At 71.7% G+C, this 114,975-nt stretch carries 95 protein-coding genes, 1 tRNA gene and 2 pseudogenes; 34 read left to right on the forward strand and 64 right to left on the reverse strand.

Translation table 11 applies throughout. The features are described 5' to 3' along the window. Positions 1-103: 103 nt before the first annotated feature. Positions 104-1,303, reverse strand: a complete 1,200-nt coding sequence (locus tag ACWGIF_RS02240) for an acetyl-CoA C-acetyltransferase (protein WP_453489724.1) — start codon at positions 1,301-1,303, stop codon at positions 104-106. A gap of 135 nt (positions 1,304-1,438) precedes the next feature. Here ACWGIF_RS02240 and mce point away from each other — a divergent pair, with 135 nt between their 5' ends. The 7 genes from mce to ACWGIF_RS02275 all read left to right on the forward strand — a co-directional run bounded on the left by mce (position 1,439) and on the right by ACWGIF_RS02275 (position 11,762). Next, on the forward strand, positions 1,439-1,867 hold the full coding sequence (mce, locus tag ACWGIF_RS02245; protein ID WP_374775864.1) for a methylmalonyl-CoA epimerase: 429 nt from the start codon (positions 1,439-1,441) through the stop codon (positions 1,865-1,867). Positions 1,868-2,049: 182 nt separating this feature from the next. Beyond that, positions 2,050-6,606 carry a polarized growth protein Scy gene (gene scy, locus ACWGIF_RS02250; protein WP_453489727.1) on the forward strand — a complete coding sequence of 1,519 codons (4,557 nt, stop codon included), beginning with the start codon at positions 2,050-2,052 and terminating at the stop codon, positions 6,604-6,606. A gap of 196 nt (positions 6,607-6,802) precedes the next feature. Next, on the forward strand, positions 6,803-7,741 hold the full coding sequence (locus ACWGIF_RS02255; protein WP_327416486.1) for a coiled-coil domain-containing protein: 939 nt from the start codon (positions 6,803-6,805) through the stop codon (positions 7,739-7,741). A gap of 130 nt (positions 7,742-7,871) precedes the next feature. Beyond that, positions 7,872-8,897, forward strand: a complete 1,026-nt coding sequence (locus ACWGIF_RS02260; protein WP_453489731.1) for an ABC transporter ATP-binding protein — start codon at positions 7,872-7,874, stop codon at positions 8,895-8,897. A 2-nt stretch (positions 8,898-8,899) separates the two neighbouring features. Continuing rightward, entirely contained in the window at positions 8,900-9,670 is a 771-nt protein-coding gene (locus ACWGIF_RS02265) for an ABC transporter permease (RefSeq protein ID WP_453489734.1), read from the forward strand. A 146-nt stretch (positions 9,671-9,816) separates the two neighbouring features. Next, complete coding sequence (locus tag ACWGIF_RS02270) at positions 9,817-10,932, forward strand: ABC transporter ATP-binding protein (RefSeq protein WP_453489737.1); 1,116 nt, start codon at positions 9,817-9,819, stop codon at positions 10,930-10,932. Next, positions 10,929-11,762, forward strand: a complete 834-nt coding sequence (locus ACWGIF_RS02275) for an ABC transporter permease (RefSeq protein WP_453489740.1) — start codon at positions 10,929-10,931, stop codon at positions 11,760-11,762. Before ACWGIF_RS02270 ends, ACWGIF_RS02275 begins: the two co-directional genes overlap by 4 nt. Before the next feature lie 45 nt (positions 11,763-11,807). Here the strand turns inward: ACWGIF_RS02275 and ACWGIF_RS02280 are convergent, their stop codons facing one another. After that, positions 11,808-12,134 carry an ATP/GTP-binding protein gene (locus ACWGIF_RS02280; protein WP_326587972.1) on the reverse strand — a complete coding sequence of 109 codons (327 nt, stop codon included), beginning with the start codon at positions 12,132-12,134 and terminating at the stop codon, positions 11,808-11,810. A gap of 228 nt (positions 12,135-12,362) precedes the next feature. Between ACWGIF_RS02280 and ACWGIF_RS02285 the strand changes: the two genes are divergently transcribed. Further along, a complete protein-coding gene (locus tag ACWGIF_RS02285) occupies positions 12,363-13,394 on the forward strand; it encodes an LLM class flavin-dependent oxidoreductase (protein ID WP_453489744.1) in 1,032 nt (343 codons plus the stop codon). A gap of 16 nt (positions 13,395-13,410) precedes the next feature. On the opposite strand, the gene ACWGIF_RS02290 is transcribed toward ACWGIF_RS02285, so the two are convergent. Beyond that, positions 13,411-13,803, reverse strand: coding sequence for an SCO5389 family protein (locus ACWGIF_RS02290; RefSeq protein ID WP_031150500.1), 393 nt, complete (start codon positions 13,801-13,803; stop codon positions 13,411-13,413). Between the two features lie 221 nt (positions 13,804-14,024). Here ACWGIF_RS02290 and nucS point away from each other — a divergent pair, with 221 nt between their 5' ends. Next, a complete protein-coding gene (gene nucS, locus ACWGIF_RS02295) occupies positions 14,025-14,696 on the forward strand; it encodes an endonuclease NucS (RefSeq protein ID WP_387116572.1) in 672 nt (223 codons plus the stop codon). 127 nt (positions 14,697-14,823) lie between these two features. Here the strand turns inward: nucS and ACWGIF_RS02300 are convergent, their stop codons facing one another. The 3 genes from ACWGIF_RS02300 to ACWGIF_RS02310 form a co-directional block, all read right to left on the reverse strand. Next, positions 14,824-17,361, reverse strand: a complete 2,538-nt coding sequence (locus ACWGIF_RS02300) for an ATP-binding protein (RefSeq protein WP_453489749.1) — start codon at positions 17,359-17,361, stop codon at positions 14,824-14,826. Positions 17,362-17,553: 192 nt separating this feature from the next. After that, complete coding sequence (locus tag ACWGIF_RS02305) at positions 17,554-17,877, reverse strand: STAS domain-containing protein (RefSeq protein WP_030153791.1); 324 nt, start codon at positions 17,875-17,877, stop codon at positions 17,554-17,556. Positions 17,878-18,050: 173 nt separating this feature from the next. After that, positions 18,051-18,899, reverse strand: a complete 849-nt coding sequence (locus ACWGIF_RS02310) for a 3-hydroxyacyl-CoA dehydrogenase family protein (protein WP_030708166.1) — start codon at positions 18,897-18,899, stop codon at positions 18,051-18,053. Between the two features lie 418 nt (positions 18,900-19,317). Between ACWGIF_RS02310 and ACWGIF_RS02315 the strand changes: the two genes are divergently transcribed. Further along, positions 19,318-19,890, forward strand: coding sequence for a cob(I)yrinic acid a,c-diamide adenosyltransferase (locus tag ACWGIF_RS02315; RefSeq protein WP_453489753.1), 573 nt, complete (start codon positions 19,318-19,320; stop codon positions 19,888-19,890). Positions 19,891-19,921: 31 nt separating this feature from the next. Here ACWGIF_RS02315 and ACWGIF_RS02320 read toward each other — a convergent pair whose 3' ends face one another. Beyond that, positions 19,922-20,494: a hypothetical protein gene (locus tag ACWGIF_RS02320; RefSeq protein WP_453489756.1), complete on the reverse strand. Its 573-nt coding sequence runs from the start codon at positions 20,492-20,494 to the stop codon at positions 19,922-19,924. A 106-nt stretch (positions 20,495-20,600) separates the two neighbouring features. On the opposite strand from ACWGIF_RS02320, the gene ACWGIF_RS02325 reads away from it, so the two are divergent. The 3 genes from ACWGIF_RS02325 (at position 20,601) to ACWGIF_RS02335 (ending at position 24,542) form a co-directional block, all read left to right on the forward strand. Continuing rightward, positions 20,601-21,851 carry a sensor histidine kinase gene (locus ACWGIF_RS02325; protein WP_453489759.1) on the forward strand — a complete coding sequence of 417 codons (1,251 nt, stop codon included), beginning with the start codon at positions 20,601-20,603 and terminating at the stop codon, positions 21,849-21,851. Then, a complete protein-coding gene (locus ACWGIF_RS02330; protein WP_453489762.1) occupies positions 21,848-22,501 on the forward strand; it encodes a response regulator in 654 nt (217 codons plus the stop codon). Before ACWGIF_RS02325 ends, ACWGIF_RS02330 begins: the two co-directional genes overlap by 4 nt. Before the next feature lie 139 nt (positions 22,502-22,640). Then, positions 22,641-24,542 (forward strand): glycosyl hydrolase family 18 protein, encoded by a 1,902-nt coding sequence (locus ACWGIF_RS02335; RefSeq protein ID WP_453489765.1) that lies wholly within the window; start codon positions 22,641-22,643, stop codon positions 24,540-24,542. Between the two features lie 62 nt (positions 24,543-24,604). On the opposite strand, the gene ACWGIF_RS02340 is transcribed toward ACWGIF_RS02335, so the two are convergent. From ACWGIF_RS02340 to ACWGIF_RS02460, 25 genes are all read right to left on the reverse strand, one after another. Beyond that, entirely contained in the window at positions 24,605-25,051 is a 447-nt protein-coding gene (locus ACWGIF_RS02340) for a DUF2550 domain-containing protein (protein ID WP_453489768.1), read from the reverse strand. A 164-nt stretch (positions 25,052-25,215) separates the two neighbouring features. Continuing rightward, positions 25,216-25,587: a F0F1 ATP synthase subunit epsilon gene (locus tag ACWGIF_RS02345; protein ID WP_150259378.1), complete on the reverse strand. Its 372-nt coding sequence runs from the start codon at positions 25,585-25,587 to the stop codon at positions 25,216-25,218. Positions 25,588-25,727: 140 nt separating this feature from the next. After that, positions 25,728-27,170 carry a F0F1 ATP synthase subunit beta gene (gene atpD, locus ACWGIF_RS02350; RefSeq protein WP_453489771.1) on the reverse strand — a complete coding sequence of 481 codons (1,443 nt, stop codon included), beginning with the start codon at positions 27,168-27,170 and terminating at the stop codon, positions 25,728-25,730. Further along, the gene (locus ACWGIF_RS02355) at positions 27,170-28,087 is read right to left on the reverse strand and encodes a F0F1 ATP synthase subunit gamma (RefSeq protein ID WP_453489774.1); all 918 of its coding nucleotides are present in this window, start codon (positions 28,085-28,087) and stop codon (positions 27,170-27,172) included. Before ACWGIF_RS02355 ends, atpD begins: the two co-directional genes overlap by 1 nt. A gap of 20 nt (positions 28,088-28,107) precedes the next feature. Beyond that, on the reverse strand, positions 28,108-29,703 hold the full coding sequence (gene atpA / locus ACWGIF_RS02360) for a F0F1 ATP synthase subunit alpha (protein WP_446591654.1): 1,596 nt from the start codon (positions 29,701-29,703) through the stop codon (positions 28,108-28,110). Between the two features lie 129 nt (positions 29,704-29,832). Continuing rightward, the gene (locus ACWGIF_RS02365; RefSeq protein WP_453489778.1) at positions 29,833-30,648 is read right to left on the reverse strand and encodes a F0F1 ATP synthase subunit delta; all 816 of its coding nucleotides are present in this window, start codon (positions 30,646-30,648) and stop codon (positions 29,833-29,835) included. Next, positions 30,645-31,187, reverse strand: a complete 543-nt coding sequence (locus ACWGIF_RS02370) for a F0F1 ATP synthase subunit B (RefSeq protein ID WP_030826858.1) — start codon at positions 31,185-31,187, stop codon at positions 30,645-30,647. The genes ACWGIF_RS02365 and ACWGIF_RS02370 overlap by 4 nt, the downstream gene beginning before the upstream one ends. Before the next feature lie 40 nt (positions 31,188-31,227). Next, on the reverse strand, positions 31,228-31,455 hold the full coding sequence (gene atpE, locus ACWGIF_RS02375) for an ATP synthase F0 subunit C (RefSeq protein WP_030386954.1): 228 nt from the start codon (positions 31,453-31,455) through the stop codon (positions 31,228-31,230). A 79-nt stretch (positions 31,456-31,534) separates the two neighbouring features. After that, the gene (atpB, locus tag ACWGIF_RS02380; protein WP_453490100.1) at positions 31,535-32,344 is read right to left on the reverse strand and encodes a F0F1 ATP synthase subunit A; all 810 of its coding nucleotides are present in this window, start codon (positions 32,342-32,344) and stop codon (positions 31,535-31,537) included. Positions 32,345-32,585: 241 nt separating this feature from the next. Further along, positions 32,586-33,023, reverse strand: a complete 438-nt coding sequence (locus ACWGIF_RS02385; protein ID WP_453489781.1) for a hypothetical protein — start codon at positions 33,021-33,023, stop codon at positions 32,586-32,588. 274 nt (positions 33,024-33,297) lie between these two features. After that, positions 33,298-34,632, reverse strand: a complete 1,335-nt coding sequence (locus tag ACWGIF_RS02390) for an MraY family glycosyltransferase (RefSeq protein ID WP_453489784.1) — start codon at positions 34,630-34,632, stop codon at positions 33,298-33,300. 116 nt (positions 34,633-34,748) lie between these two features. Further along, positions 34,749-35,978 carry a serine hydroxymethyltransferase gene (locus ACWGIF_RS02395; RefSeq protein ID WP_453489787.1) on the reverse strand — a complete coding sequence of 410 codons (1,230 nt, stop codon included), beginning with the start codon at positions 35,976-35,978 and terminating at the stop codon, positions 34,749-34,751. Between the two features lie 399 nt (positions 35,979-36,377). Beyond that, complete coding sequence (locus ACWGIF_RS02400; protein ID WP_453489790.1) at positions 36,378-37,034, reverse strand: arsenate reductase/protein-tyrosine-phosphatase family protein; 657 nt, start codon at positions 37,032-37,034, stop codon at positions 36,378-36,380. After that, on the reverse strand, positions 37,031-37,678 hold the full coding sequence (locus tag ACWGIF_RS02405; RefSeq protein WP_301366446.1) for an L-threonylcarbamoyladenylate synthase: 648 nt from the start codon (positions 37,676-37,678) through the stop codon (positions 37,031-37,033). Before ACWGIF_RS02405 ends, ACWGIF_RS02400 begins: the two co-directional genes overlap by 4 nt. Before the next feature lie 49 nt (positions 37,679-37,727). Continuing rightward, a complete protein-coding gene (gene prmC / locus ACWGIF_RS02410; protein WP_362584347.1) occupies positions 37,728-38,573 on the reverse strand; it encodes a peptide chain release factor N(5)-glutamine methyltransferase in 846 nt (281 codons plus the stop codon). Positions 38,574-38,623: 50 nt separating this feature from the next. Further along, positions 38,624-39,703, reverse strand: a complete 1,080-nt coding sequence (gene prfA / locus ACWGIF_RS02415; RefSeq protein ID WP_453489795.1) for a peptide chain release factor 1 — start codon at positions 39,701-39,703, stop codon at positions 38,624-38,626. A 117-nt stretch (positions 39,704-39,820) separates the two neighbouring features. Next, the gene (gene rpmE / locus ACWGIF_RS02420) at positions 39,821-40,039 is read right to left on the reverse strand and encodes a 50S ribosomal protein L31 (protein WP_030708126.1); all 219 of its coding nucleotides are present in this window, start codon (positions 40,037-40,039) and stop codon (positions 39,821-39,823) included. Between the two features lie 184 nt (positions 40,040-40,223). Beyond that, on the reverse strand, positions 40,224-41,324 hold the full coding sequence (locus ACWGIF_RS02425; protein WP_453489798.1) for an LCP family protein: 1,101 nt from the start codon (positions 41,322-41,324) through the stop codon (positions 40,224-40,226). Between the two features lie 299 nt (positions 41,325-41,623). Beyond that, a complete protein-coding gene (gene rho, locus ACWGIF_RS02430) occupies positions 41,624-43,729 on the reverse strand; it encodes a transcription termination factor Rho (RefSeq protein ID WP_453489801.1) in 2,106 nt (701 codons plus the stop codon). 443 nt (positions 43,730-44,172) lie between these two features. Next, positions 44,173-45,099: a homoserine kinase gene (gene thrB, locus ACWGIF_RS02435; protein WP_326587996.1), complete on the reverse strand. Its 927-nt coding sequence runs from the start codon at positions 45,097-45,099 to the stop codon at positions 44,173-44,175. 343 nt (positions 45,100-45,442) lie between these two features. Continuing rightward, positions 45,443-46,513 carry a threonine synthase gene (gene thrC, locus ACWGIF_RS02440; RefSeq protein WP_453489804.1) on the reverse strand — a complete coding sequence of 357 codons (1,071 nt, stop codon included), beginning with the start codon at positions 46,511-46,513 and terminating at the stop codon, positions 45,443-45,445. Between the two features lie 7 nt (positions 46,514-46,520). Beyond that, positions 46,521-47,813: a homoserine dehydrogenase gene (locus tag ACWGIF_RS02445; RefSeq protein ID WP_453489807.1), complete on the reverse strand. Its 1,293-nt coding sequence runs from the start codon at positions 47,811-47,813 to the stop codon at positions 46,521-46,523. 122 nt (positions 47,814-47,935) lie between these two features. Continuing rightward, entirely contained in the window at positions 47,936-49,327 is a 1,392-nt protein-coding gene (gene lysA / locus ACWGIF_RS02450) for a diaminopimelate decarboxylase (RefSeq protein WP_453489810.1), read from the reverse strand. Between the two features lie 19 nt (positions 49,328-49,346). Then, the gene (nrtL, locus tag ACWGIF_RS02455) at positions 49,347-50,390 is read right to left on the reverse strand and encodes an ArgS-related anticodon-binding protein NrtL (RefSeq protein WP_453489813.1); all 1,044 of its coding nucleotides are present in this window, start codon (positions 50,388-50,390) and stop codon (positions 49,347-49,349) included. Positions 50,391-50,602: 212 nt separating this feature from the next. Next, positions 50,603-51,130 (reverse strand): response regulator, encoded by a 528-nt coding sequence (locus ACWGIF_RS02460; protein WP_453489816.1) that lies wholly within the window; start codon positions 51,128-51,130, stop codon positions 50,603-50,605. Positions 51,131-51,179: 49 nt separating this feature from the next. Here ACWGIF_RS02460 and ACWGIF_RS02465 point away from each other — a divergent pair. After that, a tRNA-Arg gene (locus ACWGIF_RS02465) sits at positions 51,180-51,251 on the forward strand. Between the two features lie 220 nt (positions 51,252-51,471). Here ACWGIF_RS02465 and ACWGIF_RS02470 read toward each other — a convergent pair. Further along, positions 51,472-51,743, reverse strand: a pseudogene (locus tag ACWGIF_RS02470) (tyrosine-type recombinase/integrase); the annotation flags it as partial. Here ACWGIF_RS02470 and ACWGIF_RS02475 point away from each other — a divergent pair. Then, positions 51,735-51,904, forward strand: a pseudogene (locus ACWGIF_RS02475) (NUDIX hydrolase); the annotation flags it as partial. The pseudogenes ACWGIF_RS02470 and ACWGIF_RS02475 sit on opposite strands and share 9 nt — an antisense overlap. Before the next feature lie 9 nt (positions 51,905-51,913). Here ACWGIF_RS02475 and ACWGIF_RS02480 read toward each other — a convergent pair. Continuing rightward, a complete protein-coding gene (locus ACWGIF_RS02480; RefSeq protein WP_453489819.1) occupies positions 51,914-52,756 on the reverse strand; it encodes a nuclease-related domain-containing protein in 843 nt (280 codons plus the stop codon). Positions 52,757-54,034: 1,278 nt separating this feature from the next. Between ACWGIF_RS02480 and ACWGIF_RS02485 the strand changes: the two genes are divergently transcribed. Further along, positions 54,035-55,651, forward strand: a complete 1,617-nt coding sequence (locus tag ACWGIF_RS02485; protein ID WP_453489822.1) for a tetratricopeptide repeat protein — start codon at positions 54,035-54,037, stop codon at positions 55,649-55,651. 766 nt (positions 55,652-56,417) lie between these two features. On the opposite strand, the gene ACWGIF_RS02490 is transcribed toward ACWGIF_RS02485, so the two are convergent. Next, positions 56,418-57,722 carry an MFS transporter gene (locus ACWGIF_RS02490; protein ID WP_453489825.1) on the reverse strand — a complete coding sequence of 435 codons (1,305 nt, stop codon included), beginning with the start codon at positions 57,720-57,722 and terminating at the stop codon, positions 56,418-56,420. A gap of 258 nt (positions 57,723-57,980) precedes the next feature. Here ACWGIF_RS02490 and ACWGIF_RS02495 point away from each other — a divergent pair, with 258 nt between their 5' ends. Both ACWGIF_RS02495 and ACWGIF_RS02500 read left to right on the forward strand, forming a co-directional pair. After that, positions 57,981-59,009, forward strand: a complete 1,029-nt coding sequence (locus ACWGIF_RS02495; protein ID WP_453489828.1) for an XdhC family protein — start codon at positions 57,981-57,983, stop codon at positions 59,007-59,009. 568 nt (positions 59,010-59,577) lie between these two features. After that, positions 59,578-59,973 (forward strand): DUF6479 family protein, encoded by a 396-nt coding sequence (locus ACWGIF_RS02500; RefSeq protein ID WP_453489830.1) that lies wholly within the window; start codon positions 59,578-59,580, stop codon positions 59,971-59,973. Positions 59,974-60,096: 123 nt separating this feature from the next. On the opposite strand, the gene ACWGIF_RS02505 is transcribed toward ACWGIF_RS02500, so the two are convergent. Beyond that, the gene (locus ACWGIF_RS02505) at positions 60,097-60,981 is read right to left on the reverse strand and encodes an ATP-dependent DNA ligase (protein ID WP_453490103.1); all 885 of its coding nucleotides are present in this window, start codon (positions 60,979-60,981) and stop codon (positions 60,097-60,099) included. After that, the gene (ligD, locus tag ACWGIF_RS02510) at positions 60,981-61,877 is read right to left on the reverse strand and encodes a non-homologous end-joining DNA ligase (protein ID WP_453489833.1); all 897 of its coding nucleotides are present in this window, start codon (positions 61,875-61,877) and stop codon (positions 60,981-60,983) included. Before ligD ends, ACWGIF_RS02505 begins: the two co-directional genes overlap by 1 nt. A 36-nt stretch (positions 61,878-61,913) precedes the next feature. On the opposite strand from ligD, the gene ku reads away from it, so the two are divergent. Further along, positions 61,914-63,041, forward strand: a complete 1,128-nt coding sequence (gene ku / locus ACWGIF_RS02515) for a non-homologous end joining protein Ku (RefSeq protein WP_453489836.1) — start codon at positions 61,914-61,916, stop codon at positions 63,039-63,041. Positions 63,042-63,258: 217 nt separating this feature from the next. On the opposite strand, the gene ACWGIF_RS02520 is transcribed toward ku, so the two are convergent. Next, a complete protein-coding gene (locus ACWGIF_RS02520) occupies positions 63,259-64,086 on the reverse strand; it encodes a nuclease-related domain-containing protein (protein WP_453489839.1) in 828 nt (275 codons plus the stop codon). Positions 64,087-64,271: 185 nt separating this feature from the next. Between ACWGIF_RS02520 and ACWGIF_RS02525 the strand changes: the two genes are divergently transcribed. Together ACWGIF_RS02525 and ACWGIF_RS02530 are read left to right on the forward strand one after the other, a co-directional pair. Further along, entirely contained in the window at positions 64,272-64,904 is a 633-nt protein-coding gene (locus tag ACWGIF_RS02525; RefSeq protein ID WP_453489842.1) for a hypothetical protein, read from the forward strand. Between the two features lie 222 nt (positions 64,905-65,126). After that, on the forward strand, positions 65,127-65,879 hold the full coding sequence (locus ACWGIF_RS02530; RefSeq protein ID WP_453489845.1) for a hypothetical protein: 753 nt from the start codon (positions 65,127-65,129) through the stop codon (positions 65,877-65,879). 139 nt (positions 65,880-66,018) lie between these two features. On the opposite strand, the gene ACWGIF_RS02535 is transcribed toward ACWGIF_RS02530, so the two are convergent. The 3 genes from ACWGIF_RS02535 to ACWGIF_RS02545 all read right to left on the reverse strand — a co-directional run bounded on the left by ACWGIF_RS02535 (position 66,019) and on the right by ACWGIF_RS02545 (position 68,007). After that, positions 66,019-66,285 (reverse strand): hypothetical protein, encoded by a 267-nt coding sequence (locus ACWGIF_RS02535; RefSeq protein WP_453489848.1) that lies wholly within the window; start codon positions 66,283-66,285, stop codon positions 66,019-66,021. A gap of 10 nt (positions 66,286-66,295) precedes the next feature. Continuing rightward, complete coding sequence (locus tag ACWGIF_RS02540; protein ID WP_453489851.1) at positions 66,296-67,009, reverse strand: TetR/AcrR family transcriptional regulator; 714 nt, start codon at positions 67,007-67,009, stop codon at positions 66,296-66,298. A gap of 68 nt (positions 67,010-67,077) precedes the next feature. Beyond that, positions 67,078-68,007, reverse strand: a complete 930-nt coding sequence (locus ACWGIF_RS02545) for an AurF N-oxygenase family protein (RefSeq protein WP_453489854.1) — start codon at positions 68,005-68,007, stop codon at positions 67,078-67,080. Positions 68,008-68,175: 168 nt separating this feature from the next. Between ACWGIF_RS02545 and ACWGIF_RS02550 the strand changes: the two genes are divergently transcribed. Continuing rightward, a complete protein-coding gene (locus ACWGIF_RS02550; RefSeq protein ID WP_453489857.1) occupies positions 68,176-69,291 on the forward strand; it encodes a ferritin-like domain-containing protein in 1,116 nt (371 codons plus the stop codon). A 21-nt stretch (positions 69,292-69,312) separates the two neighbouring features. Here ACWGIF_RS02550 and ACWGIF_RS02555 read toward each other — a convergent pair whose 3' ends face one another. After that, the gene (locus ACWGIF_RS02555) at positions 69,313-70,773 is read right to left on the reverse strand and encodes a penicillin-binding transpeptidase domain-containing protein (protein WP_453489860.1); all 1,461 of its coding nucleotides are present in this window, start codon (positions 70,771-70,773) and stop codon (positions 69,313-69,315) included. Then, entirely contained in the window at positions 70,770-72,140 is a 1,371-nt protein-coding gene (locus ACWGIF_RS02560) for an FtsW/RodA/SpoVE family cell cycle protein (protein ID WP_453489863.1), read from the reverse strand. The genes ACWGIF_RS02555 and ACWGIF_RS02560 overlap by 4 nt, the downstream gene beginning before the upstream one ends. Positions 72,141-72,237: 97 nt before the next feature. Between ACWGIF_RS02560 and ACWGIF_RS02565 the strand changes: the two genes are divergently transcribed. Together ACWGIF_RS02565 and ACWGIF_RS02570 are read left to right on the forward strand one after the other, a co-directional pair. Continuing rightward, positions 72,238-72,645, forward strand: a complete 408-nt coding sequence (locus tag ACWGIF_RS02565) for a DUF6325 family protein (protein ID WP_453489866.1) — start codon at positions 72,238-72,240, stop codon at positions 72,643-72,645. Further along, entirely contained in the window at positions 72,645-73,130 is a 486-nt protein-coding gene (locus tag ACWGIF_RS02570; protein ID WP_453489869.1) for an SHOCT domain-containing protein, read from the forward strand. The genes ACWGIF_RS02565 and ACWGIF_RS02570 overlap by 1 nt, the downstream gene beginning before the upstream one ends. A 173-nt stretch (positions 73,131-73,303) precedes the next feature. Here the strand turns inward: ACWGIF_RS02570 and ACWGIF_RS02575 are convergent, their stop codons facing one another. Then, entirely contained in the window at positions 73,304-74,068 is a 765-nt protein-coding gene (locus tag ACWGIF_RS02575) for a hypothetical protein (protein WP_453489872.1), read from the reverse strand. A gap of 263 nt (positions 74,069-74,331) precedes the next feature. On the opposite strand from ACWGIF_RS02575, the gene ACWGIF_RS02580 reads away from it, so the two are divergent. Continuing rightward, a complete protein-coding gene (locus ACWGIF_RS02580) occupies positions 74,332-75,504 on the forward strand; it encodes an NlpC/P60 family protein (protein WP_453489875.1) in 1,173 nt (390 codons plus the stop codon). On the opposite strand, the gene ACWGIF_RS02585 is transcribed toward ACWGIF_RS02580, so the two are convergent. The 5 genes from ACWGIF_RS02585 to ACWGIF_RS02605 are packed head-to-tail and all read right to left on the reverse strand — an operon-like array spanning position 75,432 to position 81,160. Next, positions 75,432-76,715, reverse strand: a complete 1,284-nt coding sequence (locus tag ACWGIF_RS02585; protein WP_453489878.1) for a styrene monooxygenase/indole monooxygenase family protein — start codon at positions 76,713-76,715, stop codon at positions 75,432-75,434. The genes ACWGIF_RS02580 and ACWGIF_RS02585 overlap by 73 nt on opposite strands. Positions 76,716-76,742: 27 nt before the next feature. Further along, on the reverse strand, positions 76,743-77,372 hold the full coding sequence (locus tag ACWGIF_RS02590) for a GTP-binding protein (protein ID WP_453489881.1): 630 nt from the start codon (positions 77,370-77,372) through the stop codon (positions 76,743-76,745). Next, positions 77,353-77,742, reverse strand: coding sequence for a DUF742 domain-containing protein (locus ACWGIF_RS02595; protein ID WP_453489884.1), 390 nt, complete (start codon positions 77,740-77,742; stop codon positions 77,353-77,355). Before ACWGIF_RS02595 ends, ACWGIF_RS02590 begins: the two co-directional genes overlap by 20 nt. Then, positions 77,739-78,230: a roadblock/LC7 domain-containing protein gene (locus ACWGIF_RS02600; RefSeq protein ID WP_453489887.1), complete on the reverse strand. Its 492-nt coding sequence runs from the start codon at positions 78,228-78,230 to the stop codon at positions 77,739-77,741. The genes ACWGIF_RS02595 and ACWGIF_RS02600 overlap by 4 nt, the downstream gene beginning before the upstream one ends. Continuing rightward, positions 78,227-81,160, reverse strand: a complete 2,934-nt coding sequence (locus ACWGIF_RS02605) for a nitrate- and nitrite sensing domain-containing protein (protein WP_453489890.1) — start codon at positions 81,158-81,160, stop codon at positions 78,227-78,229. Before ACWGIF_RS02605 ends, ACWGIF_RS02600 begins: the two co-directional genes overlap by 4 nt. A 408-nt stretch (positions 81,161-81,568) precedes the next feature. On the opposite strand from ACWGIF_RS02605, the gene ACWGIF_RS02610 reads away from it, so the two are divergent. Beyond that, a complete protein-coding gene (locus ACWGIF_RS02610; protein WP_453489893.1) occupies positions 81,569-82,342 on the forward strand; it encodes a protein phosphatase 2C domain-containing protein in 774 nt (257 codons plus the stop codon). A gap of 163 nt (positions 82,343-82,505) precedes the next feature. Here ACWGIF_RS02610 and ACWGIF_RS02615 read toward each other — a convergent pair whose 3' ends face one another. The 5 genes from ACWGIF_RS02615 to ACWGIF_RS02635 form a co-directional block, all read right to left on the reverse strand. After that, positions 82,506-82,946, reverse strand: a complete 441-nt coding sequence (locus ACWGIF_RS02615) for a MarR family winged helix-turn-helix transcriptional regulator (protein ID WP_453489896.1) — start codon at positions 82,944-82,946, stop codon at positions 82,506-82,508. Between the two features lie 129 nt (positions 82,947-83,075). Next, the gene (lon, locus tag ACWGIF_RS02620; protein WP_453489899.1) at positions 83,076-85,478 is read right to left on the reverse strand and encodes an endopeptidase La; all 2,403 of its coding nucleotides are present in this window, start codon (positions 85,476-85,478) and stop codon (positions 83,076-83,078) included. A 166-nt stretch (positions 85,479-85,644) separates the two neighbouring features. After that, positions 85,645-86,412 carry a DUF4097 family beta strand repeat-containing protein gene (locus ACWGIF_RS02625; protein WP_453489902.1) on the reverse strand — a complete coding sequence of 256 codons (768 nt, stop codon included), beginning with the start codon at positions 86,410-86,412 and terminating at the stop codon, positions 85,645-85,647. Positions 86,413-86,476: 64 nt separating this feature from the next. Further along, complete coding sequence (locus tag ACWGIF_RS02630) at positions 86,477-87,397, reverse strand: sulfurtransferase (RefSeq protein WP_453490106.1); 921 nt, start codon at positions 87,395-87,397, stop codon at positions 86,477-86,479. A 413-nt stretch (positions 87,398-87,810) separates the two neighbouring features. After that, entirely contained in the window at positions 87,811-89,196 is a 1,386-nt protein-coding gene (locus ACWGIF_RS02635; RefSeq protein WP_453489905.1) for a glycosyltransferase family 39 protein, read from the reverse strand. 36 nt (positions 89,197-89,232) lie between these two features. Here ACWGIF_RS02635 and ACWGIF_RS02640 point away from each other — a divergent pair, with 36 nt between their 5' ends. Beyond that, entirely contained in the window at positions 89,233-89,811 is a 579-nt protein-coding gene (locus tag ACWGIF_RS02640; protein WP_453489908.1) for a hypothetical protein, read from the forward strand. A 26-nt stretch (positions 89,812-89,837) separates the two neighbouring features. Here ACWGIF_RS02640 and ACWGIF_RS02645 read toward each other — a convergent pair whose 3' ends face one another. Beyond that, positions 89,838-90,503 carry a TetR family transcriptional regulator gene (locus ACWGIF_RS02645; protein ID WP_453489910.1) on the reverse strand — a complete coding sequence of 222 codons (666 nt, stop codon included), beginning with the start codon at positions 90,501-90,503 and terminating at the stop codon, positions 89,838-89,840. A 142-nt stretch (positions 90,504-90,645) separates the two neighbouring features. Between ACWGIF_RS02645 and ACWGIF_RS02650 the strand changes: the two genes are divergently transcribed. From ACWGIF_RS02650 to ACWGIF_RS02670, 5 genes are all read left to right on the forward strand, one after another. Next, a complete protein-coding gene (locus ACWGIF_RS02650) occupies positions 90,646-92,430 on the forward strand; it encodes a glycoside hydrolase family 3 protein (RefSeq protein WP_453489913.1) in 1,785 nt (594 codons plus the stop codon). Between the two features lie 166 nt (positions 92,431-92,596). Beyond that, on the forward strand, positions 92,597-93,337 hold the full coding sequence (locus ACWGIF_RS02655) for a response regulator transcription factor (RefSeq protein ID WP_453489916.1): 741 nt from the start codon (positions 92,597-92,599) through the stop codon (positions 93,335-93,337). Positions 93,338-93,348: 11 nt separating this feature from the next. Continuing rightward, positions 93,349-94,428 (forward strand): HAMP domain-containing sensor histidine kinase, encoded by a 1,080-nt coding sequence (locus ACWGIF_RS02660; protein ID WP_453489918.1) that lies wholly within the window; start codon positions 93,349-93,351, stop codon positions 94,426-94,428. Positions 94,429-94,687: 259 nt separating this feature from the next. After that, complete coding sequence (locus tag ACWGIF_RS02665; protein ID WP_453489921.1) at positions 94,688-98,560, forward strand: multifunctional oxoglutarate decarboxylase/oxoglutarate dehydrogenase thiamine pyrophosphate-binding subunit/dihydrolipoyllysine-residue succinyltransferase subunit; 3,873 nt, start codon at positions 94,688-94,690, stop codon at positions 98,558-98,560. 469 nt (positions 98,561-99,029) lie between these two features. Beyond that, the gene (locus tag ACWGIF_RS02670; RefSeq protein WP_453489924.1) at positions 99,030-99,239 is read left to right on the forward strand and encodes a hypothetical protein; all 210 of its coding nucleotides are present in this window, start codon (positions 99,030-99,032) and stop codon (positions 99,237-99,239) included. Positions 99,240-99,892: 653 nt separating this feature from the next. On the opposite strand, the gene fxsT is transcribed toward ACWGIF_RS02670, so the two are convergent. From fxsT to ACWGIF_RS02705, 7 genes are all read right to left on the reverse strand, one after another. Then, entirely contained in the window at positions 99,893-102,907 is a 3,015-nt protein-coding gene (fxsT, locus tag ACWGIF_RS02675; protein ID WP_453489927.1) for an FxSxx-COOH system tetratricopeptide repeat protein, read from the reverse strand. Positions 102,908-102,971: 64 nt separating this feature from the next. Beyond that, positions 102,972-104,228, reverse strand: coding sequence for an HEXXH motif domain-containing protein (locus tag ACWGIF_RS02680; RefSeq protein ID WP_453489930.1), 1,257 nt, complete (start codon positions 104,226-104,228; stop codon positions 102,972-102,974). Then, positions 104,225-105,577, reverse strand: coding sequence for an FxsB family cyclophane-forming radical SAM/SPASM peptide maturase (locus tag ACWGIF_RS02685; protein ID WP_453489933.1), 1,353 nt, complete (start codon positions 105,575-105,577; stop codon positions 104,225-104,227). Before ACWGIF_RS02685 ends, ACWGIF_RS02680 begins: the two co-directional genes overlap by 4 nt. Positions 105,578-105,858: 281 nt before the next feature. Then, entirely contained in the window at positions 105,859-106,053 is a 195-nt protein-coding gene (gene fxsA, locus ACWGIF_RS02690; RefSeq protein ID WP_453489935.1) for an FxSxx-COOH cyclophane-containing RiPP peptide, read from the reverse strand. A gap of 128 nt (positions 106,054-106,181) precedes the next feature. Next, on the reverse strand, positions 106,182-109,616 hold the full coding sequence (locus tag ACWGIF_RS02695) for an SAV_2336 N-terminal domain-related protein (RefSeq protein ID WP_453489937.1): 3,435 nt from the start codon (positions 109,614-109,616) through the stop codon (positions 106,182-106,184). 6 nt (positions 109,617-109,622) lie between these two features. Next, on the reverse strand, positions 109,623-110,783 hold the full coding sequence (locus ACWGIF_RS02700; RefSeq protein WP_453489940.1) for an AAA family ATPase: 1,161 nt from the start codon (positions 110,781-110,783) through the stop codon (positions 109,623-109,625). A 37-nt stretch (positions 110,784-110,820) separates the two neighbouring features. Continuing rightward, positions 110,821-112,911: a VMAP-C domain-containing protein gene (locus tag ACWGIF_RS02705; RefSeq protein ID WP_453489943.1), complete on the reverse strand. Its 2,091-nt coding sequence runs from the start codon at positions 112,909-112,911 to the stop codon at positions 110,821-110,823. A 142-nt stretch (positions 112,912-113,053) separates the two neighbouring features. Between ACWGIF_RS02705 and ACWGIF_RS02710 the strand changes: the two genes are divergently transcribed. Beyond that, a complete protein-coding gene (locus ACWGIF_RS02710; protein WP_030709801.1) occupies positions 113,054-113,242 on the forward strand; it encodes a DUF6104 family protein in 189 nt (62 codons plus the stop codon). Between the two features lie 139 nt (positions 113,243-113,381). Here the strand turns inward: ACWGIF_RS02710 and sodN are convergent, their stop codons facing one another. Further along, entirely contained in the window at positions 113,382-113,777 is a 396-nt protein-coding gene (gene sodN, locus ACWGIF_RS02715) for a superoxide dismutase, Ni (RefSeq protein WP_030709803.1), read from the reverse strand. A gap of 170 nt (positions 113,778-113,947) precedes the next feature. On the opposite strand from sodN, the gene sodX reads away from it, so the two are divergent. Continuing rightward, positions 113,948-114,370, forward strand: coding sequence for a nickel-type superoxide dismutase maturation protease (gene sodX, locus ACWGIF_RS02720; RefSeq protein ID WP_453489946.1), 423 nt, complete (start codon positions 113,948-113,950; stop codon positions 114,368-114,370). On the opposite strand, the gene ACWGIF_RS02725 is transcribed toward sodX, so the two are convergent. Then, complete coding sequence (locus ACWGIF_RS02725) at positions 114,274-114,903, reverse strand: CGNR zinc finger domain-containing protein (protein WP_453489949.1); 630 nt, start codon at positions 114,901-114,903, stop codon at positions 114,274-114,276. The two genes, sodX and ACWGIF_RS02725, sit on opposite strands and share 97 nt — an antisense overlap. Positions 114,904-114,975: the final 72 nt, after the last annotated feature.

Genomic DNA, 114,975 nt, shown 5'->3' on the forward strand with positions numbered 1-114,975 from the left:
TTGTTTATAAGAGACAGCCGTCATACGTGCTGCGCTCCTGGGTTCTCGTACGGGTACGGTCGGGCCGCCGGTCCCGGTCGGGACCCGGCGGCCCCGGCTGGGCCTACTTGGCGACGCGGACGATCAGTGCGTCGCCCTGGCCGCCGCCGCCGCACAGCGCGGCCGCGCCGACTCCGCCGCCGCGGCGCTTCAGCTCCAGCGCCAGGTGCAGCACCACGCGCGCGCCGGACATGCCGATCGGGTGTCCCAGGGCGATGGCGCCACCGTTGACGTTCACCTTTTCCGGCGTCACCCCGAGGTCCTTCATTGACTGCACGGCGACCGCCGCGAAGGCCTCGTTGATCTCGATGAGGTCCAGGTCGGAGACGTCCAGGCCCTCCTTCTTCAGGGCGTGCAGGATCGCGTTGGACGGCTGCGACTGCAGCGAGTTGTCCGGGCCGGCCACGTTGCCGTGGGCGCCGATCTCCGCGATCCACTCCAGGCCGAGCTCCTCGGCCTTCGCCTTGCTCATCACGACGACGGCGGCCGCGCCGTCGCTGATCTGCGAGGAGGTGCCGGCGGTGATCGTGCCGTCCTTGGCGAAGGCGGGGCGCAGCTTGCCCAGGGACTCGGCCGTGGTCTCGGGGCGGATGCCCTCGTCCTCGGAGAAGACCACCGGCTCGCCCTTGCGCTGCGGGATCTCGACCGGGGTGATCTCGGCCTCGAAGACACCGTTCTTCCGGGCGGCCGCGGCGCGCTGGTGCGACGCGGCGGCGAACTCGTCCTGCGGGGCGCGCTCGATGCCGAGGCGGGTGTTGTGCTTCTCGGTCGACTCGCCCATCGCGATGTTCTCGAAGGCGTCGGTGAGGCCGTCGTAGGCCATCGCGTCGAGCATTTCGATGGCGCCGTACTTGAAGCCCTCACGCGACTTGGGCAGCAGGTGCGGGGCGTTCGTCATGGACTCCTGGCCGCCCGCGACCACGATGTCGAACTCACCGGCGCGGATCAGCTGGTCGGCCAGCGCGATCGCGTCCAGGCCCGAGAGGCACACCTTGTTGATGGTGAGGGCGGGCACGTTCATGGGGATGCCGGCCTTGACCGCAGCCTGGCGGGCGGGGATCTGGCCCGCGCCGGCCTGGAGCACCTGGCCCATGATCACGTACTGGACCTGGTCGCCGGAGATCCCGGCCCGCTCCAGCGCGGACTTGATGGCGAAACCGCCGAGGTCGGCACCCGAGAAGGACTTCAGCGAGCCGAGCAGCCGCCCCATGGGCGTGCGGGCCCCGGCGACGATCACAGAAGTGGTGTTGTTCGATCCGGACATGAGGCACAGCCCCTTGGATGAGGAGTGAACGAGGGTTTACGTGAATGTACTGGGCGGTACCGCAGCGGTCACCGGGCTGCCGGTGTGATCGCGCGCACGTTGCGTGACCACCCCCTTCAGGAGTGCACTGTCCCCATGCTGACAAGAATCGACCACATCGGGATCGCCTGCTTCGACCTGGACAAGACTGTCGAGTTCTACCGTGCCACGTACGGCTTCGAGGTGTTCCACACCGAGGTCAACGAGGAGCAGGGCGTCCGCGAGGCCATGTTGAAGATCAACGAAACGTCCGACGGCGGCGCCTCCTACCTCCAGCTCCTGGAGCCCACCCGGGAGGACTCCGCGGTGGGCAAGTGGCTCGCCAAGAACGGTGAGGGCGTCCACCACATCGCCTTCGGCACCGAGGACGTCCAGGGCGACTCGGAGGCCATCCGCGGCAAGGGCGTCCGCGTCCTCTACGACCAGCCCCGGATCGGCTCCATGGGCTCCTCGATCACCTTCCTGCACCCCAAGGACTGCCACGGCGTCCTCACCGAACTGGTCACCTCCAACCCCGACCACTGATGGCCCGATTCCCCGGCCGGTAGAGTGGCCATGGCTCGGCCGGGGTTCGGTGCGGAGACGGGGTCGGGGCCTGTGACCCCTGCCCCGGTATCTGACACCATTCCCCCGGGGGCGTCGTTCAGCGGGCGAGCGATGCTCATTTGGGAGTGAGCTTGCGACCAGGGGACGGATGGGACCGCGCTGTGCGGGGCTACGAAAGCCAGGAGAGCCATCAGGCCGGGGCCGACCACCTCTCGCGCTTCGAAGCCGAGATGGAGCGGCTGAAGAAGGAGCGCGGGAAGGCCGTCCAGCACGCTGAGGACCTGGGATACCAGGTCGAGGTGCTGCGCGCCAAGCTCCACGAGGTACGCCGCAGTCTGGCGTCCCGCCCCGCCTACGACGGCGCGGACATGGGATACCAGGCGGAGCAGCTGCTCCGCAATGCCCAGATCCAGGCCGACCAGATGCGCTCCGACGCCGAGCGCGAGCTGCGCGACGTCCGGGCGCAGACCCAGCGCATCCTGCAGGAGCACGCCGAACACCAGGCGCGCCTGCAGGCCGAACTGCACGCCGAGGCCGTCAACCGCCGCCAGCGTCTGGACCAGGAGCTCAACGAGCGCCGCCAGACCGTCGAGGCGCACGTCAACGAGAACGTTGCCTGGGCCGAGCAGTTGCGCGCCCGTACGGAGGCCCAGGCGCGCCGGCTCATGGAGGAGTCCCGCGCCGAGGCCGAGCAGTCCCTGAACGCCGCCCGCGCCGAGGCCGCCCGGCTCGCCGAGGAGACCCGGCGCCGGATGGCCGCCGACGCCGAGGCCGCCCGCGCGGAGACCGAGGCCACCCTGCTGCGTGCCCGCAAGGAGGCCGAGCGGCTGCTGACCGCCGCCTCCTCGCAGGCCCAGGAGGCCACCCAGCACGCGGAGCGGCTGCGCTCCACCACCTCCGCCGAGGCCGAGCAGACCCGCCAGCAGACCATGGACCTCGGCCGGCTGGCCGAGTCCCGCGTGCAGGAGGCCGACTCCGCGCTGCGCGAGGCCCGCGCCGAGGCCGAGAAGGTGCTCGCCGAGGCCAAGGAGAGCGCGTCCCGCCAGCTCGCGTCGGCGGAGTCCGTCAACGAGCAGCGCACCCGCACGGCCAAGGAGCAGGTCGCGCGGCTGGTCGGCGAGGCCACCAAGGAGGTCGAGGCCCTCAAGAGCGAGGCCGAACAGGCCCTGGCCGACGCCCGCGCCGAGGCCGAGCGGCTGCGCACCGAGGCCGGCGAGCACGCTCGTACGGCCGCGGCCGAGGACATGGCCGCGCAGCTGGCGAAGGCGGCCCGCACCGCCGAGGACGTATTGAACAAGGCCTCCGAGGACGCCCGGGCCACCACCCGGGCCGCGTCCGAGGAGGCCGAGCGGATCCGCCGCGAGGCCGAGGCCGAGGCCGACCGGCTGCGCCTGCATGCGGCGACCACGGCCGACGAGCTCAAGGGCGCCGCGAAGGACGACACCGAGGAGTACCGGGCCCGCACGGTCGAACTCCAGGCGGAGGCCCGGCGGCTGCGCGGCGAGGCCGAGCAGCTGCGCGCGGAGGCCGTCGCCGAGGGCGAGCGGATCCGCGGCGAGGCCCGCCGTGAGGCGGTGCAGCAGATCGAGGAGGCGGCCCGGACCGCCGAGGAGCTGCTCGGCAAGGCCAAGGCGGACGCGGACGAGCTGCGCGGCGGGGCGACTGCCGAGAGCGAGCGGGTCCGCGCCGAGGCCGTCGAGCGGGCCGGCACGCTGCGCAAGCAGGCCGAGGAGACCCTGGAGCGGACCCGCACCGAGGCCGAGCGGCTGCGCGCCGAGGCCGAGGAGCAGGCCGAGGCCGTACGGGCCGAGGCGGACGCGGCGGCCCTCGCGCGGCGCGAGGAGACCGAGCAGGCGCTGGCCGCCAAGCGCGCCGAGGCCGACGAGGAGCTCGTACGGCTGCACACGGACGCCGAGAGCCGGCTGACCACGGCCGAACAGACGCTGCGCGACGCCCGTGCGGCGGCGGAGAACATCCGCCGCGAGACCACGGAGGAGACCGACCGGCTGCGTGCCGAGGCGGCGGAGCGCATCCGCACGCTGCAGACGCAGTCGGAGGCGGAGGCCGAGCGGCTGCGGGACGACGCGGCGGACGACGCCGGCCGGGTGCGTGCCGAGGCCGAGCAGGTCGCCGTACGGCTGCGCAGCGAGGCCGAGACCGACGCGGAGCGGGTGCGCTCGGAGGCGCAGGAGACCGCGGACCGGCTGCGCTCCGAGGCGAAGGCGGCGGCCGAGCGGGTCGCCGCGGAGGCCGCGGAGGCGCTGGCCGCCGCGCAGGAGGAGGCCGCCCGGCGCCGCCGGGAGTCCGAGGAGACCCTGGCGTCGGCCCGGACGGACGCGGAGCAGGAGCGGGCGCAGGCCCGCGAGCAGAGCGAGGAGCTGCTGGCCGCGGCCCGCCGCCGCTCGGAGGAGGCGCAGGCCGAGGCGGCCCGCCTGACCGACGAGGCCGAGCGCCGTGCTTCGGAGCTGGTGTCGGCGGCGGAGGCCACCGCCCAGCAGGTACGGGACTCCGTGGCCGGGCTGCACGAGCAGGCCGAGGAGGAGATCGCCGGGCTGCGCAGCGCCGCCGAGCACGCAGCCGAGCGTACGAAGACGGAGGCCGAGGAAGAGGCCGGCCGGGTCCGTTCCGACGCCTACGCGGAACGGGAGCGGGCCACCGAGGACGCCAACCGGATCCGCAGCGAGGCGCGCGCGGAGACGGACGCGGCGAAGGCGCTGGCGGAGCGGACGGTCGGCGAGGCGATCGCCGAGGCGGAGCAGCTGCGCAGCGACACCGCGGAGTACGCGCAGCGGGTGCGGACCGAGGCCACGGACGCGCTGGCCGCGTCCGAGCGGGACGCGGCCCGTACCCGGGCCGATGCCCGGGACGACGCGAACCGGATCCGCGGCGAGGCGGCGGAGTCCCTGGAGGCCTCCCGCGCCGAGGGCGCCCTGATCACGGCCGAGGCGACGGCGGAGGCCGCACGGATCACCGAGGAGACCCGCGCGGCGAACGCGGCCACGGTCTCCGAGGCCGAGGCACAGGCCGAGCGGATCACGGTCGAGGCGGCGCAGGCCGCGGAGGCCGCCCGCACCGAGGCCGCCGGCATCCTGGACGAGGCCCGCGCCGAGGGCAACCGGCTGCGTACCGAGGCCGCGGAGCAGGCCGACCGGCTCATCACCGAGGCGTCGGCGGAGGCGGACCGGCTCACGGAGGAGACCCGCGCCGCCAACGCGGTCACCGTCGGCGAGGCGGCGGCCGAGGCCGAGCGGCTGACCACGCAGGCCGCCCGGCTCAAGGCCCAGGCGGCCGAGACGCTGGCGAGCGCCGAACGGGACGCGGCGCGGATCATGGTCGACTCGCGTGCCGAGGGTGACCGGCTCATCGACGAGACCCGTGCGGCCAACGAGGCCACGGTCGGCGAGGCCGAGGCGGAGGCCCAGCGGGTGCGCGCGGAGGCGGCCCGGGTCCTGGACGACGCCCGGGCGGAAGGCGGCCGGATCATCGGCGAGGCCACCGCGGAGGCGGACCGCGTCACGGTCGCGGCGAACGAGACGCTGGCGAGCGCAGAGCGGGACGCCGAGCAGACGCTGGACGAGGCGCGCGCCGAGGCGAACCGGCTGCGCACCGAGGCGGCCGAGCAGGCGGACCGGCTCATCACCGAGGCCGTGTCCGAGGCCGAGAAGCTCACCGAGCAGACCCGCAAGGACAACGAGCGCACGGTCGGCGAGGCTGCCAACGAGGCCGAGCGGCTGCGCGCGGACGCGTCTGAAGCGCTGTCCTCGGCGCAGGAGCACGCGGCCCGTACCCGGTCGGAGGCCGAGCGGGTCAAGGCCGAGGCGGCGAGCGAGGCTGAGCGCATCCACACCGAGGCCCGTGCGGAGTCCGAGCGGCTGTTGGACGAGGCCCGCGAGGAGGCCAACAAGCGCCGCAGCGAGGCGGCGGAGCAGGTCGACCGTCTCATCACCGAGGCTTCGGCGGAGGCCGCGAAGCTGACCGGCGATGCGCAGAAGCAGGCCCTCGCCGCCACGACGGCGGCCGAGGAGCAGGCCGACGCGATGGTCGACGCAGCCCGCAAGGAGGCGGCGCGGATCACCTCGGAGGCGACCGTCGAGGGCAACTCCCTGGTGGAGAAGGCCCGTACGGACGCAGACGAGCTGCTGGTCGGTGCGCGCACGGACGCGGCTGCCATAAGGGAACGGGCGGAGGAGCTGCGCGGCCGCGTCGAGGGCGAGGTCGAGGAGCTGCACGAGCGGGCCCGCCGCGAGTCGGCCGAGCAGATGAAGTCGGCCGGCGAGCGCGTGGACAAGCTGGTGCGGGCGGCGACCGAGCAGAGCATCGAGGCCGAGGCGAAGGCCAAGGAGCTGGTCTCGGACGCGAGCAGCGAGGCGAGCAAGGTGCGCATCGCCGCAGTCCGCAAGGCGGAGGCGCTGCTCAAGGAGGCCGAGCAGAAGAAGGCGGAGCTGACCCGGGAGGCCGAGAACGCCCTCGCAGAGGCCAGGGCGGAGGCCGATCGGCTCGTCGAGGAGGGCCGCCGTGAGCTGGAGGTTCTGGTGCGCAGGCGCGAGGACATTCAGGCGGAGATCTCCCGTGTCCAGGACGTTCTTGAGGCGTTGGAATCATTCGAGGCGCCTTCGGGCGGAGGAAAGCCGGCGGTCGGCGGTCAGGGCGCGGGGGGCGTGAAGGCCGGAGCGACAGCAGGGTCCACTCGTTCGGGTGGCAAGTCGTCGGAGGGCTAGCCAAACACTCACGGATGTGTGCACCTGATGGAGGTTCAGGCGAACGGGTGACAAGCGCTCTGTCGTTCTGCCACTCAAAAGAGGTGTCATTGTCCAGATCAAACGCGGATTGACTCGATGACACGCCGCCTGGGCGCCTAGGATTCCCCTTAACACCTCACGTAGCACCTCATCGGTCTCATTCGACAGGAACCCCATGAGCGACACTTCCTCCCCCTTCGGCTTCGAGCTCGTGCGGCGTGGTTACGACCGCGGTCAGGTGGACGACCGCATTACCAAGCTGGTCTCCGACCGCGACAGCGCCCTTGGACGTATCAACTCTCTGGAAAAGCGGATCGAGGAGCTGCACCTCGAGACGCAGAACGCCCAGGCCCAGGTGAACGACGCCGAGCCGTCGTACGCCGGCCTCGGCGCCCGGGTCGAGAAGATCCTGCGGCTGGCCGAGGAGGAGGCGAAGGACCTGCGCGAGGAGGCCCGTCGCGCGGCCGAGCAGCACCGTGAGCTCGCCGAGTCGGCTGCCCAGCAGGTGCGCAACGACGCCGAGTCGTTCGCCGCCGACCGCAAGACGAAGGCGGAGGACGAGGGCGTCCGCATCGTCGAGAAGGCCAAGGGCGACGCCTCCACCCTGCGTGCCGAGGCCCAGAAGGACGCGGCCTCCAAGCGCGAGGAGGCCGACGCGCTGTTCGAGGAGACCCGTGCCAAGGCCGCCCAGGCCGCCGCGGACTTCGAGACCAACCTGGCCAAGCGCCGTGAGCAGTCGGAGCGCGACCTGGCCTCCCGCCAGGCCAAGGCCGAGAAGCGTCTCGCGGAGATCGAGCACCGCGCGGAGCAGCTGCGCCTGGAGGCCGAGAAGCTGCGTACGGACGCGGAGCGCCGCGCCCGTCAGACCGTGGAGACCGCGCAGCGCCAGGCCGAGGACATCGTGGCCGACGCCAACGCCAAGGCGGACCGCATCCGCAGCGAGTCCGAGCGCGAGCTGGCGGCGCTCACCAACCGCCGCGACTCGATCAACGCGCAGCTGACCAACGTCCGCGAGATGCTGGCGACGCTGACGGGCGCGGCCGTCGCGGCGGCCACCCCGATCGTGGACGACGAGCCCGTCTCGCGCGGCGTCCCGGCGCAGCAGAGCCGCTAGTACACCGCGGGTACGCAGCCGGCCCGCCCCGCCCGCCGGTGGCGCGGCGCGTTCCTGTAGAGCCCGATCGAGGGCCCTATGTCACCTCCTCGGGGTGGCGTAGGGCCCTCGGGCGTTCTAGCGTGGCCGCATGATCGAGCTTGAGGGCCTCACCAAGCGATTCGGCGCGACGGTGGCCGTGGACCACCTCAGCTTCCAGGTCAGACCGGGGGTGGTGACCGGCTTCCTCGGCCCCAACGGGGCGGGGAAGTCCACGACCATGCGCATGATGCTCGACCTCGACAATCCGACCAGCGGCACGGTCCGGATCGACGGGAAGCACTACCGGGACCTGCCGGAACCGCTCAAGTACATCGGGGCACTCCTGGACGCGAAGGCCATGCACGGTGGCCGAAGTGCATACAACAACCTTCTCTGTCTGGCCCAGTCGAACCGCATCCCGGAACAGCGGGTCTCCGAGGTACTGGACCTGGTCGGCCTGACGGCCGTGGCGAAGAAGAAGTCCAGAGGATTTTCGCTGGGCATGGGCCAGCGGCTGGGAATCGCCTCCGCGTTGCTGGGAGATCCGGAAATCCTGATGTTCGACGAACCCGTCAACGGTCTGGACCCCGAGGGAATTCTCTGGATCCGCAATCTGATGAAGGGCCTGGCGGCGGAGGGAAGGACGATCTTCGTCTCCTCCCATCTGATGAGCGAAATGGCGCTGACCGCAGACCATTTGGTCGTCATCGGTCAAGGGAGGCTTCTGGCCGATCTGTCGATGGCCGATTTCATCCAGCAGAACTCCCGGACTTACGTCCGGCTGCGCTCCCCGCAGCAGGAACAGCTCAAGGACGTCCTGCACGACGCCGGGATCAGCGCCGTCGTCAGCGTCCCCGCCACCGGCACGCTGGAGATCGACGGCGCGAGCGCGGAACAGCTCGGCGAGCTGGCCGCCCGGCACCGGATCGTGCTGCACGAGCTCAGCCCGCAAAGGGCCTCACTGGAGGATGCGTTCATGCGCATGACGGCCGACTCCGTCGAGTACCACGCCCACGCGCCGGGCGAGGCGGGCGGGCCGGCGACCCCCGGCATGGCCGCCGACAACCCGCGCCGGCCGGCCGACGTACCTGCCTGGGGCGCCGGCTTCGAGGCGACGCGCAAGGGCGGTGAGTGAGCATGGCCTTCTCCGCCGTCCTCCGCTCCGAGTGGACCAAGATCCGTACGGTCGCCTCCACGAGCTGGACCCTCGCCCTCGTCTTCCTCGTCACCGTCGGCTTCGCCGCACTGTTCAGCGCCACGTTCGACACGGCCACCCTGGACGCGGCTCAGCGGGCCACCTTCGATCCCACCGCGACGAGCCTCAGTTCGATGCAATTCGGACAGCTGGCGATGATCGTCTTCGGTGTGATGGTCGTGAGCACCGAGTACAGCACGGGCATGATCCGCACCTCGTTGGCCGCCGTACCGCACCGCGGGCGCTTCCTGCTCGGCAAGATGGCGGTGGCGACGGCGCTGGCCCTGGCGGTGGGACTGCTGACCAGCTTCGTGTCGTTCTTCCTCACCCAGGCGCTCCTCGGTGACCTCGGCATCGGTGTCGGCGAGGAGAACGTGCTGCGCGCCCTGGTCGGCGCCGGACTGTACCTGGCGCTGCTCGCACTGTTCTGCATGGGCGTTGCGGCCATGCTGCGCAGCTCGGTCGCCGCCATCAGCATCCTCATCCCGTTCTTCCTGATCGTCTCGAACCTCCTGATCGGATTCGAGGCGACCCGTACGGTCGGCCAGTACCTGCCGAGCAACGCCGGGGCGAGGATCATGCAGGTCGTGCCCAACGCCTTCGATTCCCCCGAGACCCCGTACGGCCCCTGGGGCGGCTTCGGGATCATGACCCTCTGGACGCTGGCCGCGGTACTCGGGGGCTGCGTCGTCCTCCGCAAGAGGGACGCCTGACCTCCCGCCCGCGTACTACGGGGGATCCCCGGGTCGGACTCAGGGGCAGCTCAGGGATCCGGCCCGGGACGGAACCGCAGGAACCTCGTTATCCTCTTAACCCTTACGCGGGCGAAAGTCGTCCCGGCCTGGTAAGGGGCAACAAGATGATCGAGGCAGTCGGCCTGACCAAGCGCTACGGCGCCAAGACCGCCGTCGACCAGCTGTCCTTCCAGGTCAAGCCGGGTCACGTCACCGGCTTCCTGGGGCCCAACGGCTCCGGGAAGTCCACCACCATGCGCATGATCCTGGGTCTCGACCGGCCCACCTCCGGTCATGTCACGATCAACGGCCTCCCCTACCGGCAGCTGCCGAACGCCCAGCGGCACGTCGGGGCCCTGATCGACGCCAAGGCCGTGCACGGCGGCCGCCGGGCCCGCACCCACCTCCTGTCCATCGCCCAGCTCTCCGGCATCCCGGAGAGGCGCGTGGACGAGGTACTGGCCGTGGTCGGCCTCCAGGACGCGGCCCGGCAGCGCACGAAGGGCTTCTCGCTCGGCATGGGCCAGCGGCTCGGCATCGCCACCGCCCTGCTCGGCGACCCGCAGGTGCTGCTGTTCGACGAGCCGGTCAACGGTCTCGACCCCGAAGGCATCCTCTGGGTCCGCAATCTGATGCGCCGGCTCGCCGCCGAGGGCCGCACCGTCTTCGTCTCCTCGCACCTGATGAGCGAGATGGCGCTGACCGCCGACCACCTGATCGTGATCGGCCGCGGGCGGCTGCTGGCCGATATGGGAACCCAGGAGTTCATCGCGCACAACTCGGCCGGATTCGCTCGGGTCCGCGCGGCCGACAATGATCCAGATGGCCGGGACGCGCTGGGTACGGCGCTCACCGAGGCGGGCGGCCGGGTCCTCCAGGAGCCCGACGGAGCACTGCGCGTGACCGGCCTGGAGCTGCCCCTCATCTCGGATCTCGCGCACGGGGCCGGCGTAAGGCTGTGGGAGCTGTCGCCCCACCGGGCGTCGCTGGAGGAGGCGTACATGCGGATGACCCAGTCCGCCGTCGAGTACACCTCCACCGACGACCCGCGGGCCGAGCTCTGGGAGCCGGAGCCGCTGGCCCTCCCGGCGTGGGAGGACGGGCCGGCGGCCGCGGAGGTCCCGCGGGCGGGCTTCTACGCGCCGCCGCCCCCCGGAGCGGGCGGCCGGCCCTTCCTGATGCCCGGCCATCCCGGTGAGCTCGCCGGCGCAGCCCAGAACGACCCCGAGGAAGCCAGATGACCAGCCCCTCCGGCTCGCAGACCGCCGTGAAGTACAGCTCGCCGCTGCCCACGCCGCGCCCGCACCTGGGGCACGCGCTGGCCTCGGAGTGGACCAAGCTGGTCTCGGTCCGCTCCACCCTGTGGACGCTCGGCGCGCTCGTGGCGACCGTCGTCGGCTTCGGGCTGCTCTTCGTCGTGCAGACCGGCGCCCAGGACTACGTGTCGATCTCCTTCACCACGCCCGCACTCTTCGGTCTGCTGGTGGGTCAGCTCGCGGTGATGGTCCTCGGCGTGCTGACCATCACCTCGGAGCACGGCACCGGGCTGGCGCGGACCACGTTCACCGCGGCACCGGACCGGCACCGGGTGCTCACCGCCAAGTACCTCGTCTTCAGCATCACGGCCTTCGTCACCACCACGCTGTCCGTCTTCGTGGTCGGGATCGCCGCGGCGCTCGTCCACGGTGACCCCGAGGCGGGCGCGCACTCGGCCCAGGAGTGGTTCGGCGCGCTGCTCGGCTGCCTCTACGTCACCCTGCTCGGTGTGCTGGCGCTCGCGATCGGCGCGCTGGTGCGGCACTCGGCCGGGGCGATCGCCGTCATGCTCGGCGTCGTCACGCTGCCGCCGGTGATAGGGGCCATGCTCAGCATCTGGGAGGCCGTCGCGCCCGTCGGGCGGGTGGTACTCCAGCGCAACGTGCCGGTGGCGCTGAGCCAGCTGTTCGGCATACAGGAGGGCGGCGACCTGGGCGCGGCACCCAGCAACCTCTCACACCTGGTGCTCATCGTGCTGGTCACGGGCGGAGCGGTGACCGTCTCGTACCTGTCGGTCGGCCGCCGGGACGTCTAGGGCGCTTCCCTGGGGGGACCTGTCCCTCCGGGTCGGGCCCGGGGCTCAGTACCTGGGCGCGTTACGGGACCGCTGCACCTTCGTGGTGCGGCGGTCCTTCGCGTTCCAGCAGGCCTTGTGCCAGTGCCGCCGGTCGTCCACGCCGCCGTACTCCGGCCAGGCCACCAGGTGCGGCGTGCCGGAGGGGATCTCCTGGTCGCAGCCGGGGCAGCGGTAGCGCTTGCCCGCCGCGCTCGCGCCCGCCACGTGCCTGACCTTCCAGTCCTCGCCCTGGTACTCCTCGGTGCGCTCCAGCCCGTAGCGGTCGAGGCCGGTGCTGGGGCGTTCGTCCGGGGTCTCGCCGCCCCTGGGGCGGTTGTTGCGCGGTGACACGTATACCTCACGGATGGGCGGACGGCAGTGACTTTCTCCCAGACTACGCGCAGCGAGGCCGGGTACCCGCAGGGTGGTTGAGGAAGGCGGCCGCGCGAAAAGGAATGGCCCGACAATCCCAATAACTTCCGTGTCAGCCCGTGCCTTTGGCACGTGTCAGACGTTGTTGCCATAGGAAGAACCGGTCCACCTGGGGAGGCCGCGTCAGCCGCGAGGAGGCTAAAGGCGATGCGCGTAGGAGCATTTGTACTGGCGGCCCAGTTCCCGGGCCAGGGACAGGGCGAGGCACTGCACCGGGCGGTGCGGACCGCCGAGGTGGCAGAGGAGGCCGGGCTCGACTCCGTCTGGCTCGCCGAGCACCACTTCGTCCCGTACGGGGTCTGCCCGTCGGCGGTGACCCTGGCGGCGCTGCTGCTGGGCCGGACCCGGCGGCTGCGGGTGGGCACTGCCGTGAGCGTGCTGCCGAGCAGTCACCCGGTGGCCCTCGGGGAGCAGGCGGCCCTGCTGCACATGACCTCGGGCGGCCGGTTCACCCTCGGGGTGGGCCGCGGAGGGCCGTGGGTCGACCTGGAGGTGTTCGGAGGCGGCCTGGACAGTTACGAGAACGGCTTCCCCGAGGCCCTGGATTTGCTGCGGCGCTGGCTGACCGAAGCCCGGGTGGGAGCCGCCGGCGAGCGGTACGCCTTCCGTGAGGTGGAGGTCGTCCCGCGGCCGTCGGAGGCCCTGGACGGGGACGGCGCCGGACCCGAGGTCATCGTGGCGTGCACCTCGCCGGCGTCGGTACGACTGGCCGCGCAGCGGGGGCTGCCGATGCTCCTCGGCATGCACTGCGGGGACGAGATCAAGGCCGAGATGGTCGCGCTGTGGCGCCGCACGGCGCTGGCGGCGGGCCACTCACGGGAGCACGTGGCGGGCGCGGGGCACGTGTCCGCCGGGGTGTGCCAGATCGCGGACCGCACGGCGGACGCCCGGGAGACCCTGCTGAAGGCGATGCCGGGCTGGCTCAAGCAGGGTCTGGACGCACATGTGACGGTGGACGGCCGCGTGCGCGCGATGCGGGATCCGGTCGCGTACACGGAACTGCTGTGCGACCTGCATCCGGTGGGCACCCCGGAGGTGGCTGCTGACCGCCTGGCGGCCACGTCGGCACGGACGGGCATCTCGCGCTTCGCCCTCCTGGCGGAGGGCTCGGGCGATCTCGCCGCGACGGAGGAGAACCTACGACGACTGGGCGCCGAAGTCCTGCCCCGTCTCGGCTGAGACCTACCGGCCCTGCTCAGCAGTCCCGCAGCTCCGGCGACTGGTTGAGCAGCTGACCGCGGATCGAAGTGAACTTGGCCAGCCGGTCGTCCACCGAGGAATCCAGCGGGAACACCGCCAGCCGGTGACAGTTCTGGAATGCCAGGCGCACTCCGAAGTGCCGCTGCAGCGCACCACGTATCGCGTCACTCGCGAGAGCGCGCAGCAGCTGCCCGCGCGCCTGCTCGTCGGGCGGCGGCGTCTGGTTGTCGGCGAACTGTCCGCCGTCCACCTTCAGCTGGGCCACCAGCGAGCTGATCATCTCCCATGCGTAAGGCAGGGAGGTCCGGACGCAGTCGACGAAGGCGGCTTCGTCGACCTCGCCTCGCTCGGCCTGTTCGAGTAGGGCCGGTGAGACGTCGAGCGACATGGGTTCTCCTCTCGCGACCCCGGCTGACTGGGTTGCCGGAGTCTTACGGGCAGGGACGGGAGATCGCGACGCAGCGTGCACGCTCGACAACCTCCCGCTCACCACGGTAGGCGCCGCATGGGTACCGCACCAGGAGAATGCGCATACAACGCGCCATCGGCGAACGGGGCTTTCAGGGGCGAATCGCGTGGAGGCCTTCTCGTCGAGTAGCGTTGCCGACCATGCGTCTCGTCATTGCCCGCTGCTCCGTCGACTACGCGGGCCGGCTCACCGCCCATCTGCCCTCGGCACCCCGTCTGATCCTCGTGAAGGCCGACGGCAGTGTCTCGATCCACGCGGACGACCGAGCGTACAAACCGCTCAACTGGATGTCGCCGCCCTGCACCCTCAAAGAGGGGAGCGGTGACGACGCCGGTGTGTGGACGGTGGTCAACAAGGCGGGCGAGAAGCTCATCATCACCATGGAGGAAGTCCTGCACGACTCCTCCCACGAGCTCGGCACGGACCCGGGACTCATCAAGGACGGCGTCGAGGCACACCTCCAGGAACTCCTCGCGGACCGCATCGACACGCTGGGCGAGGGCTACACCCTGATCCGGCGCGAGTACATGACGGCGATCGGTCCGGTCGACATCCTGTGCCGGGACGCCTCCGGTGCGACGGTGGCCGTGGAGATCAAGCGCCGCGGCGAGATCGACGGCGTCGAGCAGCTGACCCGCTACCTGGAGCTCCTCAACCGGGATCCGCACCTGGCCCCGGTCCGGGGCGTCTTCGCGGCCCAGGAGATCAAGCCGCAGGCGAAGGTCCTGGCGACGGACCGCGGGATGGACTGCGTGGTCCTGGACTACAACGCCCTGCGCGGCATCGAGGACGACAAGCTCCGCCTGTTCTGATCCTGCCGTCTCCCTGAAGCAACGGCTCCGTCCGCGAGGACGGAGCCGTCGTCGTTCACGGGGCGGTCGTCGTTCAGGGAGCGGCCGTCGTTCAGGGGGCGGCCGTCGCTCAGGGGGCGGCCGTCGCTCAGGGGGCCGTGGTCGGGGAGGTGGCGGTGGCCGTCACCGGGTCCGTGGTGACCGTCGGCGAGGGCACGGCGGTCTCCGACGGCGACGGAGACGTACCCGTACTGGGCGGCGGGGTCGAAACGGAGGACGAGGGCGGAGTCTTCGACGGCGTCGCGGACGGGCGGCGTGACGGGGTCCGGCCGGGCGTGCGGCCCGGAGACGGGGCGACGCTCACCCCCGGGGCCGCGGACCCGGCCGGCGGGGCCGACACGGGCGGCTCCGGCGCAGGATCGTTCCCACTGGTTCCGGGCGCGGTCGTGGGCACCGAGACCGTCGGCGTCGAGGACACCGCCGGCCCCTGCGCCGGCGGCGCCACGTCCGACGAGTCCAGCGCCAGACTCACGACCGTGCCGAGCGCCACCACCGTCAGCGCTCCCGCGGCGGCCAGCACCACCAGTCGGCGACGGCCGGGGGCCGGGGCCGGGGCGGCGGAGGGAGCCGGGGCGACGGCCGGGGCCTGCTTCGGGGTCAGCGGGAAGGCGTCCTCGAACACCTCCGACAGCGTCGTGGGCGTCTGCGAGCGCGGCGTCACCGGCACCACCGGGGTCATCCGCGTCACCGCTTCCGAGGACACCGGAACCACCGGGGCCACCCGTGCACCCGGGCCGACCCGGGCGGCCGAGGGGGACGCGCTCGGGAGGGTCGCGGGAGTCGCGGGGGCCGAGGCGGTCGAGGCGGTCGAGGCGGTCGAGGCGGTCGAGGCGGTCGAGGCGGTCGAGGTCAAGGCAATCGCCGCGGTCGTCCTCGCGGAGGCCGGTGCGGCCCGAGTCGCCGCCGTCACCGCCTCCGAACCCGCCGCCAGGGCCGGGGGCTCCAGCCGCAGCGGCGGCGACGGCGCCGCCCCCGCCGCCTCCTGGTCCACGACCAGCGCCAGCGCCCGCCGCCCCGCGACGGTGCCCCGCTTGTCCGCCAGCGCACCCCGCAGCCCGATCGAGGTCTCCAGTTCGGCCCGCGCCCGGTCGAGGCGTCCCTCGCACAGGGCCAGCACACCCAGCTCGTGGTGGAAGTACGCCTGCTCGGCGACCTCCCCCGCCTTGCGCGCGGCCTCCGCTCCCGAGCGCAGCACCCGCTCCCAGGCCTCCCAGTGCAGCGAGGCCGCGAACGCCGGAGCCGCCGTGCGCGCCAGCAGCACCGCCGCCACCACGTCCGCACCGGCCAGCGCCGCGAGCACCGCGTCGGCCTCCGCCGCGACCCGCTCCGGGGTCACCGACGCGTGCCCGGTCCACCAGGCGTAGTGCCGGGCGGCCGTACGGGCCTCCTCCGCCCCCGTGTCCCCGTACCCGGCCTCCTCCAGCTGCCGTGCGACCCCGGCGGCCAGCCGGTACCGCGTCCCGACGGGTGTCAGCAGCCCGCAGGCCAGCAGCTCCGCCACCGCCGTGTCGGCGTGGGTGTCCCCCACCAGCGCGGGCAGGTGCGCGTGGTGCGGCACTTCCCCGCCCAGCGCGCAGGCGATCCGCAGGACCGCGCGCGCCGACTCGCTGACCCGCGAGGCCAGCACCTCCGCCGGCGCCGCGCCCTCGGCGAGGGTCGGCAGCGGCACGTGGGCCGCGTCGCGCGGGCGCTCCTCGAAGACGCCGGGCTCCTCCTCCTCGTCGTCCTCGTCGCTGTGGTTGAGCTCGTCACGCTGCCGCAGCAGAGCCGCGGCCTGGACGAAGCGCAGGGGCAGCCCCTCGGAGGCGAACCGCAGGTCTTCCGCCCAGGCGGTCTCCTCGTCCGTCAGCGGCCGTCCGACGACCGCCTCCAGCAGCTCCGGGCAGTCGGCCTTGCCCAGCCCGCCGAGGAAGACCTCTTCGATGTGCGAGTCGTCGGAGGGGGCGCGGGTGTCGGGGGTCGCGGCCAGCAGGTAGGCGCACTCGGGGGTGGCGCGCAGCAGCTCGTCGAGGGCGCTCCCGCCCATCTCCAGGTCGTCCAGGAGGACGACGGCGCCTATCTCCCGTACGCGGGCCAGGAGCTCGTCCTGCGTGGGACGTTCCCGCGGCGCCTCGTAGACGGCCGCGTAGAGCGCCTGGAGGAGTTCCGCGGGCTGCTGGTGCCCGTAGCCGGAAAGCCGTACGACGCCGTCGGGCGCGATGCCCGCGCACTGGGCGGCGACCGCGTCGAGCAGCACACTGCGACCGGATCCTGAGGGTCCGGTCAGTCGTACCGACCGCCCTCGGCCCAGCAGCCGGACGAGCCGCTCCTGCTCCTCCCCGCGCTGCAGCAGGGGCCGGGCGGGCAGGGCCGGGCCCGGCAGGGCGGGCGGCCGGGCGGCGGCGTCACGGGCCGCGCGGGCGGCCGCGTCCCGCCTGGCGGGGCGGACTCGCTCCGTGCCGGGCCGGAGCGGCTCGATCTCGCTGCCGTCGACCGGGTTCACGGTGAGGGTGAAGGCGCCCGCGGTCAGGCTGACGACCCGCGCGGGCGCGCTGGGCGCCGCCTGCGTGGCCGGCGGGGAAGCGGGCGGCGTGGAGCCGCCCGCGGACTGCTCGTCCTGCTCGGTCCGCCCCTGTGTACGGTCCATGACCCAGTCCCCCGATCGCGGGCCGCGCGCCTCGCCGTCGTACCGCCCGGCCTTGGCGCACCCGCTGTCGCTCTCGGTCCGGTTTCCGCCCGAACCCTAGACCGTGGCCGGTGGCGGGGGAAACCGCAGGGGGGCGATCACCACCGGACCGTTACGTTTCCGCAGGAAATGCAAAGGTCAGCGGCCTGCGGGTCAGACCCGGGGCAGGGACTCGGCTTCCAGGCCGCCCTCGATCGCGAGGATCCGGTGCAGCCGGGTCGCCACGAGCAGCCGCTGCATCTGCGGCGGCACCCCGCGCAGGACGAGGCGCCGTCCGGTCCGGCCGGCCCTCCGGTGCGCGCCCATGATGACGCCGAGCCCGGTCGCGTCCCAGGAGTCGAGCCCGGTGAGGTCGAGCACGAGGTCGCCGTGGCCGTCGTCGAGGGCGGTGTGGAGGGCCGTACGGGCGTCCGCCGCGCTGCGCACGTCGAGGCGGCCCCCGACAGCGAGTTCGGCGTGGTCGCCCCTGATGTGCATGTGTACTCCCGGCAGTACTGCGTACGTATGGTCCGACTGGTCCGTGGTCGGCAACTCTCACTGCAACTGACTGCCTCGCGGGCAGGGAAGTTGCCGACCGTGAGCGAACCGATACCTAAATCACCCTGAGGGGTGACGGCGTTCGAACGATGGCGCTCCGTCGCCGCCCGGCCTCAGTGCTTGTAGAAGCCCTGTCCGCTCTTGCGGCCGATGTCCCCGGCGTCCACCATCCGGCGCATCAGCTCCGGCGGGGCGAACTTCTCGTCCTGGGACTCGGTGTAGATGTTGCTGGTGGCGTGCAGCAGGATGTCGACACCCGTGAGGTCGGCGGTGGCCAGCGGCCCCATCGCGTGTCCGAAGCCAAGCTTGCACGCGATGTCGATGTCCTCGGCGGAGGCCACGCCCGACTCGTACAGCTTGGCGGCCTCGACGACCAGCGCGGAGATCAGACGGGTCGTCACGAAACCGGCGACGTCGCGGTTGACGACGATGCAGGTCTTGCCGACGGACTCGGCGAACGCCCGCGTGGTGGCGAGGGTCTCGTCACTGGTCTTGTAGCCGCGCACGAGCTCGCACAGCTGCATCATCGGGACGGGCGAGAAGAAGTGCGCGCCGACGACCCGCTCCGGACGCTCCGTCACGGCCGCGATCTTGGTGATCGGGATGGCGGAGGTGTTGGAGGCGAGGATCGCGTCCTCGCGCACGATCTTGTCGAGGGCACGGAAGATCTCGTGCTTGATCTCGATCTTCTCGAAGGCCGCCTCCACCACGATGTCGACGTCGGCGACGGCGTCGAGGTCGGTGGTGGTCGTGATGCGCGCGAGGGCCGCCTCGGCGTCCTCGGCCGTCAGCTTGCCCTTGGAGACGAACTTGTCGTACGAGGCCTTGATCCCGTCCGTCCCGCGGGTCAGCGCGGCGTCGGTGACATCGCGCAGCACGACGTCCCAACCCGCCTGAGCGGAGACCTGAGCGATCCCGGAACCCATGAGTCCCGCACCGATGACGGCGAGCTTCCCAGCCACTACACACCCCTCGTTTCCCTACGGCACAGTCACGTAGTCACTCCGGCGGAGACTAGCGCCCGGGCGGTGCGGTGTGACCGCGAAGTAACACGCGTCACGTCTCAGATGACGGACATCACACCGGTACGGGTCAGTCCCCCCGCGGCTCCCCAACCGCTCCCCGACCGCGCGCAGTCGCCCGATGCGCGGCGTGCTCCCCGGCGTGGCGCGCGCCCGGGAAGCCCGCCAAGACGCCGGTCCGCCCGGCGGGTTCGACCCGATGCCGATTCCGGCCATGCCGGTCAAACCACAACCTCTTAGCCCGCATGGGCTCATTCGTGTCCGACCCGGGCGGTACGGGCCGCGCAGGCGGCTCCCGCCGCACCACCGCGTGATGCTCCGCGTGCACTGTTCCACCGGGCCTCACTACGCTGGCCGCATGGTGAACCTCACGCGCATCTACACCCGTACCGGCGACAAGGGCACGACCGCCCTGGGCGACATGAGCCGCACGGCCAAGACCGACCTGCGGATCTCCGCGTACGCCGACGCCAACGAGGCCAACGCGGCCATCGGGACGGCCATCGCACTCGGCGGGCTCTCGGCGGAGGTCGTGAAGGTCCTGGTCCGCGTGCAGAACGACCTGTTCGACGTCGGCGCGGACCTGTGCACCCCGGTGGTCGAGAAGCCGGAGTACCCGCCGCTGCGGGTGGAGCAGTTCTACATCGACAAGCTGGAGGCGGACTGCGACCACTTCCTGGAGCAGGTGGAGAAGCTGCGCAGCTTCATCCTGCCCGGCGGCACCCCCGGGGCGGCCCTGCTCCACCAGGCCTGCACGGTGGTCCGGCGCGCCGAGCGTTCGACCTGGGCGGCGCTGGAGGTGCACGGCGAGGTGATGAACCCGCTGACCGCCACCTATCTGAACCGCCTCTCCGACCTCCTGTTCATCCTGGCCCGGGTGGCCAACAAGGAGGTCGGGGACGTGCTGTGGGTGCCGGGCGGCGAGCGCTAGGCCCAGGCCGGCGAGCCGCGCCCCCGGGGGCTCAGCGCTCGGTCTTCACGAGCGGGGTCCGGTCCTCGGCGCCGGCCGGGGCCTTCTTGGGCCAGACCGTGTACGCGACGGCGATCAGGGCGTGGATGCCGACCGCGCGCAGGGCGCCGAACTGCCACGCCCTCAGAGAGCTGACGTCGCCGGCGTCGCCGACGTACCAGATCGCGAACTGGAGCAGGCCGAGGGCGACGGCGGCGGCCAGGACGGTGCGGCCCCACAGCTTCCACTCGTGGACGGCCCGCGCCGCGCCGTACCCGGCGCCGGCCGGCTTGGGTCCGCCGGCGAACCGGTGGGCGGCGTGGCCGTCGAGCCACTTGATCGTGTAGTGGCCGTAGGCGACGGTGTAGCCGATGTAGAGCGCCGCGACGCCGTGCTTCCAGTCCGGCGCGGCCCCGTTCTTGAGGTCGAGCGTGGTGACGACCAGCAGGACGAGCTCCAGCAGCGGTTCGCACAGCAGGACCGCCGCGCCCAGCCGGGGCATCTTCGCGAGGTAGCGCAGGGCCAGGCCGGCGGCCAGCAGGACCCAGAAGCCCACCTCGCAGGCGATGATCAGGGCGACGATCACGGGGATCTCCGTTCGGCTCGGGACTGCCTGACGCTTCCCCTCCAGACTCCCGTCGGGTCCGGCCCGTTTCGTCGTCGCCTGTGAGGAAAAGCGGCTGCATCCTTCGATGTACCGACAACTCGGCCTCTCCGCCGAGGTGGGCGCCCCGCGCACCCTGTTGGATGGGACCGTGACCAAGGAGAGCCTGCGCCCGCACCGCCACGACGTCCTCCTCGCCGTGGTCGGCCTGATCGCGGGCCTGGTGATGTGGTCGCTGGGCGTCTACAGCAGCGCCGTCCGGCACCTCCTGCCCGCCTGGGCCGCCCTGGTCCCCCTCGTGGCCCTCGCCGCGATGGAGTTGCTGCGCCGCTCCAGGCCGTCGGTGGCCCTGGCCGTCGGCACCCTCGGCGTGATCGCCAACGAGTTCACGGTCGGCAGCCTCATCACCGTCCTGATCTTCACCGACCTGATGTACGCGGCCGTCGTGTACGGGTCACCCGCCACGGCCCGGCGGCTCCCGATCAGCACCGGCCTGGTCACCGTGGCCGTCACCATCGGCTTCCTGGCCTGGCTGCGCACGCCGGAAGCCCTGCTGATCGGCGTGGTCACCGGCCTCGTGAGCTTCGCGCCGGCGCTGACCGGCGCCACCCTGCGCAACCACCGCGAGGCCGCCGTGGCCGCCCGGCTGCGCGCCGAGCAGACCGCTCTGCTGGCCGAGATGGACCGCAGCCAGGCGGTCGCCGCCGAGCGCGCCCGGATGGCCCGGGAGCTGCACGACATGGTGGCCAACCATCTCTCCGCGATCGCCATCCACTCCACCGCCGCGCTCTCCATCGACCGGGCCGACACCAGCCGCGAGGCGCTCGGGGTGATCCGGGAGAACAGCGTCCAGGGTCTGGCCGAGATGCGTCGTCTGATCGGGCTGCTGCGGGACGCCGGAGCCGGGACGGAGGCCGTCGCCCTGCCCACCCTGGACGGCCTGGACGCCCTGCTGGGGCAGGCCCGCAACAACGGCTCGGCGAGCGGGCTGGACTTCGTACTGCACGACGACCGGCCGCCGGGGAAGGAGGCGCTGCCGGCCCCGGTGGACCTGGCCGCCTACCGGATCGTCCAGGAGTCGCTGACCAATGCGCTCAAGCACGCCGTCGCGGGCACGGTCACGGTCCGCGTGGCCCGTGCGGACGGCCTGCTGACCGTGGCGGTGGACTCCCCGTACGGGCACCGCACGGGCCCGCGGGCCCCCGGCTCCGGCGCCGGGGTGATCGGCATGCGCGAGCGGGCGGAGCTGCTGGGCGGGGAGTTCTCGGCGGGCCGGTCCGGCGAGATGTGGCGAGTACGGGCGACCCTGCCCGCGGAGGAGAAGGCGGTGGAGGCATGACCATCCGGGTGGTGGTGGCGGAGGATCAGGGCGCGGTGCGGGCCGGGCTGGTGCTCATCCTGCGCAGCGCGGGGGACGTCGAGGTGGTGGGCGAGGCCGGCGACGGGGAGGAGGCGGTGCGCCTGGCCCGGGAGCTGCGGCCGGACCTCGTCCTCATGGACGTGCAGATGCCCAGGCTCGACGGGGTGTCCGCGACGCGCCAGGTGGTCGCGGAGGGCTTGGCGGATGTCCTGGTGCTGACCACCTTCGACCTCGACGAGTACGTCTTCGGGGCGCTGCGGGCGGGGGCCGCGGGCTTCCTCCTGAAGAACGCGGACGCGGCGGAACTGATCGAGGCGGTACGGACGGTCGCACGGGGGGAGGGACTGATCGCCCCGGCGGTGACCAGGCGGCTGATCGCCGAGTTCGCGGCTCCCCGGCCGGCGCGGGCCACCCCGGCGCCGGAGACGGCCGCGGCGGTGGCCTCCCTGACCCGGCGGGAGCGGGAGGTGCTGAGCGCGCTGGGCGAGGGCCTGTCGAACGCGGAGATCGCCGAGCGCCTGGAGATGGCCGAGGCGACCGCGAAGACGCACGTCAGCCGTCTCCTCGGCAAGCTGGAACTGCGCAGTCGGCTCCAAGCGGCGGTGTTGGCGCAGGAGTTGGGTATCTAGGGCGGGGCGGCGGGCGGCTCAGCGCGTACCGGTCTGGACCTCTTGACGGTTGGTCCAGACCTTTCTACGCTCGCCGCAACACTGTGGTGAGCGTGCCATGACAAAGCGTGCTCACGGGCGGCGCAGGTCCCATCCCCCCATGTCGAAGTCGGCCCCACGACCGCGACGGACCTACGGAGGATCACCCTTGAGCACAGCATCCCCACCCCGCACCAGGCGCTCCCGGTTCTTCACCCGCGTCGCGGCCGTCATGGCCGCGCTCGCCCTGCCCGTCACGGGGCTCGTCGTACTGGCCGGCCCGGCCCAGGCCGCCACCTCCGCGACCGCGACGTACTCCAAGGTCTCCGACTGGGGCACCGGCTTCGAGGGCAAGTGGGTGGTCAAGAACACCGGCACCACCACCCTCACCAGCTGGACCGTGGAGTGGGACTACCCGGCGGGCACCTCGGTCACCTCGGCCTGGGACGCCACCGTCACCGGGTCGGGCACCCACTGGACGGCCAAGAACGTCGGCTGGAACGGCACCCTCGCCCCCGGCGCCACCGCCAGCTTCGGCTTCAACGGCGCCGGCTCCGGCGCTCCCACCGGCTGCAAGATCAATGGGGCCTCCTGCGACGGCGGCACGCAGCCCGGCGACACTCCCCCCACGGCTCCCGGCGCCCCCACCGCGAGCAACGTCGCCGACACCTCGCTGTCCCTGACCTGGACCGCCGCCACGGACGACAAGGGCGTCAAGAACTACGACGTCTACCGCGGCTCCGCCAAGATCGCCACGGTCACCGGGACCGGCTACGCGGACTCGGGCCTGACCAAGGGCACCACGTACACCTACAGCGTGATCGCCCGTGACACCGCCGACCAGACCGGACCCTCCTCCGGCTCCACCACGGTCACCACGACCGGCGGCGTCACTCCCCCGGACCCGGGCGGCAAGGTCAAGCTCGGCTACTTCACCGAGTGGGGCGTCTACGGCCGCAACTACCACGTGAAGAACCTGGTCACCTCGGGCTCGGCAAGCAAGATCACCCACATCAACTACGCCTTCGGCAACGTCCAGAACGGCCAGTGCACCATCGGCGACGCCTACGCCGACTACGACAAGGCCTACACCGCCGACCAGAGCGTCGACGGCGTCGCCGACACCTGGGACCAGCCGCTGCGCGGCAACTTCAACCAGCTCCGCAAGCTGAAGAAGGCATACCCGCACATCAAGGTGCTGTGGTCGTTCGGCGGCTGGACCTGGTCCGGCGGATTCCCGCAGGCCGCCGCCAACCCGGCCGCCTTCGCCCAGTCCTGCCACAACCTGGTCGAGGACCCGCGCTGGGCCGACGTCTTCGACGGCATCGACCTGGACTGGGAGTACCCGAACGCCTGCGGCCTGTCCTGCGACACCAGCGGCGCGGCCGCCTTCAAGAACCTGATGCAGGCGACACGCGCCAGGTTCGGCGCGAACAACCTGGTCACCGCTGCCATCACCGCCGACGCCTCCAGCGGCGGCAAGATCGACGCGGCCGACTACGGCGGCGCCGCGCAGTACGTCGACTTCTACAACGTCATGACGTACGACTTCTTCGGCGCCTGGGCGGCGCAGGGCCCGACGGCCCCGCACTCTCCGCTGACCTCGTACGCGGGCATCCCGCAGGCCGGTTTCAACTCGGCCGACGCCATCGCCAAGCTCAAGGCCAAGGGCGTCCCCGGCGCCAAGCTCAACCTCGGCATCGGCTTCTACGGCCGCGGCTGGACCGGTGTCACCCAGGCGGCCCCCGGGGGCACCGCCACCGGACCGGCGCAGGGCACGTACGAGCAGGGCATCGAGGACTACAAGGTGCTCAAGAGCAGCTGCCCGGCCACCGGCACCGTCGCCGGCACGGCCTACGCCAAGTGCGGCGGCAACTGGTGGAGCTACGACACCCCCGCCACCATCGCCGGGAAGATGACCTGGGCCAAGCAGCAGGGCCTCAAGGGAGCCTTCTTCTGGGAGTTCAGCGGCGACACCGCGAACGGTGAGCTCGCGAACGCGATCCACACCGGACTCCAGTAAAGGCCGAAGCCGGGGAGACGGGTCCGCCCCCGTCTCCCCGGCTTCTTCACGTCTGACGGCCGCTACGCGACATTCACCCTCTGGCCGGGCGGCGCCGCCTCCAGCCAGGCCAGGAAACCGGTCAGCGCGTCCTCGCTCATCGCCAGCTCCAGGCGGGTCCCCCGGTGGAGACAGCCGAGCACGACGGCGTCGGAGAGCAGGGCCAGCTCCTCCTCGCCCTCCGGGGCGCGGCGGGCGACGACCTCGATGGAGGACCGCTCCAGCAGCCGGCGCGGGCGTGGGGAGTACGAGAACACCCGGAACCATTCGATCCGGTCACCGCTGTAGCGCGCGACCCCGTACACCCAGCCCTTGCCGGAGATGTCGGGCTTATCGGACACACCCCAGCGCATGCTGCAGTCGAAGGTTCCGCCGGACCGCTGGATGAGCCTGCGGCGCAGTCCGAAGACAAACAGCCCGATCACCACCAGGGCTACGACCAGGCCGCTCACAAGCAGAGCGAGGAGCATCTTCACCGACCTCCTCGCTCATCGAATACACATGAGAAAAAAACGGACCTGCATCGCCTCAGCCGCGACCCGGTCTGGAAAATTCCAGAACGGACCGCGGCTGAGGTCTGCTGGGTCCCGGCGGTCGCCCCCCGGGACTCAGCGGTTCAAACTCCGACGGGCGTTCAGCCCGTTACGGCGCGCAGCCGGACATCCGCGCGACGCTCGGCGGCCGCATCGGCCTCCGCCTTCGCGCGCTCCAGTGCCCGCTCCGCACGCTGGACGTCAATCTCGTCCGCGAGCTCGGCGATCTCGGCCAGCAGGGACAGCTTGTTGTCCGCGAACGAGATGAAACCGCCGTGCACCGCTGCGACGACAGTGTTGCCCTCGCTGGTGCGGATGGTCACAGGGCCCGATTCCAGCACACCGAGAAGCGGCTGGTGACCGGGCATGACGCCGATGTCGCCGGACGTGGTGCGGGCGACAACAAGGGTGGCCTCGCCGGACCAGACATTGCGGTCCGCCGCGACCAGCTCGACGTGCAGCTCAGCAGCCAAGGTGGCTCCTCGGGTCACCACCCGGCGGGTCGGCCGGGTGTTGGGTCAAATTCTAATGGGCGTGGGGAGAGGGACGGGACACACCCGCCCCTCTCCGTGAAACCGACGAACCGGATGCGCCCCTCGCGGAGCGCGCCGGATCAGGAGACGCCCAGCTCCTTGGCGTTGGCCTTCAGGTCCTCGATGCCACCGCACAGGAAGAACGCCTGCTCGGGGAAGTGGTCGTAGTCACCGTCGCAGATCGCGTTGAACGCGGTGATCGACTCGTCGAGCGGAACGTCCGAACCGTCCACACCGGTGAACTGCTTCGCCACGTGGGTGTTCTGCGACAGGAAGCGCTCGACGCGACGGGCACGGTGGACAACGAGCTTGTCCTCCTCGCCCAGCTCGTCGATACCGAGGATCGCGATGATGTCCTGGAGGTCCTTGTACTTCTGCAGGATCCCCTTGACGCGCATCGCCGTGGCGTAGTGGTCCGCCGCGATGTACCGCGGGTCAAGGATGCGGGACGTCGAGTCCAGCGGGTCCACGGCCGGGTAGATGCCCTTCTCGGAGATCGGACGGGAGAGAACCGTCGTCGCGTCGAGGTGGGCGAAGGTGGTCGCCGGCGCCGGGTCGGTCAGGTCGTCCGCGGGGACGTAGATCGCCTGCATCGAGGTGATCGAGTGACCACGGGTCGAGGTGATGCGCTCCTGGAGGAGACCCATCTCGTCGGCCAGGTTCGGCTGGTAACCCACCGCGGAGGGCATACGGCCGAGCAGGGTCGACACCTCGGAACCCGCCTGGGTGTACCGGAAGATGTTGTCGATGAAGAACAGCACGTCCTGCTTCTGCACATCGCGGAAGTACTCCGCCATGGTCAGACCGGCCAGGGCGACGCGCAGACGGGTGCCCGGGGGCTCGTCCATCTGGCCGAAGACGAGGGCCGTCTTGTCGATGACGCCCGACTCCGCCATCTCCTCGATGAGGTCGTTGCCCTCACGGGTACGCTCACCGACGCCCGCGAAGACCGACACACCGTCGTGGTTGTTGGCGACGCGGTAGATCATTTCCTGGATCAGAACGGTCTTGCCGACACCGGCACCACCGAACAGACCGATCTTTCCACCCTTGACGTACGGGGTGAGAAGGTCGATGACCTTGACGCCGGTCTCGAACATCTCGGTCTTCGACTCGAGCTCGTCGAAGCGGGGCGCCTTGCGGTGGATCGGCCAGCGCTCGGAGACGTTGGCGTTCTCCTCCGGGTAGTTCAGCACCTCACCGAGGGTGTTGAACACCTTGCCCTTGGTGAAGTCACCGACGGGGACGGTGATGCCCTCGCCCGTGTCGGTCACCACGGCCTGGCGGACCAGACCGTCGGTCGGCTGCATCGAGATGGTACGGACGAGGCCGTCACCCAGGTGCTGCGCGACCTCGAGGGTCAGGGTCTTGAGCTTGCCGTCCTCGGCCGGGTCGGCGACCTGGACCTTGAGGGCGTTGTAGATCTCGGGCATGGCGTCGACGGGGAACTCCACGTCGACGACCGGGCCGATGACCCGGGCGACGCGGCCCGTGGCGGCGGCCGTCTCAACAGTGGTCGTCATTACTTGTCACTCCCCGCGGTCGCGTCAGCCATGGCGCTCGCGCCACCGACGATCTCGCTGATTTCCTGGGTGATTTCGGCCTGGCGGGCCGCGTTGGCAAGCCGGGAGAGGCTCTTGATGAGATCCCCGGCGTTGTCGGTCGCCGACTTCATCGCGCGGCGGCGGGCGGCGTGCTCGGAAGCGGCCGACTGCAGCAGTGCGTTGTAGATACGGCTCTCGACGTAGCGCGGCAGCAGGGCGTCGAGGACGTCCTCCGCCGACGGCTCGAAGTCGAACAGCGGAAGGATCTCGCCCTTCGTACCGGTCTCCTCCGCAGCCTGGTCGAGGCTGAGCGGCAGCATCCGGCCGTCCACCGCGTTCTGCGTCATCATCGACACGAATTCCGTGTAGACGATGTGCAGCTCGTCGACGCCGCCCTCGGCCGTTTCCAGCTGGATGGCCTCGATCAGCGGCCCGGCGACGCGCTTGGCGTCGGCGTAGGCCGGGCTGTCGGTGAATCCGGTCCACGACTCCGCGACCTTGCGCTCGCGGAAGCCGTAGTAGGCCAGACCCTTACGGCCGACGATGTACGTGTCGACCTCCTTGCCCTCGCCGCGCAGCCGCTCGGTGAGCCGCTCCGCCTGCTTGATGGCGTTGGAGGAGTAGCCGCCGGCCAGACCGCGGTCGCTCGTGATGAGCAGGACCGCGGCGCGGGTCGGCGTCTCGACCTCGGTCGTCAGGGCGTGCTTGGTGTTCGAACCGGTCGCCACCGCGGTCACCGCACGGGTGAGCTCGGTCGCGTACGGCATCGATGCCGCCACCTTGCGCTGCGCCTTGACGATGCGCGAGGCGGCGATCATTTCCATCGCCTTGGTGATCTTCTTGGTCGCCGTGACGGCACGGATGCGACGCTTGTAGACCCGGAGCTGCGCTCCCATGAGTCAGGTCCCTTCCGTCGTCACTTGGAGACGTTGACGGCCGGCGCGTCCTCGCCCAGAAGCTTGCCGTCCGAGGTCTCGAACTGGCGCTTGAAGGCGGCGATGGCGTCGGCGATCGACGTCAGGGTGTCGTCCGACATCTTGCCGCCGTCGGCGATGGAGGTGAGGAGGTCCTTGCGCTCGCGGCGCAGGTGCTCCAGCAGCTCCGACTCGAAGCGACGGATGTCGTTGACCGGGACGTCGTCCATCTTGCCGGTGGTACCGGCCCAGACGGAGACGACCTGCTCCTCGACGGGCATCGGCTGGTACTGGCCCTGCTTCAGCAGCTCGACCAGACGCTTGCCGCGCTCCAGCGAAGCCTTCGACGCGGCGTCCAGGTCGGAACCGAAGGCGGCGAACGCCTCCAGCTCACGGTACTGGGCGAGGTCCAGGCGCAGACGGCCGGAAACCTGCTTCATGGCCTTGTGCTGGGCGGAGCCACCGACGCGGGAGACCGAGATACCGACGTTCAGCGCCGGGCGCTGGCCCGCGTTGAACAGGTCGGACTCCAGGAAGCACTGGCCGTCGGTGATGGAGATGACGTTGGTCGGGATGAACGCCGACACATCGTTCGCCTTGGTCTCGACGATCGGCAGACCGGTCATCGAACCGGCACCCATGTCGTCGGACAGCTTCGCGCAGCGCTCCAGCAGACGGGAGTGCAGGTAGAAGACGTCACCCGGGTAGGCCTCACGGCCCGGCGGGCGGCGCAGCAGCAGCGACACGGCGCGGTAGGCGTCGGCCTGCTTCGACAGGTCGTCGAAGATGATCAGGACGTGCTTGCCGGCGTACATCCAGTGCTGGCCGATGGCGGAACCGGTGTACGGCGCCAGGTACTTGAAGCCGGCCGGGTCGGACGCCGGGGCGGCGACGATCGTCGTGTACTCGAGCGCACCGGCGTCTTCCAGGGCGCCGCGAACGGACGCGATGGTCGAGCCCTTCTGGCCGATGGCGACGTAGATGCAGCGGACCTGCTTGTTCACGTCGCCCGAGCGCCAGTTGTCGCGCTGGTTGATGATCGTGTCGACGGCCAGGGCGGTCTTGCCGGTCTGACGGTCGCCGATGATCAGCTGACGCTGGCCTCGGCCGATCGGCACCATCGCGTCGATGGCCTTGTAACCGGTCTGCATCGGCTCGTGGACCGACTTGCGGACCATGACGCCGGGGGCCTGCAGCTCGAGGGCGCGGCGGCCCTCGGTCGCGATCTCGCCGAGACCGTCGATCGGGTTGCCGAGCGGGTCGACAACGCGGCCGAGGTAACCCTCGCCGACGCCTACGGAGAGAACCTCACCGGTGCGCTGCACCGGCTGGCCCTCCTCGATACCACTGAACTCGCCGAGGACGACCGCACCGATCTCGCGCTCCTCGAGGTTGAGGGCGAGACCGAGGGTGCCGTCCTCGAACTTCAGCAGCTCGTTCGCCATGGCGGAGGGCAGGCCCTCCACCTTCGCGATGCCGTCGCCGGCAACGCTGACCGTTCCGACCTCCTCGCGCGAGGCCGCGTCCGGCTGGTACGACTGGACAAAGTTCTCCAGTGCGTCCCGGATCTCCTCCGGCCGGATCGTGAGCTCCGCCATCTGGGTTCCCTGCTCTCCTTGTTGGGCCTGAAGCTTCTTAGGGGTCTGGGGGCGACCCCCAGGAATCTTCTGCAAGTTCTGCACGGCCCAACCGGGCCGCTAGGAATGCGTTGTTCTATTGGTGGCTGGTCAGCCGGCCATGCGGCGGGACGCCTCTTCGAGGCGGTCCGCGATGGTGCCGTCGATGACCTCGTCGCCGACTCGCACCGAGATCCCGCCGAGGACCTCGGGGTCCACGTCGAGGTTCAGGTGCATCTCGCGGCCGTACAGCTTGGCCAGCACGGCGCCGAGACGCGCCTTCTGCACGTCGCTGAGCGGAACCGCGGTGGTCACGGTGGCGACCATGCGGTTGCGGCGCTCGGCGGCGAGCGTGGAAAGGGACTCGAGTCCCGCTTCCAGGCTACGTCCACGCGGCAGCGTGACGAGACGGATCACCAGGCGCTCGGTGACGGCGTTCACCTTGCCGCCGAGCAGGCTGCGCAGCAGCTCGCTCTTGGCGGCGGTGGTCGCCGCACGGTCGGTCAGCGCGGCACGCAGCTCGGTGCTCGAGGAGACGATCCGGCCGAAGCGGAAGATCTCGTCCTCGACGTTGTCGAGCGCGTCGCCCTGCTGGGCCGCCGTGAGGTCGGCGGTGGCCGCCAGCTCCTCCAGCGAGTCCACCAGGTCGCGGGACTGCGACCAGCGGGACCGGACCATGCCGGACACCAGGTCGAGGGTCTCCCCGCCGACCTGGCCGCCGAGCAGGCGACCGGCCAGCTCGGCCTTGGCCTCGCCGGCCTGCGCCGGGTCCGTGATGACCCGACGCAGCGAGACCTCACGGTCGAGCAGCGCGGTGACGGCAGCCAGCTCACCGGCGAGCTTCGCCGCGTCGACGGACGTGTTGTCCGTCAGCGCGTCGAGACGCTCACGCGCGGAGGCCAGCGCCTCGCGGCTCGCTCCGTTCATCGGGCCGCCTCGGCCTTCTCCTCAAGCTCGCTGAGGAAGCGGTCGATGGTGCGGCTCTGCCGGGCGTGGTCCTCAAGGGACTCGCCGACGAGCTTGCCGGCCAGGTCGGTGGCGAGCTTGCCGACGTCCTGGCGCAGCGCCTGCGAGGCGGCCTTGCGGTCCGCCGCGATCTGGGCGTGGCCGGCAGCGATGATCTCCTCACGCTGCCGCTGGCCCTCTGCGCGCAGTTCTTCCTTGAGCGCAGTGCCCTGCTCCAGCGCTTCCTGGCGCAGGCGCGCGGCCTCGTGCCGGGCTTCGGCGAGCTGGGCCTTGTACTGCTCCAGCACGCTCTGGGCCTCGGTCTGAGCGGCTTCCGCCTTCTCGATACCGCCCTCGATCGCCTCGCGGCGCTCTTCCAGAACCTTGTTGATGTTCGGGAGGAGCTTCTTCGCGAGGAAACCGAAGACGATGACGAAGGCGATCAGACCGATGACGAGCTCGGGGATCGGCGGAACGAGGGGGTTTTGAGGCTCCTCGGCCGCCAGAACCAGGAGGTTCACATCAGTGCCTTTCGTCGATTCGAACTAGTCGTGGGGTTCGTCAGCTGTAGACGAACGGCATGACCAGACCGATGAGGGCGAGCGCCTCACAGAAGGCGAAGCCGAGGATCTGGTTGGCGCGGATCAGACCGGCAGCTTCGGGCTGACGGGCGAGCGCCTGGGTGCCGTTACCGAAGATGATGCCGACGCCGACGCCGGGGCCGATCGCCGCGAGGCCGTAGCCAACGGAGCTGAGGGAACCGGTGACGGCAGCAAGGGTCTGGGACATGCCAGTTCTTCCTTCTCTTTCACGGACCGGTGGGGGTTGGCCACCGGACGACTGGGGGGTTTGCTGGAGCGGGTGGCGCTCAGTGGTGCTCGGCGAGCGCGCCCTGCAGGAAGCTGCAGGCCAGGAGCACGAAGACGTATGCCTGGACAGCCTGGATGAAGAGCTCGAACGCGGTCATCACGATGACCATGACGAACGAGACACCGGCGTACGCGATGCCGATCCCGTTCAGCAGGTACCAGCTGGCGATGGTGAACAGCAGCAGCAGGGTGTGACCGGCGAACATGTTCGCGAACAGTCGGACCGCGTGGGTGAAGGGGCGGACGATGACGTTCGAGAAGAACTCAATCACCATGACCATCGGCAGGATCGCGCCGAGGGACTTGTCGTAACCCGTGACGTTCTTCAGACCGCCCACGAAGCCGTGGCGCTTGAAGGTCACCGACATCCACATGACGTAGATGACGAGGGCGAGGCCGGCCGGGTACGCGATGACCGCGGTCACCGGGAACTGGGCGAGCGGGACGATGGACCAGAGGTTCATCATCCAGACGAAGAAGAACGTCGCGACCATGAAGGGGACGTACTTCTCACCCTCCTTCTTACCGAGCGTCTCGTAGACGATGCCGCGGCGCACGAAGTCGTAACCCGCCTCGGCGACCATCTGCAGCTTGCCCGGGACGACCTTCGGCTTCCGGAACGCAGCCCAGAAGAAGCCGACGATGATGACCGAGCCCAGCAGGGCCAGCAGCATCGTCTTGTTGAAGTACAGGCCGCTGTCCGCGTCACCGAAGATCGGGTCGAACAGGAACGAGTACAGGGTCGGGGCCGGGAAGCCACAGCCAGTGCCGTCTTCGAAATGACAATTGATCTCGAAGGCGAGCGTCATGTCAGCAGCACTCACCGCAGGGCTCCTTCAGCGTGGCGCATAGGTACGGCAACCTCGTTGTGTCGGCGCGGCGCGCAGCCGCGGTTCGGCACTGGACTGGTGTAACGGATGGTGGGGCGGCAGTCAGGCATCGAGCCTCGCGATGGAACAGGCGTCAGCTCAGATGCCCGCGCCCGCAGTGCCGCAGTTGGCACCGGACGATAGCAGGATCTCGAACGCCCACTTATCCCGGCCCTACCCTTCACGACTTCGGCCCAGGGTTTTCGGGCTTGTCGCCCTTCGTCGAGTCCGGCTCGACGTAAAGAATCTTGGCCTTCATGTGAGCACGGGCCTGCGCGGCGATCCACACGAGGGTGGTCGCCACGAGCGTGATCGCGAACGCCTTGTGGTGGAACAGAGTGGTGTTCTTGAACGCCGCGACAAACACGAAAAGCAACAGGATCTGGGCCGTGTAGAGCATGAGCCCCATGGCCTGGAAGAGATGCGGGAGCGATTTCGCCGTGCGCTGCAGAACGACGAATCCGATGCCCATGAAAAGAATCACGATCAGCGTCGCGACAACGGCCCCGATCGCACCCTTGCCGCCGACGACCAGCCCGCTGATCACGGCGGCGAGAGCGCCGGCGGCAGCGGTGGGTACGGCGGCTTGAAGGAGGAGTCGGACGTCATCTGACCGCATGGCGGTTTGCTCCGCGTGGTGGTGGGGGCACTGGACTCGTACGGGACGAGCGTAAGCCCGGTCCGAGAGAGAACCTCGGGCCAAGGGACCGTCGCACTACGGTCCTTCGGCTCTGTCGCCGGGTTTAGTGAACGGTATCACAAACTATTTGATGAGAGCTTTACCTGCCGGGTGTGCTGACTGTCACACATGAGAGGGACCCTGCGCGTGTGTGCGGGACAAGAGGGCGTCTTGTCTGCTAAAGGCCGTCGTTGTCCGACATGCGATGCGGCTGTCAGCGGGTGGATTCAGCCTTACGCCGGTCGGGGAAGCGCGAACGGGGGCCGACGGCGGTCGCTCCGTTGACGCCGGAGACGCCCGCCGCGATGGGCCGGGCGGGCAGCGGCTCCGTGCCCGAGGCATTCTGCGCGGCAGCCTCGGCGGCGGCCTCCGCCGCCCGTGCGGCGTGCCGGTAGCGCGGCGGCACCAGGCTCTGCGCCCAGCGCGGGGCGCGGGGGGTGAAGCGCGGCAGGAGCAGCAGGATCAGGCCGACCGCGCTCAGCACGGCGATCGCCAGCACGATCCACATCGTGGCGGAGTGCACCGAGTACGCCACGGTGCCGAAGGCGATCAGCCCTGACCAGAAGTACATGATCAGGACCGCGCGGCTGTGCGAGTGTCCGAGTTCCAGGAGCCGGTGGTGGAGGTGTCCGCGGTCGGCTGCGAACGGCGACTGGCCCTTCCACGTACGCCGGACGATGGCCAGGACCAGGTCGGCCATCGGGATCGCGATGATCGTCAGGGGCAGGATCAGCGGGATGAAGACGGGGAGCATCGCGTGCGTCGCGTTGCGCTCACCGCCCGCGAACAGGGCCAGCGCGTCCGGGTCGACCTGCCCGGTGAGGGAGATCGCGGAGGCGGCCAGCACCAGGCCGATGAGCATCGAGCCGGAGTCGCCCATGAAGATCCGGGCGGGGTGCATGTTGTGCGGCAGGAAGCCCAGGCACATGCCCATCAGGATCGCGGCGAAGAGGGTCGCGGGCGCGGCCGACTCGATGCCGTAGCCGAACCAGATCCGGTACGCGTAGAGGAAGAGCGCGGCGGCGGCGATGCAGACCATGCCGGCGGCGAGGCCGTCGAGGCCGTCCACGAAGTTCACCGCGTTGATGGTGATCACGACGAGCGCCACCGTGAGCAGGTTGCCCTGCCACTGGGTGAGCGGAACCGTCCCGATCAGCGGGACGGGGATCCACAGGATGGTCAGACCCTGCATGACCATCACGCCCGCGGAGATCATCTGCGCGCCGAGCTTGATCAGGGCGTCGAGCTCGAACTTGTCGTCGAGGACGCCGACCAGCCAGATCAGGGCCGCGCCGGAGAGCAGGGCGCGTGGTTCGTTCGACAGCTCGAAGACGCCGTTGAGGTTCCGCAGGTGGTCTGCGACCAGCAGGCCCGCGCACAGACCGCCGAACATGGCGATGCCGCCCAGCCGTGGCGTGGGCTCGCGGTGCACGTCGCGGGCGCGGATCTCCGGCATGGCCCCGGCCGCGATCGCGAACTTCCGCACGGGCCCGGTCAGCAGGTAGGTCACCGCGACCGTGACGCAAAGCGTCAGCAGATATTCACGCACGGGCTGCCCCAGATGTATCGCCGGCCATCTCAGCCCCACACATTAGCTGCGATGTCCCCTTCACCGAGGACGCGAGGGGACGGTATCCCGGTTGCGGTACGCCCTTCTTGTCCTGCTTACTCCCCGTACGGGGGAAATCCTTGCACGAGCTCGTTGACCTCCGTACGTGTTTTCGCGCCATCGCCGTGCAGTGCGGCGGCGAACATCGTCGCGATCCGGATCATCTCCGCCTCCCCCATCCCCTGAGTGGTCACGGCGGCCGTGCCCAGCCGGATGCCCCGCTGATCCCCGTACGGGAGGGCGCAGGTGTCCAGCACGATCCCGGCGGCGGCCAGCCGTCCGCGGGCGGTCGGACCGTCCGTGCCCAGCGGCGCCGGGTCGGCCGTGAGCAGGTGCGTGTCGGTACCGCCGGTGGTGATGACGAACCCGTGCTCCTCGAGCGCGCCCGCCAGTACCCGGGCATTGGAGACGACCCGGTGAGCGTACGTGGCGAAGGCCGGCCCGGCCGCCTCCCCGAAGGCCACGGCCTTGGCGGCGATGGTGTGCATCTGCGCCCCGCCCTGTGTGAAGGGGAACACGGCGCGGTCGATGCGCTCGGCGAATTCGGCGCCGCACAGGACCATCCCGCCGCGCGGCCCGCGCAGCACCTTGTGCGTGGTCGCGCAGACGATGTCGGCGTAGGGCACGGGACTGGGCGCGGCCCCGCCGGCCACCAGCCCGATCGGGTGGGCGGCGTCGGCGATCAGGTAGGCCCCGACCTCGTCGGCGATCTCCCGGAAGGCCGAGTACTCGGGGTGGCGTGGGTAGGAGATGGACCCGCACACGATGGCCTTCGGCCGGTGCGCCCGTGCGAGGTCCTGCACCTCCTGGTAGTCGATGAGGCCCGTCTCGGCGTCGACGCCGTACCCGACGAAGTCGAACCAGCGCCCGGAGAAGTTGGCGGGCGATCCGTGGGTGAGGTGTCCCCCGTACGGGAGCCCCATCGCCAGCACGGTGTCCCCGGGGCGCAGCAGCGCGGCGTACGCGGCGAGCACGGCGGAGGAGCCGGAATGCGGCTGCACGTTGGCGTGCTCGGCCCCGAAGAGCGCCTTGGCCCGCTCCACGGCCATCCGCTCGGCCAGGTCGGCGTATTCGCAGCCGCCGTGGTACCGGGCGCCGGGGTATCCCTCGGCGTACTTGTTGGCGAGCGCGGACCCGAGCGCGGCGAGCACGGCGCTCGACGTGAAGTTCTCCGCGGCGCTCATCTGCAGTGTGCGGGCCTGCCGGTCCCGCTCCCCGGCGAGCACGTCGGCCATCTGCGGGTCCTGCCGGCGCAGCAGGTCCGTGGGCTGGGTGATGACGCTCATGGCGCGACTCCAGGGTGGTACCGGGTACCAGCCACTGTAGGCCGAGCCCGCGCATCCCGCCCGCGCGACCACTCCGGCGTCCGAGGCGCTCTTTCCCGCCGGCGTTCGAGGCGCACCGTCAGCCCCGCCGGCGTTTGAGGCGCACCGTCAGCCCCGCCGGCGTTTGAGGCGCACCGTCAGCCCCGCCGGCGTTCGAGGCGCACCGTCAGCCCCGCCGGCGTTCGAGGCGCACCGTCAGCCCCGCCGGCGTTCGAGGCGCACCGTCAGCCCCGCCGGCGTCTGAGGCGCACCGTCAGCCCCGCCGGTGAGGCGCGGGTCCGGGCTGTGCCCGGGGAGCGGTGAAAGGGCGGGCGGGGAGAAAGGCTCCGCGCAGCGGTGCCGCCCGCGCGCCCCGCGGGGTCAGCGCGGCGTGGTCACACCCGTCAGGGCCGTCACCACGGGGTCCAGCGCCTGGTTGATCTCGTCGCCGATCGAGCGGAAGAAGGTGATCGGCGCCCCGTACGGGTCGTACACCTCGTCCGCGTCGGGCGACGGCGCCAGCAGCCACCCCCGCAGCGCGGCCGCGGCCCGCACCAGCGACCGCGCCCGCTCCGCCATGCCCTCGTCCAGCGGCGGCAGCGTGGCCGGGTCTATGGCCCGCACCAGCCGGGTGAACTCCTTCAGCGTGAAGGTGCGCAGCCCCGCCGAGTGGCCCATCGAGATGACCTGCGCCCGGTGGTCGCGGGTGGCGGTCAGGACGAGGTCGGCGCGTATGACGTGCTCGTCGAGCAGCTCCCGCCCGGTGAATCCGGAGGCATCGGCTCCGAAGTCCGCCAGCACGGCGGCCGCGTTGGCCTCCATCGGGGCGCCCTCGTGCCCCCACGTGCCGGCGCTCTCCACGATGAGGTCCCCGGTGACGGGGCCGCCGAGGCGGTGCGAGAGCGCGTGCCGCGTCAGCCGCTCGGTGATGGGCGAGCGGCACACGTTGCCGGTGCTGACGTGGAGTATGCGGAAAGTGTTTCCCCCGGCGGCGGCCGAGTGGTGCCCCCCTGCTATGCCACGCCCCTCAGGGCTCACGGGGCCACCTCGAGGTCGGGTACGACCTCGCGAAGCTGGTCGGCGGTGAGCGCCCCCTCGCGCAGCAGGACGGGAACCTTGCCGGTGACGTCGACGATCGACGACGGCTGGATGCCGGGCGTCGGCCCGCCGTCCAGGTACACGGACACGGAGTCCCCGAGCATCTCGCGCGCCGCGTCGCAGTCCTCGGGCGCCGGGTGGCCGGACAGGTTGGCGGAGGACACGGCCATCGGGCCGACCTCGGTCAGCAGCTCGATGGCGACGGGGTGCAGGGGCATGCGCACGGCCACGGTGCCGTGGGTGTCCCCCAGGTCCCACGCCAGCGAGGGCTGGTGCTTGGCGACGAGCGTCAGCGCGCCCGGCCAGAAGGCGTCGACGAGCTCCCAGGCCTGCTCGGAGAAGTCCGTGACGAGGCCGTGCAGGGTGTTCGGGGAGCCGATGAGCACCGGGGTGGGCATACCGCGGCCCCGCCCCTTGGCCGCGAGCAGGTCGTGGACGGCCTCCGGGCTGAAGGCGTCCGCGCCGATCCCGTACAGGGTGTCGGTGGGCAGCACGACGAGCTCGCCGCGGCGCACGGCGGATGCGGCTTCACGCAGACCCGTCTTACGGTCCGTCGCGTCGTTGCAGTCGTATCGCCGGGCCATCAGCGGGCCTCCTCGTGCAGCAGGGGGGTGGCGGTAATCGTCGCGCCGGTCACGGCAGTGCCTTGCGGGCCGTCGCGAAGCGCGGGCGGTTGTTGAGGTCCGGGTGGTCGGCCGCGTCGGCCCAGCCCCGCTCCTCGGCGAAGATCCACGGGACCTGGCCGCCCTGGGTGTCGGCGTGCTCGACGACGACGATGCCGCCGGGCCGCAGCAGCCGGTGGGCGGTGCGCTCGAGGCCGCGGATGGTGTCGAGGCCGTCCTCACCGGAGAAGAGCGCCATCTCCGGGTCGTGGTCGCGGGCCTCGGGTGCGACGTACTCCCACTCCGTGAGCGGGATGTACGGCGGATTGGAGATGACCAGGTCGACCTGGCCGTCGAGCTCGGGCAGCGCGCTCAGGGCGTCGCCCTGGTGGACGGTGACCCGGGAGCCCTCGGCGTTCTTGCGGGTCCACCGCAGGGCTTCCTCGGACAGCTCGACGGCGTGCACGCGCGAGCGCGGCACCTCCTGCGCCATGGCCAGCGCGATGGCGCCGGAACCGGTGCACAGATCCACGATCAACGGCTCGACCACGTCCATGGCCCGGACCGCGTGTATGGCCCAGTCCACGACCGACTCGGTCTCGGGCCGGGGCACGAAGACCCCGGGCCCGACCTGGAGCTCCAGGTACCGGAAGAAGGCGCGGCCGGTGATGTGCTGGAGCGGCTCGCGCGCCTCGCGGCGGGCGACGGCCTCCCAGTAGCGGGCGTCGAAGTCCGCGTCCTTGACGTGGTGCAGTTCCCCCCGCTTGACGCCGTGCACGAAGGCCGCGAGCTCCTCCGCGTCGAAGCGCGGTGAGGGCACGCCGGCGGCGGCCAGCCGCTGGGTGGCCTGGGCCACCTCGGCAAGCAGCAAGTTCACGCTGGTCCTCCGGGCTGCTGTCGTACGGGGGGGTGAAGCAGGGATCAGGGTCAGTGCGCGGCCGCGAGCTTGGCCGCGGAGTCCGTGTCCACGCAGGCCTGGATGACCGCGTCGAGGTCACCGTCGAGCACCTGGTCCAAGTTGTACGCCTTGAAACCGGTCCGGTGGTCCGAGATCCGGTTTTCCGGGTAGTTGTACGTACGGATCTTCTCGGAGCGGTCCACGGAGCGCACCTGGCTGCGGCGCACGTCGGAGGCCTCCTGCTCGGCGGCCTCCTGGGCCGCGGCCAGCAGCCTCGAACGCAGGATGCGCATGGCCTGCTCCTTGTTCTGGAGCTGGCTCTTCTCGTTCTGGCAGGAGGCGACCACACCGGTCGGCAGGTGCGTGATGCGCACGGCCGAGTCGGTGGTGTTGACGGACTGGCCGCCGGGACCGGACGAGCGGTACACGTCGATGCGCAGGTCGTTCATGTTGACCTCGACCTCGACCTCCTCGGCCTCCGGGGTGACGAGCACGCCGGCGGCGGAGGTGTGGATGCGGCCCTGGGACTCGGTGGCCGGAACCCGCTGGACGCGGTGCACGCCGCCCTCGTACTTCAGGCGGGCCCACACGCCCTGGCCGGGCTCGGTGGCGCCGTTGCCGCCCTTGGTGCGCACGGAGACCTGGACGTCCTTGTAACCGCCGAGCTCGGACTCGGTGGCGTCGATGATCTCGGTCTTCCAGCCCACGCGCTCGGCGTAGCGCAGGTACATGCGCAGCAGGTCGCCGGCGAACAGCGCCGACTCGTCGCCGCCCGCGCCCGCCTTGACCTCGAGGAGCACGTCCTTGTCGTCGCTGGGGTCACGCGGGACCAGCAGCAGGCGGAGCTTCTCGGTGAGCTCGTCGCGCTGCTGGGTCAGCTCCTTGACCTCGGCGATGAAGTCCGGGTCGTCGGCCGCGAACTCCTTGGCCGTCTCGATGTCCTCGGCTGACTGCTTCCAGGCGCGGAAGGTCGCCACGATCGGGGTCAGCTCCGCGTAGCGCTTGTTCAGCTTGCGCGCGTTGGCCTGATCCGAGTGGACCGAAGGGTCGGCGAGCTTCTTCTCAAGATCGGCGTGTTCGCCGATCAGTTCCTCGACCGCCTCGAACATCGGGGACTCCTGTGGTGAAAGTACGAACGGGGTGACGTGGCGAGACGACGACAAAGGCGCCGGTCCGGCCGCCCCCGAGTGGACAGGGAGCGGCCGCAGACCGGCGCCTGGGTCGCGCTACTTCTTGGCCGCACCCTTGCCGAAGCGCGCCTCGAAGCGGGCCACGCGGCCACCGGTGTCGAGGATCTTCTGCTTGCCCGTGTAGAACGGGTGGCACTCGGAGCAGACCTCGGCTCGGATGGAGCCCTCGGTCAGGGTGCTACGGGTGGTGAACGACGCGCCACAGGTGCAGCTGACCTGGGTCTCGACGTACTCGGGGTGAACATCGCGCTTCAAGGTGTCTCCTAGATTCGGGAGGGCGCCGGGTCGCAGGAGCCGAATTGCGCACTGCGTGAACCGGGGCCGACAGACCAGTCTGCCAGGACCGGGCTGCCTGTCAAAATTCTGAGGACGCCTCCCTCAACGGAGGGGGCCCGGCATCTATTCCGCACCGGTACGGCAGCGCCTGCGGACGGGGGCCCTACTGGACGACCGCGCCCGCCGTGCCCTTGTCCCCGGTCGAGTTCACGGTGGCCTCGGCGGGGATGGGCTGGTCCGCCAGCAGGGCGTCCCAGACCAGCTGGGACCCCTTCTTGAGCGGGGCGACGCGGTCCGGGTCGATCACGTCCGTCGTCACCGGCAGCGTGATCATCTGCATGTCCTGGGCGTCGATGCCCTGGAGGCCCTGGGCGAAGCCCATGAGGGATTTCACGTCCCCGAGCGCCTTGTCGGTGGTGAGCGCCTTGGTGCCGGCGTCCGCGAGGTCGAGCAGCCTCTTCGGGTTGTCGAACAGGCCGACCCCCTTGACCTGCTTGATCAGCGCCTTGATGAAGGCCTGCTGGAGCTGTATTCGGCCGAGGTCGCCGCCATCCCCGACGCCGTGGCGGGTGCGGACGAGGCCCAGGGCCTGCTCACCGTTCAGCTGGTTGGGGCCGGCCGGGAGGTCCAGGTGGCTGTACGCGTCCTTGATCGGCTTGGTGGTGGTCACCTCGACGCCGCCGAGGGTGTCGATGATCTTCTTGAAGCCGGTGAAGTCGACCTCGATGTAGTGGTCCATGCGGATCCCCGACATCTTCTCGACGGTCTTGACCGCGCAGGCGGCCCCGCCGACGGTGTAGGCCTCGTTGAACTGCTTGCGGGAGCCGCCGGGGTCCGTCTTCCCCTTGCCCGTGGTGCACTCGGGACGGGCCGTCATGGTGTCGCGCGGTATCGATACGACGGCGGCCCTCTCGTGGCCCTCGTACAGGTGGACGATCATCGCGGTGTCGGAGCGGGCCGAGCCGCCGTCGTCCGGGCCGTACCCGCCATTGGCGCCGCCGCGGGAGTCGGAGCCGAGGACGAGGATGTCCATCGAGCCGTTGTCGACGTTCTGGGGGCGGTCGGTACCGAGGGCCTGGTCGATGTCGACGGTCTTCAGATTGCCGTTGAACTTGACGTAGAAGTAGCCGAGGCCCGCGCCCCCCAGCAGGACCACTCCGGCAGCGCTCCAGGCGGCGATGACGACGGCCTTGCGCCGTTTCGCCGGTTTGCGTCGGCGCCCGCCCGCGGCACGCCGGCCGCCGCCCCTGCTGTCCTCGGTCATGCGCTCCTCAGTCCTGAGTCCGGTCCTCTGGGTCTGTTCCTGTGCCCGACGTCCGGTTCCTGTGCCCGACGTCCACCCCGCGGGTTCTCTGACACAGACGGACGAATGCGCCGGAGGGTTCCACACCCACAGGAACCACCCGGATCGCCACTGCGGCAGCGCGGCCGGGGAACGCTGCGCAGTACCGGGTTCACCGCGCGCTGACGCGTGGGCGCAAGCGCGCGCGGACGCACGGCAGCCCCCGCCGCGGGTGCGACGGGGGCTGCCGTGGTACTGCCCTGGTACTGCGGTGTCCGACCTCAGTCGTCGTTCTTGCCCGACGGGGTCGTCTTCGCGATCTGCATCAGGAACTCGGCGTTCGACTTCGTCTGCTTCATCTTGTCGAGCAGCAGCTCGATCGCCTGCTGCGAGTCGAGCGCGTGCAGCACCCGGCGCAGCTTCCAGACGATGGCGAGCTCCTCCGCGTTGAGGAGGATCTCCTCCTTGCGGGTGCCCGACGGGTCGACGTCGACGGCCGGGAAGATGCGCTTGTCGGCGAGCTTCCGGTCGAGCTTGAGCTCCATGTTGCCGGTGCCCTTGAACTCCTCGAAGATCACCTCGTCCATGCGCGAGCCGGTGTCGACCAGCGCGGTGGCCAGGATGGTCAGGGAGCCGCCGTCCTCGATGTTGCGCGCGGCACCGAAGAAGCGCTTCGGCGGGTACAGCGCGGTCGAGTCGACACCACCGGACAGGATGCGGCCGGAGGCGGGCGCCGCGAGGTTGTACGCGCGGCCCAGACGGGTGATGGAGTCCAGCAGGACGACCACGTCGTGACCCAGCTCGACGAGGCGCTTGGCGCGCTCGATGGCCAGCTCGGCGACGGTGGTGTGGTCCTCGGCCGGGCGGTCGAAGGTCGAGGAGATGACCTCGCCCTTGACCGACCGCTGCATGTCGGTGACCTCTTCCGGACGCTCGTCGACCAGGACGACCATCAGGTGGCATTCGGGGTTGTTGGTGGTGATCGCGTTGGCGATCGCCTGCATGATCATGGTCTTGCCGGTCTTCGGCGGGGCCACGATCAGGCCTCGCTGACCCTTGCCGATCGGCGACACCAGGTCGATGATGCGGGTCGTCAGCACGCCCGGGTCGGTCTCCAGACGGAGCCGGTCCTGCGGGTAGAGCGGGGTCAGCTTCTGGAACTCCGGTCGGCCGCGGCCGGATTCGGGCGCCATGCCGTTCACCGAGTCCAGACGCACAAGGGCGTTGAACTTCTCGCGGCGCTCGCCGTCCTTGGGCTGGCGCACGGCACCGGTGGTGTGGTCGCCCTTGCGCAGGCCGGCCTTGCGGACCTGGGCGAGGGACACGTACACGTCGTTGGGGCCGGGCAGGTAGCCCGAGGTCCGGATGAACGCGTAGTTGTCGAGGATGTCGAGGATGCCGGCGACGGGGATCAGCACGTCGTCGTCGGCGACCTGCGGCTCGCTCGGCGCGAACTCGTCACGGCCACGGCGGCCACGGCGGTCGCGGTAGCGGCCGCGGCGGCCACGGCGGCCTTCCTCACCGTCGAAGTCGTCCTGGGGGCCGCTGTCCTGGCGGTCCTGACGACCCTGCTGGCCCTGGCCCTGACCGCGGCCGCCCTGCTGCTGGCGGTCGGCGCGGTCCTGACGGCCGCCCTGGCCGCCCTGCGCGCCCTGACCCTGGCCACCCTGGCCCTGGCCCTGACCCTGGCCGGCCTGGCCCTGCTCGTCGACCTTGGCGCCGCGGTCACGGCGGTCGCGCTGACGGTCGCCGCGCTCGGCACGGTCACCGCGGTCACCGCGGTCACGGCGGTCGCGACGGCCGCGGCCCTCGCCGTCCTGGCCCTGCGTCTGACCGGCGGAGACCGCGGTGGCGGCTTCGGCCTTGGCCTCGGACGGCACGGTGGCGGCGGGAACGGTCTCGGTCTTCTGCTCGACCTGCACGGCGACGGGGGCCGAGGCCTCCGGGCTGCCGGTGGGGGCCGTGGCCCGACGGCGGCGGCGCTCGCCGACCGGGGCGTCGTCGCTGGCCGGCTGGCCCGGGATCTCGATCTGCGCCTGCGCGGCAGGCGCCTGCTTCTCGGCGGGCGCCTCTGCGGCGGCCTCACCGGTGCGGGCCTTGCTGGTGGCGCGGCGCTTCGGCTTGGCCTCGGCGGTGTCTGCGGAGGCAGCGGCCTTGGGGGCACCGCTGCCCGCCTGCGCCTCCTTGATGACCTCGATCAGCTGGCTCTTGCGCATACGCGCAGTGCCCCTGATCCCGAGGCCCGACGCGACCTGCTGCAGCTCGGCCAGGACCATGCCGTCAAGGCCGGTGCCGGTGCGTCGACGCTTGGGTGCGGCGCCCGCGGCGGAGGCACTGGTGTCGACAGAGGTGTCGGCAGCGCCCATCAGATCGGTGGTGTCGCTCACGAAGGGTCCTTCCCTGGAGCGGACGTCGGCCTGTCTGGCTCGGCGACCGGTTGTGCTGTCCGACAACAGTCCATGACCTGATGGGGCGTGGACCGCGGCCGGGGCGGTGGTCCGCCGATAGAGATACGGCGGAGAGAAACGTGCATGGGTGGTTCCGGCGAGAAGCCCCCGAGCTGGAAGCGTGGGAATGTCACGCCGATTCCGGAGCGTGCTCATAACTGCTGGAAGTGATCAAAGCAGTCGGGGAGGCTCCCGGAAGAAAGGTGGTCCCGAATGGGGACACTGAGCACCGAGCCATGGCGGCTTCCGATGCGCACTTGAGACTAACACTACCGGATCCAATAGTTATTCCCCCTCTCAATCACCGGCAATCGCGCCCTTCCGCGCGGGCGGCCTGCCCTGGCCGCCCGCCCCTGGCCGGCTGTGCATCCGAAGGGACGGCCCTAGCCGCCCTGGGTGCCCAGCGGAAGTACGCTCGCGCCCGCGGCGTCGAGTGCGAGCCGGTTGGCCGCCCACCCCTCGCCCGCGAGCTGCGCGACCTTGTCGGCCGCGTCGTTGTCGACCAGCGCGAGGACCGTGGGGCCCGCGCCGGAGATGACCGCGGGGATACCGTCCGCCCGCAGCCGGTTGACGAGTGCCACGCTCTCGGGCATCGCCGGGGACCGGTACTCCTGGTGGAGCCGGTCTTCGGTGGCCGGCAGCAGGAACTCGGGACGCCTGGTCAGGGCCTCCACGAGCAGGCCCGCGCGGCCTGCGTTGACGGCCGCGTCCACGTGCGGGACGCTGCGCGGCAGCAGGCCGCGCGCAGTCTCCGTCAGGACCGGCCTGGAAGGTACGAAGACCACCGGAACGATGGACTCGGCGGGCTCCATCCGGATGGCCTTGGCGCTGCCCCCGTCCATCCACGCCAGGGTGAAGCCGCCGAGCAGGCAGGCGGCGACGTTGTCGGGGTGGCCCTCGATCTCGGTGGCGAGCTCCAGCAGCGCCGCGTCGTCGAGCCGGGCCTCGCCGCCTATGGTCACCGCGCGGGCGGCGACGATGCCGGCGCAGATGGCGGCGGAGGAGGACCCGAGGCCGCGGCCGTGCGGGATGCGGTTGGCGCAGACGACCTCGAGGCCGCGCGGCTGTCCGCCGAGCAGGTCGAAGGCGGTGCGCATGGAGCGTACGAGCAGGTGGCTCTCGTCCCGCGGAAGGGTGTCGGCGCCCTCACCCGCGATGTCGATGTTCAGGCCGGAGTCGGCCACCCGGACGACTACGTCGTCGTAGAGCCCCAGGGCCAGGCCCAGGGCGTCGAAGCCCGGGCCGAGATTGGCACTGCTGGCGGGGACGCGCACCCGTACGGCGGCGGCGCGGAACGCTGGACCGGCCATCGTCCGATGACACTCCTTGTGACTGTGCGAGATCTTCGCTCTTCGCTGGCTCGCTGCGAATGTACTGGAGAACGTACGACACCCGAAGGCCCTCGGGGCAGCACCGCAGTCATATGCGCGGTGGCGGATGTAAGTACAGCGTATCGAAGGAAGGTTCTCTCGCGACATAGGGCGCACAGGAGGCGCACGATGCGTGTCGCGGGCTTCGACCGACTTCGACCGTCTTCGACCGCATTTTTGCGGTCGTACGGGGTGAGTTGCCGGGTTCCGGAGGGCCTCGGGAAGACCTCGCAAGGCCTTCTTGCGCCCTCCGGAAACCCGGCTCGCACGGGTGGTGCGGTGGTCAGACCAGACCGAGGCGGATGGCCGCGGCTTCGGCGTCCACCGGAACGGTGACCGGCTGCGGAGCGCCGGCGACCGCCCAGTCGGGGTCCTTCAGGCCGTTGCCGGTGACGGTGCACACGATCGTCTGGCCCGGATCGACCAGACCCAGCTCGGCGGCCTTGAGCAGGCCGGCCACCGAGGCGGCCGAGGCGGGCTCGACGAAGACGCCCTCCTGAGCGGCCAACAGCCGGTAGGCGGCGAGGATCTGGCGGTCTGTCACCTCGTCGATGAAGCCGCCCGACTCGTCGCGCGCGGCCAGCGCGTAGTCCCAGGAGGCCGGGTTGCCGATGCGGATCGCGGTGGCGATGGTGTGCGGCTCCTTGACGACCTCGCCGCGCACGATGGGCGCCGAACCGGAGGCCTGGAAACCCCACACGCGGGGCGTACGGGAGGCCAGAGCGTCGGCCTTGTACTCCTTGAAGCCCTTCCAGTACGCGGTGATGTTGCCGGCGTTGCCGACGGGCAGCACGTGGATGTCGGGTGCGTCACCGAGCGCGTCGACGATCTCGAACGCGGCCGTCTTCTGGCCCTCGATGCGTACCGGGTTGACCGAATTGACCAGCGCCACCGGGTAGTTGTCGGAGAGCGCGCGAGCCAGGTCCAGGCAGTCGTCGAAGTTCCCGTCCACCTGAAGGATCTTGGCGCCGTGGACGAGGGCCTGGCCCATCTTGCCGAGCGCGATCTTGCCGCGGGGCACCAGCACCGCGCAGACCATCCCGGCGCGCACCGCGTACGCGGCGGCGGAGGCCGAAGTGTTGCCGGTGGAGGCGCAGATGACCGCCTTCGCACCCTCCTCCTTGGCCTTGGTGATCGCCATGGTCATACCGCGGTCCTTGAAGGACCCGGTGGGGTTCGCCCCCTCGACCTTGAGGTGCACCTCGCAGCCGGTGCGCTCCGAGAGCACCTGCGCGGGGACGAGGGGAGTACCGCCCTCACGAAGCGTGACCACCGGAGTCGTGTCCGTCACCGGCAGGCGGTCCCGGTACTCCTCGATGATGCCGCGCCACTGATGGGTGCGATTGCTGCTCATGGGTCCTTTACTCCCCTTCAACACGCATGATGCTGGCGACACCGCGGACGGTGTCCAGCTTCCGCAGCGCCTCGACGGTCCCGGAGAGGGCGGCGTCGGGTGCGCGGTGAGTGACGACGACGAGGGAGGCCTCGCCGTCCTTGCCCTGCTGCCGCACGGTGTCGATCGAGACCCCGTGCTCCGCGAAGGTGGTCGCCACCTGGGCGAGGACGCCCGGCTTGTCGGCCACATCGAGGCTGATGTGGTACCGGGTGACGACGTCGCCCATGGGGCTGACCGGCAGCTGGGTGTACGCCGACTCGCCGGGCCCCGTTGCCTCGGCGAGCTTGTTGCGGGCCACGGCGACGAGGTCGCCGAGGACCGCGGACGCGGTCGGCGCGCCGCCCGCGCCGGGCCCGTAGAACATCAGCCGCCCGGCGGCCTCCGCCTCGACGAAGACCGCGTTGTACGCCTCGCGGACGGAGGCGAGCGGGTGGCTGAGCGGGATCATCGCCGGGTGCACGCGGGCGGTGACGGACTCGCCGTCCGCCGCGCGCTCCAGGATGGCGAGGAGCTTGATGGTGCAGCCCATCCGCTTGGCGGAGGCGAAGTCGGCGGCGCTGACCTCGGTCATGCCCTCGCGGTACACGTCGTCCAGGCGGGCGCGGGTGTGGAAGGCGATGCCGGCCAGGATCGCGGCCTTGGCGGCGGCGTCGTAGCCTTCGACGTCGGCGGTCGGGTCCGCCTCGGCGTATCCGAGGGCGGTGGCCTCGTCGAGCGCCTCCTGGTACCCGGCGCCGGTGGAGTCCATCTTGTCGAGGATGAAGTTCGTCGTGCCGTTGACGATGCCCATCACCCGGTTGATCTTGTCGCCCGCGAGGGACTCGCGCATCGGGCGGACCAGCGGGATGGCGCCGGCGACGGCGGCCTCGTAGTAGAGGTCCAGCCCGTGCTGCTCGGCCGCGGCGTGCAGCGCGGCGCCGTCCTGGGCCAGCAGGGCCTTGTTCGCCGAGACGACCGAGATGCCGTTCTCGAAGGCGGTGGTGATGAGGGTGCGGGCCGGCTCGATGCCGCCGATGACCTCGATGGCGATGTCGATGTCGCCGCGTTTGAGGAGGGCGGTGGCGTCGGTGGTGACCAGGGCGGGGTCGATGCCCTCGCGCACCTTGGAGGGGCGGCGCACGGCCACGCCGGCGAGCTCGACGGGCGCACCGATCCTCTGCGTGAGGTCGTCGGCGTGCGTCGTCATGATGCGAGCCACTTCTGAGCCGACCACTCCACAGCCCAGCAGCGCCACCTTCAGCGGACGCGTACGCATCATTCGACCTACGCCTTTCGGTATTCCATCGCTACCCGCGCGCGGTTTGCACACCGGGTGGAACCAGTCTCACTCAATGGACAGCACTTTCCATCCTCGGTCCATTGAGTGAGACACCTATTTCATCATCCGAGGTCGAGACGCAGGAGATCTTCCTCCGTCTCGCGGCGGACGATCACTCGGGCCTGTCCGTCGCGCACGGCGACGACGGGCGGGCGCAGCGCGTGGTTGTAGTTGCTGGCCATGGAGCGGCAGTACGCGCCGGTGGCCGGGACGGCCAGGAGGTCGCCCGGCGCCAGGTCGGCGGGCAGGAACGCGTCCTTGACGACGATGTCGCCGCTCTCGCAGTGCTTGCCGACGACGCGCACGAGCATGGGCTCGGCGTCGGACGTGCGGGAGACGAGCGAAATCGAGTACTCGGCGTCGTACAGAGCCGTCCGGATGTTGTCGGACATCCCGCCGTCGACGCTCACATACGTACGCAGCCCCTCGAGCGGCTTGATCGTCCCCACCTCGTACAGCGTGAAGGCCGTCGGGCCGACGATGGCGCGGCCGGGCTCGACGGAGATACGGGGGGCGCGCAGCCCGGCGCTCTCGCACTCCCGGGCCACGATCTCGGTGAGCGCCTTGGCGATCTCGTACGGCTCGCGGGGGTCGTCGTTCGAGGTGTACGCGATGCCCAGGCCACCCCCGAGATCGATCTCGGGCAGCTCCACGCCGTGCTCGTCGCGCACGGCGGCCAGCAGCCGCACGACGCGCTTGGCGGAGACCTCGAAGCCGGCCATGTCGAAGATCTGCGAACCGATGTGGGAGTGGACGCCGAGCAGCTCCAGCGAGTCGTGCCCGAGCGCGCGCCGCACGGCTTCGGCGGCGGACCCGTCGGCGACGGCGATCCCGAACTTCTGGTCCTCGTGGGCGGTGGCGATGAACTCGTGGGTGTGCGCCTCCACCCCGACCGTCACGCGGATCTGGACGGGCTGGCGTACGCCCAGCTCACGGGCGATGTGGGCGACGCGGGCGATCTCCTGGAACGAATCGAGCACGATGCGACCGACCCCGGCCTCGATGGCCCTGCGGATCTCGCCTTCGGACTTGTTGTTGCCGTGGAACGCGATCCGATCGGCGGGCATCCCGGCGGCGAGCGCGGTACCCAGCTCCCCACCGGAGCACACGTCGACGTTCAGCCCCTCCTCCTTCAGCCACTTCACGACGGCCTTGGAGAGAAAAGCCTTTCCTGCATAGAAGACATCGGCGTCCTTGCCGAAGGCGTGCGCCCAGGCCCGGCACCGGGCCCGGAAGTCGTCTTCGTCGAGGAAGTACGCGGGCGTCCCGAACTCCTCGGCGAGCCGGGTGACTTCGATGCCACCCACGGAGACGACGCCGTCGTCCCCGCGCTGAACGGTCCGAGCCCAGACCTTCTCGTCCAGCGCGTTCAGATCGGCGGGCGGCGGGGAGTAGTGCCCCTCGGGCAGGACATCGGCGTGGCGGGGCCCGGCGGGGTGCGCGGAACGGCTCATCGGTATCTCTCTTCGCAGGTCACAGGCGTGTCGGTGCGTCTATGCCGAGCAGGGCCAGGCCGCCGGCCAGCACCGTCCCGGCGGCTTCGGCAAGAGCCAGCCGGGCACGGTGGGCGGCCGAGGGTTTCTCGTCCCCCTGGGGCAGTACGCGGTACTGGAAGTCGAGCAGGGCGTCGGCCAGCTCGACGAGGTGCCGGGCGAGCCGCTCGGGCGCACGGTGGTGCGCGGCGGCTTCGAGGACGAGGGGGTGATCGGCGAGGGCGCGCAGCAGCGCGGGCGCGTCGACCGCTTCTAGGCGGCCCACTACCGGATCGCCCACTTCCGGGTCGCCCACTTCCGAGTCGCCCACTTCCGGGTCGCCCACTTCCGGGTGAAATCCCAGCTGAGCGGCGTTGCGTACAAGCGCGCAGGCGCGGTCGTGGGCATACCGAACCCGGAAGAACTCACTGCCCTCCGCCTGCAGGAGCAGCACGTCGGAAAAAACGGGGGTCTCGCGCGCGGGGACGGTGAGCATGGCCCAGGCCGCGGCGCCGGCCCCGTACCGCGCCACGACGTCCCCGTCCCGCTGGGCGACGGGCGCGATGTGCGCGGGCGGGCGAGCGGGGAGTCCCTGTACGGCCTCGATCCGCGCAACGGCCTCCCCGAGGAGGCGCGCCCGCAGCTCACCGGCCGGGGCAAGGCCGGGCGCGGCGACTCCGTCCGCGGCAACGCCGGCGGCGACATCGCAGCGCGGGTAGGCGGCCTTCGCGGCACTCACCATCTGCGCAGCGGAGGCCGGACTCAACACGAAATTCAGAAAACCGGCACCGGTGACCTCGACGCACTCGATCCCGGGCTCACCGGCCAGCCTGCGGGCCAGCACGCCGGCGACGTCGGCCGGTCGCCGTCCGGCACTCTTCGCGATCTGGAAGGCGACGGGGGTGGCGTACTCCCCCACCCCACCGGGCCGCGTCCGCTCGACGACGACCCTCTGCGGAACGTCCCCTTCCGCCGCCAGCTCCCCGTCCTCGACGGCGCAGCGCACGGCGCGTACGACGCAACGGGAGAGGTCTGCGGGGGTCACGGGACCAGCCTAGGGGAGACCCCCGGCCATCACGCGAAGGGTTTCGCCATGTGAACAGCAGGCAAGCGCGCGCAAGCCTGGCGGACACCCGCACGGGCCTGAAGGGCACACGCACGAAGGCAAAGAGGAACAGGCATGCATGCAGTCGGGCATGTGGGTGGGGGCTGGGATGGGACCGGATCGCTCCTCACACGTCGAGGTTCGTCCGAGGCCTACCTCCCCCTCCCGGCGGGCGCCCCTTTCCTCCCGTCACGCCGGTCCTTGCGCTCGACCAGCCGGTGCACGACCCGCACCAGCTCGGCGGGCTCGAAGGGCTTCGCGATGAAGGCGTCCACGCCGGCCGCGATCCCGGCCTCCACCTCCTGCAGCGTGCAGGCGCTCACGATGGCCACGGGCACCGCGCTGGTCCGCGGATCGGCCCGCAACTGCGCGGCGGTCCCGAACCCGTCCAGCCGGGGCATGACCACATCAAGCGTGATCACATCAGGGGACACGCGGTGCACGACGTCCAGACACTCGGCACCATCGTTCGCGGTCACGACCTCGAAGCCCTCCAGCTCGAGATTGACCTTGATCAGCTGCCGGATGACCTTGTTGTCGTCGACAACAAGCACCCGGCCAGAGGCGCCTGGCACAACTCGAGAGTAGGTCGAGCCGAGCCCCCGCGTCCGGGTTTTTGCCACTTCCACCCCCTGCGGGCGACCCACCCCCTCCTCCCCCGGAAACAGGTTCCTGATCACCCCACGGAAGCTGGTAGTGTTCAACCCGTCGCCGCACAGCGAACGACGCGCCCCCGTAGCTCAGGGGATAGAGCAACGGCCTCCGGAGCCGTGTGCGCAGGTTCGAATCCTGCCGGGGGCACTTACCGTGTAAGTGTCACAAGACCCCGCCACCAGCCGAAACGCTGAGGACGGGGTCTTCGCGTATGTGCAGCCAACTGCCGCCCTGCGCACCCGTATGTCAGATCCTGTGGACTATTCGTGGACAGGATCTTGACGGATCGTCCCAGGTCAGCTCAGGAAGCACCGAAGGCCCCCGGACAGGTCCAGGGGCCTCGCAGCGTATCGCCACTCACTCGCGATCACTCGTACTCACGCAGCAGATCTTCGATCCGACGGTTGGCCACCTCCCGGCGCCCGTCCAGGCACTTCGCGTACCGACTGAGCAGCACCTCCATGCCGTTGCCCGCACGCTCGGCGACCTCGGTCGGGTCGACCCCGGCAATGAGCCATGTCGAGAGCGCCGAGTGCCGGAGGTTATAGGGCTGCGCGAGCGGCGCGGCAGCCACGGCCGGCGGCAGCGCGAGCACGCGGGCTCCTTCTAGGCCCGGTAGTACGTGGAGGAGGAGCCCCCACGCGCACCTCTGAGGAATCGACCGCAGTCGCGTGGCTCACCGCTGAGGAGGTGTCCGAGCAGATGTCCGAGGTCTTCGCGATCCCCCTCCTGGACGCCCTGGACGACGGGGCCCCCACGCCCGCAGCCACGACGGCATGCGGCTGATCTCGGCGCACTGACCACCCCGGTCAGGCGTCGAGCCACGCTCGCCGGTCCCGGGCGACGCCGTAGATCTGCTCGACTTGAGGAGCAGTGAATACTCCCGACAGCGGCACCAAAGCCGAGACCTCCCGTTCCTGGTAGACACGGACCGTAACCCGCGTGGCGACTACGTCGACCCTGAGGACATCGACGAAGACCAAGACCGGTTCGACAGGTACAGCGAAGTCGCAGTGCTTCTCCAACACTTTGCGCGCACGTTTGGCCTCTGCCCGACTCTTGATCCCATACGGCTGGGCCTTACCGCCGTTGACCTTCACCATGTCGTCCCCGACCCAGACAGTCTTCTGCGGATGGCGCTTGGTATTGATGGCGAAGACTCCACCAGGACCTATCAGCAGGTGATCGATGTCCACCTGGCGCGGCAAGGGAACAGAGTGCAGCACACGCCACCCCTGGCGCGTCAGTCGCTCCAGTTCATCTCCAACTCGGCGCTCGCCGACCAATCCTGTCCGCCATGAGTCCCCGTCGGGCCGACGTCGGAGCATCCGGGCAAGCATGCGCCCCAGGAGGCCCGGTCCAGTGTCGGCAAGTCGCTTCCGCAACTCCTCACCGGGACGGTTCGAAGTGAGATCGTTCTCTGGCGTCAGGGGAGGCAGTGTCGGCCCAGAAGCGACGTCCGGAGAAGGCGATGGCACGTAAGCCCCCTGGCGAGCCAGCGCATCCACGACGGCGTCCTGGTAGCCGGTACGTAAGAACGTGATCTCTCCGGTCGTACGGTCCGCCCACGCCACCGTTGTACCGTCCGGCAGGTTCACGTACAGACGGTCATGTCCGTACCGCTTCCACGAAGTGGCCCGCAGCTCGTCCATTCATCCCCCCTGATGCTCACAGCGACGCTCACGCCATGGCAGCAGCGGACCAGGAGAGCCACAAGAGCGCCCACGCGGTACAACTTTCCCCACTTCATCGAGGGCGCTCCGCCGCCAAGGCGGCGTCGCCCGCCGGTCACCCCGGGGCCTGCGCTCCTGCTCTGCGCCCCGCTCCAGCCCGGGACGCCGGCCGCGCGCCAGTGGCTACGGACTTGATGGGCTGGACGAGCCCGGCCTGATCGGTGAGCTGCCGTCAGAACTGATGCCTCCGGCGGGGGCGCTTTGGCTCTGGGATGCGGGCGCCAGTCGTGCGGCCGCGGCTTCGTTGTGGTTCGGGGTGGGGGCTGTCATCCCGGATCTGCTACTCGCGGGCACCTAGAGGCCTCCTCGGCGCCGGTGACGCCTCAAAGCACCGTAGGCATGGGGGGCATAGAGCGATACCGTGATCCTTCAGACAGCAGCGTTGCTAGGAGGAGGGCCTGTGTCAATGTCCTTGAAGCGTGGTCTCATCGCTGGGGCATCGGTAGTAATTGCCGCCACAATAGGCGTAGTTACGAACGTAGCAACAGACCAGACGGGGCTTGCTTGGTGGGTGTCCCTTGGCGCCCTAGTCATCCTGGGCGTTGGCGCACAGGTGTGGCTCACGAAGCCCGAGGGACATGGTGTGACCGTGGCAGCAGATGGTGCTGGAAGCGTAGCTGTCGGAGGTTCTACTCACGGGAACGTGAAGACTCGGGTGCGCGGCTCAGTGACTCAAAACTTGCCAGGTCCCGGGACCGAGGGAATCCGATCAGCAGGCCCGGGGAGTATCGCGATCGGCGGAGACGCGATTGGTGACGTCTCTAGCGAATCCGACACATCCAACTGAGGCGCACGATGCGACGAAAAGAGATACTTGCATCGGGGGATGCCTCAGTCGCCATAGGCGGAGACGCACTGGCTCCAATCATCACCAATCCCCAGATACATATTTCACTAGATGGTGAAACGGCTCCAAAGGTTGCCGACTGGCCACGGGTGCACGAAGTCGATGCGCTGACCATGGGCGTGCACAAGGCACGCGCTCTGGACGGCCAGGCCAAATTGCCTCCCTACATCCTGCGCGACACAGATAAAGAAGTCGCAACGCAGATGAAACGTGCCGCCACTCACGGCGGCATGGTTCTACTGACCGGCGATTCAACTTCCGGCAAAACCAGGACAGCGTTCCATGGAATCCAGCGATGCATGCCGAACCATGCAATATATGCGCCTGCTCGCGGTTCTCGCCTTACGCCCGTGATGGATCTCCTGCGCTCCACCCCGAGCGGAAAATTCCTTGTGTGGCTTGACGATTTGGAAGGTTTCCTTGGTCAGGAGGGAATGAACACCTCCCTCCTAGCCGCCCTGGCGAGGATGAAGGTAGCGGTCGTCGCCACTATGCAGGACGACCTATTTGAAACCTACTCAAACCCGAAGCAAGATAAAACGAAAGAATCATCTCTCCAGATCGGGAACAGACTCCTGAGGGCAGTGACACCCATACGGATTGCCCGACTTTGGAGCAGCAATGAAATCCGAAGGGCCTCTAGGGTTTCAGATGACCGACTGGCTGAAGCAATCACGCATAGCGCCACATTCGGCATATCCGAATATCTGGCAGCTGGCCCCGCTTTGATGAAAACATGGCGCAGCGCCGAGAGAGTGGGCGGGAATCCAAGAGGGGCTGCCCTTGTTCAGGCGAGCGTCGATCTCGCGCGTGCGGGATTCAATGCAGCCGTGGACCTTGAAGTGCTAGAGGAATTGCATTTTCAGTATCTCCCCAGCGCAACGCTGCGCCCGGAGAGCTGGACTGACGCAAAAAAATGGGCTACAGATGTTCAGTACGGAGTTTCTGGACTGCTCGTTCCAGGCGAAGACGAAGGCACGTGGCGCGCATTCGACTACCTCCCTGATGCCATATCTCGCGACAAAGCCAACCGGCGCGACATTCCGAAATCAATCTGGAATGAAGCGTTAAACCTGTGCCCGGACGACGATGACCGATGGCTTATAGGTATGCGCGCGTACATGGCCGGGGAAAACGATTACGCGATTGCCGCGTGGGAACCGCTCGCCGAAAGCGGCAACGGGAGCGCCGCATCAAACCTCGCGTCCATTTATCTAGAGATAGGGGATCACGAGGCCGCGCGATACTGGCGCTATATCGAATCCCAGGATGGATTCCATACCGAAACACTCCCTCTCGACCCATCGGTCCCGCTATATGATCCCGAAACGGGGATGGTGACGACCGGAAAGTACCGCGATGGCACGCTGGTACAGATTCCGCTCCACAGGCCCGGCCGCGGCGTAACTCACGGAGTTATTGCCGGAGGGAGGAATGTCGGGAAAAGTAACTCGCTAACAATAATTCTCCTTGGTGCACTAATGAGCGGGAAATACGTCCTGTGGCTCATGGATTGGGCACCAAGCCAGAAACATTTCAAACCCCTACGAAAATCTGGCGCCATCGACTGGTTCTCAGGAAATGACCTAGAGCGCTCCCTTAACATCCTTAAGGCTGCGGTCGGCGTCATGGAGACGCGAACCAAGAAGGGCGATTACGGTGAGCCAACCGCCGAGTTTCCGGCCATCCTTGTGGCTATCGAGGAGGCTCAACACCTATTCACCATAAGCGACGAGGCTTCACTCCTGAGTCAGCGTATCGCGCGAGAAGGATCTTCTGTCGGCGTAAGCATCTTCCTTACCCTCCCGGATGTTTCACCAAAAAGTTTCGGCGGGAGAATAGAGCTACAAGAAGCCATAACCGCAGACTCTAACGTGACATTCGCTATGGGGGCCGAGGGGCTTTCTATGCTGCGAGATCGCCAGAACGCCCCAATGGAGGATTCTGATGTAGATCCGTTCCTTTGATTTACAAATGGGCCGCGGCGGGAGCTGTGACTGGGATACCAGCAACATCGCGTTGATCGTATGCAGGTACGCGCATCGCCGACCAGAACATGACTTAGCGACCTACTCGTGGACTGGACAGGCGTCGCCAACCGGATCAAAGCCCTTGACCTGCTGGAATGCCGCGGCCGCGCGGGGCCTCCGGAGCCGTGTGCGCAGGTGCGAATCCTGCCGGGGGCACTTCGCAGGAAGTGCCCAAAGACCCCGCCATCAGCGAACGCTGAAGCCGGGGTCTTCGCGTATGTGCGGCCAACTGCCACCCTGTGCAACCTCAGGCCAGAGTTTGTGGACTATTCGCGGGAGAGGATCTTGGGAGACACAGGGGGCTCCCGACCGGTCCAGGGACCGCAGCGGATCGCCACTCGCTCGTGAACCCGCGTGCTCGCGCGGCGGTAGGGCACCTCCTGGCCGCCGTCGAGGCGCTCGCGTACAGATTGAGCAGTACTTCCCACGCTGTGGAGCAGCTCGCGGTCCCGGCGAACAGCTTGGGGAAGGTTGCGGCCGATGACGTCATACCGCAGAGCTGGCACAGCCATTGGCCTCTCTTGAGGGGGACGCGACTGAGGGGCAGACGCTCTTCGGCCCGGGCGGGAAACGAGTCCCGATCAAGGACAAGTGGTGTTGGCGGCAGCCATCCGCGGAGCCCGGCGGCGCAGCACAGCCGCCCTGCTCCGGTCGGCGAGATCGGGACGGGCGGCCGGTCGGCGTGGCCGCTCCTCGACGGGCCCTACGACATCGGGTCTTTCGGGTGCGGGGTGTGGACTGGGGAACGGTGGGAACCGGTAGGTGTGGCTGGGGGGTTGGGGTCGTCCGCCGACGGGGGCGTGCGGGCTGATCGCCGGGTGAAGGGGAGGGCGGCGGCCGCTGCCGTCAGGGAGATCAGGCCGCCCGTGTACAGGGCCCAGCGGGGGCCCCAGTGTTCCGAGAGGAAGCCGGTCAGGAGGGCGGCCAGGGGGGTCGTGCCCTGGAAGATCAGCGTGTAGAGGGCCATCACGCGGCCCCGGTAGGCGGGGTCCGAACCGAGCTGGACGCGATGGTTGGAGGCCTGCGCGAAATACATCATCGCGAAGCCCGTGAGAGCGAGGAGGACGCAGGCCGCGGGCAGGGTCGGGGCGAGGCCCGTGACGGCCTCCAGCGCTCCGAACGCCAGCGCCGAGCCGGTCACGACGAGCGCCGTGGGACGACCGCGCCGCGCGGTGGTCACGAAGGCCGCCAGCAGGGAACCCGCCGCCAGCGAGCTGCTCAGCAGCCCGAAGGCGGTCGAGTCGGTGTGGAACTCCGTCTTGGCCAGGAGGGGAAGCGTGAGCTGGAAGGTGAAGCCGACCAGGCCGAGTACGCCTACCAGCGCCATCGGCAGGATGAGGTCGGGGCGCCCGCCGATGTAGCGGAGGCCGTCCACGACCCCGGCCTTGCGCGGTCGCACGGCCGCCCGGTGGAGTTCCGACGGCCGCATCAGGGCCACGCTCACCACCGTCCCCAGGTAGCTGACGGCGTTGATCAGGACGACCGCCGCCACGTCGAGGCGGGCGATGAGGAAGCCCGCGATCGCCGGACCGACGACGCGTGCGACGTTGAAGTACGCCGCGCTCATCGCCGACGCGTTGGGCAGCAGCTCGGTGCCCACCATCTCGCTCACGAAGGAGATGCGGGTGGGCGCCTCCACCGAGTTCACCGTGCCGAGGGCGAGCGCGAAGATCCAGATGTGCCACAGCCGCACGTCGCCGATGAGCAACCACAGTCCCAGGACCAGCGCGAGGACCCCCGATGCCAGGTTCGCGAGCAGCAGGATGCGCCGTTTGTCGTAGCGGTCCGCCAGCCGGCCCCCGTACAGGGTCAGCAGGAGTACGGGCGTGAACTGCATCGCCGTCACAACGCCCAGGGCCGTCGCCGAGTCCCCCGACAGTTCCAGCACCAGCCAGTCCTGCGCGATGACCATCATCCAGGTGCACGTCACCGACAGGAGCTGCCCGAGGACGAACAGCCGGAAGTTGCGCACCGACAGCGACTGGAAGGTGCGCTTGGAGGTCTTCACGGTTCGGTCGGTTCCCTTTCGCTGCGCCGCGGTGGTTCCGGCGGCGTCCGCGCAACACGGTCGCTCCGTCCACTCGATTTTCCGTCGTGCCGGCGACGGCGGTATTCCGGTGGTCTGTACGAGGGAGGCGGGGCGGTGTCTGTGGGTTTTGGGGGGTGGGTAGGGGTAAGCGGCGTGCTTAGGGTGGTTCCTCAGGCCGCATTGTGCCGTTGACCTGGCGCTTTGCGGGGAGTAGCTCGCAGGAGGATGGGGCGGCGGATGCGTGAGCTGGTGGAGACGGCGCGGCAGTGGCTGGCCGAGGGGCGGGCGGGGTATCTGGCCCGGCCGGTGACCGAGCAGGGGTTCGGGCCGCGGGATCCGGGCGGGGCCGTGCTCGTCGATGCGCGGGGGGAGTGCGTCGGCTCCCTGTACCGGGGGGTCTTCGACGCCGAGCTGGTCGCCGAGGCCGGGGCCATGGGGGCCGGGGTCACGGGTACTGGGCCCACGGGGACTGGGGCCACGGGGACTGCGGCCACGGCGCGGGTGTGCGAGGTGTCCGTGCGCGGGGCCGAGGCCGTGGCGGCGAAGCTGACGTGCGGCGGGCAGGCCGAGGTGCTGATCCAGCCGCTCGCGGCGATCCCGGCCGAGTGGTGGGAGCTGCTCGGTGAGGGGGTCGGGGTGGCGTTGGTGACCCGGTTGAACGAGGCCGCCGACCAGGCGTCGAGTGAGGTCGTACGGGCTACGGACGCGGTACGTGACGATGCCGGGCGGCGGGCCGGGGAGCTGCTGGCCACCCGGCGGGCCGGGCGGGACGCGCTGTACGGGGAGTCCGGGCTGGTGCTGGTCGAGGCGTATCCGTCCGCCCCGTACGTGGTCATCGGCGGGGGCGGTGAACTGGCCGAGATCATCGAGCGGCAGGCGCTGCTGCTGGGATGGGAGGCCGTACTGGTCACCAGCCGGGAGGAGGCCGCCAAGGCGATCGAGGCGCGCCGGGACGCCGCGTGCGTGGTCATGCTGAGCCACGACGAGGAGTTCGACGTGCCGACGCTGCGGGACGCGCTGGCCGCGGGGGTTCCGTACATCGGGGCGCTCGGATCGCGGCGTACGACGGCGCGGCGCCGGGAGGGATTGATCACCGCGGGGGTGGGCGAGGCTCAGCTGGCCCTTGTTCACGGCCCGATCGGCCTGGACCTCGGCGCCCGTACCCCCGCGGAGACCGCGCTGGCGATCTGCGCCGAGATCCTGGGGGTGCTGGGGGCACGCACGGCCGGCGCGCTGCGGGACGCGGAGGGGCCGCTCAACCCGTAGCCGAGCCGACGCCCCTGCGGTATCCCGGGAGAGTCCGACCGGCTGGCCGGTCGGCTTCCTCCGCTGGGGGCTGGGCGGGTCCTCCTGGTCGCTGAGGCCGCGGAGGCCCGGTCCTCGGTCGCTCGGCCGTTCGGTCGTTCGGTCGCTCGCCGGCCGCGTTGCCGGTCCCTGTCTACGCGGCAGCCGGTCTGCTGCTCCCTGCGCCGACCGGCGGTTCCTGGGGCCGGCGCCCGGGGACCGCCGGTCGGGCTGGAACCCGTTTCGCCGATCGGCTGGCCGCCCTGTCTCGGGCCCGCCGGCTGTCTGGTGCGCCGGGGCGGGCGCCGGTGCACCTGGGCGCTGCCCGTCGGTGTGCCGGGGCGCCGGATGCCTGGTTGCCTGTCCCCTGATCCGCCGAGCCGCCAGCTGTCGCCGTCCGACCACGCCCCGCCGCAGTGACCGTGCGTTGGGCCATTCGGCCGTCGGCGTGGGGGGTGGGGGGCCTGGGATCCGGGTCTTGAGCGGCACAGGGTGACAGGGTTCTGGATGGAAGTGCGCATATCGGGATTGAGTGCGCGAAACTGGGCGTATGGACACGATCCTGAGTGTGGACGCGATCCTCACCGACATCGCGTGGTTCCTGTTCGCCGGACTGGCCGTCGTCGGCATGTTGCTCGGCGGCTTCAAGCTGGGGCAGCGGGTTCGGGCGAAGGAGCCGCCACCGCCCGCCGTCGAGGACCAGCCGCATCTGCCCGACGGCGGGGCGGTCCACGAGGTACGCGAGGAGCGGGACCCCGTGGAGTTCCCCAAGGACGGGCTGAGGCCCCACGAGATGCAGGGGTACGGAAACTTCGGATCCACCACCTCCAGCCACCCGGACGACGTCCGGGCCGAGCGCGAGTCCGGGTACAAGCACGTCGAGGGGCCCGGTCCGCACCCCCAGCCCGGGGCGCCCCCGGACGCTGGGCGTGGCGCGCACTCCTGACGCCCTGACGTCCCGCCCCACCGGCCCACCGGCCGCCGGGCCCCCGGGCCGCCGGGCCCCCGGGCCGCCGGGCCCCCGGGCCGCCGGGCCGCCGCCCGAACTGGCCCGTGCCTTCCGCACGGGTCAGAGGTCCGTTCGCAGCCGGAGGACCTCCGGCGGCGGGTGACGGGTCGAGGCGTGCCGGACCTCCGCCGTGAGGGGTGGGTCGAGAGGACGGAAGGGCACCTCCCCCAGTCCGATGGCCGTGATCGTCTCCGTGGGCGGGGCGGGCGTCCCGCGTGAGGCCAGCTCCGACGCGACCTCCGCGCGCAGCGCCGCGCTCAGCGGGCTCGACACGAGCGGGGTCTCGTCCCCGACCGGCAGCACGAGCACCAGGGCGAGCGGTCGGCGCGGGGTGCCGGTGTAGCCGATCACCGCCGCGTCCCGGACGTCCGTGTGCCGCAGCTTCTGCCAGCCGCGCCGCCCGGCCGGGTAGGTCTGGTCCAGCCGCTTGACGACGAGGCCCTCGATGCCGCTGGCGGGAAGGGTCTCGTACCAGAGCGCGGCTACTTCCGGGTCGGTCGTCATCGGCACCGGCTGGAGGGGTGGGCCCAGCGGGAGGAGCAGGTCGACCAGGAGCGCCCGGCGGCGTTCGTACGGGCGGGTGCGCAGGTCGAGCCCGGCCAGTTCCAGGACGTCGAAGGCGGCGTACGAGGCCGGCAGGCTCTGCGCGAGCACCGCGGCCCGGGCCGCGGTGGCCGCCGCCCGTCGCTGGACCAGCGCGAAGTCCGTGCGGCCCGCGTTCCAGACGACGACCTCCCCGTCGAGGACCGTCCCGGCGGGCAACTGCAGCGCGGCCGCCGCCAGATCGGGGAAGGCGCTGGTCACGATCCGGCCGGAACGCGCCTGGAGGGTCACGTCGGTCGCCGAGCGCTGGACGACGAGGCGGTGCCCGTCGAACTTCGGCTCGTACGCCAGTCCCGCCCCGCGCGGCAGGGTGCGTACGGCTGCGGCGAGCGCGACCTGGATCACCGTCGCCTCCCGGGCAGTCTCCCCGCGTGGTCGGGGTCCGTCAGCGGGCCGAAGAGGTCCCCGTCGCGGGCGAGGCGCGGCGCGATGTCGTCGGCGAGGAAGACCAGGTCCTCGGGTCTCCGGCAGGCCTCGACCTCCTCCCAGGAGACGGGCGCGGACACGGTCGGGCGGGCCCGCGCGCGCAGCGTGTAGGGCGCGGCGGTGGTCTTGGCGGCGGCGTTCTGGCTGTGGTCGACGAAGACCTTGCCGGGGCGCAGGGCCTTGGCCATGCGATGCACCACGAGCTCGGAGAGCTCGCGCTCGGCCTCCTGGGCGAGCATCTTCGCGTACGCGGACACCCGCTCGGACGGGGTCGGCTCCAGCGACACCGCCAGGTGCATGCCCTTGGAGCCGGAGGTCTTGGCGTACGCGTCGAGGCCGTCGGCGGCGAGCCGCTCGCGCAGCCAGAGCGCGGCGGTGCAGCACTCGACGACGGTGGCGGGCGGACCGGGATCGAGGTCGATGATCAGGCGGTCGGCGACGGCGGGGCTGCCGGCCGGCCACTGGGGGGTGTGGAACTCGACGACGAGGTTGGCCGCCCACATGAGGGAGGGCAGGTCGGCGACGACCACCTGTTCGGCGGAGGGCTCGTCGGAGCGGGGCACGGGGGTGGTCGTCACCCAGTCGGGTGTGCCGGGCGGCGGATTCTTCGTGAAGAAGAGCTGCCCCTCGGGTCCGTCGGGATAGCGCAGGAAGGACACCGGGCGGTTGTGGATGTGCGGCAGGAGGGTGGCCGCGACGGTGGCGTAGTAGTGCAGCACCTCGCCCTTGGTGAAACCGGTCTCCGGGTACAGGACCTTGCCGAGATTGCTGAGCGCGATGCGACGGCCCTCCACCAAAGTGATCGGCGTCATACGATGAGACTGCCATGAAACGGGAGGAACCGGGCTATGCGATCCATCTGGAACGGCGCGATCTCCTTCGGCCTGGTCAGCATTCCGATCAAGCTGGTGAACGCGACCGAGAGCCACTCGATCTCCTTCCGCCAGATCCACCTCGCCGACGGCGGTCGGGTCCGCTACCGCAAGGTGTGCGAGCTGGACGGCGAGGAGGTGCCGAGCGCCGAGATCGGCAAGGGGTACGAGGAGGCCGACGGGTCGATCATCCCCATCACCGATGAGGACCTGGCGCAGCTGCCGCTCGCGACCGCCAAGACGATCGAGATCATGTCGTTCGTGCCGGCGGACGAGATCGATCCGCTGCAGATGGACGCGGCGTACTACCTCGCGGCGAACGGGGCGACGGCGGCGAAGCCGTACACGCTGCTGCGGGAGGCGCTGAAGCGGAGCCGGAAGGTCGCGATCGCCAAGTACGCGCTGCGGGGGCGGGAACGGCTCGGCATGCTGCGGGTCGTCGACGACGTGATCGCGATGCACGGGCTGTTGTGGCCGGACGAGATCCGGGCGCCGGAAGGCGTGGCACCGGACGTCGAGGTGTCGGTGCGGGACGCCGAACTGGACCTGGCCGACGCGCTGATGGCGACGCTGGGCGAGGTGGAGATGGCGTCGCTGCACGATGACTACCGGGACGCCGTGGAGGCGATGCTCGCGGCGAAGGCGGGTGGGGCGTTCGAGCCGGCGGAGCCCGTGGTGCAGCCGGCCGGGGGGCAGGTGATCGACCTGATGGCGGCGTTGGAGAAGAGCGTGCGGGCGGCGAAGGCTTCGCGGGGGGAGGGTGGCGAGGTGGAGGCCGAGGCGGAGGCGGAGGTGACCCCGATCGGGCGCAAGCGGGCGGCCGCGGGCTCCACTGCGAGCTCGGCTGCGGCGACGCCGAAGGAGGTGGGCGGGAAGAAGTCGACGGCGGCTTCGGCCAAGAAGACGGCGGCGTCGGCCACATCGAAGAAGAAGGCCACGACGGGCAAGTCGGCGGCGGCGAAGTCCACTTCGGCCGCGACCAAGTCCACCTCCAAGTCCACTTCCAAGTCAGCTGCCAAGTCCACAACCGCGGCCGCGGCCGCGAAGAAGACGGGTGCGGCCGCGAAGAAGGCGGCGACGCCACGGAAGCGGTCCTCCGCCTGACGGGAAGGGCGGGCAGGCCGGGCGGGCGCGTGGCCGGGTGGTCGAGGGAGGGCCGGCGCGTGGCTTTCGGATCGTGTCGGCCGAGCCTGCGTTGTGGGGTGCCGTGCATCGCAAGGCGGAGGAGCTCGCTTCGTACTGGACGCACTTGCGAGCCCCGACAACGCCGCGGGGCGCGGTGCCGGGCAGCGCCGGCCCGGCCCGATCCGAAGGACACGCCCTAGCGGCGGGGGTGTGGGCGGCGGTGGGGGTCGTCCAGCCAGGTTCTGGTGTCGCGGGCCTGGGCGAACAGGGCTTCGACGTCCGGCGGTTCGAGTGTGATGGGGGACGTCTTGAGGTTCGAAGTGGCCGTCAGGGGCTGAAGGATGCGTATGTCGCGGACGGTCGGGGCCGTTTCGACGCGGGAGGCGTCGACCACCGCCAGGGCCGGGGTGACCTCGGCGGCCAGGGCCAGGGCGGTGCGGGCCGCCGCGCGGCGGATCCAGCGGGGGTCCGGGCGGGGTTCCGCACGGCCGACCGTGAGCAGGAGGTCGCCGACCACCGCGCGCTGGCGGCGGCTCGGGACCGTGCGGACGCAGAAGATCCCGGCCGGGCCGATGAGCAGGTGGTCCATGCGGCCCAGGCCCGGGAGCGGGACGCAGTGCAAGGTCCTCCAGCCTTCCGGCTCCAGGGCGTCGAAGGCGTCGCCGATCCGCTGCTGTGCGGTCAGGTCCTGGCGCAGCCGGTTCCGGGCCCGGGTGCCCGCCGGGGCGTGTTCCAGTTCGCCCAGCAGGGTCTCCCCCGGGCGGTTCGGGGCCAGGTCGGCGTCCGGCGGCAGGGCGAGGCGCCGCAGGTCGGCCGGGGTCGGGACCGGGGGCGGGCCGATCGAGACGGTCCCGCTCAGGTACGGGCGCAGCACTGCCAGGATTGCCTCGCGCTGATCGTCCGCGAGCACGCTGATCCGGTTGGCCTGCCGGTCGTACCAGGCCACCGCCTGCCCGTCGGGCAGGTTGACGTACAGCCGGCCGCGGCCGGGCCGGCCGCTCGGCAGTACCTTGAGTCCGCGCATCGCCCTCACCCCCGCCGTCCATGGGAGCAGCCGGGGCGCTGCACGGCAATCCCTCGGTCGTGTAACGACTCCGACGGCACCTTGCGACTTCGCTGTTACACGTCCGGGGCTCGGCCGCAATGGCCGACGCCTAGCTTTGTCCCGTCTGGACGCGCCAGGCCCTGACCCGCACCGAAGGACTTCCCGTGAGCACCGTCAGCCGCCGCACTCTCGTTCGCGCCGCCGCCGTGACCGCATGTGCCGGGAGCCTGTTGGCGCTGCCCACCGCCGCCGCGCTGGCCGAGGGGGTGCCCGCGGTCTCGGCCGCGCACTCCTCGGCGCCGCAGCGGACGCTGGTCAAGAGCCTCTCCCTCGCGGACGGGGTCTCCACGGCGAAGGTCTACCGGACGGCCAGGGGCGGGTACCAGGCCGAGATCCTCACCGCCGACGGCGCCAAGGCCGCCACGCTGACCAGCCGTGACGGAGTCACCGGCTTCGGGGGCGCCGGGGACCTGCACGCCGCTCTGGACTCGTCCGGGCGGCTGACCTCCTGGGTGGGCGACACCCCGGCGCAGGGCGCCGGCCACGTCGTCGCGGGCGACGGACACAAGACCGGGACCCGCAGCGGGCAGGTCGTGCCGGCGTCGGCTCCGCAGAAGGCGGCCGCCGGCGACACCCGTGCCCTCGGCGCCGAGTCCGCCGCCGGGCGACGCCTGAGCACGCTGGCCGACGGGCCGGGCGAAGGCGTGCTGCTGCTCGCGGCGGGCGGAGGCATCGCCGCGATCGGCGCCGCCGGGCTCGGTTTCGCGATGCTGCGGCGAGGGCGCACGGACAGCTGACACCTCGCGCTCCCACCCTTGAAACGCACCCGACGCACCCGACGCACCCGACGCCCTCGACGCCCTCGCCTTCGACGCCTTCCGGGCTTCGAGGGCTTCAACGGCCGGCTTCAAGGTCTCAACGGCCGCAATCCACCAACATGGTTGAAAGGGGATTGTCTCCGCATAGGCTTGGCGTGATCGGGTCGTCGTCGTAGCGCGGACGGAAGGGCACAGGAGGCTGTGAACAGGCTTCGCAGGTTTCGCTTCCGTGCGGCCGCGCTCCACGCCCTGCCCGCCCTCGCACTGATTGCGGTCCTGCCTCTGCTGGCGGGCTGTGGGGACACCGGCGGGCTGGTCGCCGCCGGCTCCACCCCGACCGCGAGCGGACCCGTACACCTGTGGCCCGATCGGCGGGGGGCGACCGTCCCACCCGCGGATCCCGGGGGCGCGCCGCCCGAGTACGTCAAGGGGCTCCCGCCCGTCCGGAACCAGAACGTGCATGACGTCGACCCGGTGGCCCTCGTCCAGGCGGAACTGCGGGCCCATCCGAAGGCCCTGTCCGGCGCGGACGGGATGCCTGCCGAGACCGCGGCCGCGATCAACGCGTGCGGAAAGGACGGTGCGGAGCCGGGGTCGTGCCCAGTCCTGACGCCGTACTACCGGGACCTCACGGGCAACGGCAAGGACGAGCTGATCGTCGGCATCGAGTTCCCGGACAAGATGATGTCCGTAAGCGTGTACACGGCGGACCCGGACGGGCGGCTCAACCGGATCATGGCGACGACGGAGACCGTCATCTCGGTGGAACTGGCCGGGCTGGACGTGATCCTGCGGGTGCCCAGCGGGAACCGCGGCTACGAGCTGATCACCGCCTGGTCCTGGGACGAGAAGCAGCGCACCATGCTGCCGACGCGCGAGCAGATCCTACGGGTGCCCGCGCAACCGCAGGGCCCGGCGAACCGCGGGCCCGGTCCCGCGCCCGTACGGCCATGAGGTCGGGGCAGCGCCCCAGGGGTCCGGGGCAGCGCCCCAGGGGTCCGGGCCAGCGCCCGGGGCAGGGGTCCGGGCCAGCGCCCGGGGCGGGAGTCCGGGCGGGTGCCAGGGCGGTGTCCCCGCGTCCCGGGGCAGGGGCTCAGGCGCGTGGGGGTTTCGTCCAGGGCCAGCGGATCTTCGGCTTCGAGCCCGCCGGGACGTGGCAGTACTTCCAGCCCTTCTGCAGGCCCAGCCGCTTCGAGTAGCCCGACGGGACGCGTTCGTACAGGAGCACGGTCGGCGGGCCGTCCGGTGTCGGGACGGGGATCTCGTACCACTTCGGGGGGTGTCCGGTCGGGCCGAGGAGGATCGGGAGGACCCGGCCGTCCATCGGGCCGCCCTCGAACGGGGTCGGTTGGCTTCTCACCCCACCAGTGTCACAGCAGGTGGGCGGCCTCGGAGACCACCGGGATGACGCGGCGGGCCAGGACCCCGACCGGGCCGTCCGCCGATTCCAGGGCCAGGGCGGCGCGGGCGGCCGCCGCCGTCTCGGGGTCCGTGGCCGCGGTGGCCGTCAGCAGGGCGATGAACTGGTCCAGCAGCCAGTCCCGCAGGGAGCCGACCTCCGGTTGCTTGCCCTCGTCGATCCAGATGAGGGAGGCCGCCTCGACCGCCGTGATCCACGTACGGACCATCATGCGCAGCCGGGGGCCGGGTGCCGGGACCCCCAGGTGGAGGAGGATCTGGTCCGCGGCGGCCCGGCGGATGCCGTCCACGGTCGCCGTCGTGCGGGAGGTCTCCACCACGCTGCCGCCCTGGAGGAGGGCGGCGAAGCCGGCGTCGTGTTCGTCGACGAAGGCGAGGTAGCGGTCCAGGGCCCGGGACAGGCGCCGGGTCAGGGGCCCCTGCTGGGGTTCGGCGAAGCACAGTTCGAGGACGTCCGCCGCCGAGCGCAGGGCGGCCTCGTACAGCTGCTGCTTGCCGCCCGGGAAGTAGCGGTAGACGAGCGGGCGCGAGACTCCGGCGGCCTCCGCGACGTCGTCCAGCGAGACCTCCTCCGGCGCCCGGTGCGCGAACAGCGAGAGGGCGGCGTCGAGGAGTTGGGCTCGCCGCTCCTCGACGCTCAGCCTGCGGTACGCGCGTACGGTCATGACCGCAGGGTAGCCCCGCGGGGTCCGTCCAGGGTGGTGTCCCGTCGATCAGCCCGGATCGGGGAGGCCTACGCCAGGAGGCCCGAGCTCTTCCACAGCTTGCGGCCGACTCCCCGCAGGACGCCGATGTCGTCGAGGAAGTCGGTGAGCCGCTTCGCGCCGCTCTGCATGACCTCGCGCCGGTGGCCACTCGCCTTGACCTGGGCGACGGCTTCGCGGCGGTCCAGGCCGACGTTGTCGTAGACGCCCGGGTTCACGAAGGCGAGGGAGAAGACGCGGGCGGCCTCGCCGCAGCTGATCCGGGTGAGTTCCTGCTCCCAGCGCGGGGCCGTCACCATCTGGCGGCGCAGTTCCTCGCGGGCGTACCGGACATGCCGGGCCTCCTCGATGACGTGGATGCGGGTGACCCCGCGGACCAGCGGCTGCACGCGCTCGTCCGGGAAGGTCAGGCGCTGCATCCAGTCGAGGATCTCCTCGCCGAGGAGGGTGCAGGCGAAGGAGCCGGGGGTGGTGGAGACCGTCTTCAGGATCCGCGCGAGGTTGTGGTTGAGGCGGGAGACCGGGTAGGCGGGGGTGCCGGCCTTCTGGATCATGCGGGCGAACATCATCGAGTGACGGCACTCGTCGGCGATCTCGGTGAGCGCGTATCGCACGTGGTTGCTGGCCAGGGACTTGTCGTAGATGTGCCGGACCATCAGCTGCATGAGGATGATCTCGAACCAGATGCCGAGGGAGCCGAGCGCCGCCGCCTCGTGGCGGGAGAGGTCGATGCGCTGCTCCTCCCCCATCTTCTTCCACAGCGGGGTGTCGTAGAGGGAGAGCAGTTCCGGCGGCCAGTAGTACTTGCCCTCGACCGTGGGGGCGTCCCAGTCGAGTTCCTTGTCGGGGTCGAAGGAGTGCTTGGCCGAGGATTCGAGCAGGCGCTCGGCGATCTGCTCCCTGTCCTTGAGCAGGCCGAGGGCGTCCCTGAGCGCGGCTCGTTCGGTCACGGTCGTCATGGCTTCGGACACCTCGTCGTCGAGTTACCGGGGGTCACCACTTATGAGACTGCTTGTCAGCAAGGTCGTCAATCCCCCGCGCACGACTTGTTGACCCCGCGTCTACCAACGTGTGACGCTGCCAACTGTCCGGTCCTGCACGGCAGTACGTGAGACGAGGGGGCGTCAGTGTCGACGCACGAGCTCTACACCGAGGACCCGGGAGAGGCCGTCTGGCGCGTCCCCGCCTCCGGCTCCGCCCGCTTCAACTGGGAGTACGACGACGGCCGCGAGCGACTCCTCGCCCTCTACCAGAAGGGCAAGGACAAGCAGTGGGACGGCGGCAAGCGCATCGACTGGGACATCGAAGTGGATCCGTACAATCCACTGGGCACCCCCGACGAGGCCCTGCCGCTGTACGGGACGCGGCACTGGGCCAAGCTCACCGCGAAGGACCGGGGCGAGCTGCGCCGGCACTACACCGCCTGGAACTTCAGCCAGTTCCTGCACGGCGAGCAGGGCGCGATGGTGTGCGCGGCGCGCATCGTGGAGTCGGTCCCGGACCTGGACGCGAAGTTCTACTCCGCCACGCAGACCATGGACGAGGCCCGGCACGCCGAGATCTTCGGGCGCTTCCTGCACGAGAAGGTCGGGATGCTGTACCCGATCAACGACAGCCTGCAGGGGCTGCTGGGCGACACCCTGCGCGACTCCCGCTGGGACATGCCGTACCTGGGCATGCAGGTACTGATCGAGGGACTGGCGCTGGCCGCCTTCGGCATGATCCGCGACACGACCACCAAGCCGCTGCCGAAGCAGCTCCTGGCCTACGTGATGCAGGACGAGGCCCGGCACGTGGCCTTCGGGCGGATGGCGCTGCGGGACTACTACAAGCAGCTGACGGACGCCGAGCTGCGCGAGCGCGAGGAGTTCGTGATCGAGGGCTGCCACCTGATGCGGGACCGCCTGCTCGGGGTGGAGGTCCTGGAGAACTTCGGCGTCCCGGCGAAGGAGGCGGCGCAGCTCAGCGAGCAGTCTGAATTCCTGCACCTGTTCCGCAGGCTGCTGTTCAGCCGGATCGTGCCGTGCGTGAAGGACATCGGCCTGTGGGGTGAGCGGCTGCAGAGGGCGTACCTGGACATGGGCGTCTTCGAGATGGGCGACTCCAACCTGGACCTGCTGATGAGCCAGGACGAGGAGATCGCCGAGGCCCTGGACCGCGAGCGGTTCGCGGCCGAGGAGGCGGAGCGGGTGGCGGAGGTCGAGGCCGCCGTCCGGGAGGGCGCCGGGAAAACGTCCGGCTGAGACACGCCCGGGTGCCCGGTGTCAGCCGGTGGCCAGCGCCGCCTCCATCACCGCTCGCGCGATCGGCGCCGCCGCGCCGTTGCCGCTGATGTCGCCCCGGTGCGCCGACGCGTCCTCGACCACCACCGCGACCGCCACCTCCGGCAGGGCCGAGCCCTCGGCCCTGGCCCAGGAGATGAACCAGGCGTACGGGGTACCCGCGTTGCCGACGCCGTGCTGCGCGGTGCCGGTCTTGCCGCCGACCACCGCGCCCGGGATCGCCGCGTTCTTACCCGTCCCGTTCTCCACCACCTTCACCATCAGCTCCTGCAGCCGCACGGCGGTCGCCGGGTTCATCGCCCTGCCGAGGCTGCGCTGGTCGCCGCGCCGGACCTGGGACCCGTCGTTCCGGGTCGTCCGCTCCACGAGATAGGGGTACTTGAGCTCACCGCCGTTCGCGACGGCCGCCGCCACCAGCGCCATCTGCAGTGGCGTCGCCCTGGTGTTGAACTGCCCGATCGAGGACAGGGCCAGCTGGTCCCGGCTCATGTCGGTGTCGAAGTTCGACCGGGACACCCATGAGGGCACGCGCAGCGCCTCGCCGTTGAAGCCGAAGCGCCGCGCCGCCTCCACCATCCCGCGCAGCCCGACCTGTACTCCGATCTTCGCCATCACCGTGTTGCAGGACCACTGCACCGCGTCCGCCATCGAGGCGTCCTCGCAGCCCGTGGCGGCGTTCGGCAGCAGGGTGCTGGTCCCGGGCAGCGGGTAGGGGTCGGGGGTACGGGTCGGCGCGTCCACGTCGGTGACCACGCCCGCGTCGAGGGCGGCCGCCGCCGTCACGATCTTGAAGGTGGAGCCGGGCGGGTACGTCTCGCGCAGCGCCCGGTTGAGCATCGGCCGGGCGGGGTCCGCGTTCAGCGCCGCCCACGCCTCCTTGACCTTCGTGCCCGTGCCCGAGAGCACCGAGGGGTCGTACGAGGGGCTGCTGACCAGGGCGAGGATCCTCCCGGTGGCCGGCTCGACGGCGGCCACCGCCCCGCGCTTGCCCGCGAGCCCGGTGTACGCGGCCAGCTGCATGCCGGAGCGGACCGTGGTGGCGGCGTTCCCGCCGGCCGGGCGGCCGCGGGACAGCTCATACCAGAGCGGGAAGGCCGAGAGCCCGGGGTCCGTGCCCGACAGGACCGCGTCCTCGGCGCGCTCCACGAAGCTGGTCCCGTACGTCTGGGAGGAGAAGCCGGTGACGGGCGCGTAGAGCGGGCCGTTCGTGTACGTCCGCTCGTAGCGCAGCAGCTGGCCGCTGTCGCGGGAGCCGGTGACGGCGCGCCCGTCGACCAGGATGTCCCCGCGCGGCTCGGCGTAGCGCTCGATGGCGGGGCGTTTGTTGGCCGGGTTCGCGCCGTAGGCGGCGGACTCCCAGACCTGCACGCGGGCGATGTTGACCAGCAGGGCGACGAGCAGCAGGGCGCAGAAGTACGCGCACCAGCGGATGTAGCGGATCACCCGGCCGGCTCCTCTGGGGGGCGAGGTCTGCGGGCGCTGTCGCTGAGCCGGACCAGCAGGGCGACGATGATCCAGTTGGTGACGACGGAGGAGCCGCCCTGGGCCAGGAAGGGCATGGCCATGCCGGTGAGCGGGATCAGGCCGGTGACGCCGCCCGCGATGACGAACACCTGGAGGGCGACGATCGAGGCGAGCCCGGTGGCGAGCAGCCGGCCGAAGGGGTCGCGCAGTGCGAGGCCGGCGCGGAAGCCGCGGGCGACGAGGAGCCCGTAGAGGAGCAGGATCGCGGCGAGGCCGACGAGGCCGAGCTCCTCGCCGGCGGTGGCGAGGATGAAGTCCGACTTGGCGGCGAAGCCGATGAGGAAGGACTGGCCGTGGCCGAGGCCGGCGCCGAGCAGGCCGCCGGCGCCGAAGGCGAACAGGGACTGGGCGAGCTGACCGGGGCCCTCACCGCGCTCGATCGAGGCCAAAGGATTCAGCCAGTCGTCCACGCGGCTGTTCACGTGCGGCTCGAAGGTTGCGACGGCGTACGCGCCGAGGGCGGCGAGCAGCAGTCCGATCGCGATCCAGCCGATCCGCCCGGTGGCGGTGAACAGCATGATCACGAACAGTCCGAAGAAGAGCAGCGAGGTCCCCAGGTCCCGTTCCAGGACGAGCACGCCGACGCTGAGCAGCCAGATCGCGAGGATCGGTCCGAGCACGCGGCCGGGGAGCAGGCGCAGCTTCCAGAAGAGCCGGCGGCCGGTGAGGGCGAGGGCGGTGCGGTTCGCGGCGAGGTACGCGGCGAAGAACACGGCGAGCAGGATCTTGGCGAACTCCCCCGGCTGGAAGGAGAGTCCGGCGAAGCGGATCCAGATGTGCGCGCCGTTGACCGCCGGGAAGAAGACGGGGATGAGCATCAGGACGAGGGCGACGGCGACCGAGAGGTACGCGTAGCGCTGGAGCACGCGGTGGTCGCGCAGCAGTGCGACGACGAGGACGAAGAGCGCCGTCCCGAGCGCGGACCAGAGGAGCTGGTCCCCGGCGGTGAGGTGGCCGGGGGTGGTCACGTCGAGGCGCTGGATGAGGACCAGGCCGAGCCCGTTGAGCAGGACCGCGATCGGCAGTACGAGGGGATCGGCGTAGGGGGCCCTGAACCGGACGGCGAGGTGCGCGAGCAGGGCGGCCGCGGAGAGGCCCGCGGCGTAGCGTGCGGCCTGGTCGGGGATGCGGCCGGCGGTCGCCAGGCCGACGTAGAGGTGACCGAGGACGGAGATCAGGACCGCGCCGGCGAGGAGCGTCAGTTCGACGCCGCGGCGCTTGGGGGCGCCGGCGCCGGGGGGCGGGGGCGGGGCGGGCTCCGCCACCTTTGCCGTCAGAGCGGTCATACACCGAAACGTAGCAAGCGAACGGATGGTATGTCCGCTTATGTCATAGTGTGCCGAAGAGTCGTCACAAACGGTCGGAAGTGAGGAGCCGAGGCGCATGGGGCCTGTGGAATTCATCGTCCTCGCCTTCCCGGAGGAGCAGCTGCGGGTCCCGGCGGTCGAAGCCGTGATGGGGCTGCGCAAGACCGGGGTGGTCCGGCTGATCGACGGACTCGTGGCGACGAGGACGGCGTCGGGGGACGTACTGGCGGCCGAGTTCGACGAGTTCGTGGAACTGCAGGGCCTGCTGACGGGGCGGGACGTGGCACGGCTGATCGGGCCGGAGGACGTGGAGGAGGCGGCGGGCCTGCTGGAGCGCGGGAGCTGCGCGCTGCTGCTGGTGGTCGAGCACGTGTGGGCCGAGGACGCGGCGATCGCCGTACGGGCGGCGGGCGGGCGGATCGTGGGCTCGGTCCGCATCCCGCAGGACCGGGTCCCGGCGGACCCCCGGGCAGGGGTGGCCTGATGTTCATCCGACCGGTGGGAGCGACGGTCCGCGCGGCCGACCGCCCGGCGGGACACCCTTTGCTACGGGGCCTGCTGGCGCGGGCGGCCGGGGCGATGGAGGCCACGGCAGGCGCGGTCGGCCCGGACGGACCACCGCGGCGGGGCCTGCTGGCGCGGGCGGTACAGGCCGCGGGCGGACCGGCCGTGGCGCCGACCTGGACCTGGCCTGAGGGGGAACCCGCGGAACCGGAGCCGGAGCTGGAATCAGAGCTGGAAGCGGAATCAGAACGGGAGCCGCTGGAGCCTGCCGAGCAGGAGCCGGTGGTGGACGAGGCTCTCGCCCAGGCGCGCGCCGGCACCCGCCCGGAGGACGTCCCCACCAGCGGGCCGACGCCCTCGGCCGGCCTGGTGGCGGAGCTCACCCAACTGGCCGACCTGACCCGCGAGGGCCTGCTGACCCCGGAGGAGTTCACGGCGGCCAAGGCCCGCCTGCTGCGCGGCTGACGACGGCCGCCATGGAGCAGGCTCCGCATGGAGAGGGCGAGCGCGACGGCACAGCAGGGCGGCGAAGCCTCGGTGCCACACCGGCCGACCGGAACGGCGGCGGCCGGGGGTGAGGAGGACGAAGGCCACGACCGGCCCGGCACTCGGCGGGGGGCCCGGTCAGGGGCTTCTGGTCAGCCGGTGGGTGCGGCGAAGGTCTCGACGGGGCCGAATTCGCTGAAGGTGGCCTTGTTGACGCCCTTCATGCCGTGCACATCCATGCGCTGCTCGAAGCGGATGGTGCGGCCCTGGCCGTCGATCCACTGGTCGATTTCGAAGCCGGTGACACCCTTGGCCTTCATCGAACGGTGCGTGCGCGCATCGACGGAGGCCACCTGGTCGATGTCGAGGTGCCCCGCGAGGTGGTAGGCGGGGATCCCGCCCTGGTCCTCCATGCCCTTGCGTGCAGCGGGTCCCGCGGCGATCAGCAGCTTGGCGTACCCCGCGTAGTTCGCCTCGTTGTCCGCGGAGCGCGGCATCTTCATCCACCCGCTGCCCTCCTTGGCGCGGTTGCGGATGTAGTGGGCGTCGGCCGTCGTGACGCCCTCCACCCACATGGCCTGGGCGGCCGGGACGGCGTCCGTGGAACGGATCTCCATCCGACCGGTGAACTGCGTGTTGACGTTGGACCGGGCGGTCGTGATCGACACCTCCCGGCCGGCGATCTCGGTAGTGATCTTCATGGAAGCCGCGTAGGGCGTCTTCTCGGCCTCGGCGAGGGCCTTCTCGGGGTCGAACGCCCCGGTGACGGGCGCGGCCGAAGGGGAAGCGGGCACCGCCGGGGCGGCCGGGGCGGCCGCACCACTCGGGGCGTCCTTGCAGCCCGACAGCGCGGCGAGGGCGACCGCTACGGCGGCGACGGCGAGAACGGTGTTGCGGCGCGGGGCAAAAGTGATCATCGCTGGCCAGCATCACACAGGACACCCCCGCACCCGAACGCGTTTTCGCCCGTCGGCACCGCCCGCAGCCACCTGCGCCCGCCGTACGGGCCATGCGCCTCGCCGGCACCCTGGACGGCCAGGCCATGACCCCGCGAAGCCCCGCCGAGCCCCGCCAAGCCCCCAAAGACCCCGCCAAGCGGGTGAGCGTGGCGACCGGCCGACTCCGTTGGGCGATTTGTCATATCGGGCGTGGCAGCATCGGGCGCCTCGGAGGTGATCCCATGTCACATCGGCTGCTTCGTGCCGCCTGCATCGCCGCGGTGCTCGTCACCGCCGGCCCGGTTCCCGCCGCCGACGCCGAACCGGCTGCGTCCGGCGAGTCCGTCGGCGTACTCCTCACCCGCCTGCAAGGGCTCTACCAGAAGGCCGAGGAGGCCAGCGAGGCGTACAACGCCACCGAGGTGGCCCTCAAGGCAGGGCAGGACGAGGAGCGGATCCGCACCGCCGACCTCGGCAGGGCCCGTACCGCGCTCGACTCCGAGAGGGCCGCCGCCGGACGGCTGGCCCGGGAGCAGTACCAGAGCACGCAGGGCATCTCCCCCTACGCCCGGATGCTGCTCGCCGGAAACCCCCAGGCCGCCCTGGAGCAGCGCCGGCTCGTCGCCCGCGAGGGCGCTCGGCGGGCCGCCGTACTGCACCGGCTGGCGCGCGGTGAGAAGAAGGCCGACGCGCTCGCCTCCCGGGCCCGCAAGGCCCTGGACTCCCGGCAGGAGCTGGCCGCGCGGCAGAAGCTCCACAAGGAGCAGGTTGCGGCGCAGCTCAAGGAGGTCGAGCGGGTGCTCGCCTCGCTGACCCCGGAGCAGCTCGCCCGGCTCGACGCGAAGGAGGCCGAGACCACCGCCGCGGCGCAGCGGGACCTGGTGGACTCCGGCCGGCTGCCCGCCCGCACCGGCACTCCCACGGCGGCCGGCGGCGCGGCCCTCACCTATGCGGCGGCCCAGATCGGCAAGCCGTACGTCTGGGGCGCCGAGGGCCCGGGATCCTTCGACTGCTCCGGCCTCACCTCGCAGGCCTGGGCGCACGCCGGGCGCGCCATCCCGCGGACCAGCCAGGAGCAGTGGGCCCGACTGCCGAAGGTGCCGCTGGACCGGTTGCGGCCGGGGGACCTGGTGGTCTACTTCCCCAAGGCCACGCACGTGGGCCTGTACGTCGGCGACGGCAAGGTGATCCAGGCGCCGCGCCCGGGGGCGAAGGTCAAGGTCTCGCCGATCGCGGCGAACCCGCTGCTCGGCGCCGTGCGCCCGGACCCGGACGGCGCCCCGCTCGGGGAGTTCACCCCTCCGCCCCTGCCCGAGGCGGCGGCGGAGGGGGACGACACCGGCTACTCCGCGGAGGACGCGCCCGAAGAGGTGTCCGAGGAGGCGGCCACGGACGAGGACACCTCGGCCAGGTAGTCCGCCGCGTCCTGCGGGTCGTAGAAGTACGCGTCGAAGTCGGCCGGGTTGTCGAAGCCGTTGGCGAATCGGTTCGCCACCGGCTGGAGCTGCCCGGCCGCGCCGATCAGGTTCAGTACGTGCTCCGGCGGGACGCCCAGCATCGCGTTCGTCCACTGGGTCACCGGCTTGCCCGTGGTGAACCAGTACTTGTCGAAGGTCGCCTTCATCCACGCCTCGTCGAACGGGTTGTCCCCGTGCATCAGGATCGAGGAGAGGTACGAGGCCGCGCACTTGGCGGCGGAGTTCGAGCCCTGGCCCGTGATGGGGTCGTTGGCGACGACCACGTCGGCGACACCGAGCACGAGCCCCCCGCCCGGGAGGCGGCCGATGGGCTCGCGGACCACCGGCGCGTACCGGCCGGCGAGCGTACCGCCCGCGTCCGTCAGCTCCACCTTCGTCGCCCGGGCGTACTCCCAGGGCGTGAACGTCTCCATCAGCTCCAGCGTGAGCGCCAGGTGCTCCGCCGGGTCCTTGACCCCGTTGAAGACGTCCAGCGGACCGCCCGGGACGCCCTCCCAGAACAGGATGTCCGCCCGGCCCGAGGTGGTCAGGGTCGGCATCACGAACAGCTCGCCGACGCCCGGGACCAGGTTGCAGCGGACCGCTTCCGTCTCCGGGTGTTCCGGGCGCGGACCGAGCCCGTGCACGTAGGAGACCGCCAGCGCGCGCTGCGGGGCGTCGTACGGGGAACGCGCCGCGTCCCGCCCGAACATCGAGACCAGCTCGCCCTTGCCGGCGGCGACCAGCACCAGGTCGTACGTACGGGAGAAGTAGTCGAGGTCGGCGACGGACGCGCCGTGGATGACCAGCTGCCCGCCGCGCTGCGCGAAGGTGTCGAGCCAGCCGGCCATCTTCACCCGCTGGTCGACGGACTGCGCGTGGCCCTTGAGCCGGCCGAGCCAGTCGATGGCGCGGGTGGCGTCGGGGGCGGCGACCGAGACGCCGAGGCCCTCGATCTTCGGGACCTGCTGCTCCCAGAAGTTGATCTGGAGGTCCCGCTCGTGCTGGAGCGCCGAGTCGAACATGCACTGCGTGGACATGACCCGCCCGGTGCGGATCTCGTCCGCGGTCCGGTTGGACATGAGGGTGACCTCGTACCCCTTCGACTGGAGTCCGAGGGCGAGCTGGAGACCGGACTGACCGGCTCCTACGACAAGTATCTTGCGCATCTCTCACGTTCTCTATTCGGGGGTGCTCTACTCGGGCGTGGTGTCGAGGGCGTGGCCCACCAGGGCCAGCAGGGATTCGACCACCGTGTGACGGCGCCTCGCGTCCATGATCACGACGGGCACGTGGGGCGGAACGCTGAGCGCCTCGCGCACGTCCTCGGGCTCGTAGGACTGCGAGCCCTCGAAGTGGTTGACGGCGACGGCGTACGGGAGCCCGCAGCTCTCGAAGTAGTCGAGGGCCGGGAAGCAGTCGCGCAGCCTGCGGGTGTCGGCCAGGACGAGACCGCCGACGGCCCCGCGCACCAGGTCGTCCCACATGAACCAGAACCGCTCCTGGCCCGGGGTCCCGTACACGTAGAGGACGAGGTCCTCGTCGAGGGTGACGCGGCCGAAGTCCATGGCGACGGTGGTGGTGGTCTTGTCCGGGGTCCCGGACAGGTCGTCGGTGGAGACACTGGCCTGGGTCATCACCGCCTCGGTCCGCAGCGGGGTGATCTCGGAGACGGAGGACACGAACGTGGTCTTGCCGACGCCGAAGCCGCCCGCGACCAGCACCTTGACGGCGACGGGCGCGCGGGAGCGGTCGTACTGCCAAGGCTGGACCGGCTCGTCGTCCACGGCCGGGGAGACCGGCTGGTCAGAGACGGCGGAGGCCACTGAGCACCCTTTCCAGCAGCGCGCGTTCCGGACGTCCGGTGCCGTGGCCCGTGCCGTAAACGCGGATCCTGCCCTGGTCCGCCAGGTCGCTGACCAGGACGCGGACCACGCCGAGCGGCAGCTTCAGCAGCGCGGCTATCTCGGCGATCGTGCGCATGCGGCGGCAGACCTCGACGATGGCGGGCATCTCGGGCATCCGGTCGGGCTTCTGCGGCTCCGAGGCCTTGGTCTCCAGGGCGGCGACGAAGGTCTCGACCTGCAGGACCTGGGTGAAGCGGGTGCGGCCGCCCGTCAGGGAGTACGGGCGGACGCGCGCGGGACGTCGATCGGCTCCGCGTATCGGGAGGCGGTCGGGCGCCGGTCTCCTCACGGGGTGTTCTCCATCGACTGGCGCAGCTCGCTGCGGACTTCGGGGGTAAGGACGTGGCCGGCGCGGCCGACGAACAGGGCCATGTGGTAGGCCACGACGCTCATGTCGCAGTCGGGCGTGGCGTGCACGCCCAGCAGTGAGCCGTCGCTGATGGCCATGACGAAGACGGAGCCGTGCTCCATCGCCACCATGGTCTGCTTGACGGCGCCGCTGTCCATGAGAGCGGCGGCGCCGGTGGTGAGGCTGCCGAGGCCGGAGACGATGGTGGCGAGGTCGGCGGACGCGCCGCGTGGTCCCTTGGCCCTGGGCGTGGTCTGCGGCTCGCCGGCGCCCGCGCCCGCTCCGGGGTCGGAGGACAGGAGCAGCAGTCCGTCCGAGGAGACGACGGCGACGGAGTTGACGCCGGGCACCTCCTCGACCAGGTCGGTCAGCAACCACTGCAGGTTGCGGGCCTGGGTGCTCAGTCCGTACGTACTGGGCGCGGTCATGTGCGTGCCTCCTGTGCGCTGTCCCCCTGGTCGGTCCTGGTCTGTTCCTGCCCCTGGCCCTGCCCGTGCCCGTGGTCCTGCGCGCGGTCCTGCGCGAGTTCGGCGGCGACGACGCGCCGCCCGTCCTGGGCCCCTTGGTAGAACCCGCCCAGACGACGCCTCAGCTCATCGGCGTCGACCCGGCGCGGCGGCGCGGGTGGTTCGTCGTCACCGGCGGGGCGCTGGGTGGCGACGGTGCGCGGGGTCCGCTTCGGCAGGCCCTTGTCGGTGACGGCTTCGGCACCCTCGGCGGGGTCGGTGGGGTGGCTGTCCTGGCGGGGGAGCCAGTGGCCCTCGGCCGGGGCGTGCCGGTGGGGTTCGGGTTCCGGATCGATGTCCTGTACGCCGGCGCCGTGCGCGGCAGCGGCCGCCGGGGCCTCCTCGGCGGGGGCCGGCACCGCGAAGGTGTCCGGATCCGCATCGGGGACGACCCGCGCGAGCATCTCCTCGGCCGGAGCCGACACCGGTTCCGCGGCCGTGGCCGTGGCCGTGACCGTGAAGATCTGCTCGGCCGGGGGCAGCGCCGCGCCGGTGGCGGGCGCCGTGTCCGGCAGGGCTGCCTCGCCCGGCTCGGGCTCGGGCTCGGGCTCCGCGACGGGGACGGTGAGGGCCTGTTCGGCCGGCGGCTCCGCTTCGCCGGCCGGGGCGGGGAGGATGGACACCTGCTCGTCCGACGAAGGGCCCGCCACGGCCGTGTCGGCGGGCGCGGCCCCGTCCGGCGTGGTGGCCGCGTCGTCCGCGACGGGCTCCGGCTCCGGGGCGGCGGCATGCGCGCCGCGTCGGCGGGCCGGGAGGGTGTTCTCGTTCGCCTCCGCTATCACGCCCGGCAGGTGCAGCGCGGGCGCGCCCGGCGTGGCCAGGGTGTGGACGGGCGAGACCGGCGGGGAGGCGGGCAGCAGCGTCGCCGGGACGACCACCAGTGCCTCGGTCCCGCCGTGCTGCGGGGCGCGCAGCTCGGCCGTGACGCCGTGCCGCGCCGCGAGGCGCCCGGCCACGTACAGTCCGAGGCCCAGTCCGTGCTCCTCCTCGGACTCCTCGTCGTACGCCTCGGGCGTGGACAGGCGGGAGTTCAGCGATTCCAGCCGCTCCCCGGTGATCCCGATGCCCTCGTCCACGACGGACAGCACCACGTCCCCCGAGTCCAGCAGCCAGCCGGACACCTTCACCTTCACGTCCGGCGGCGAGAACGTCGTCGCGTTCTCCAGCAGCTCGGCCAGCACGTGGGAGATGTCGTCGGCCGCGTGCCCCGCGACCTGGGTGTACGAGGGCAGCGCCGCGAGGTCGACGCGCTCGTAGCGCTCGATCTCGCTGACGGCGGCCCGCATCACGTCGACCAGCGGTACCGGCGTGCCCTGTCCGTGGCCGTGTTCCTGCCCGGCCAGGACCAGCAGGTTCTCGTTGTGGCGGCGCATCACGGTCGCCAGGTGGTCCAGCTTGAACAGGGTCGCGAGCCGGTCCGGGTCCTGCTCCTTGGACTCCAGCTCCTCGATCACGGCGAGCTGGCGCTCCACCAGCCCGAGGGTCCGCAGGGACAGCGAGACGGACGTCGTCGACATGACGCGGCGGTGCTCCTCCAGCCCCGCCCGCAGCTTCGACAGCTCCTCGTCCAGCACCTCACGGCTGGAGGACAGCGCCTCGTTGCGGCCGATGATCCGGCGCCGGTCCGCGTCCAGTCCTGCGATCCGGGTGTGCAGGGAGACCGTCTGGTCGCGCACCGCGTTCAGGTGGCGCACGACCTCGGCGAACTCGTCGTTGCGGCCCGTGAACCGCACCGGTTCCACCGAGCCCTCGGGCGTCGCCAGCCGCTCCGCGCCGCGGCGCAGGACCGACAGCGGCCGGGTCAGCGACCGCGCCACGGCGGTCGAGACGCCGACGGCTACCAGGAACAGCACGCCCAGCAGGGCGACCATGGTCTCCAGCCGGGTCACGTCGTCGTCGCGCAGGGAGGCGAGGGCGGAGGCCCGCTGGCCCGCGAGGGTGGACTCCACGGTCCGCATCCGGTCGATGCGGGCGGTGAGCGCCGTCCCGACGGCGGCGCCGTCGGTCCTGCGGTCGGCGGTGGTCAGGGTGGGCCGGTCGGTGAGCCGCTTGAGGTAGTCGTCGGCGGTCTTGACCTCGGGGCCGGTGACGGTGGTGGTCAGGGTCTGGCGCACGTCGGGCCGCGCGGCCCGCGCGAAGTCGTCCAAGGCGCCCAGTTCCCGTACGCGCGCCCGCTGGGCGGCGCCGGTGAGCTCGTCGACCACGGCCGAGTTGGGGAGCTGCTCGCCACGGGGGACGGCCAGCGCGGCGAGCAGCAGTCCACGGGTGGCCGAGGCCTGTTCCACGGCCTGGCCCAGCGGGGCCAGCGGGCGGGTGGTGGCCAGGGCGGCCTCGGCGCGGGGCGGGGTCAGCTCGGCGAGCCGGTCGCCCGGGGCGAGGAGTTCCGCGATGACGCCGGTGTAGGCCTGGTGGACGGCGAGGGCGCCGCCCTTGCCGTCGATGGCCTCGGTCCGGACGGGCGCGACGCGGGAGAGGGCCATGGCGAGGGGCTCGTCGACCTCGGCGGCGGCCTCGGCGATCTGCCGGTCGGTACGGAGGGTGCGCTCCTGGAGGCCGCCCTTGGCGGCGCCGGGACGGCCCTTGGCGGCGTACTCGACCACGGCGTCGCGCTCGTCTGCGAGGAGGTGCGCGAGGGTGAGCATCTGCCCGGTCCCCTCCGCGAGGGTGACCAGCCGCTGGGAGTCGTTCAGCTCCCTGGCGGCCGTGACGACGGCGGGGGCTCCGGCCGCGAGGACCGTGAGCCCTGCGACGGCGACGCCGACGACCAGCCGACTGCGCACGCGGACGCGGCGTCCTTCGGGGGCCGGGCCGTCGGCGGCGGTGCCGTTCTTCCGAGACCGCTTCTTCTGCACCGGTGCTCGCAATCCTGTACGTGTGCTTTTGCTCGTCTACTCGTGTGGCCGAGGTAACGGCCGGTCAACAAGTAAACGCTCCCTGCCCCCTCGTACCGCCTCAGACCTTTGCAGCGTGTTGGGGAGAGAGCCGCACATCGCCCACCCGGCCACTCGAACGAGTGAACATCACGGATGAGTTGGCGACCAACTCGGGGACCCGGTCCCAGAGGGCCTTCGTGGACAGGTGGTTGAAAGATCGATACGGGCTTTGGCAGGATGCCCGCCCACATCCCCGCCCCCGTCCCCTCCCTGCCGCCCGGGCCTTCCGGCCCGCGGTCGGACGGTCCGCGTACGGGCCCCGCCCGCCCCTCCCGCTTTGGTACGGACCTGAGCCGCGCCCCGCCCACCGCGCGGCAGAATGCCGGCATGCGCATCGACCTCGCCTCGGCCCCCGGCCACCAGGAACGCCCCAATGAGGACTGGGTGTCGGCCGCGATCCCCGCTGCGGGCGGCGGCGTCCTGGTCGTCCTGGACGGGGTCACGCCGCCGGGCGGCGAGGACGGGTGCATGCACGGAGTGCCGTGGTTCGCGGCGCGACTCGGCGGGCGATTGACCGAACTGTCCGGATCGCGGCGGGACATGCCGCTGGACCGGATTCTCGCCGCGTCCGTCCACGACACGGCCGAGGCCCATCGCGACACGTGTGACCTTTCTCACGCCCGTACGCCGCAGGCCACGGTCGTCGTGGTCCGCTGGGACGAGGCGTACGTGGAGCACCTCGTGCTCTCGGACTCCGTACTGCTCCTCCAGGCGCCCGGTGGCGAGGTGACCGCGGTGCTCGACGACCGGCTGGACCGGATCCCACGGGAGGTGCTGGGCTCGGTGACCGCGACGGACGCCCTGCGCAACGCGGAGGGAGGCTTCTTCACGGCGGCCGCGGACCCGGCGGTGGCGGCCCGGGCGGTGACCGGGCGCACCCCGCGGGGGCAGGTGCGGGCGGTGGCGGCGCTCACGGACGGGGCGAGCCGGTGGACGGACACGTTCGGGGAGGGCGACTGGGCCGAGTGCCTGGCGGTGCTGCGGAAGGAGGGCGCGGAGGGCCTGATCAGCCGCGTGCGCGCCGTCGAGTCCGACCCGGCCCGCCCGCCGGCCCGGCACAAGCGGCACGACGACGCGTCGGCGGTCTACGCCGAGCTGTAGGCGCGGCACGCCGCGCAGGGTCCGTGGGCGGGCCCCCGCGATCGGCCCCTGCGACCGGGCCTCCGTAGGAGGACCTGTGACCGGGCCTCCGTAGGCGAACCTCCCCGGAGCCGGCCTCCGCGCCGGGCCTCCGGTGGCAGGCTCCCGCCCGGTCGGCCGGTGCCTACTCCGCGCCCGTGTTCAACTGGTTCAGCAGCCGGGCCAGTTCCGCGACCTCGCCGCGGTCCCAGCCGGCGAGCTTGCGCATGTACTGCTCGCGCCGCGCTCCCCGTACCCGAAGGAACCGCTCACGGCCCTCCTCGGTGAGGCCGACCAGGAAGGCCCGGCCGTCTGCGGGGTCCGGCTCCCGGGCCACCAGGCCCAGGACCTCCAGGGCCCGCAGCTGCCGGCTCATGGTGGCCTTGCCCACCCCGAAGTAGGCGGCGAGTTCGGTGGCGCGCTGCCTCCCGGCCGCCTCCAGGCGTACGAGCAGCCCGTACGCGGCAGGCTCCAGCTCGGGGTGGAGCTCGCGGGCCATCTCGCCGGAGGAGGCGCGGGCCCGCCGGAGGAAGACGGACAGCTCCCGCTCCAGGGCAAGGAACTCCTGGTCTTCACTCCCGTGCACGTCCCGCTCCTTCGATGGTGTGTGGCACCTCGGTGGGTGAGGGACCAGTATTTCGCAGCGCGCACGCCGACGGCCCGGGACCCCACCGGAGCGGGGTGCCGGGCCGTGTGCAGTGCGGTTGGCGGGCCGTCATGCGGCCGCGGCGACCGCCACCTCCGCCCGCTCCAGGGCGAGCTCCAGGACCTGGCGCACGTCCGCCACCGGGTGCACGTCCAGGCCCTCCAGGACCTCCGCCGGGACGTCGTCCAGATCGGCCTCGTTGCGCTTGGGGATGATGACGGTGGTCAGTCCGGCCCGGTGCGCGGCGAGCAGCTTCTGCTTGACGCCGCCGATCGGCAGGACGCGCCCGGTCAGCGAGACCTCGCCGGTCATGGCCACGTCCGTGCGCACCTGCCGCCCGGAGAGCAGCGAGGCGAGCGCGGTCGTCATGGTGATGCCGGCGCTCGGGCCGTCCTTGGGCACGGCGCCCGCCGGGAAGTGGATGTGCACGCCCCGGTCCTTCAGGTCAGCGACCGGAAGCTCCAGTTCCGCACCGTGCGAGCGCAGGAAGCTCAGCGCGATCTGCGCCGACTCCTTCATGACGTCACCGAGCTGGCCGGTGAGGGTCAGGCCGGCCGCGCCCGTCTCCGGGTCGGCCAGCGAGGCCTCCACGAACAGCACGTCGCCGCCCGCGCCGGTCACCGCGAGGCCGGTCGCCACACCGGGGACCGCGGTGCGCCGCTCGGCCGGGTCCTGGGCGGACTCCGGCACGTGGTGCGGGCGCCCGATCAGCCCGCGCAGCTCGCCGGCGCCGATGTGGAACGGCAGCTCCCGCTCGCCCAGTTCGTGCTGCGAGGCCACCTTGCGCAGCAGTCGGGCGAGGGACCGCTCCAGGGTGCGCACGCCCGCCTCGCGGGTGTACTCCCCGGCCAGCTTGCGCAGGGCGTCCTCCTCCAGGACCACCTCCTCGGCGGCGAGCCCGGCCCGCTCCAGCTGACGCGGCAGCAGGTGGTCCCGTGCGATGACCACCTTCTCGTCCTCGGTGTACCCGTCGAGGCGGACCAGCTCCATCCGGTCGGCCAGCGCCTCCGGGATGGACTCCAGGACGTTGGCCGTGGCCAGGAACACCACGTCGCTGAGGTCGAGCTCCACTTCCAGGTAGTGGTCGCGGAAGGTGTGGTTCTGCGCCGGGTCCAGGACCTCCAGCAGGGCGGCCGCCGGGTCGCCGCGGTAGTCGGAGCCCACCTTGTCGATCTCGTCGAGGAGGACCACCGGGTTCATCGACCCGGCCTCCTTGACGGCCCGGACGATTCGGCCCGGCAGGGCGCCGACGTAGGTCCGGCGGTGTCCCCGCACCTCCGCCTCGTCCCGTACACCGCCGAGGGCGACCCGGACGAACTTACGGCCCATGGCGTGGGCCACGGACTCGCCGAGGGAGGTCTTGCCGACCCCGGGCGGCCCGACGAGTGCGAGCACGGCCCCGCCGCGGCGCCCGCCGACGACGCCCATGCCGCGCTCGCTGCGCCGCTTCCTGACGGCGAGGTACTCGGTGATGCGGTCCTTCACGTCGCTCAGCCCGGCGTGCTCGGCGTCCAGCACCGCCCGGGCCCCCTGGATGTCGTACCGGTCCTCGGTGCGCTCGTTCCAGGGCAGTTCCAGCACGGTGTCCAGCCAGGTCCGGATCCAGGAACCCTCCGGGCTCTGGTCGCTGGCCCGCTCCAGCTTCTCGACCTCCTTGAGCGCGGCCTCCCGCACCTTCTCGGGAAGGTCGGCGGCCTCGACGCGGGCCCGGTAGTCGTCGGACTCCTCGCCGTCCGCCTCCCCGTTCAGCTCGCGCAGTTCCTTGCGGACGGCCTCCAGCTGGCGGCGCAGCAGGAACTCCCGCTGCTGCTTCTCGACGCCGTCCTGGACGTCCTTGGCGATGGACTCGGCCACGTCCTGCTCGGCGAGGTGTTCGCTGAGTGCCTTGACCGCGAGCTTGAGGCGGGCGACGGGGTCGGCGGTCTCCAGCAGTTCGACCTTCTGAGCCACGGTCAGGAAGGGCGAGTACCCGGAGTTGTCGGCCAGCGCCGACACCCCTTCGATCTGCTGGACCCGGTCCACGACCTGCCAGGCGCCGCGCTTCTTGAGCCAGCTGGTCGCGAGCGCCTTGTACTCCTTGACGAGCTCGGTGACCGACCCGGGCAGGGGGTCGGGCACCTTCTCGGCGACGGTCTCGCCCTCGACCCAGAGCGCGGCGCCGGGCCCGGTGGTCCCGGCCCCGATGCGGACGCGGCCGACGCCGCGGATCAGCGCACCGGGATCCCCGTCGGAGAGCCGGCCCACCTGCTCGACCGTCCCGAGCACCCCGGTCCCGGCGTACTTGCCGTCGACCCGCGGCACGAGCAGCACCCGGGGCTTGCCTCCGCCGCCCGGGCCCGCCGCCTGCGCCGCCTCCACGGCCCCGCGCACCTCGGCGTCGGTCAGGTCCAGCGGAACGACCATTCCCGGCAGCACGACCTCGTCGTCAAGAGGCAGCACGGGCAGGGTGAGCGTTACGGACGTCGAAGCCATGATCTTCCCTCCGGCAGTGAAGTTGAGCTATGCCGACTCAATGCATGTGCGCCTCCCGATGTTCCCCTTGCACGTTCGCCCGGGGCGAACGGGCATCGCACCCCTGTCCGTACGCCGGTTCCACGCGCCGTCGGGCGCTACGCCGCCGCCGTTCCCGTGGCGCCCGTCACACGGCGGAGATGCGGATGTCGCCCGAGGAGGTCTTCACCGAGAGACCGGAGGAGGCGGCAAGGTCCGAGGCCGGGCCGACGTCTTTGGTGCCGGAACTCGTGGAGACGTCGATCCGGTAGGGGGCCGGGGGGACCTCCACCGTGACGTCGCCCGAGGAGGTCTCGGCCTTGACCGAAGACGGGACCTTCGTGAAGTCCAGACGGGCGTCGCCCGAGGCCGAACGGACGTCGGTGCTCGACCCGAACAGGGCGGTGGCGCTGACGTCGCCCGAGGAGGTACGGATCTTCAACGGGCCCGCGATGCGCTCGGCCCGGACCTCGCCGGAGTCGGCCTTCAACTCTGCGGCCGCCACACCCGTCACGGTGATGCGGCCGCTGCTGCTCTCCAGCTTGACCGTCGCGGAGGCCGGGACCTCCAGGCGGTAGTCGATGGAGCAGCTTCCGGAGCAGCCGTTCGAGAAGGTGAGCACGCCCGCGCTGACCTGCTGGCCCGGTGTGGGGACGGTGTCTGCGCGGTAATGGACGGTACGGCGGACCGTGACGCCGGGACCGGCGCCGGGGGTGACCTCGATCGAACCGGCCCTGGTGTCCGGGACCTCCACGGTGGTGACGGCCTCGGCGACCGTCGCGTCGGCGGTAGCGGTTTTCCGCGGACCGTCCATGACGGAGCCCTCGGTGAGGGAGCAACCGGTCAGGAGGAGTCCGGCCGCGAGGGCGGCGATCGCGTTGCCGGCGAGGCGGTGTGACGTGGCGTGAGTGGTCATGAACCGATTCTCGCGACGGATCGCCGCCCGGCCGATGAGGCCCGTACCCGGCCCCTCGGTGGGGTTAACCCCCTGTCGTCCGCGGGTCCGTGGTCACCGGGCGCAGCGCGGAGGGCATGCCCCACTCGCTCCAGGAGCCGTCGTACACGGCTGTCTCCCGGTATCCGGCGAGGTGCGCGCCGAGGGCCAGCACGCAGGCGGTCACGCCGGAGCCGCAGGTGAAGTAGAGACGCTCCCGGTCCCCGGTCAGCGCCTCGAAGGCCGCCCGGAGTTCACCGGCCGGGCGCATCAGGCCCTCGGGGGTCTGGAGGTCGGCGAACGGCAGGTTGACCGCGCCCGGCATGTGGCCGCCGCGCAGGCCGGGGCGGGGTTCGGGGGCGGTGCCGGCGAAACGTTCACGGGTGCGGGCGTCGATGACGGCCGCGGCCGGGTCGGTCAGGGCCGGCGCGACAATATCGCTGCCGACGAGCAGACCGGCGCGGGGCCGGGCGGTGAAGGAGCCGCGCGGGCCGCCGTAGGCCGGGCCGGTGGCCTCGACGGGCCGGTCGGCGGCCGTCCAGGCGGGCAGTCCGCCGTCGAGGACGGCGGCCCGGTCGAAGCCCATGGCACGCAGCATCCACCAGGCGCGGGCGCTGGAGTAGACGCCGGCGCCGTCGTACACGACGACGGTGTCCGAGTCGTCGACCCCCAGGGCCCGCATCGCCTCGGTGAACTCCGCGGCCCCGGGCATGGTGTGCGGGGCGGGCGCGTCGTGGTCGGACAGAGCCCCGTCGAGGTCGAAGGGGCGGGCGCCCGGGATGCGGCGACCTGCGCCGCGATGGGCGCCGACGGAGGCGTCGAACAGCACCAGCCCGGGCGCGCCGAGCCGCGCGGCCAGCCAGTCGACCCCGACGAGCGGCCCGGGGCTCCCGGCGGCGGCCCCTTGGCCGGGCACGGACCCGCCGGACGCCGGCTCGCGGGACGCGGAGTTCCGGGACGTGGGCATGGGCATACAGGCACCTCCTGAAGACCCGGCGTACCGCACCCGCCCGCTGGGTCGATCCGGCCCGCCGGCTGTACGACGCGGTCGCCCCATCCTCCAGCGCGGCCCCTGCAACCGCACAACCGCCCTGCCCCAAGCCACGCTTGCCCCTCCACCTCCACGACGCCGTCCAGCCCGCCGGCGCGTTCGGCGCCGGATCCAGGGCGGAGCCCGATCGAGCCGGCCGGGCTCGCGCACCGACGCAGCCGCCCAGGCGGATCTTTCAGCCCCGCCGGCGTTTGAGGCGCGGGGTCGGGGGCGGAGCCCCGGGAAGCGGCGCCGCACCCGACCGCCGGGCCCGGAACCCGCCCAGACCGAGCCGGCCGCCCGGGCGGGCGCACCCCCGCCCGGGCACCCCCCTCGCGGCACCGGCCAGGTCAGCCGCAGGCGCCCCGGCGGGCGTAGACCGCGATCCGGGCGCCGCGCGCCTCGGTCGTCGAGCACAGCTCGAAGCGGGCGCCGGCCAACTCCTCACGCTTGGCCGCCTCCCCCGGGTACGGGTCCAGCGGCTGGCCGGCCGGGTCCAGCAGGGCGATCACCCGGGGCGCGGCGAGCAGGGCCGCGCGGATCCGGTCCGGGGGCAGCTCGGTGCCCTGGAGGCTGTGCGAAGCCGCCGGCGTACGGTCCAGGGCCACGTCGCGCAGGCCCCCGTAGACGTCCGGCGAGGACAGCAGCCACTCACGCCGCCGCGAGGGCATGAACACCACCGCGTCCCCCGGCCGGGCCCGCTCCCGCACCGCGGCGGCCACCGCCAGGGCGTCGTCCTTGCGGCTCTCGGGCGTGCGGAGCCACACCGACCAGACGCCGAACGGCACGAGGAGGACGCCGGCCAGCAGCCACGGCCCCCACCCGCGGGCGGAGGCCAGCCGGGCTCCCGCCAGCAGGGCGAGTCCGGCCAGCGCGTAGAGCACGTACCGGTCGACGTACCACGGGTGCACCAGGGAGATCGTCATCAGCAGCCCGGGCGGCAGCAGGACCAGCGGAAGAGCCACCCGTACGAGGTCCTTCGCGGCGCCCCGCGCGAGCAGCAGGGCGGCGACGGCCACCACCCCGTACGCCGCCCAGTCCTGCCAGCTCGGACGCCCGAGCCAGCCGAGCTGCTGCTGCGCCTGCCGCGCGCTCACCACGGCCAGCGGCAGCAGCAGAACCAGCACGGCCGCAGCGCTCCGGCGCCAGCCGCGCGAGCGCCAGGCCGTGAAGGCGTGGGCGAGCAGGGCCAGCACGGCGAACTCGTGCAGCCAGCAGCCGAGCAGGAGCACCACCGCGTACGCCGCCCACCGCTCCCGCAGCATCAGGTACGTCGCCCACACCACCGCCGCCGCGACCAGGGCGTACGAGCGACCCTCCTGCGCGTACATCTGCACGGGCGGCAGGACGGCGTACACGCAGCCGGCGATCAGCGCTGCCCGCTCCCCCGAGAGCCGGTGGGCGACCGCGGCCACCCCGGCGGCCGCGAGGACGGTGGCGGCGACGGAAGGCAGCCGCAGTGCCCACAGGCCGCCGTCCCAGGCCTGGAACACCCCGTGCATGAGGAGGTAGTAGAGGCCGTGCACCGCGTCGACCCGGCCGAGCAGCTCCCCGATCCCGCCGAGCGGCCGGTGGGCCACCTGCCAGGTGACGGACTCGTCGCGCCACATGCTGCCGCCCCGCTCCAGGCCCCAGAGGCCGAGGAGCGCGGCGAGCAGCGGCGGGAGCAGGCGCCAGGCGGCGATCCGGCTGATGACGGCCTCCGGGTGCTGTCGGAACGGGTGTGCGGACTCCATACTCGGGGGTGGGCCCGAGTTCCCGCGGAGGTGGGTGTGCGCGCGTGGAGAGCGGTGACGGCGTCGCTGCTGAGTGCGATGGTGCTGGCGGGATGCGGGCCGTCCGCTTCGGCGGGTGGTGACGACGCTCCCCCGCGGGCTTCCACGGAGCCGAGTGGGAGCGCGTCCGGGAGCCCGGGCGCGACCGGGGGCGCGAGCCCCGATCCGACCCCGAGCGCGAGCCCCTCCGGCCCCGCTGCCACCACGAGCCCCTCCGCCGACAGGCTCCCCGCCCCCGCCGAGAACCTGGTCCGGGTCACCCAGAGCGGCGGCTTCGCCGGCCGGACCCACACGCTCGTCGTCAAGGGCGACGGTTCGTGGACCCGGCTGGACGCGAAGGCGAAGCCGGAGAGCACCGGCAAGATGTCGGAGCGGGAGCTCGCCGCCCTGCGCACCGCCCTCCGGGAGGCGGACTTCGCCCGTCTGCCCAGGATCTCGACGGGCGGGCCCACGATCTACGACGGGTTCTCCTACACCTTCGTGCACGGCGGCTACGAGGTGGTCGCCGACCAGGGATCTCTGCCGCCCGCCCTGCAGAAGGTGCTGGACGCACTGCCCGTGTTCGCGGCGGGCTAGGCCGTCTCTTTCGGATCTTGCCGGGCCTAGGAGGTGCCGACGGCCGGCAGGCCCGTCCCCCCGACCGAGATCTCCCGCAGCAGCCGGTCCAGGAACCCGCGCAGCCGGGCCGGCATGTCCACGCTCCCGGGCGCCAGCACCCACTGGATCTGCAGGCCGTCCATGACGGCGAGGATCTCCCGCCCCACGGCCTCGCAGTCGGTGTCCGGGCGCAGTTCGCCGCACGTGACGCCCGCCTCCAGCAGCCCGGTGGTGTAGCCGAGCACCCGGGCGTAGCGGTGCGTGAAGTACGTGTGTGCGGGGTGCCCCGGGTTGGCGGACTCGCCGACGAGGGTGTTGAACATCCGGACGATGCCCGGCCGCCGCTCGTTGTCCGCGGCGAGGGCGACGACCGTGGCGAAGTGGGCGGCGACCGACTCGGCGGGCTCGCTGAACAGTCGCTCGACGTCGTGCTGCTCGCTCTGGGCGAGCACCGACAGCAGCAGATCCTCCTTGCTGCGGAAGTGGTGCAGCAGCCCGCCCTGGGTGATCCCGCAGCCTGCCGCGATCCGGGCCAGCGAGGACGCGTGGAAGCCCCACTGGGCGAAGTGCTCGACCGCGGTGTCGAGGATCTTCTGTCGGCGGGCGTCCCCCACCGCATAAGTCCCCCGAGCCGGACCCCTCGACGCCGTGCGCCCCTTCTCCTGTGCCATGCGGACCACCCTAGACGCGACCGTTTCAGGCCACCGCGACCCAGTGACCCAGGTCACTTTTCAAAAACCTAGCAGGTACACGGTTTTCGCCTCTACCTTGGCTCTGCCGATCCGCCCGGTCACGTGGTCCAGGAGTCCCGCCATGAACGCAACGCCCGCATACAAGGACGCTTCGCTCCCCGTGGACCGGCGCGTGGAGGACCTGCTCTCCCGGATGACGCTGCAGGAGAAGGCCGGCCAGCTCTTCCACTCGATGCTGATGATGAACGCGGACGGCACCCCGGTCACCGAGACCGACGGCTCGATGCTCCCCTTCACCACGCCCGAGCTGATCGAGGACCGTCTCCTGTCCCATTTCAACCTGCTCGGCACGTACGGCGCCCGCGAGATGGCCCGCTGGCAGAACGCCGTCCAGGAGATGGCCGCGGCCACCCGACTCGGCATCCCGGTCACCCTCTCGACCGACCCCCGCCACACCTTCACCGACAACATCGGTGCCTCCTTCAACTCCGGCGCCTTCTCCGCCTGGCCGGAGGCCCTGGGGCTGGCCGCCATCGGCGACCCCGAGCTCGTCCACCGGTTCGCCGACACCGTCCGCCGCGAGTACCTCGCCGTCGGCTTCCGCGTCGCCCTGCACCCGCAGATCGACCTGGCCACCGAACCCCGCTGGGCCCGCCAGTCCGGCACGTTCGGATCCGACGCCCGGCTGACGGCCGAGCTCGTCGAGGCGTACGTACGCGGCCTGCAGGGCCCGGTACTCGGCCCCGGGTCGGTGTCCGCGATGGTCAAGCACTTCCCCGGCGGCGGCCCCCAGAAGGACGGCGAGGACCCGCATTTCGCGCACGGCAAGGAGCAGGTCTACCCGGGCGGCATGCGCGAGCACCACCTGGAGCCGTTCAAGGCGGCGATCGCCGCCGGGTGCGCGCAGATGATGCCGTACTACGGCCAGCCGATGGGCACGGACTGGGAGGAGGTCGGCTTCGGCTTCAACAGGGGTGTGGTCACCGGCCTGCTCCGCCAGGAGCTCGGCTTCGAGGGCATCGTCTGCACCGACTGGGGGCTGCTCAACGACGCGCGGATCTTCGGGGAGTTGCACCCGGCGCGCGCCTGGGGCCTGGAGCACCGGTCCGTGGCCGAGCGGGCGGCCCGCGCCCTGGAGGCCGGCTGCGACCAGTTCGGCGGCGAGCAGTGCCCCGAGGTGATCGTGGAGCTGGTCCGCTCGGGCCGCGTCACGGAGTCCCGGATCGACGAATCCGTACGCCGCCTGCTGCGCGAGAAGTTCACGCTCGGCCTGTTCGAGAACCCGTACGTGGACCCGGACGCGGCGGCCGAAACGGTGGGCCGGGCCGACTTCACGGCCCTGGGCGCCGCGGTCCAGCGCCGCTCGCTCACGGTCCTCACGAATCCGGAAGATTTCATTCCGCTCTCCGCGAAACCGAAGCTGTACGTGCGGAACGTGGACGAGACCGTGGCCGCCGCCTACGGCGAGGTCGTCGGCGACCCGGCCGAAGCGGACCTGGCCGTGCTGCGGCTGCGGACCCCGTACGAGCCGCGGGAGAACCTCTTCGAGTCCTACTTCCACTCGGGTTCACTGGCCTTCCCCGAACCGGAGCTGAGCGACGTCCTGGCGCTCCTGGACCGGGTCCCGACCCTGGTCTGCATCAACCTGGAACGGGCCGCCGTCATCCCGGAGATCGCCGAGCGCGCGGCGGCCCTGATCGCCGACTACGGGGCCTCGGACGCCGCCCTGCTGGACGTGGCCTTCGGCCACGCCACCCCCGAGGGCCGCCTCCCCTTCGAGCTCCCGCGCTCGATGGAGGCCGTCGCGGCCTCCCGTCCCGACGTACCGAACGACACCGTCGATCCGGTGTTCCCGCACGGCCACGGACTGGCCCTCCGCGGGGGTCCCATACGGCGAGGCACCTGACCGGTCTCGCTCGCCGGGTGCCGGTCCCGTGGGGGGTCCGGCACCCGGTACATCCCGTTCCATTTACTGATGTCCAGCACATATGCCATGTCCGTACCCCACGTAGCCGCAGGCCGACGCCTCCTCTACGCTGCACCCCAGTCAAGCGGGATCTTCAGGGGCGGACATGGAACAGACACACACCACCCACAACGGCGCCGCAGCGACACCCGGTGCCCAGCGGCGTGTGCTCGTCGTCGAGGACGACCACACCATCGCCGAGGCCATCGCGGCCCGCCTGCGCGCCGAAGGCTTCCAGGTGCAGACGGCCTCGGACGGCCCCGCCGCCGTCGCCGCGGCCGAGAGCTGGCTGCCCGAGCTGCTGGTCCTGGACATCATGCTGCCCGGCTTCGACGGGCTGGAGGTCTGCCGCCGGGTCCAGGCCCAGCGGCCGGTCCCGGTGCTGATGCTCACCGCACGGGACGACGAGACCGACCTACTGGTCGGTCTGGGCGTCGGCGCGGACGACTACATGACGAAGCCGTTCTCGATGCGCGAGCTGGCCGCGCGGGTGCACGTACTGCTGCGGCGCGTGGAGCGGGCGACGATCGCCGCGCACACCCCGCGCGGGGCCACCCTGCGCCTGGGCGATCTGGAGATCGACCACGCGCAGCGCCGGGTCCGGGTGCAGACCGAGGACGTGCACCTGACGCCGACCGAGTTCGATCTGCTGGTGTGCCTGGCCGGGACGCCGCGGGCCGTGCTCTCCCGGGAGCAGCTGCTGGCCGAGGTGTGGGACTGGGCCGACGCGTCCGGGACCCGTACGGTCGACAGCCACATCAAGGCCCTGCGGCGGAAGATCGGCGCGGAGCGGATCCGTACCGTCCACGGCGTCGGGTACGCCCTGGAGACGCCGGCCCAGGCATGAGCGGCCGGCCGATGCATCGGCAGCGCCCCGCCGGAGGGCTGCGGCCCTTCTCGCCCTTCTCGATCAAGACCAAGCTCGGCACGCTCGTGGTGGTCTCGGTCTTCATCACGACGGGCCTCCTGCTGGTGGCCCTGCGCACCGACACCGAGCTGCGGTTCATCACGGTCTTCTCCGTGATCGCCTCGATGCTGATCACGCAGTTCGTGGCCCACAGCCTGACGGCGCCGCTGGACGACATGACGACGGTGGCCCGGGCGATATCCCACGGCGACTACACCCGGCGGGTGCGGGGGGCGGGACGCCGCGACGAGCTGGGCGACCTGGCCTCCACCATCAATCTGATGGCGGACGACCTGGAGGCGGTGGACCGGCACCGCAAGGAGCTGGTCGCCAACGTCTCGCACGAGCTGCGCACGCCGATCGCGGCCCTGCGGGCGGTGCTGGAGAACGTGGTGGACGGGGTCTCGGCCGCCGATCCGGAGACCATGCGCACGATGCTCAAGCAGACCGAGCGCCTCGGCCGGCTCGTGGAGACCCTGCTGGACCTGTCCCGTGTGGACAACGGCGTGGTCCCGCTGCGCGCCCGCCGCTTCGAGGTGTGGCCGTACCTGTCGGGGGTGCTGAAGGAGTCGGGGCTGGCGGCCGCCGGCCGCCCGGGGCTGCTCTCCGGCTCGGGCGGGCACACCCGCAACGACGTGCACCTGCACCTGGACGTCTTCCCGCCGGAGCTGTGGGCGTACGCGGACGCCGAGCGGCTGCACCAGGTGGTGGCGAACCTGATCGACAACGCCGTCAAGCACAGCCCTCCGCACGGCCGGGTCACCGTCCGCGCCCGGGCCGGCGACGCGCCCGGGGGCCTGGCGCTGGAGGTGCGGGACGAGGGCCCCGGCATCCCGGAGGCGGAGCGCCACCGGGTCTTCGAGCGGTTCAACCGGGGCAGCGCGCGCGCCGGCGACGGAGGCACGGGACTGGGTCTGGCGATCGCCCGGTGGGCCGTGGAACTGCACGGCGGGCGGATCGGAGTGGCTGAATCGTCACGCGGCTGCCGCATCCTCGTCACGCTTCCGGGCAGCTCGCAGGCGCCGGGTTGACGTAGGGTTCGAGTGGGAAGGACATGATCTCGGCCACACGTGCCCGGGGTCCGTCAGGGGTGCGAAGCCAAGGGGGCCGCAACCACGGTGCCCCCTACCCGAACCACAGGTGTTTCCCGCCATTCCAGGTGACGAAACCCGCCGTTCGATGTGACCTGCACGACGGATGTACCGCCCGGTCTGCATGTCGCGGCTCAGGAGGCGTAGCCTTTATTCCCGCTGTCCATACCTTGTGAAGCGGAAGAGGGCGGTTGCCGCCGTGTCGCCACAGTCCCCCAGTAACTCGAGCACCACGACCGAAGCAGGAGAGGGCGGGAAGAACCCCGCCTCAGGCTTCGGTGCCAATGAGTGGCTCGTCGACGAGATCTACCAGCAGTACCTCCAGGACCCGAACTCGGTCGACCGGGCCTGGTGGGACTTCTTCGCCGACTACAAGCCGGGGGGCGCAGTTGCTCCGGTGAAGTCGGACGGTCCCGAGAAGCCCCCGACGACGGACGGCGCCTCCGCACAGGCCGCCACCACCGTCGCCGGGGCGCCGCAGGTCACCGACGCCGCCGCCACGGGGGCGGCGCGCGCCGCAGCCCCTGCCCCGACAGCCGCGCCCACGCCTGTGTCAGCTCCTGCCCCTGCTCCTGCCACCCCCTCTGGTGCCCCTGCTGTGACTGTCACCTCCCAGGCCCCGGCCGCCGCACCGGCCGCGCCCGCCCCCTCCGCCGTAGCCCCGCAGAAGGCCGCGCCCGCCACCGAGGCCCCCGCGGGCCCCGAGCTGGTGACGCTCCGCGGCCCTTCGGCTGCCGTGGCCAAGAACATGAACGCCTCCCTGGAAGTGCCGACGGCCACGTCCGTGCGCGCCGTCCCGGTGAAGCTGCTGTTCGACAACCGCATCGTCATCAACAACCACCTCAAGCGCGCCCGGGGCGGGAAGATCTCCTTCACGCACCTGATCGGCTACGCGATGGTGCAGGCGATCAAGGCCATGCCGGGCATGAACTACTCCTTCGCGGAGAAGGACGGCAAGCCGACCCTGGTCAAGCCGGAGCACATCAACTTCGGTCTCGCGATCGACCTGGTGAAGCCCAACGGCGACCGCCAGCTCGTCGTCGCCGGCATCAAGAAGGCCGAGACCCTCAACTTCTTCGAGTTCTGGCAGGCCTACGAGGACATCGTCCGCCGCGCCCGCGTCGGCAAGCTGACGATGGACGACTTCACCGGCGTCACCGTCTCGCTGACCAACCCCGGCGGCCTGGGCACCGTGCACTCCGTGCCCCGCCTCATGCCCGGACAGTCGGTCATCATGGGCGTCGGCTCCATGGACTACCCCGCCGAGTTCCAGGGCACCTCGCAGGACACCCTGAACAAGCTGGGCATCTCCAAGGTCATGACCCTGACCTCGACCTACGACCACCGGGTCATCCAGGGTGCGGCCTCCGGCGAGTTCCTGCGCATCGTCGCGAACCTGCTGCTCGGCGAGGACGGCTTCTACGACGCCGTCTTCGAGTCGCTGCGCATCCCGTACGAGCCGGTCCGCTGGAACCGCGACATCGACGCCTCGCACGACGACGACGTCACGAAGGCCGCCCGCGTCTTCGAGCTGATCCACTCCTACCGGGTCCGCGGCCACGTGATGGCCGACACCGACCCGCTGGAGTACAAGCAGCGCAAGCACCCCGACCTCGACATCACCGAGCACGGCCTCACCCTGTGGGACCTTGAGCGCGAGTTCGCGGTCGGCGGCTTCTCCGGCAAGTCGATGATGAAGCTGCGCGACATCCTCGGCGTCCTGCGCGACTCGTACTGCCGCACCACCGGCGTCGAGTTCATGCACATCCAGGACCCGAAGCAGCGCCGCTGGATCCAGGACCGCATCGAGCGCCCGCACACCAAGCCGGAGCGCGAGGAGCAGCTGCGCATCCTGCGCCGGCTGAACGCGGCGGAGGCCTTCGAGACCTTCCTGCAGACGAAGTACGTCGGCCAGAAGCGCTTCTCGCTGGAGGGCGGCGAGTCCGTCATCCCGCTGCTCGACGCCGTCATCGACTCGGCTGCCGAGGCCCGCCTCGAAGAGGTCGTCATCGGCATGGCCCACCGCGGCCGCCTCAACGTCCTCGCGAACATCGTCGGCAAGTCGTACGCGCAGATCTTCCGCGAGTTCGAGGGCAACCTCGACCCGAAGTCCATGCACGGCTCCGGCGACGTCAAGTACCACCTGGGCGCCGAGGGCACCTTCACGGGCCTGGACGGCGAGCAGATCAAGGTCTCGCTCGTCGCGAACCCCTCGCACCTGGAGGCGGTCGACCCGGTCCTGGAGGGTGTCGCCCGCGCCAAGCAGGACGTCATCAACAAGGGCGGCACGGACTTCACCGTCCTGCCGCTGGCCCTCCACGGCGACGCGGCCTTCGCGGGCCAGGGCGTGGTCGCCGAGACGCTGAACATGTCGCAGCTGCGCGGTTACCGCACCGGCGGCACCGTGCACGTGGTCATCAACAACCAGGTCGGCTTCACCGCCGCCCCGGAGTCCTCGCGTTCGTCCATGTACGCGACCGACGTGGCCCGCATGATCGAGGCGCCGATCTTCCACGTGAACGGCGACGACCCGGAGGCCGTGGTCCGCATCGCGCGGCTCGCCTTCGAGTTCCGTCAGGCGTTCAACAAGGACGTGGTCATCGACCTCATCTGCTACCGCCGCCGCGGCCACAACGAGTCCGACAACCCGGCCTTCACGCAGCCGCTGATGTACGACCTGATCGACAAGAAGCGCTCGGTGCGCAAGCTCTACACCGAGTCCCTCATCGGTCGCGGCGACATCACGCTGGAAGAGGCCGAGCAGGCGCTCCAGGACTTCCAGGGCCAGCTGGAGAAGGTCTTCGCGGAGGTCCGCGAGGCCGCGACGGCTCCGGCCGCCGGCGCCCCGGTGACGCCCGCGCAGACCGCGCAGGAGTTCCCGGTCGCCGTGAACACCGCGATCTCGCAGGACGTCGTCAAGCGGATCGCCGAGTCCCAGGTCACCATCCCCGAGGGCGTCACCGTCCACCCGCGTCTGCTGCCGCAGCTGCAGCGCCGCGCGGCGATGATCGACGAGGGCACCATCGACTGGGGCATGGGCGAGACCCTCGCCTTCGGTTCGCTCCTGATGGAGGGCACCCCGGTCCGGCTGTCCGGCCAGGACTCCCGCCGCGGCACCTTCGGCCAGCGCCACGCGGTCCTCATCGACCGGGAGACGGGCGAGGACTACACCCCTCTCCTCTACCTCTCGGACGACCAGGCCCGCTACAACGTCTACGACTCGCTGCTCTCCGAGTACGCGGCCATGGGCTTCGAGTACGGCTACTCGCTGGCCCGTCCGGACGCGCTGGTCCTCTGGGAGGCCCAGTTCGGTGACTTCGTCAACGGCGCGCAGACCGTCGTCGACGAGTTCATCTCCTCGGCCGAGCAGAAGTGGGGCCAGACCTCCGGCGTCACGCTGCTCCTCCCGCACGGCTACGAGGGCCAGGGCCCGGACCACTCGTCCGCGCGTCCCGAGCGCTTCCTCCAGATGTGCGCGCAGGACAACATGACGGTCGCGATGCCGACCCTGCCGTCGAACTACTTCCACCTGCTGCGCTGGCAGGTCCACAACCCGCACCACAAGCCGCTCATCGTCTTCACCCCGAAGTCGATGCTGCGTCTGAAGGCGGCGGCGTCGAAGGCGGAGGAGTTCACGACCGGTTCGTTCCGTCCGGTCATCGGTGACAGCACGGTGGACGCGAACGCGGTCCGCAAGGTCGTCTTCTGCGCCGGCAAGGTCTACTACGACCTGGAGGCCGAGCGCGAGAAGCGCGGCATCACGGACACGGCGATCATCCGCATCGAGCGGCTGTACCCGCTGCCGGGTGCGGAACTCCAGGCCGAGATCGCCAAGTTCCCGAACGCCGCGAAGTACATCTGGGCGCAGGAGGAGCCGGCGAACCAGGGCGCGTGGCCGTTCATCGCGCTGAACCTGATCGACCACCTCGACCTGGCGGTCGGCGCGGACGTCCCGGCGGGCGAGCGCCTGCGGCGCATCTCGCGCCCGCACGGTTCGTCGCCGGCGGTGGGCTCCGCGAAGCGCCACCAGGCGGAGCAGCAGCTCCTCCTGAACGAGGTCTTCGAAGCCTGACGGCTTCGCTGAACTCAGCACCACGGAAGGCCCGGCCCCCCTCCTCGGGGGAGCCGGGCCTTCCGGCTCTGGAGCCGAACTCTCTCTGGTGCTGTTAGTCGCGGCAGATCCAGGGCGGGGCGATCAGGATCCGATGACTCGGCTGAAGGCACCGTTCTGACTTCGGAAGTCAAAGGCCTGTGGCCCGGCCGCAGCGACGAGCCTTCACCGCGGCGGTGTACTGCTCACGCGTCAGGTTCTCCGCGCCGATGCCGAGCTCGATCAGGACCTCGCGGAGAGGTGTCCTGGTACACCTCGGCCCGGCCCACGCCCCGCTCATCCAGCCGACGCAGCGTCTCTTCCGGCGCGTGCACACACGCCTTCAGCTCCGCTTCGATCATCCGTCTGTCCCCTCTCAAACCGTACGTTCAGCGCCCCTGACGACCGCTTCGAACATGCGCCGAAACCCTCTGAACAATGGAGCGGTGCGATGACTGAACGTTACGAGTACGTCCCTCATCGCCTGCTGCGGCGCCGCGTACGCGATGTCGCGTCCGGCACCGAAGGAGTGCTGATGGCTGTGATCAACGAGGACGTGTCGGACTCCGTCCACCGGCACTGGATGGAGCTGGCCTACATCCGGGCCGCCTCAGGCCGTGAGTTCACCACCGCAGTCGGCAACGTCGAGCCGGCCGAATGACCGAGCGCGTCCGTGGACGGCCGTTCGCCGCCGTCATCGAGGAGCGCGTAGCGATCTCTGCGGCTGTTCCCAGCCCCCGACGGGCGCCGGACGCCGAGACGTGCGAAGCGAGTAGCGATCTGACGCGTCCAGGCCGCCTGACCGGACGCCGGCTCCTGTGACCGCAGGCTGCTCGAGCTTTGCCCGCCCCACGAAAGCATGGCCGGGCTTCTCCGACGTCCCCGTCCGAAAACGAAAGGCCGGCCCGTTCCTTTGGGGGTTTCCCGCCAGTCTCGTATGTCCGTGGCGGGACGGTCGGTCAAGGGTGGCCGCAGGCCATCGCGCAGCGACGCGACGAAGGAGCGCCCTTGAGGGACCGGCCCGACACGGAGGACGATCGGACTGACGGGAAACCCCCAGAACATCCCTGATTCCGCCCAGCGAGATCCCGCCCCGCGAAGCCCCCGCTGCTCATGCCCGACCGCCCGGACGGAGATCCGGCCAGCCCCGACGCCGCCCGGCAGGCCATCAGCCCCCGCCCCTCCACCGACGGGGCGGGTGGGCAACCACCGCCCCGGAGCGGTGTGGCCAGGGGGCGAAACCCGGCACGCGTGGGCTCCGTACCCACGCCGCGAAAGCCCCCACACCACACCACCCAACCCCGCACCCCGCCCCTACGGCTGCGGCTCGAAGTCCCAGTACGGTCGCGTCTGCTGCTTGGCCGAGATCGTGTGGACGTGCTGTGCGCCCAGGGTGCGGGTCAGGCCCTTGATGCCCGCGTCCTCGTGCTTGCCGGCCTCCGTGTACGCGCGTACCGACCGGAGATCGGCCGCCAGCGCGATCTGGGCGCTCAGCGTCATCGGGTGGTCCGGGCCCAGCACCTGCTCGGCGGTGCGCAGCGTCTCCCGGCTCAGGTCGAGCGCGTCCTCCAGCCGCCCGGTGATGTTGCGGTGCCCCGTGGCGTTCAGGGCGCAGCCCAGCGTCCAGGGGTGCCGGTCCCCGAGCGCGCCCCGCATGCCGACCAGCGCCTGCTCGGCGAGGGAGAGGGCCTCCGTGCGTTCGCCCTGCGCGCGCAGCACCAGGCCGAGGTTGCCGACCGTGCCGATGCTGTACGGGTGGGCGAGGCCGAGCTGCGACTGGTAGCCGCGGACCACGTCCTCGGAGATCCGGCGGGCCTCGCCGACGTCCCCGTACTCCCGGAGGTAGGTGGCGTAGTCGGAGGCGACCATCAGGGTCCACGGGTAGTCGACGCCGAAGACCCGTGTCGCCCGTTCCCACACGGTCTTCAGCCGCAGGCCCGCGCCCGGGATGTCCCCGGAACGGCGCAGGCACAGGCCGAGGTTGTGCTCGGCGCGCAGGGTCTGCGGGTGGCCGAGCCCCAGCACCTGGGTGTTGAGCTTGACGCCCTGTTCCTGCCGGGTCTGGGCCTCCCGGTAGCGGCCCATGAGCCGCAGCCCCATGGCGCAGGCGATGCCGGAGGCGAGGGTGGAGATGTGCAGGGGCATCAGGACCCGCTCGCGGCGGCGCAGTGTGTCCAGGTCGAGGTCGTAGGCGTCCTGGTAGCGGCCCAGCAGCCGGTAGGTGGCGGCGAGGTTGTTCTGGGCGTCCAGGGTGATGGAGTCGTCCTCGCCGAGCAGTTCGCGGTAGGTGGCCAGGCAGTGCTCGAAGATCTCCCGGGCCGGTTCGAACCGGGCGATGCACAGCAGGACGCCGCCGTAGGCGCTGGTGGCGCGCAAGCTCTCCAGGTCCTGGTCTCCGCGTTCCCCGGTGAGGCGGTCGGCCACGGCCCTGGTGAGGGCCTCGGCACGGCGGAACAGGCCCAGGTTGCGCAGCGAGTTGCCGTACTGGTAGCTGAGCTCGCGGACCTTGGGGTGGTCCTCGCCGAGCAGGGACCGCCAGATCAGGTCGGTCTCCTCGCAGAGCCGCAGGCAGGTGCGGTACTCCCCGGCGAGGATCAGGTAGCGCAGGCAGTGGAGCAGGAAGTTCTGGATGCGCGGGTTGCTGCTGGTGAGCACGCCGGAGGTGTCCAGGTGCGGGATCAGTTCGGCGTACCGGGGCCACAGCCGGGAGTCGGAGGGACGGCCGGGGTCGGCGGCGGCGAGGACCTGGCGGACGGCCCGGGCCAGCGGTTCGGCCTCCTCCTCGGAGAGGTTCTCGCGGACGATGCCGTGGACCATGCGGTGCAGCTGTACGGTCTCCAGTCCGCCGCCGCCCTCCTCGACGGCCAGGTCCGAGTACTCCAGCCGCACCACGGAGAACTGCACGAGTTTGTTGAGGGCCGCATTCCACCGGACCTGGTCGTTGATCAGCCCGGCGAGCCGTTCGGGCACGTCGTCGGCGGGGAATTCGCGCAGCAGCCGCAGCGGCACCGGCCCGGGGGCGAAGAAGACGAACAGCCGCAGCAGGGCGAGGGCGTCGGGGTAGTTCTCCCGGACGTTGTTGAGCAGGAGGGCGAGCGCCGTGGGGAAGGGCAGCGGGTAGTCCTCGGAGACGGTCATGGCCTCGCGTGAGTCCATCCGGCGCTGGAGCAGGGCGAGGTAGTCGCCCACGGGCAGTGGGGAGTCGGCGAGCCAGCCTGCGGTCTGGTCCAGGGCGAGCGGGTAGTCCTCCAGGGCCTCGGCGAGCTGGTCGGCCTCGTCGGCGGTGAGGCGCAGGGCCCGGCGGCGGATGAAGGTGATCGACTCGGGGCGGGCGTAGAGGGGGACTTCGACCAGGTTGGTGTGCCGGGCGGCCCACTCGCGGTTGCGCGAGGTGATGATGACGTCGCCGGCGCCGGAGGGCAGCAGGTCGATCAGGTCGTCGGGGTTGTCGCATCCGTCGAAGACCATCAGCCAGCGGCTGTACGGGGATCCGCGCCGCAGCGCTTCGAGGACGGCCCTGATCTGCTCGCCGTAGCTGCCGGCGCCGCGTGGCAGTCCGAGGGCGGGGGCCAGGTCGGCGAGGCGTTCGCGCAGGGTGGGCCGGTCCTCGGCGGGGACCCACCACACCACGTCGTACTCGGAGGCGAAGCGGTAGGCGTACTCGGTGGCGACCTGGGTCTTGCCGACGCCGGAGAGCCCGAGCAGGGTGACCGTGGAGGCGCCGGGCGGGGCCTCGGTCAGCGCCTCGCGCAGGGTGGCGATGACGTCGTTGCGGCCGGTGAAGCGCGGGTTGCGGCGCGGGACGCGGCCCCAGATCTCGGGCGGGTCGTTGGGGAAGCGGGGGCCGCGGCGGCCCGTCTCGGTGCCGATCCGGTCGGTGGGCAGCTCCAGGCTGCGCAGCACCCGGTACTCGGCCTCGTAGGAGTCCAGGCCCCACAGGTCGGTCTTCTCCAGCACGGCGACGGCGCTGGGCAGCGGGGCGTCGGTGAGGCACACCGCGGCGAACCGGCCGGGGTGGCGGTCGGTGACGGCGCGCAGCGCGGTGTTCCACTCCTCGTCGGCGTGCGTGCCGGCGGAGAAGTAGCGCTCGCTGAGGACGAGGAGGACCCGGCTGCCGGAACGGGCCAGGTCGTCGAGGGCCCGGGCGATGCCGGGGCTGCTCTGCGGGTCCCAGCGCTGCAGGGAGACCCGGTGGCCGTGCTCCTCCAGGCGGTGGGCGATCCACACGGCCCAGGGGCGGTTGAAGCCGGCGAAGCTGATCACGAAGCGCTGCGGCCGGTGCGGCTGCTGCGCCGCCGATTCGCGGTCCTGCCGGCTACCGGTGGTCATGCGACCGTCTCCCTGGGCTCCGGGCGGTGGACGGGGTTGAAACGGTACCGCAGCGGACGGTCCGTCACCCTTGTGCGAACGGGGCGAGTTCGGGGTGCGCCTCGCACCAGGCGCGGCGCTCGCGGTCGACGGCCCGGCGGGCCGCGGTGTGCTGGTCTCCGGGCGGCGGCAGTGCGTCCATGGCCCGCTCGGCGGCGGCCATCGCGTCGGTGAACTCCCGCCCTGCGGAGGTGAGTCGCTCGTTCGCCCGCAGGGTGGGCAGGACGGCGGCCACCTGGGCGCGGATCCGGGCGTGCTGGGCCCAGGCGCCCCGGGCCCCGTAGAGGGCGGCGCGCTGCCAGTAGCCGGCCAGCGCCAGGTGGGCGTAGGCGCCGTGCAGGAGTCCCTCCAGCGGCCGCGGGTCGCTGCGCCAGGGCGCCCAGTGGCGGGGCGCGTGGTCGGCGGTGTGCAGGGTCAGGACGTCGGCGAGGGCGGTGAGTTTGCCGTGCTGGACCTCGTGGACGAGGGTGGCGGCCAGCGCGGGCGGGGCCTGGGCGCGGGCCAGGACGGAGCCCGCGGCCGCGGGGAGGGTGGCGCCGCTGGAGCGGGAGCCGCCGCCCAGCGGGACGACGGAGCGCAGCAGCTGGAGGGTCTCCTCCGCGCGGACGGTGTCGTAGCGCCGGAGCAGGGTGAGCGCGCCGGACCACTGGGTGTCCCACCGCTTGTGCCCCTTGGGGGTGAGCCGGCGGGCAGGACGGACGGGGGGCTGCTGGGCGGGCCCGGGCGCCCGGTAGGGGTCGAGGTCGTCGAGGGCGGTCCGGCCCCCGGGCAAAGCGTGCAGCGGCAGGATGGCGGGGTCGTCCGGGTCCCAGGAGCGTTCGGTGAGGGCGAGCGGGCCGGTGCGGTCCGGGCGCAGCAGTCCGAGGGTGGGCAGGACGAGGCGGCCGTGCAGGGGCCGCAGGGTGTGGGTGAAGGCGATCCCGGCGCGCAGGGCGGCGGCGACGGCGAGGGCCCCGAGGTGGCCGAGGTCGGGTGGGGGCCCGTACGGGGCGTGCAGTCGGCGCAGGGTCTCCTCGGCCCACACCCCGGTGGCCGGGTAGTGCAGTACGTCGTGCACGGCGCCCGCGTCGTGCCGCTCGGCCTCCTCCAGCAGGGCCCAGTGGCCGGCGGCCTCCCCGGACCGGCCGCCGGGGGCGGCGTCGAGGACCGCGCGCAGCAGGACCAGGCGTTTGGAGCGGCGTACGGCGCGGACGAGGCGGGTGCCGTCCGCGGAGGGCTCGGTGGAGGCGAGGGCGCGCAGGGTGTGGGAGGAGACGGTGAAGGCGGCGAGGGTGTCGGTCATGGGGCGACCGCCGTGGGGCGGGCGGCGGTGGTCTGCGCGGCCCCGTGGACGGGGGCGGTGGTCTGCGCGGCCCGCTGGACGGCGGCGGCCACGTGCCGGATCAGGACCTGGAGGTCGGCGCAGTACACGGACGGCTGCCGGAAGCCCTCGCCGGCGCGGTAGCGGTGCGGGTAGTGCCCGCCCCCGCACACCTCGACCAGCTCGCAGGCACGGCATCCGGCGGCGAGGGCGTCGCGCCCGAGCTGGCGGGCGGCGAGCCCGGGGTGGTCGAGGAGCTGGTCGAAGCTGTGGGTGGCGAGGGTCAATCCGGTGGCGGCGGCGCCCTCGTACGCGGATTTCAGCGAATCGGCCTGTTCGATGGAGCCGTCGGTCTCGATCACGGCGGTGGCGGCGGGTTCGAGCCCGAGGGTCTCGGTGGCGGCGGGCAGGCCGAGCAACAGGGCGATGATCTCCTCGAAGAGCCGGATCCGGGTGCGCCGTGACGCGTCGTGCCACCATCGCTCGAAGACGGCGACGAGCCAGTCGGCGTACGGGGCCGCGCCCGGTCGGTGACCCGGCGGCGGGGCGCTCCAGTTGGCGAGCGGCAGCAGCAGCCCGATGCCGGGCGGGGCGAAGGCGAGCAGGGACTCGTACGTCTCCACCGGGTCCTGGTCGAGGTCCACGACGCAGAGGACCCCGGCGTAGCTGTCCGGATGCCGGGCCAGCAGCCGCAAGCCGCGGGCGGCGGCGGCGAAGCCGGGCCGCCCGGCGCGGTCGACGCGCCGGGCGTTGTGCGCGGGCAGTCCTCCGTCGAGGCTGACACCGACGCGTATCCCGGCGGCGGCCAGGACGGCGAGGCGGCCGCGGGTGAGCAGGGTGCCGTTGGTCTGGACGGTGGCGGTGACCCGGGTGCGCGGGGCGTCCCGGGCGACGGCGGCCCGTACGGCGTCGACGGGCGCGGCCAGGGCGGCGGGGGCGGTGAGCAGCGGTTCGCCTCCGTGCAGGACCAGGTCGACCCGGGGCAGGTCGTGGGCGGCGGCGTGCTCGGCGATCCGCTCCGCGGCGCGGGCGGTGGTGGCGGGGGTCATGGCGGCGGGCTGGCCGCGCCAGCTCTGGTCGGCCATCTCGTAGACGTAGCAGTAGGTGCAGGCGAGGTTGCAGCGGCTGCGCGTCTTGAGCACGAACTGCCGTATCGGATGGGGCCGGTGCCCGGCGGCCCGCGCTGCGGCCACGTCGAGCCGAGTGTAGGGCCAGGGCGCGTGCCGGGCGTGGTGCAGCCGCTGCACGGCGGCGTCGGGATGCGGGACGGAGCGGGGACCGGCGCGCACGGGCGCGGGCGGCACGGAGTCGCTCGTGATCGCTCGCCCCATCGCCGCACCCCTCCCCCTGCCGCCTCCCCCGGGCTCCGTCCGGGGTGGCCCCGGGGAGCTACCCCGGCGGACGGTCCATCCCTGCCCTTCGGACGGTCCCGACTAACGGCGGAAAGTGGTCAACTCCGTTTCGATGGGGGCGGATCAGGCACCGCGGCCCATCACAGGGGGCACAGGGTCCAGGTCCGGGACGGGCGCGGGGACCGCGGCGCGGAGGCTCGAACGCCCGGGCGCAGGGACCGCGGTACGGGGAGCGGGCACAGGGACCGCGGTGCGGGTGATCAGGCCACGCTGGAATCGAAGGCGTTGAGGATCTCGGCCGGGTGGGTCACCCGCTCGATCATGCCCTCGATCACCTCGGCCAGCACGGGATGGTCGATCCCGCGCAGTGCGGCCAGATCCAGTCCGGAGAGATCCGGCAGCCGCCCGGGGCATCCCGGGGCCGCCGCCGCCATGTCCTGACGCTTCGTCACCATGTCCCGCCGTCCCCCTGTCGCGTCGCACACCGGATGCATGGTCCACTGCCCTTTCCCCTGCGGCCCCGGCGCGGAAACGGCGGACTCCCCTTGCGGTTCCGTCTCCGGCTCCCCTGGCCGAACCACCATCAGAGCCCGGCCTCCAGGGCTCGCACCTTCGCCCGGAGCGCCTCGCAATGCCGCTGCGCGCCCTCCACTCCCTCCACGCCTTCGACGTCCTCCACGCCCTCCGCTCCCGCCGGGTCCCCGGCGCCGTCGCCGTCGCCGCTCCGCGTCCACAGCTCCAGCGCGGAGCGGTACGCGTCCAGGGCCGCCCGGGGCCGCGCGAGCCGCTCCAGCACCTCCCCGCGCAATTCCTGTACGCGGGCGGCGAGCTGAACGGCGGTCGCCTCACGGTCCTCCCGGTGCTCCCGGTCATCCCGTCCACCCCCGTCACCGCGTTCCCCTCGGTCAACGCGGTCCCCTCGGTCCCCGCCGTCCCCGCCGCCCTCGCCGGTCTGCCGGTCCGCCTTCAGGGCGGCCCGCCAGGCCCGCCGGTAGGAGTCCGCCGCCCGGTCGAGGCGGTCCGCCGCCCTGGTGTGACCGTGGATCTCCCGCTGCACGTCGCCGTGGTCCCGCCAGGCGCGCGCCTGCTCCAGCGGGCTGCGGCTGTGCCGGACCGCCAGTTCGAGCAGGTACTCGGCCTCCCGCAGGTCCACCGGATCGTCCTCGTAGGCGTGCCGCAGCCGGAGCCCGGCGGCCAGCCGCATCAGCCGGTGCGCCGCGCCGGGGTCGGACTGCGGGACGGCCACCCGGCTCTCGCGCAGGACCCGTACGGCGGCCCCGGTGAACCGCCGCCCGTCGGCGGTCCGCGCCCGTTCCAGGAGTACGTCGCCCCACTCGGGCAGCAGCTCCCCGAAGGCCTCCCCGTCCCGGGGGATCAGCCCCCGGGCCCGCCCGTACGCCTCGGCCGCGTCCTCCAGAGCCACCGGGTCGGCATCCCGCGCATACCTCTCCCGGTGCACCCGCGCCAGGCACACCAGGGCGGCCACCCGCAGCTCCGGATCCCCGCCGGCCTCGTCCAGTGCCGCGGCCAGCTGCCCGGCGGCCTCCTCCAGCCGCCCGGGCAGGTACCGCAGCGCATCGGCAAGCTCCACCCGCACCTGCGCCCGGCGGGAGCCGGCGGGCGGGGCGGCCGACGCCGCCGAGAGGCGGGACGCGGCCAGTTCGGCCAAAGCGGTGCGTTCGGCCGGGTCCGGGGTGCGGGGCAGCAGGGCCAGCAGGACGCGGCCCAGGGCCAGGTGCAGCTCGGGGTACGGCGCGGGACGCCCCTGCGGTTCCCGGGCGGCGTCCCCGCCGGGGGCGGGACCCGCCAGGGGTTCGAGGGCCGCGCGGGCCTCGCGGAGCGCGCCCGCGTCGTCGCGCAGCCCGCTCAGCCGGATCAGGGTCTGTGCCCTGCGCACCGCGCAGTCCCGCCGCAGTTCCGGGTCCGCCGCGGCCCCCGCCGCCGCGAACTCCCGGTCCGCCGCGGCCAGCAGATCCGCGTCCGGTCCGGCGGCCAGCGCCCGCTCGTACAGCACCCTGCCGAGCACCGCCCGCGCCACCGCCGTCCGCAGGCCGGTCACGGCCCGCTCCGCCTCGGTCAGGAGCCCGGGGTCACGCCGGCCCGCCCACAGCCTCAGCAAGGCCCCCGCCAGCTCGGTCTCCGCCTCCTCCGGGGGGTCGCCGGGCCCTGCCGGGGCGGCCACCGCCCGCCGCAGCACCGCCACGGCCTCGTACAGCGCCCGCGCTCCCCCGTCCCCGTCCGCATCCGCGTCCGCGAGCCGGTGCCGGGCGGCGCGCACCGCCCCGGCCCTTCCGGTTGCCGGGCGCGCGACGGGCTGCCGCACCACCAGGCCGTCTTGCGGCATTCCGGGGAGGTAGCGCCGTACGACCTTGGCCGAAACCTGTGCAAAGGCCTGCGGGAGGCGCCCCTCGGGCACCCGCTCGGCGTCCAGCGGACCTTGCCCCGGCCCCGGACTTGGACGTGGATCCGGCCCCCGGCCAGGCCTCTGCCCCTCCCCCTGCCCCTGCCCCGGGCCGGCCTCCGCCTGCGGCGCTCCCGTCAGCTGCGCGACCGCGAGCGCGGGGAAGTTGCGTACGTCTCGCCCGAAGTGCGCCAGCATGTACTCCGAGCAGTGCTTGAGAACCAGCGCGGCCTCGTCCCTCCCCAGCGGCCCCAGCAGCACGTCCTGTACCCCGGGGACGAACTCGTACCAGTGCCCCGGCCCCGGTCCGCTGCGCCGCAGCAGCCCGCTCAGCAGCACCTCCGCCAGGTCCGACGGCTCCGAGTCCGGCAGCATCGTGCGCTGCACCAGCCGCATCACGGGCAGCGTCAGGGGCGCCGCCGACAGGTACACCGCCAGCTGTACGGCCCGGGGCGCGGCCGAGGAGCGGAACCGCGCCACCAGCTCCCTCGGCGGCCGTACGGCACGCGGCGGCGGCAGGGGCGCGGCCGGGTGGTCGGCCAGCACCCGGCCCACCTCGGCCGGTACGGGCCCGCTGCCCAGCCCGGCGACGAGCCGGGCCCACGCCCCGAGGGCGGTCGCGCTCGGCGGCAGCACCGGCACCGTCAGTCCTCCGGCGGGCCGCCCAGGCGCCGGCGGCCGGTCCGCCCGGAATGCCAGCATCTGCCCGCCGCCCTCCAGCCGGGCGAGCGTCCCCCGCTCTGTCGGCAGCCAGCTCCGGCCCCACAGCCGCTGCGGCAGCGGCTGGACGACCATGCACGGGGTGCACTCGGCCCACCGGTACAGCAGCCGCTGCGCCGCCCCCTCGCGCCACAGCGGCCCGGCGCAGTCGGAGACCACCATGGTCAGGGCCCGGCCGGTCGGATCGCGCAGCTGATCCCCGGAGCGCAGGGCGGAGCCGGGTGCGTGGCTGCGCCCCAGCGCGGGCGTACCGTCGGCAAGGCGGTGCAGGTAGTGCACCTGGACGTCCCGGAAGGCCCCCAACCGCTCGCACACGGAGCGCAGTTCCTCGAACATGTCCTGCCACACGGCCATCGACGGGGACGCGTCCATCACCAGCCGTACGGTCGCCTCGCGCCGGCTCTCCGGACGGAGCACCGGGATGGCCAGGCCGAGGGCGCGGGCGCTGGCCTCGGCGGTGGCCGGCTCGTCGATCACCAGCCGGGTGGGCGGGGCGGGCGGGCGGTGTCGCTGGAGGGCCCGCAGGGCCCGCTGGATGTCCAGGATGCGGGGCAGCGCGGCGGCTCCGGGTACCCGTACGGGCACTCCGTACTCCTCGGGCGACCCCTCCGGCTGTTCCTGCTCCGCCCCGTCGACGCGGCGGACCCGGGGCGCGAAGAGCCTGACGGAATCTTCCGCCTCCGCTTCTGCCCGTACGGGTTCCGGGGGCTCGCCGACCGGATCTTCAGCCTCTGTTTCCGGGTCCGGGCCCCGCCCCCACGGAGCTGCCCGAACCGGCCCGTGGATGTGCCCGGCCAGCCACAGGGCGTCGGCGAGTTCCTCGGCGGACGGGTCGAGTCCGGCGGCGCGCAGCAGCGCGGCCAGTTCACGGACGCCGGATGCTCCGGCGGATGCCATGTGCCGTCACCTCGGCCGGTCGAGGCGCTGAATGAGCAGGTCGGCGAGGTCCTCTCGGGTGGGCGGGGCGGCGTAGTGGGTCAGGTACACGGCGTTGAGCAGCTGGTCGGCAGCGACCAGCTCGGACTGGGAGCGGCTGAGGAACTCCCGGATCAGGTCCGCCCCGAGCCGGGCGGCCTCGTCGCCGAGGTGGGCGCGGACCATGGTGGCGAGCCGCTTCTCATCCGGCTGCCCGAGCTTGAGCTGGATGCAGCGCCGCAGCAGTGCGGCCGGGAAGTCGCGTTCTCCGTTGCTGGTCAGAATGATGAAGGGGAACGCCCGGCAGCGGACGCGGCCGCCCCGGACGGTCACCTTCGTGCCGTCGTCGGTGAGCACCTGCACCTCGGGCTCGGTGTCGGCGACCCGCTCCAGCTCGGGGAGCGCGAACTCCCCTTCCTCCAGCACGTTCAGCAGGTCGTTGGGCAGGTCGATGTCGCTCTTGTCGAGCTCGTCGATGAGGAGCACGCGAGGCCTCGCGGTGGGCAGGAGGGCGGTGCCGAGCGGCCCCAGCCGGATGTACTTCCCGATCCCTGGTGCCCCGCCGATCCCGGGTGCCCCGCCGGTACAGGAGGCCGCGCCGGTACGGGAGGCCGCCGCAGCGCCGCTGTCCGGCCCGAGACCGGTGTCCGGCCCCGGGCCGAGACCGGTGTCCGGCCCCGGCCCGGTGGCCGTCCCGGCGCCGGCGGCCCGGCCCGGACCCCCTCCGCTCGCGGCGATCTGCACGTCCTGCAGCCGGGCGAGGGCGTCGTACCGGTACAGCCCGTCCTGCAGAACGGTCCGCGACACCACCGGCCAGCGCAGCACCCGCCCCAGCTTCAACTCGTGGGCGACGGCGTGCGCGAGGGTGGACTTCCCCGTTCCGGGGAAGCCGGTCACGAGCAGTGGCCGCCGCAGGTACAGGGCCGCGTTGATGGCCTCCAGCTCCTCGGGCTCCGGCCGGTGCAGCTCCGCGGCCTGCCGGTGCGCCCCGAGCCGCCGTGCCACATCGCCGTCGGCGACCGCCGCCGGACCGCCCGCCTCCGCCACGGGCCCGCCGTCGAAGTCCCGCCAGGGCGGCGGGCCGGGCAGGGCGTCGATCCCGTCATGGGGCTCACCGCCCCCGCGGTATATGAGCCACTCGTCGTTCATGGAGCTCCCTCCCTCTCGTCCGCCGGGTGCTGCGCCGTCACAGGTCTCCCTGCAACGGCTCGTCGTCCGGCAGCGGACGTGCCGGGTCCTCCCACACCAGCCCCGTCCCGGCCGCCCAGTACGCGTCGGGGTCCGCCCCGTACGCCCGTCCCCGCAGCGCCTGCAGCCGCAGCGGCAGCACCTCCGCCCGCCCCGCGTCGGCCAGTTCCTCCCGCACCCCGCGGTGGAACGGCGCGCACGACGCCCCCGGATCCTGCGGGGGCCGCCGGGTCACGGCCACCCCGTACCCGGTGTCCCGTACCGCGTGCAGCGACCCCAGCGTGGGTTCCTGGTCCGCCGCCCGGCAGTGCACCGGCACGGTGTTGTCCGGCAGGCCCGACAGCCATTCGGTGGCGGGCGCGCGCGGGCGCCCCCGTACGCAGTCGGCCCGTTCGTCCTGCAGCGGGCCCGCCTGCACCCGGGCCCACCGGTCGGCCGCCCGGGTCCCTTCGCCGTCCGCCGGGTGCTCCCTCACCGCGCTGGAATGCCGCAGCACCACCGGCCGCTGCACCCCCAGCGGTATGCCGCCGACCACCGCCCATTCGTCCACCGCCAGCCCGAACAGCTCCGGGGCCAGGGCCACTTCGAGCAGGGCCGCCGCCTCATGGGTGTCGCACCGCCGGAAGGCCTCCGCGAGCGGGGCCCGTAACGCCTCCGGCAGGGCCGCCAGGGTGGCCCGTACGCCCGAGTCCACCGGCGTCACCCGCCCCGGCTGGGCGGGGCCGACCAGCACCGAGACCCGCCAGTCGTAGACGTCCTCCCAGCCGTGCGCCCACACCTCCAGCAACACCGAGGCCCCGGGCGGCAGTCCGCCGGCCCGCCGGGCCGGGCCGTTCACCGCCCGGCGGGCCGAGGCCCGCCGGCGCCGCTCCCGCTCCGCCAGGCCGCGCTCGTGGCGCTCGCCGAGCTCCCGCCGCAGCGGCCGCCACAGCCGCTCGGCCGTGGCCCGTACCCAGTCCCACAGCTCCTCGTCCGCGCCCGGTGTGGGCGGCTCGCGGTGGTCGGCCACGCTCACGTCCGTCGCGTACCGGAGCATCGCCGCGGCCTCCCCCGTCCCGCCCGGCGGGTCGTGCAGCAGCCCGAGGCCGTCGCGCCAGCTCAGCGGGGCCGGCGGCTGCGGATCCGGCTCCTCGCCGCGGGCCGCCTCGACGAGCGCCCGTACGACCTCGGAGGAGCCTGGCGGGGGCAGTTCGGCGAGCAGCCCGCACAGGGTGGTGCGCTCGCCGGGGGTGAGGCGCCCTCGGCCGCCGTAGGGGTCGCCCTCCTGCGCCACGAGTTCGCCGTGCACGTCCGTCCAGGTCCGGCGGTTGTCGAGGTCGCTGAGGTGCCGGTCGTAGTGGTGGAGGTCGTGGGCCTGCATGACCCGCCGGTAGAGCCCGACCTGGCCCCTGCCGGGCATCGGAAGGGTGCGCAGCTGCACGATGGAGACGGCCAGCCCGCCACCGCCGGTGTGCCGCCGGGCCTTGAGGACGCCCACGACCTCCCCGCGGGCCAGGTCCACCACGGGCCCGCCCGACATGCCGGGATCGATCTCGTCGTCGCCGCCGAGCCGTATCGCCGCGCCGTTCCCGGCGGTGCCGCGCAGCCGGGTGGTGCGGCCGGTGATCTCGGGCGTGCCGAGGTCCTCGGTGCAGCCGAAGTAGGCGACCTCGTCGAAGCGGGGTCTCGAACGGTCGGTGATCCACACACAGGCGTGCGACACGGGGGCCAGGACCCGGAGCAGCGCCAGGTCGGGCAGGTCCCACAGGGCCCGGAGCCCGGGGCGCCGCTCCTCCAGCCGCTCGGGCAGTACGCACTCCACGCGCCCGGTGACCGTCCCGGTGGCCCCGCCCGTTCCGGACGAGAAGGTGATGCCGACCTCGCGCCCCGTCAGACGCACCGCAGCACCCCCTTCGCCGACCACGTGCGCGCACGTCAGGACCCAGCCGGGGGCGATGAAGAAACCGCTCCCCCACGTGGGACCGGTCCGATGGCTGCCGGGGTTCTCATACCCGCCCGGCGGGGCGTGAACGCGTACGGTCGCCGCCTGCAGGAGGGGCTCGAGGAGCTCGAAGGCGCGCGCCGAACCGGTCGTGCGCCCGTCCGTCATCCGCGCCCCCCACTCGTGGCCCCCGCTCGTGACGCATCAAGGCTAGCCGCGGAGCCGCCGCGGACGGGAGGTCTCGCCGGGACGCGGATTATCCTGGCGGGAAACACCCCCTGCACACCCCCATCACGGCACGGAGCCCGACTTGTACTTCACCGATCGCGGCATCGAGGAGCTGGAGAAGCGGCGCGGCGAGGAGGAGGTCACCTTCGAGTGGCTCGCCGAGCAGCTGCGCACCTTCGTCGACCTGAACCCGGACTTCGAGGTTCCGGTGGAACGCCTGGCCACCTGGCTCGCCCGCCTGGACGACGAGGACGACGACGCCGACGAGTGAGCGCCGACGACCGGCGGGCAGGTCGCGCAGAGAAGAGCAGAGAAGACGGGAAGCCGAGAACGGCCCGGCCGCATGAAGCGGTCGGGCCGTTCTCGGGTGCGCTGCGACTACGGCGCGGAAGTACGTGGGGCGCCCGGGATCAGGCGGCCTTGGTCTCCCAGAAGATGCGGTCGATCTCGGCGATGAGCTCGAGGGCCTTCGCGCCGGTGGCCGGGTCGTTCGACGCCTTGGCGGCCGAGAGGGCCTTCAGGGTGTCGTTGACCAGGGTGTGCAGCTGGGGGTACTTCTCAAAGTGCGGCGGCTTGAAGTAGTCGCTCCACAGCACCGAGACGTGGTGCTTGGCGAGCTCGGCGCGCTGCTCCTTGATGGTGATGGCGCGCGCGCGGAAGTCGGCGTCGTCGTTGGCCTGGTACTTCTCCTGCACGGCCTTGACGGACTCGGCCTCGATGCGGGCCTGGGCAGGGTCGTACACGCCGCACGGAAGATCGCAGTGGGCGGAGACCTTCGCCTTGGGGGCGAAGAGGCGGGAAAGCATGGAGTGTGTCCTCCTCGTGATCGTCTTCTCAAGGGGGAGATTACTCGCTGAAGAACCGGATTTCGCGGGCGCCCCCATGGGCTTAGGACAAAAGTCCAGGGGCGCGGCCGGACCGGTGAGCGAATGTACGGGGCCGTGCGGCAGCATGCGGGGTGACGAGGAGGACACGGATGGTGGAGAACGGGCGCCCGCGCAAGCGCTTCGAGGTGGTGGAGGTGACGGGGGCGTCGATGGTGCCCACGCTGCTGAACGGGGACCGGCTGCTGGTGCGGTACGGGGCGGCCGTCCGTCCGGGTGACGTGGTGGTGCTGCGCCATCCGTTCCAGCAGGACCTGCTGGTCGTCAAGCGGGCGGTGGAGCGGCGGCCGGGCGGCAGCTGGTGGGTGCTCGGCGACAACCCGTACAACGAGACCGGCGACAGCACCGTCTACGGGCCGGTGCCCGGCGAGCTGGTGCTGGCGACGGCGGTCCTGCGCTTCCGGCCGCGCGAGGAGGGTCAGCGCTCGCTGAGGGCGCGGCTCTCCTGGGCGCTCTCGGCGCTGCGGCCGCTGTTGGCGGACAGCTCGGCCTCCAGCCGCTTGCGGGCGCGGTAGGCGGCCACGTTCGCCCGGGTGGCGCACCGGTCGGAGCAGTAGCGCCGGGAGCGGTTGGTGGAGGTGTCGAGGTAGGCGTTGCGGCAGGGCGCGGCCTGGCACAGGCCCAGGCGTTCGGGCCCGTGCTCGGTGACGTGGAAGGCCAGGCCCATGGCCGCCATGGCGGCGTAGCCCGCGGACGCGTTCGAAGGGTGCTCGGCGAGGTGGAGGTGCCAGTCGGGGCGGCCGTCGTCGCCGATGAGCGCGTGGCCGGAGACCTGGGGGCTGACCGGGAACTCCATCAGCAGCGAGTTCAGCAGGTCGACCGCGAGGACGTGGTCGGCGCCGTCGGCCGCGTCGAAGACGGCGCGCAGCCTGCCGCGGACGTTGCGGAAGCGGGTGACGTCGGTGTCGGTGACGCGGCGTGCCATCTGCACGCTTTCGCCGAACAGGACGCGGACGGCGTCCACCGAGGTGAGGGCGTCCTTGTTGCGGGCCGGCTCCTCGGTGTTGACCAGGCGCACGGCGAAGTCCGAGTAATGGGCCAGTTCCACTTGTTGTCCTTACGGCTGCGAATGAGGGTCCAGGTAACGACTGGGACGTATTCGAGGGTATTACACGGAGGG

This window comes from Streptomyces sp. NPDC054849, from assembly GCF_053610945.1.

Coding starts and splice junctions, on each gene's coding strand:
- ACWGIF_RS02240 (WP_453489724.1), bottom strand. CDS start 1,303: ATGTCCGGATCGAACAACACCACTTCTGTGATCGTCGCCGGGGCCCGC.
- mce (WP_374775864.1), top strand. CDS start 1,439: ATGCTGACAAGAATCGACCACATCGGGATCGCCTGCTTCGACCTGGAC.
- ACWGIF_RS02255 (WP_327416486.1), top strand. CDS start 6,803: ATGAGCGACACTTCCTCCCCCTTCGGCTTCGAGCTCGTGCGGCGTGGT.
- ACWGIF_RS02260 (WP_453489731.1), top strand. CDS start 7,872: ATGATCGAGCTTGAGGGCCTCACCAAGCGATTCGGCGCGACGGTGGCC.
- ACWGIF_RS02265 (WP_453489734.1), top strand. CDS start 8,900: ATGGCCTTCTCCGCCGTCCTCCGCTCCGAGTGGACCAAGATCCGTACG.
- ACWGIF_RS02270 (WP_453489737.1), top strand. CDS start 9,817: ATGATCGAGGCAGTCGGCCTGACCAAGCGCTACGGCGCCAAGACCGCC.
- ACWGIF_RS02275 (WP_453489740.1), top strand. CDS start 10,929: ATGACCAGCCCCTCCGGCTCGCAGACCGCCGTGAAGTACAGCTCGCCG.
- ACWGIF_RS02285 (WP_453489744.1), top strand. CDS start 12,363: ATGCGCGTAGGAGCATTTGTACTGGCGGCCCAGTTCCCGGGCCAGGGA.
- ACWGIF_RS02290 (WP_031150500.1), bottom strand. CDS start 13,803: ATGTCGCTCGACGTCTCACCGGCCCTACTCGAACAGGCCGAGCGAGGC.
- nucS (WP_387116572.1), top strand. CDS start 14,025: ATGCGTCTCGTCATTGCCCGCTGCTCCGTCGACTACGCGGGCCGGCTC.
- ACWGIF_RS02300 (WP_453489749.1), bottom strand. CDS start 17,361: ATGGACCGTACACAGGGGCGGACCGAGCAGGACGAGCAGTCCGCGGGC.
- ACWGIF_RS02305 (WP_030153791.1), bottom strand. CDS start 17,877: ATGCACATCAGGGGCGACCACGCCGAACTCGCTGTCGGGGGCCGCCTC.
- ACWGIF_RS02315 (WP_453489753.1), top strand. CDS start 19,318: ATGGTGAACCTCACGCGCATCTACACCCGTACCGGCGACAAGGGCACG.
- ACWGIF_RS02325 (WP_453489759.1), top strand. CDS start 20,601: ATGTACCGACAACTCGGCCTCTCCGCCGAGGTGGGCGCCCCGCGCACC.
- ACWGIF_RS02330 (WP_453489762.1), top strand. CDS start 21,848: ATGACCATCCGGGTGGTGGTGGCGGAGGATCAGGGCGCGGTGCGGGCC.
- ACWGIF_RS02335 (WP_453489765.1), top strand. CDS start 22,641: ATGTCGAAGTCGGCCCCACGACCGCGACGGACCTACGGAGGATCACCC.
- ACWGIF_RS02340 (WP_453489768.1), bottom strand. CDS start 25,051: ATGCTCCTCGCTCTGCTTGTGAGCGGCCTGGTCGTAGCCCTGGTGGTG.
- atpD (WP_453489771.1), bottom strand. CDS start 27,170: ATGACGACCACTGTTGAGACGGCCGCCGCCACGGGCCGCGTCGCCCGG.
- ACWGIF_RS02355 (WP_453489774.1), bottom strand. CDS start 28,087: ATGGGAGCGCAGCTCCGGGTCTACAAGCGTCGCATCCGTGCCGTCACG.
- atpA (WP_446591654.1), bottom strand. CDS start 29,703: ATGGCGGAGCTCACGATCCGGCCGGAGGAGATCCGGGACGCACTGGAG.
- ACWGIF_RS02365 (WP_453489778.1), bottom strand. CDS start 30,648: ATGAACGGAGCGAGCCGCGAGGCGCTGGCCTCCGCGCGTGAGCGTCTC.
- atpE (WP_030386954.1), bottom strand. CDS start 31,455: ATGTCCCAGACCCTTGCTGCCGTCACCGGTTCCCTCAGCTCCGTTGGC.
- atpB (WP_453490100.1), bottom strand. CDS start 32,344: ATGACGCTCGCCTTCGAGATCAATTGTCATTTCGAAGACGGCACTGGC.
- ACWGIF_RS02385 (WP_453489781.1), bottom strand. CDS start 33,023: ATGCGGTCAGATGACGTCCGACTCCTCCTTCAAGCCGCCGTACCCACC.
- ACWGIF_RS02395 (WP_453489787.1), bottom strand. CDS start 35,978: ATGAGCGTCATCACCCAGCCCACGGACCTGCTGCGCCGGCAGGACCCG.
- ACWGIF_RS02405 (WP_301366446.1), bottom strand. CDS start 37,678: ATGGCCCGGCGATACGACTGCAACGACGCGACGGACCGTAAGACGGGT.
- prfA (WP_453489795.1), bottom strand. CDS start 39,703: ATGTTCGAGGCGGTCGAGGAACTGATCGGCGAACACGCCGATCTTGAG.
- ACWGIF_RS02425 (WP_453489798.1), bottom strand. CDS start 41,324: ATGACCGAGGACAGCAGGGGCGGCGGCCGGCGTGCCGCGGGCGGGCGC.
- thrB (WP_326587996.1), bottom strand. CDS start 45,099: ATGGCCGGTCCAGCGTTCCGCGCCGCCGCCGTACGGGTGCGCGTCCCC.
- thrC (WP_453489804.1), bottom strand. CDS start 46,513: ATGAGCAGCAATCGCACCCATCAGTGGCGCGGCATCATCGAGGAGTAC.
- ACWGIF_RS02445 (WP_453489807.1), bottom strand. CDS start 47,813: ATGATGCGTACGCGTCCGCTGAAGGTGGCGCTGCTGGGCTGTGGAGTG.
- lysA (WP_453489810.1), bottom strand. CDS start 49,327: ATGAGCCGTTCCGCGCACCCCGCCGGGCCCCGCCACGCCGATGTCCTG.
- ACWGIF_RS02480 (WP_453489819.1), bottom strand. CDS start 52,756: ATGGACGAGCTGCGGGCCACTTCGTGGAAGCGGTACGGACATGACCGT.
- ACWGIF_RS02495 (WP_453489828.1), top strand. CDS start 57,981: ATGCGTGAGCTGGTGGAGACGGCGCGGCAGTGGCTGGCCGAGGGGCGG.
- ACWGIF_RS02500 (WP_453489830.1), top strand. CDS start 59,578: ATGGACACGATCCTGAGTGTGGACGCGATCCTCACCGACATCGCGTGG.
- ligD (WP_453489833.1), bottom strand. CDS start 61,877: ATGACGCCGATCACTTTGGTGGAGGGCCGTCGCATCGCGCTCAGCAAT.
- ku (WP_453489836.1), top strand. CDS start 61,914: ATGCGATCCATCTGGAACGGCGCGATCTCCTTCGGCCTGGTCAGCATT.
- ACWGIF_RS02520 (WP_453489839.1), bottom strand. CDS start 64,086: ATGCGCGGACTCAAGGTACTGCCGAGCGGCCGGCCCGGCCGCGGCCGG.
- ACWGIF_RS02540 (WP_453489851.1), bottom strand. CDS start 67,009: ATGACCGTACGCGCGTACCGCAGGCTGAGCGTCGAGGAGCGGCGAGCC.
- ACWGIF_RS02545 (WP_453489854.1), bottom strand. CDS start 68,007: ATGACGACCGTGACCGAACGAGCCGCGCTCAGGGACGCCCTCGGCCTG.
- ACWGIF_RS02560 (WP_453489863.1), bottom strand. CDS start 72,140: ATGACCGCTCTGACGGCAAAGGTGGCGGAGCCCGCCCCGCCCCCGCCC.
- ACWGIF_RS02565 (WP_453489866.1), top strand. CDS start 72,238: ATGGGGCCTGTGGAATTCATCGTCCTCGCCTTCCCGGAGGAGCAGCTG.
- ACWGIF_RS02570 (WP_453489869.1), top strand. CDS start 72,645: ATGTTCATCCGACCGGTGGGAGCGACGGTCCGCGCGGCCGACCGCCCG.
- ACWGIF_RS02575 (WP_453489872.1), bottom strand. CDS start 74,068: ATGATCACTTTTGCCCCGCGCCGCAACACCGTTCTCGCCGTCGCCGCC.
- ACWGIF_RS02580 (WP_453489875.1), top strand. CDS start 74,332: ATGTCACATCGGCTGCTTCGTGCCGCCTGCATCGCCGCGGTGCTCGTC.
- ACWGIF_RS02585 (WP_453489878.1), bottom strand. CDS start 76,715: ATGCGCAAGATACTTGTCGTAGGAGCCGGTCAGTCCGGTCTCCAGCTC.
- ACWGIF_RS02600 (WP_453489887.1), bottom strand. CDS start 78,230: ATGACCGCGCCCAGTACGTACGGACTGAGCACCCAGGCCCGCAACCTG.
- ACWGIF_RS02610 (WP_453489893.1), top strand. CDS start 81,569: ATGCGCATCGACCTCGCCTCGGCCCCCGGCCACCAGGAACGCCCCAAT.
- lon (WP_453489899.1), bottom strand. CDS start 85,478: ATGGCTTCGACGTCCGTAACGCTCACCCTGCCCGTGCTGCCTCTTGAC.
- ACWGIF_RS02625 (WP_453489902.1), bottom strand. CDS start 86,412: ATGACCACTCACGCCACGTCACACCGCCTCGCCGGCAACGCGATCGCC.
- ACWGIF_RS02630 (WP_453490106.1), bottom strand. CDS start 87,397: ATGCCCACGTCCCGGAACTCCGCGTCCCGCGAGCCGGCGTCCGGCGGG.
- ACWGIF_RS02635 (WP_453489905.1), bottom strand. CDS start 89,196: ATGGAGTCCGCACACCCGTTCCGACAGCACCCGGAGGCCGTCATCAGC.
- ACWGIF_RS02645 (WP_453489910.1), bottom strand. CDS start 90,503: ATGGCACAGGAGAAGGGGCGCACGGCGTCGAGGGGTCCGGCTCGGGGG.
- ACWGIF_RS02650 (WP_453489913.1), top strand. CDS start 90,646: ATGAACGCAACGCCCGCATACAAGGACGCTTCGCTCCCCGTGGACCGG.
- ACWGIF_RS02655 (WP_453489916.1), top strand. CDS start 92,597: ATGGAACAGACACACACCACCCACAACGGCGCCGCAGCGACACCCGGT.
- ACWGIF_RS02660 (WP_453489918.1), top strand. CDS start 93,349: ATGCATCGGCAGCGCCCCGCCGGAGGGCTGCGGCCCTTCTCGCCCTTC.
- ACWGIF_RS02670 (WP_453489924.1), top strand. CDS start 99,030: ATGACTGAACGTTACGAGTACGTCCCTCATCGCCTGCTGCGGCGCCGC.
- fxsT (WP_453489927.1), bottom strand. CDS start 102,907: ATGACCACCGGTAGCCGGCAGGACCGCGAATCGGCGGCGCAGCAGCCG.
- ACWGIF_RS02680 (WP_453489930.1), bottom strand. CDS start 104,228: ATGACCGACACCCTCGCCGCCTTCACCGTCTCCTCCCACACCCTGCGC.
- ACWGIF_RS02685 (WP_453489933.1), bottom strand. CDS start 105,577: ATGGGGCGAGCGATCACGAGCGACTCCGTGCCGCCCGCGCCCGTGCGC.
- fxsA (WP_453489935.1), bottom strand. CDS start 106,053: ATGGTGACGAAGCGTCAGGACATGGCGGCGGCGGCCCCGGGATGCCCC.
- ACWGIF_RS02695 (WP_453489937.1), bottom strand. CDS start 109,616: ATGGCATCCGCCGGAGCATCCGGCGTCCGTGAACTGGCCGCGCTGCTG.
- ACWGIF_RS02700 (WP_453489940.1), bottom strand. CDS start 110,783: ATGAACGACGAGTGGCTCATATACCGCGGGGGCGGTGAGCCCCATGAC.
- ACWGIF_RS02705 (WP_453489943.1), bottom strand. CDS start 112,911: ATGACGGACGGGCGCACGACCGGTTCGGCGCGCGCCTTCGAGCTCCTC.
- sodN (WP_030709803.1), bottom strand. CDS start 113,777: ATGCTTTCCCGCCTCTTCGCCCCCAAGGCGAAGGTCTCCGCCCACTGC.
- sodX (WP_453489946.1), top strand. CDS start 113,948: ATGGTGGAGAACGGGCGCCCGCGCAAGCGCTTCGAGGTGGTGGAGGTG.